Annotated in this window: 99 protein-coding genes and 2 rRNA genes (2 of these 101 only partly in view); 65 read left to right on the top strand and 36 right to left on the bottom strand. The window is 71.7% G+C overall.

Annotated features, from left to right (window positions below; all coding sequences use genetic code 11):
• The 4 genes from OHS57_RS08820 to OHS57_RS08805 all read left to right on the top strand — a co-directional run.
• Positions 1–1,403 (top strand): 23S ribosomal RNA (locus tag OHS57_RS08820) (it extends 1,720 nt beyond the left edge of the window).
• A gap of 110 nt (positions 1,404–1,513) precedes the next feature.
• Positions 1,514–1,630: ribosomal RNA gene (gene rrf / locus OHS57_RS08815) — 5S ribosomal RNA — on the top strand.
• Between the two features lie 226 nt (positions 1,631–1,856).
• Positions 1,857–2,642: a hypothetical protein gene (locus OHS57_RS08810; RefSeq protein WP_328585258.1), complete on the top strand. Its 786-nt coding sequence runs from the start codon at positions 1,857–1,859 to the stop codon at positions 2,640–2,642.
• Entirely contained in the window at positions 2,582–3,319 is a 738-nt protein-coding gene (locus OHS57_RS08805) for a tetratricopeptide repeat protein (RefSeq protein ID WP_328585026.1), read from the top strand. Before OHS57_RS08810 ends, OHS57_RS08805 begins: the two co-directional genes overlap by 61 nt.
• A gap of 93 nt (positions 3,320–3,412) precedes the next feature.
• On the opposite strand, the gene OHS57_RS08800 is transcribed toward OHS57_RS08805, so the two are convergent.
• Positions 3,413–4,693, bottom strand: coding sequence for a DUF1015 domain-containing protein (locus OHS57_RS08800; RefSeq protein ID WP_041991127.1), 1,281 nt, complete (start codon positions 4,691–4,693; stop codon positions 3,413–3,415).
• Positions 4,694–4,766: 73 nt separating this feature from the next.
• Between OHS57_RS08800 and OHS57_RS08795 the strand changes: the two genes are divergently transcribed.
• The 4 genes from OHS57_RS08795 (at position 4,767) to OHS57_RS08780 (ending at position 8,888) form a co-directional block, all read left to right on the top strand.
• On the top strand, positions 4,767–5,795 hold the full coding sequence (locus OHS57_RS08795; RefSeq protein WP_041991128.1) for an HAD hydrolase-like protein: 1,029 nt from the start codon (positions 4,767–4,769) through the stop codon (positions 5,793–5,795).
• 132 nt (positions 5,796–5,927) lie between these two features.
• Entirely contained in the window at positions 5,928–6,938 is a 1,011-nt protein-coding gene (locus OHS57_RS08790; protein ID WP_041996741.1) for a FecCD family ABC transporter permease, read from the top strand.
• Positions 6,935–7,975: a FecCD family ABC transporter permease gene (locus OHS57_RS08785; protein ID WP_328581568.1), complete on the top strand. Its 1,041-nt coding sequence runs from the start codon at positions 6,935–6,937 to the stop codon at positions 7,973–7,975. The genes OHS57_RS08790 and OHS57_RS08785 overlap by 4 nt, the downstream gene beginning before the upstream one ends.
• A 91-nt stretch (positions 7,976–8,066) precedes the next feature.
• A complete protein-coding gene (locus OHS57_RS08780; protein WP_328581567.1) occupies positions 8,067–8,888 on the top strand; it encodes an ABC transporter ATP-binding protein in 822 nt (273 codons plus the stop codon).
• Here the strand turns inward: OHS57_RS08780 and OHS57_RS08775 are convergent, their stop codons facing one another.
• Entirely contained in the window at positions 8,889–9,236 is a 348-nt protein-coding gene (locus OHS57_RS08775) for an SCP2 sterol-binding domain-containing protein (protein WP_041991136.1), read from the bottom strand. It abuts the gene before it with no gap.
• A gap of 42 nt (positions 9,237–9,278) precedes the next feature.
• Here OHS57_RS08775 and OHS57_RS08770 point away from each other — a divergent pair, with 42 nt between their 5' ends.
• The 5 genes from OHS57_RS08770 to OHS57_RS08750 all read left to right on the top strand — a co-directional run bounded on the left by OHS57_RS08770 (position 9,279) and on the right by OHS57_RS08750 (position 14,437).
• The gene (locus tag OHS57_RS08770; RefSeq protein ID WP_041991138.1) at positions 9,279–9,572 is read left to right on the top strand and encodes a hypothetical protein; all 294 of its coding nucleotides are present in this window, start codon (positions 9,279–9,281) and stop codon (positions 9,570–9,572) included.
• A gap of 7 nt (positions 9,573–9,579) precedes the next feature.
• Positions 9,580–10,395, top strand: a complete 816-nt coding sequence (locus tag OHS57_RS08765) for a TlyA family RNA methyltransferase (protein ID WP_041991140.1) — start codon at positions 9,580–9,582, stop codon at positions 10,393–10,395.
• Complete coding sequence (locus OHS57_RS08760; RefSeq protein ID WP_041991141.1) at positions 10,392–11,300, top strand: NAD kinase; 909 nt, start codon at positions 10,392–10,394, stop codon at positions 11,298–11,300. The genes OHS57_RS08765 and OHS57_RS08760 overlap by 4 nt, the downstream gene beginning before the upstream one ends.
• Positions 11,301–11,412: 112 nt before the next feature.
• Positions 11,413–13,164, top strand: a complete 1,752-nt coding sequence (gene recN / locus OHS57_RS08755; RefSeq protein WP_041991144.1) for a DNA repair protein RecN — start codon at positions 11,413–11,415, stop codon at positions 13,162–13,164.
• 166 nt (positions 13,165–13,330) lie between these two features.
• Entirely contained in the window at positions 13,331–14,437 is a 1,107-nt protein-coding gene (locus tag OHS57_RS08750) for a glycosyltransferase family 4 protein (RefSeq protein ID WP_328581566.1), read from the top strand.
• 413 nt (positions 14,438–14,850) lie between these two features.
• Here OHS57_RS08750 and OHS57_RS08745 read toward each other — a convergent pair whose 3' ends face one another.
• From OHS57_RS08745 to OHS57_RS08735, 3 genes are read right to left on the bottom strand one after another with little or no spacing between them, the layout of a single operon-like run.
• On the bottom strand, positions 14,851–16,494 hold the full coding sequence (locus OHS57_RS08745; protein WP_328581565.1) for a PucR family transcriptional regulator: 1,644 nt from the start codon (positions 16,492–16,494) through the stop codon (positions 14,851–14,853).
• 11 nt (positions 16,495–16,505) lie between these two features.
• On the bottom strand, positions 16,506–16,964 hold the full coding sequence (locus tag OHS57_RS08740; RefSeq protein ID WP_328581564.1) for a DUF2867 domain-containing protein: 459 nt from the start codon (positions 16,962–16,964) through the stop codon (positions 16,506–16,508).
• 31 nt (positions 16,965–16,995) lie between these two features.
• Positions 16,996–18,804, bottom strand: coding sequence for a glycoside hydrolase family 15 protein (locus OHS57_RS08735; protein ID WP_041991147.1), 1,809 nt, complete (start codon positions 18,802–18,804; stop codon positions 16,996–16,998).
• Between the two features lie 427 nt (positions 18,805–19,231).
• On the opposite strand from OHS57_RS08735, the gene OHS57_RS08730 reads away from it, so the two are divergent.
• From OHS57_RS08730 to OHS57_RS08670, 13 genes are all read left to right on the top strand, one after another.
• Positions 19,232–20,941, top strand: coding sequence for a CTP synthase (locus tag OHS57_RS08730; RefSeq protein WP_041991149.1), 1,710 nt, complete (start codon positions 19,232–19,234; stop codon positions 20,939–20,941).
• Between the two features lie 112 nt (positions 20,942–21,053).
• The gene (locus OHS57_RS08725) at positions 21,054–21,680 is read left to right on the top strand and encodes an NUDIX hydrolase (RefSeq protein WP_328581563.1); all 627 of its coding nucleotides are present in this window, start codon (positions 21,054–21,056) and stop codon (positions 21,678–21,680) included.
• Between the two features lie 1,013 nt (positions 21,681–22,693).
• Positions 22,694–24,826, top strand: coding sequence for a tetratricopeptide repeat protein (locus tag OHS57_RS08720; protein ID WP_328585025.1), 2,133 nt, complete (start codon positions 22,694–22,696; stop codon positions 24,824–24,826).
• Between the two features lie 152 nt (positions 24,827–24,978).
• The gene (gene ald / locus OHS57_RS08715) at positions 24,979–26,094 is read left to right on the top strand and encodes an alanine dehydrogenase (RefSeq protein WP_041996747.1); all 1,116 of its coding nucleotides are present in this window, start codon (positions 24,979–24,981) and stop codon (positions 26,092–26,094) included.
• Between the two features lie 380 nt (positions 26,095–26,474).
• Positions 26,475–27,596 (top strand): ParA family protein, encoded by a 1,122-nt coding sequence (locus tag OHS57_RS08710; protein ID WP_041991155.1) that lies wholly within the window; start codon positions 26,475–26,477, stop codon positions 27,594–27,596.
• A complete protein-coding gene (locus OHS57_RS08705) occupies positions 27,581–28,198 on the top strand; it encodes a hypothetical protein (protein ID WP_078863705.1) in 618 nt (205 codons plus the stop codon). Before OHS57_RS08710 ends, OHS57_RS08705 begins: the two co-directional genes overlap by 16 nt.
• 47 nt (positions 28,199–28,245) lie before the next feature.
• A complete protein-coding gene (locus tag OHS57_RS08700) occupies positions 28,246–29,412 on the top strand; it encodes a segregation/condensation protein A (RefSeq protein WP_041991159.1) in 1,167 nt (388 codons plus the stop codon).
• 41 nt (positions 29,413–29,453) lie between these two features.
• Positions 29,454–30,092, top strand: a complete 639-nt coding sequence (gene scpB / locus OHS57_RS08695) for an SMC-Scp complex subunit ScpB (protein WP_107070205.1) — start codon at positions 29,454–29,456, stop codon at positions 30,090–30,092.
• Positions 30,092–31,450, top strand: coding sequence for a pseudouridine synthase (locus OHS57_RS08690; RefSeq protein ID WP_328581562.1), 1,359 nt, complete (start codon positions 30,092–30,094; stop codon positions 31,448–31,450). The genes scpB and OHS57_RS08690 overlap by 1 nt, the downstream gene beginning before the upstream one ends.
• A 129-nt stretch (positions 31,451–31,579) precedes the next feature.
• Positions 31,580–32,236 (top strand): nicotinamide riboside transporter PnuC, encoded by a 657-nt coding sequence (gene pnuC, locus OHS57_RS08685; protein ID WP_041991163.1) that lies wholly within the window; start codon positions 31,580–31,582, stop codon positions 32,234–32,236.
• Complete coding sequence (locus tag OHS57_RS08680) at positions 32,233–33,321, top strand: AAA family ATPase (RefSeq protein WP_041991165.1); 1,089 nt, start codon at positions 32,233–32,235, stop codon at positions 33,319–33,321. Before pnuC ends, OHS57_RS08680 begins: the two co-directional genes overlap by 4 nt.
• Positions 33,318–34,073, top strand: a complete 756-nt coding sequence (locus OHS57_RS08675) for an NUDIX hydrolase (RefSeq protein WP_328581561.1) — start codon at positions 33,318–33,320, stop codon at positions 34,071–34,073. The genes OHS57_RS08680 and OHS57_RS08675 overlap by 4 nt, the downstream gene beginning before the upstream one ends.
• Positions 34,070–35,089 carry an ADP-ribosylglycohydrolase family protein gene (locus OHS57_RS08670; protein ID WP_328581560.1) on the top strand — a complete coding sequence of 340 codons (1,020 nt, stop codon included), beginning with the start codon at positions 34,070–34,072 and terminating at the stop codon, positions 35,087–35,089. The genes OHS57_RS08675 and OHS57_RS08670 overlap by 4 nt, the downstream gene beginning before the upstream one ends.
• A 16-nt stretch (positions 35,090–35,105) precedes the next feature.
• On the opposite strand, the gene OHS57_RS08665 is transcribed toward OHS57_RS08670, so the two are convergent.
• Positions 35,106–35,819 (bottom strand): nucleotidyltransferase domain-containing protein, encoded by a 714-nt coding sequence (locus tag OHS57_RS08665; RefSeq protein WP_328581559.1) that lies wholly within the window; start codon positions 35,817–35,819, stop codon positions 35,106–35,108.
• 76 nt (positions 35,820–35,895) lie between these two features.
• Between OHS57_RS08665 and aroH the strand changes: the two genes are divergently transcribed.
• The 5 genes from aroH to der all read left to right on the top strand — a co-directional run bounded on the left by aroH (position 35,896) and on the right by der (position 40,375).
• Entirely contained in the window at positions 35,896–36,258 is a 363-nt protein-coding gene (gene aroH / locus OHS57_RS08660; RefSeq protein ID WP_041991176.1) for a chorismate mutase, read from the top strand.
• On the top strand, positions 36,255–37,340 hold the full coding sequence (locus OHS57_RS08655; RefSeq protein ID WP_041991178.1) for a prephenate dehydrogenase: 1,086 nt from the start codon (positions 36,255–36,257) through the stop codon (positions 37,338–37,340). The genes aroH and OHS57_RS08655 overlap by 4 nt, the downstream gene beginning before the upstream one ends.
• Before the next feature lie 114 nt (positions 37,341–37,454).
• Positions 37,455–38,189, top strand: coding sequence for a (d)CMP kinase (gene cmk, locus OHS57_RS08650; protein WP_078863706.1), 735 nt, complete (start codon positions 37,455–37,457; stop codon positions 38,187–38,189).
• Positions 38,190–38,257: 68 nt separating this feature from the next.
• Positions 38,258–38,860 carry a lysophospholipid acyltransferase family protein gene (locus OHS57_RS08645; protein WP_328585024.1) on the top strand — a complete coding sequence of 201 codons (603 nt, stop codon included), beginning with the start codon at positions 38,258–38,260 and terminating at the stop codon, positions 38,858–38,860.
• A gap of 54 nt (positions 38,861–38,914) precedes the next feature.
• Entirely contained in the window at positions 38,915–40,375 is a 1,461-nt protein-coding gene (der, locus tag OHS57_RS08640; protein WP_041991185.1) for a ribosome biogenesis GTPase Der, read from the top strand.
• Between the two features lie 87 nt (positions 40,376–40,462).
• Here der and OHS57_RS08635 read toward each other — a convergent pair whose 3' ends face one another.
• Both OHS57_RS08635 and OHS57_RS08630 read right to left on the bottom strand, forming a co-directional pair.
• Entirely contained in the window at positions 40,463–40,795 is a 333-nt protein-coding gene (locus OHS57_RS08635) for a hypothetical protein (RefSeq protein ID WP_041991187.1), read from the bottom strand.
• A gap of 141 nt (positions 40,796–40,936) precedes the next feature.
• Entirely contained in the window at positions 40,937–41,722 is a 786-nt protein-coding gene (locus OHS57_RS08630) for a hypothetical protein (protein WP_041991189.1), read from the bottom strand.
• 182 nt (positions 41,723–41,904) lie between these two features.
• Between OHS57_RS08630 and OHS57_RS08625 the strand changes: the two genes are divergently transcribed.
• The 3 genes from OHS57_RS08625 to OHS57_RS08615 all read left to right on the top strand — a co-directional run bounded on the left by OHS57_RS08625 (position 41,905) and on the right by OHS57_RS08615 (position 44,315).
• The gene (locus OHS57_RS08625; RefSeq protein ID WP_328581558.1) at positions 41,905–42,852 is read left to right on the top strand and encodes a hypothetical protein; all 948 of its coding nucleotides are present in this window, start codon (positions 41,905–41,907) and stop codon (positions 42,850–42,852) included.
• Positions 42,853–42,882: 30 nt separating this feature from the next.
• Entirely contained in the window at positions 42,883–43,842 is a 960-nt protein-coding gene (locus tag OHS57_RS08620) for a helix-turn-helix transcriptional regulator (RefSeq protein ID WP_328581557.1), read from the top strand.
• A gap of 257 nt (positions 43,843–44,099) precedes the next feature.
• Entirely contained in the window at positions 44,100–44,315 is a 216-nt protein-coding gene (locus tag OHS57_RS08615; RefSeq protein WP_041991193.1) for an I78 family peptidase inhibitor, read from the top strand.
• A gap of 18 nt (positions 44,316–44,333) precedes the next feature.
• Here OHS57_RS08615 and OHS57_RS08610 read toward each other — a convergent pair whose 3' ends face one another.
• The gene (locus tag OHS57_RS08610) at positions 44,334–45,314 is read right to left on the bottom strand and encodes a phosphatase PAP2 family protein (protein ID WP_041991194.1); all 981 of its coding nucleotides are present in this window, start codon (positions 45,312–45,314) and stop codon (positions 44,334–44,336) included.
• A gap of 308 nt (positions 45,315–45,622) precedes the next feature.
• On the opposite strand from OHS57_RS08610, the gene OHS57_RS08605 reads away from it, so the two are divergent.
• Together OHS57_RS08605 and OHS57_RS08600 are read left to right on the top strand one after the other, a co-directional pair.
• A complete protein-coding gene (locus OHS57_RS08605; RefSeq protein WP_328581556.1) occupies positions 45,623–47,311 on the top strand; it encodes an MFS transporter in 1,689 nt (562 codons plus the stop codon).
• A gap of 74 nt (positions 47,312–47,385) precedes the next feature.
• Positions 47,386–48,630 (top strand): acyl-CoA dehydrogenase family protein, encoded by a 1,245-nt coding sequence (locus tag OHS57_RS08600; RefSeq protein WP_443042856.1) that lies wholly within the window; start codon positions 47,386–47,388, stop codon positions 48,628–48,630.
• A gap of 50 nt (positions 48,631–48,680) precedes the next feature.
• Here the strand turns inward: OHS57_RS08600 and OHS57_RS08595 are convergent, their stop codons facing one another.
• A complete protein-coding gene (locus OHS57_RS08595; protein ID WP_041991196.1) occupies positions 48,681–49,118 on the bottom strand; it encodes a cell division protein SepF in 438 nt (145 codons plus the stop codon).
• A 309-nt stretch (positions 49,119–49,427) separates the two neighbouring features.
• Between OHS57_RS08595 and OHS57_RS08590 the strand changes: the two genes are divergently transcribed.
• The 3 genes from OHS57_RS08590 (at position 49,428) to OHS57_RS08580 (ending at position 52,931) form a co-directional block, all read left to right on the top strand.
• On the top strand, positions 49,428–50,627 hold the full coding sequence (locus OHS57_RS08590; RefSeq protein WP_328581554.1) for a DUF5685 family protein: 1,200 nt from the start codon (positions 49,428–49,430) through the stop codon (positions 50,625–50,627).
• A gap of 168 nt (positions 50,628–50,795) precedes the next feature.
• Positions 50,796–51,665, top strand: coding sequence for a S1 family peptidase (locus tag OHS57_RS08585; protein ID WP_443042855.1), 870 nt, complete (start codon positions 50,796–50,798; stop codon positions 51,663–51,665).
• A gap of 171 nt (positions 51,666–51,836) precedes the next feature.
• A complete protein-coding gene (locus OHS57_RS08580) occupies positions 51,837–52,931 on the top strand; it encodes a S1 family peptidase (protein ID WP_041991202.1) in 1,095 nt (364 codons plus the stop codon).
• Between the two features lie 92 nt (positions 52,932–53,023).
• Here OHS57_RS08580 and OHS57_RS08575 read toward each other — a convergent pair whose 3' ends face one another.
• Positions 53,024–54,085: an ABC transporter permease gene (locus OHS57_RS08575; RefSeq protein ID WP_328581553.1), complete on the bottom strand. Its 1,062-nt coding sequence runs from the start codon at positions 54,083–54,085 to the stop codon at positions 53,024–53,026.
• 193 nt (positions 54,086–54,278) lie between these two features.
• Between OHS57_RS08575 and OHS57_RS08570 the strand changes: the two genes are divergently transcribed.
• Together OHS57_RS08570 and OHS57_RS08565 are read left to right on the top strand one after the other, a co-directional pair.
• On the top strand, positions 54,279–57,779 hold the full coding sequence (locus tag OHS57_RS08570; RefSeq protein ID WP_328581552.1) for a DNA polymerase III subunit alpha: 3,501 nt from the start codon (positions 54,279–54,281) through the stop codon (positions 57,777–57,779).
• Positions 57,776–58,777: a DNA polymerase Y family protein gene (locus OHS57_RS08565; protein WP_328581551.1), complete on the top strand. Its 1,002-nt coding sequence runs from the start codon at positions 57,776–57,778 to the stop codon at positions 58,775–58,777. Before OHS57_RS08570 ends, OHS57_RS08565 begins: the two co-directional genes overlap by 4 nt.
• A 17-nt stretch (positions 58,778–58,794) precedes the next feature.
• Here the strand turns inward: OHS57_RS08565 and OHS57_RS08560 are convergent, their stop codons facing one another.
• A complete protein-coding gene (locus OHS57_RS08560; protein ID WP_328581550.1) occupies positions 58,795–59,679 on the bottom strand; it encodes a LysR family transcriptional regulator in 885 nt (294 codons plus the stop codon).
• A 100-nt stretch (positions 59,680–59,779) separates the two neighbouring features.
• On the opposite strand from OHS57_RS08560, the gene OHS57_RS08555 reads away from it, so the two are divergent.
• From OHS57_RS08555 to OHS57_RS08545, 3 genes are all read left to right on the top strand, one after another.
• The gene (locus tag OHS57_RS08555) at positions 59,780–60,145 is read left to right on the top strand and encodes a YybH family protein (RefSeq protein WP_041991210.1); all 366 of its coding nucleotides are present in this window, start codon (positions 59,780–59,782) and stop codon (positions 60,143–60,145) included.
• 236 nt (positions 60,146–60,381) lie between these two features.
• Positions 60,382–61,254, top strand: coding sequence for an esterase/lipase family protein (locus tag OHS57_RS08550; RefSeq protein ID WP_041991212.1), 873 nt, complete (start codon positions 60,382–60,384; stop codon positions 61,252–61,254).
• Between the two features lie 48 nt (positions 61,255–61,302).
• The gene (locus OHS57_RS08545; protein ID WP_328581549.1) at positions 61,303–61,749 is read left to right on the top strand and encodes a protein-tyrosine phosphatase family protein; all 447 of its coding nucleotides are present in this window, start codon (positions 61,303–61,305) and stop codon (positions 61,747–61,749) included.
• 3 nt (positions 61,750–61,752) lie between these two features.
• Here OHS57_RS08545 and OHS57_RS08540 read toward each other — a convergent pair whose 3' ends face one another.
• Positions 61,753–62,769: a lytic polysaccharide monooxygenase auxiliary activity family 9 protein gene (locus OHS57_RS08540; RefSeq protein ID WP_328581548.1), complete on the bottom strand. Its 1,017-nt coding sequence runs from the start codon at positions 62,767–62,769 to the stop codon at positions 61,753–61,755.
• 277 nt (positions 62,770–63,046) lie between these two features.
• Between OHS57_RS08540 and OHS57_RS08535 the strand changes: the two genes are divergently transcribed.
• Positions 63,047–64,156, top strand: a complete 1,110-nt coding sequence (locus OHS57_RS08535) for a methyltransferase domain-containing protein (RefSeq protein WP_328581547.1) — start codon at positions 63,047–63,049, stop codon at positions 64,154–64,156.
• Positions 64,153–64,533: a GntR family transcriptional regulator gene (locus OHS57_RS08530; RefSeq protein ID WP_041991218.1), complete on the top strand. Its 381-nt coding sequence runs from the start codon at positions 64,153–64,155 to the stop codon at positions 64,531–64,533. Before OHS57_RS08535 ends, OHS57_RS08530 begins: the two co-directional genes overlap by 4 nt.
• Before the next feature lie 27 nt (positions 64,534–64,560).
• Here OHS57_RS08530 and OHS57_RS08525 read toward each other — a convergent pair whose 3' ends face one another.
• The gene (locus OHS57_RS08525; protein ID WP_328581546.1) at positions 64,561–65,667 is read right to left on the bottom strand and encodes a DUF5925 domain-containing protein; all 1,107 of its coding nucleotides are present in this window, start codon (positions 65,665–65,667) and stop codon (positions 64,561–64,563) included.
• Between the two features lie 233 nt (positions 65,668–65,900).
• Here OHS57_RS08525 and OHS57_RS08520 point away from each other — a divergent pair, with 233 nt between their 5' ends.
• A complete protein-coding gene (locus tag OHS57_RS08520) occupies positions 65,901–66,173 on the top strand; it encodes a hypothetical protein (RefSeq protein ID WP_041991220.1) in 273 nt (90 codons plus the stop codon).
• 139 nt (positions 66,174–66,312) lie between these two features.
• On the opposite strand, the gene OHS57_RS08515 is transcribed toward OHS57_RS08520, so the two are convergent.
• From OHS57_RS08515 to hmgA, 3 genes are all read right to left on the bottom strand, one after another.
• A complete protein-coding gene (locus OHS57_RS08515) occupies positions 66,313–67,536 on the bottom strand; it encodes a type ISP restriction/modification enzyme (protein ID WP_328581545.1) in 1,224 nt (407 codons plus the stop codon).
• A 61-nt stretch (positions 67,537–67,597) separates the two neighbouring features.
• Positions 67,598–68,347, bottom strand: coding sequence for a GntR family transcriptional regulator (locus OHS57_RS08510; RefSeq protein ID WP_041991225.1), 750 nt, complete (start codon positions 68,345–68,347; stop codon positions 67,598–67,600).
• Positions 68,348–68,375: 28 nt separating this feature from the next.
• The gene (hmgA, locus tag OHS57_RS08505; RefSeq protein WP_328581544.1) at positions 68,376–69,695 is read right to left on the bottom strand and encodes a homogentisate 1,2-dioxygenase; all 1,320 of its coding nucleotides are present in this window, start codon (positions 69,693–69,695) and stop codon (positions 68,376–68,378) included.
• A 271-nt stretch (positions 69,696–69,966) separates the two neighbouring features.
• Here hmgA and OHS57_RS08500 point away from each other — a divergent pair, with 271 nt between their 5' ends.
• The 3 genes from OHS57_RS08500 (at position 69,967) to OHS57_RS08490 (ending at position 74,104) form a co-directional block, all read left to right on the top strand.
• Positions 69,967–71,328 (top strand): ABC transporter ATP-binding protein, encoded by a 1,362-nt coding sequence (locus tag OHS57_RS08500; RefSeq protein ID WP_041991229.1) that lies wholly within the window; start codon positions 69,967–69,969, stop codon positions 71,326–71,328.
• Between the two features lie 267 nt (positions 71,329–71,595).
• Complete coding sequence (locus OHS57_RS08495; RefSeq protein ID WP_328581543.1) at positions 71,596–73,008, top strand: aldehyde dehydrogenase family protein; 1,413 nt, start codon at positions 71,596–71,598, stop codon at positions 73,006–73,008.
• A 16-nt stretch (positions 73,009–73,024) separates the two neighbouring features.
• Positions 73,025–74,104, top strand: coding sequence for a zinc-binding dehydrogenase (locus tag OHS57_RS08490; protein ID WP_328581542.1), 1,080 nt, complete (start codon positions 73,025–73,027; stop codon positions 74,102–74,104).
• 56 nt (positions 74,105–74,160) lie between these two features.
• Here the strand turns inward: OHS57_RS08490 and OHS57_RS08485 are convergent, their stop codons facing one another.
• On the bottom strand, positions 74,161–74,808 hold the full coding sequence (locus OHS57_RS08485) for a TetR/AcrR family transcriptional regulator (RefSeq protein ID WP_041991235.1): 648 nt from the start codon (positions 74,806–74,808) through the stop codon (positions 74,161–74,163).
• 71 nt (positions 74,809–74,879) lie between these two features.
• On the opposite strand from OHS57_RS08485, the gene OHS57_RS08480 reads away from it, so the two are divergent.
• The 3 genes from OHS57_RS08480 (at position 74,880) to OHS57_RS08470 (ending at position 77,195) form a co-directional block, all read left to right on the top strand.
• A complete protein-coding gene (locus OHS57_RS08480) occupies positions 74,880–76,031 on the top strand; it encodes an acyl-CoA dehydrogenase family protein (RefSeq protein WP_328581541.1) in 1,152 nt (383 codons plus the stop codon).
• A 143-nt stretch (positions 76,032–76,174) separates the two neighbouring features.
• Positions 76,175–76,462, top strand: coding sequence for a YiaA/YiaB family inner membrane protein (locus tag OHS57_RS08475; RefSeq protein WP_041991239.1), 288 nt, complete (start codon positions 76,175–76,177; stop codon positions 76,460–76,462).
• A 70-nt stretch (positions 76,463–76,532) separates the two neighbouring features.
• Positions 76,533–77,195, top strand: a complete 663-nt coding sequence (locus tag OHS57_RS08470; protein ID WP_328581540.1) for a TetR/AcrR family transcriptional regulator — start codon at positions 76,533–76,535, stop codon at positions 77,193–77,195.
• Here the strand turns inward: OHS57_RS08470 and OHS57_RS08465 are convergent.
• Positions 77,186–77,650 carry a MaoC family dehydratase gene (locus OHS57_RS08465; protein WP_328581539.1) on the bottom strand — a complete coding sequence of 155 codons (465 nt, stop codon included), beginning with the start codon at positions 77,648–77,650 and terminating at the stop codon, positions 77,186–77,188. The two genes, OHS57_RS08470 and OHS57_RS08465, sit on opposite strands and share 10 nt — an antisense overlap.
• Positions 77,651–77,760: 110 nt before the next feature.
• Here OHS57_RS08465 and soxR point away from each other — a divergent pair, with 110 nt between their 5' ends.
• Positions 77,761–78,219 (top strand): redox-sensitive transcriptional activator SoxR, encoded by a 459-nt coding sequence (gene soxR, locus OHS57_RS08460; RefSeq protein ID WP_041991244.1) that lies wholly within the window; start codon positions 77,761–77,763, stop codon positions 78,217–78,219.
• On the opposite strand, the gene OHS57_RS08455 is transcribed toward soxR, so the two are convergent.
• The 3 genes from OHS57_RS08455 to OHS57_RS08445 all read right to left on the bottom strand — a co-directional run bounded on the left by OHS57_RS08455 (position 78,216) and on the right by OHS57_RS08445 (position 81,078).
• Entirely contained in the window at positions 78,216–78,929 is a 714-nt protein-coding gene (locus OHS57_RS08455; RefSeq protein WP_328585022.1) for a 3-keto-5-aminohexanoate cleavage protein, read from the bottom strand. The genes soxR and OHS57_RS08455 overlap by 4 nt on opposite strands.
• A 31-nt stretch (positions 78,930–78,960) precedes the next feature.
• On the bottom strand, positions 78,961–79,566 hold the full coding sequence (locus OHS57_RS08450; protein ID WP_041991246.1) for a hypothetical protein: 606 nt from the start codon (positions 79,564–79,566) through the stop codon (positions 78,961–78,963).
• A 198-nt stretch (positions 79,567–79,764) separates the two neighbouring features.
• A complete protein-coding gene (locus OHS57_RS08445; RefSeq protein ID WP_328581538.1) occupies positions 79,765–81,078 on the bottom strand; it encodes an exo-beta-N-acetylmuramidase NamZ family protein in 1,314 nt (437 codons plus the stop codon).
• A gap of 156 nt (positions 81,079–81,234) precedes the next feature.
• Here OHS57_RS08445 and OHS57_RS08440 point away from each other — a divergent pair, with 156 nt between their 5' ends.
• From OHS57_RS08440 to OHS57_RS08430, 3 genes are read left to right on the top strand one after another with little or no spacing between them, the layout of a single operon-like run.
• The gene (locus OHS57_RS08440; RefSeq protein ID WP_041996766.1) at positions 81,235–81,999 is read left to right on the top strand and encodes an SDR family oxidoreductase; all 765 of its coding nucleotides are present in this window, start codon (positions 81,235–81,237) and stop codon (positions 81,997–81,999) included.
• Positions 81,996–83,651 (top strand): AMP-binding protein, encoded by a 1,656-nt coding sequence (locus tag OHS57_RS08435; RefSeq protein ID WP_328581537.1) that lies wholly within the window; start codon positions 81,996–81,998, stop codon positions 83,649–83,651. Before OHS57_RS08440 ends, OHS57_RS08435 begins: the two co-directional genes overlap by 4 nt.
• A gap of 44 nt (positions 83,652–83,695) precedes the next feature.
• The gene (locus OHS57_RS08430) at positions 83,696–84,289 is read left to right on the top strand and encodes a TetR/AcrR family transcriptional regulator (RefSeq protein WP_041991252.1); all 594 of its coding nucleotides are present in this window, start codon (positions 83,696–83,698) and stop codon (positions 84,287–84,289) included.
• Between the two features lie 4 nt (positions 84,290–84,293).
• On the opposite strand, the gene OHS57_RS08425 is transcribed toward OHS57_RS08430, so the two are convergent.
• The 3 genes from OHS57_RS08425 to OHS57_RS08415 all read right to left on the bottom strand — a co-directional run bounded on the left by OHS57_RS08425 (position 84,294) and on the right by OHS57_RS08415 (position 87,093).
• Positions 84,294–84,668 (bottom strand): hypothetical protein, encoded by a 375-nt coding sequence (locus OHS57_RS08425; protein ID WP_328581536.1) that lies wholly within the window; start codon positions 84,666–84,668, stop codon positions 84,294–84,296.
• 157 nt (positions 84,669–84,825) lie between these two features.
• A complete protein-coding gene (locus tag OHS57_RS08420) occupies positions 84,826–86,040 on the bottom strand; it encodes an acyl-CoA dehydrogenase family protein (RefSeq protein WP_041991256.1) in 1,215 nt (404 codons plus the stop codon).
• Between the two features lie 9 nt (positions 86,041–86,049).
• Positions 86,050–87,093: a phosphotransferase family protein gene (locus tag OHS57_RS08415; protein WP_328581535.1), complete on the bottom strand. Its 1,044-nt coding sequence runs from the start codon at positions 87,091–87,093 to the stop codon at positions 86,050–86,052.
• A gap of 131 nt (positions 87,094–87,224) precedes the next feature.
• Here OHS57_RS08415 and OHS57_RS08410 point away from each other — a divergent pair, with 131 nt between their 5' ends.
• Positions 87,225–88,514 (top strand): glucarate dehydratase family protein, encoded by a 1,290-nt coding sequence (locus OHS57_RS08410; protein ID WP_328581534.1) that lies wholly within the window; start codon positions 87,225–87,227, stop codon positions 88,512–88,514.
• Between the two features lie 39 nt (positions 88,515–88,553).
• Here the strand turns inward: OHS57_RS08410 and OHS57_RS08405 are convergent, their stop codons facing one another.
• The 4 genes from OHS57_RS08405 to OHS57_RS08390 form a co-directional block, all read right to left on the bottom strand.
• Positions 88,554–89,381 carry an alpha/beta fold hydrolase gene (locus tag OHS57_RS08405; RefSeq protein WP_328581533.1) on the bottom strand — a complete coding sequence of 276 codons (828 nt, stop codon included), beginning with the start codon at positions 89,379–89,381 and terminating at the stop codon, positions 88,554–88,556.
• Between the two features lie 222 nt (positions 89,382–89,603).
• Positions 89,604–90,233, bottom strand: coding sequence for an MBL fold metallo-hydrolase (locus tag OHS57_RS08400; RefSeq protein WP_328581532.1), 630 nt, complete (start codon positions 90,231–90,233; stop codon positions 89,604–89,606).
• A complete protein-coding gene (locus tag OHS57_RS08395; RefSeq protein WP_328581531.1) occupies positions 90,233–91,318 on the bottom strand; it encodes an S-(hydroxymethyl)mycothiol dehydrogenase in 1,086 nt (361 codons plus the stop codon). Before OHS57_RS08395 ends, OHS57_RS08400 begins: the two co-directional genes overlap by 1 nt.
• Positions 91,319–91,388: 70 nt before the next feature.
• Positions 91,389–92,090 carry a FadR/GntR family transcriptional regulator gene (locus OHS57_RS08390; protein WP_328581530.1) on the bottom strand — a complete coding sequence of 234 codons (702 nt, stop codon included), beginning with the start codon at positions 92,088–92,090 and terminating at the stop codon, positions 91,389–91,391.
• 140 nt (positions 92,091–92,230) lie between these two features.
• On the opposite strand from OHS57_RS08390, the gene OHS57_RS08385 reads away from it, so the two are divergent.
• Together OHS57_RS08385 and OHS57_RS08380 are read left to right on the top strand one after the other, a co-directional pair.
• Positions 92,231–92,740: a gluconokinase gene (locus OHS57_RS08385; RefSeq protein ID WP_041991270.1), complete on the top strand. Its 510-nt coding sequence runs from the start codon at positions 92,231–92,233 to the stop codon at positions 92,738–92,740.
• 80 nt (positions 92,741–92,820) lie between these two features.
• Positions 92,821–94,218 (top strand): GntP family permease, encoded by a 1,398-nt coding sequence (locus OHS57_RS08380; RefSeq protein WP_041991272.1) that lies wholly within the window; start codon positions 92,821–92,823, stop codon positions 94,216–94,218.
• A 25-nt stretch (positions 94,219–94,243) separates the two neighbouring features.
• On the opposite strand, the gene OHS57_RS08375 is transcribed toward OHS57_RS08380, so the two are convergent.
• The 4 genes from OHS57_RS08375 to OHS57_RS08360 all read right to left on the bottom strand — a co-directional run bounded on the left by OHS57_RS08375 (position 94,244) and on the right by OHS57_RS08360 (position 98,237).
• Entirely contained in the window at positions 94,244–94,924 is a 681-nt protein-coding gene (locus OHS57_RS08375; protein WP_328581529.1) for a cytochrome b/b6 domain-containing protein, read from the bottom strand.
• Positions 94,866–95,531 (bottom strand): molybdopterin-dependent oxidoreductase, encoded by a 666-nt coding sequence (locus OHS57_RS08370; protein WP_078863974.1) that lies wholly within the window; start codon positions 95,529–95,531, stop codon positions 94,866–94,868. The genes OHS57_RS08375 and OHS57_RS08370 overlap by 59 nt, the downstream gene beginning before the upstream one ends.
• Before the next feature lie 156 nt (positions 95,532–95,687).
• A complete protein-coding gene (locus OHS57_RS08365) occupies positions 95,688–97,235 on the bottom strand; it encodes an APC family permease (RefSeq protein ID WP_328581528.1) in 1,548 nt (515 codons plus the stop codon).
• Positions 97,236–97,271: 36 nt separating this feature from the next.
• Positions 97,272–98,237 carry a hypothetical protein gene (locus tag OHS57_RS08360; protein WP_328581527.1) on the bottom strand — a complete coding sequence of 322 codons (966 nt, stop codon included), beginning with the start codon at positions 98,235–98,237 and terminating at the stop codon, positions 97,272–97,274.
• A 217-nt stretch (positions 98,238–98,454) separates the two neighbouring features.
• Here OHS57_RS08360 and OHS57_RS08355 point away from each other — a divergent pair, with 217 nt between their 5' ends.
• Positions 98,455–98,892: an ASCH domain-containing protein gene (locus tag OHS57_RS08355; protein WP_328581526.1), complete on the top strand. Its 438-nt coding sequence runs from the start codon at positions 98,455–98,457 to the stop codon at positions 98,890–98,892.
• A gap of 256 nt (positions 98,893–99,148) precedes the next feature.
• On the opposite strand, the gene OHS57_RS08350 is transcribed toward OHS57_RS08355, so the two are convergent.
• Positions 99,149–100,807, bottom strand: coding sequence for an FAD-binding dehydrogenase (locus OHS57_RS08350; protein ID WP_328581525.1), 1,659 nt, complete (start codon positions 100,805–100,807; stop codon positions 99,149–99,151).
• 83 nt (positions 100,808–100,890) lie between these two features.
• On the opposite strand from OHS57_RS08350, the gene OHS57_RS08345 reads away from it, so the two are divergent.
• From OHS57_RS08345 to OHS57_RS08335, 3 genes are read left to right on the top strand one after another with little or no spacing between them, the layout of a single operon-like run.
• Positions 100,891–101,418 (top strand): NUDIX hydrolase, encoded by a 528-nt coding sequence (locus OHS57_RS08345; protein ID WP_041991283.1) that lies wholly within the window; start codon positions 100,891–100,893, stop codon positions 101,416–101,418.
• A 58-nt stretch (positions 101,419–101,476) separates the two neighbouring features.
• Positions 101,477–101,821 carry a YidH family protein gene (locus tag OHS57_RS08340; RefSeq protein ID WP_443043063.1) on the top strand — a complete coding sequence of 115 codons (345 nt, stop codon included), beginning with the start codon at positions 101,477–101,479 and terminating at the stop codon, positions 101,819–101,821.
• A complete protein-coding gene (locus OHS57_RS08335) occupies positions 101,821–102,150 on the top strand; it encodes a DUF202 domain-containing protein (RefSeq protein ID WP_041991284.1) in 330 nt (109 codons plus the stop codon). Before OHS57_RS08340 ends, OHS57_RS08335 begins: the two co-directional genes overlap by 1 nt.
• Before the next feature lie 13 nt (positions 102,151–102,163).
• On the opposite strand, the gene OHS57_RS08330 is transcribed toward OHS57_RS08335, so the two are convergent.
• Positions 102,164–102,364, bottom strand: coding sequence for a hypothetical protein (locus tag OHS57_RS08330; RefSeq protein WP_443042852.1), 201 nt, complete (start codon positions 102,362–102,364; stop codon positions 102,164–102,166).
• A 90-nt stretch (positions 102,365–102,454) separates the two neighbouring features.
• Positions 102,455–103,366 (bottom strand): SDR family oxidoreductase, encoded by a 912-nt coding sequence (locus tag OHS57_RS08325; RefSeq protein ID WP_328581524.1) that lies wholly within the window; start codon positions 103,364–103,366, stop codon positions 102,455–102,457.
• 176 nt (positions 103,367–103,542) lie between these two features.
• On the opposite strand from OHS57_RS08325, the gene OHS57_RS08320 reads away from it, so the two are divergent.
• Positions 103,543–104,053, top strand: partial view of a TetR family transcriptional regulator gene (locus tag OHS57_RS08320; protein ID WP_328581523.1) — the 5' portion only. Its footprint extends 74 nt past the window's final position; only the first 511 of its 585 coding nucleotides appear in the window; it begins with the start codon at positions 103,543–103,545; its stop codon lies beyond the right edge, outside the window.

Genomic DNA, 104,053 nt, shown 5'->3' with positions numbered 1-104,053 from the left:
CAACATTAAGTCTGAGACCTGATGCCGAGCCGATTGTGGTGAAGTGGATGATCCTATGCTGTCGAGAAAAGCCTCTAGCGAGTTTCATGGCGGCCCGTACCCTAAACCGACTCAGGTGGTCAGGTAGAGAATACCGAGGCGTTCGGGTGAACTATGGTTAAGGAACTCGGCAAAATGCCCCCGTAACTTCGGGAGAAGGGGGGCCATTCCTGGTGATCATCTTTACGGTGTGAGCTTGGGGTGGCCGCAGAGACCAGCGAGAAGCGACTGTTTACTAAAAACACAGGTCCGTGCGAAGCCGTAAGGCGATGTATACGGACTGACGCCTGCCCGGTGCTGGAACGTTAAGGGGACCGGTTAGTCACATTTCGGTGTGGCGAAGCTGAGAACTTAAGCGCCAGTAAACGGCGGTGGTAACTATAACCATCCTAAGGTAGCGAAATTCCTTGTCGGGTAAGTTCCGACCTGCACGAATGGCGTAACGACTTCTCGACTGTCTCAACCATAGGCCCGGTGAAATTGCACTACGAGTAAAGATGCTCGTTTCGCGCAGCAGGACGGAAAGACCCCGGGACCTTTACTACAGTTTGATATTGGTGTTCGGTTCGGCTTGTGTAGGATAGGTGGGAGACTGTGAAGCTTGGACGCCAGTTCAGGTGGAGTCGTCGTTGAAATACCACTCTGGTCGTGCTGGATGTCTAACCTGGGTCCGTGATCCGGATCAGGGACAGTGTCTGATGGGTAGTTTAACTGGGGCGGTTGCCTCCTAAAGAGTAACGGAGGCGCCCAAAGGTTCCCTCAGCCTGGTTGGTAATCAGGTGTTGAGTGTAAGTGCACAAGGGAGCTTGACTGTGAGACCGACGGGTCGAGCAGGGACGAAAGTCGGGACTAGTGATCCGGCGGTGGCTTGTGGAAGCGCCGTCGCTCAACGGATAAAAGGTACCCCGGGGATAACAGGCTGATCTTCCCCAAGAGTCCATATCGACGGGATGGTTTGGCACCTCGATGTCGGCTCGTCGCATCCTGGGGCTGGAGTCGGTCCCAAGGGTTGGGCTGTTCGCCCATTAAAGCGGTACGCGAGCTGGGTTTAGAACGTCGTGAGACAGTTCGGTCCCTATCCGCTGTGCGCGTAGGAGTCTTGAGAAGGGCTGTCCCTAGTACGAGAGGACCGGGACGGACGAACCTCTGGTGTGCCAGTTGTCCTGCCAAGGGCATGGCTGGTTGGCTACGTTCGGGAGGGATAACCGCTGAAAGCATCTAAGCGGGAAGCCTGCTTCGAGATGAGGACTCCCACCCCCTTGAGGGGTTAAGGCTCCCAGTAGACGACTGGGTTGATAGGCCAGATGTGGAAGACCGGTAACGGTTGGAGCTGACTGGTACTAATAGGCCGAGGGCTTGTCCTCAGTTGCTCGCGTCCACTGTGTGGTTCCCGGGTTGCGAACAGTTTCGCACCGGTTGAACCAGTATGTACTCAATTGAAGAGTGTGCTTGTTCGCTAGAGACCCGATAGGGTTTCGGTGGTCATAGCGTGAGGGAAACGCCCGGTTACATTTCGAACCCGGAAGCTAAGCCTCATTGCGCCGATGGTACTGCAGGGGGGACCCTGTGGGAGAGTAGGACGCCGCCGAACAATCTTTGAAGGGCCCGTGGTCCAGCGTTCAACGCTGGGCTACGGGCCCTTTTTTGTTTTTTCCTTTTCTGCATGATGCGCACCCGAAAGCCGGTTGCGCGAGAATGACTGCGTCACCCGAAGACAGGAGCTCAACCCATGTCCCCCAACTCCTCCGACGATCGTCCCGACCGCGAGCAGCCTCGTCGGGACAACAGTGGTGACCGGGGCGGGTTCCGTGGGGGCCGTGACGACCGTGGTGGCCGCCCGAGTGGCCCGCGTCGTGACGACCGCCCCAGTAGTCCTCGGCGTGACGACCGTGGTCGTGACGATCGCGGTGGCCGGCCCACCAACAGCGGTGGCAGCGGCGGCGGTTTCGCGCGTCGTGACGACCGTCCCAGCGGGCCGCGGCGTAGTGACGACCGGCGCGACGACCGTCCCTCCTTCCGTCGTGACGACCGCGGCGACCGTCCCAGCGGTCCGCGCCGTGACGACGACCGTGGTGGACGCCCCAGTACAGGTGGCCGTCCCAGCACCGGAGGCCGTCCCACCAGCGGTGGGCGTCCGACCGGCGGTGGCCGCCCCACCGGTGGCGGTCGTCCGACGAGCGGTGGACGTCCGACCGGCGGTCGTGACGATCGCGGCGGCCGTCCCACCAGCGGTGGCGGCGGCTACGGGCGTCGTGACGACCGGCCGAGCGGTCCGCGCCGCGAGGACGACCGTGGTGGACGCCCCAGCACAGGCGGACGTCCGAGCACGGGTGGGCGTCCCAGCAGTGGCGGTCGTCCGACCGGCGGTCGTGACGATCGCGGCGGCCGTCCCACGACCAGCGGTGGTGGCGGTTACGGCCGGCGGGACGACCGTGACCGTGGCGGATACCGCGGGCGTGACGACAACCGGCGCGACGACAGCCGTGGTGGCGGCTACACCCGCCGTGACGACCGTGAGCGGGACAGGGAGCCGATCAAGCGGCTGCCGATTCCCGACGAGGTCACCGGGTTCGAGATCGACAAGAGCGTCCGGCAGGAGCTGATGAGCCTGCCGAAGACCCTCGCCGACGACGTCGCCAGGAACCTCGTCATGGTCGCCCAGCTCATCGACGACGACCCGGAGCAGGCCTACGCCTACTCGCGTATCGCCCTGCGGCTCGCCTCCCGTGTCTCCGCCGTACGCGAGGCCGCAGGCTTCGCCGCGTACGCGACGCAGAAGTACGGTGAGGCGCTGGCCGAGTTCAGGGCTTCGCGTCGGATGACCGGCGGCGTGGACCTGTGGCCCGTCATGGCGGACTGCGAGCGCGGCCTCGGCCGCCCCGAGCGTGCGATGGCGATGGCCGGCGAGCCCGAGGTGCGGAAGCTCGACAAGGCGGGGCAGGTCGAGATGCGGCTGGTCGCCGCCGGCGCCCGCAGGGACATGGGGCAGATCGACGCCGCCATCGTGACCCTGGAGAGCCCGGAGTTGGGGTCCAGCGCCATTCATCCGTGGACCTCGCGGCTCCGTTACGCGTACGCCGACGCGCTGCTGTCGGCCGGGCGTGAGGACGAGGCGCGCGAGTGGTTCGCCAAGACGATCGAGGCCGACAAGGACGGGGCGACGGACGCGTCCGACCGCCTCGCCGAGCTGGACGGGATCGAGTTCGTCGACGCCGAGGCGGCCGACGACGAAGACGACGACCAGGACGACAGCGACGACGTGGCCGACGACAAGAAGTGACGAAGTGACCGTGTAGTCCGACGAGAGGGCGGCGTCGGAATCCCGAACAGGGTTCCGGCGCCGCCCTTTTGCGTTGCCCCGCAGAAGCCGCACTCAGCTCGGCGTGAGGCTCCTCATCACCAGGCCCGTCGCCGGCTTCGGGCCGAACGACGTCGATTTGCGCGGCATCGTGACGCCCTGGCGGGCCAAGTCCCGTACGACGTCCTCGCGTACCGGATGCAGCAGCACGGCCGTCGATCCGTTGCGCTCGGCGTGCTCGACCGCGGCGTCGGTCTCGTGGATGTACGCGATGTGTTCGCGGTCGTCCGGGATCCGCAGAATGTGGTCGAGCAGCGTGCTGTGCAGCACCGTCGCGTCCAACTCCCGCCAGGCCGCGGGGCGGTCGGCCGGGATCGTCCGGGCCAGCAGTCCGGGGTCCGGGCGGTCGACCAGATGGAAACGGCCGTCCCCGGCGAGCAGGAACGCGGTTCCTTTTTCGGTGGCCGCGCCGAGGGCGTCCAGGGCGTCCGGGAGCGGGCCCTCGATCGTGCGGACACGGAAGGCGCCGTCGAGGGCGTCGATCGCGCGGGCCACCGGTATGCCGTGCAGCAGCCGGTGGATGGCCCGTACCCGCAGCGGATAGCGGTTGGTGTCGACGAGCAGGACCAGTCCGTAGCTCCACGGTCCGCCGGCCGCGTGCTCCGTACGCAGCCGGAGGTACGTCGCCCACCGGTGGTGGCCGTCCGCGATCAGTGCCTGATGGCTGCCCAGGTCCGCGGCGATCGCGGCGAGTTCGGCGGGATCGGTGACGGACCACAGCCGGTGGCTGAAGCCGTCCTCGGTGGTGGTGGCGAGCAGCGGGGTCCGGCCGGCCGTGCGCTCGATGACCGCCGCCGTGCCGGTCGTACCGTCGTCGCCGCCGGGGTAGGTCAGCAGCAGCGGTTCCAGGTTGGTCGCCGTCGTACGCATCAGGGCCGCGCGGTCCGCCACGATGTCGGGCATCACGTCCTCGTGCGGCAGCACGATGCCGTCCGCCGGTTCGGAGAGGGCCAGCGCGCCGATGACGCCGCGCTGCAACACCTCGTCCCTGCGCTGCTCGTAGACGTAGAGCGCGGGTTCGGGGTCCGGGGCGATGACGCCCTCGCTCCGCCAGCGCGCCAAGGTCTCCGCGGCCTGCCGGTGGCGCTCGTCGGCTGTCGGGGCCTGCGGCAGGATGAGCCGGACGATGTTGTGGGGATCCGCCGATTCGAGATGCTGCAGTCCGTCCGGCCTGATGACGACGTCGTACGGCGGTGACGTCACGGCGGCGAGGCTGCCGACCAGTTCGGGGACGTATCGCAGGCCGCGGAAGGGGAGCAGCCGCAGTCCGTCGGGCGCCGCACCTGTCGTCTTCATCTGTGCATGGTATGTGGGATGCGGCTATGAGCGATGATCTGGGGGATGGTCCCGAGCGAGGAGCGGAAGACGGATGAGTCAGCAGGGCAGGTCCAGGCCGGGCAGCAGTGGCGAAGCGCTGGACAAGACGTACGACACGGCTCTGCTCGATCTTGACGGTGTGGTGTACGCGGGCGGTTCCGCCATCGCGCATGCCGTCGAAGCGCTCGGCACGGCGCGGGACGCGGGGATGCGTCTGGCGTACGTGACGAACAACGCGCTGCGGACGCCGGACGCCGTCGCCGGGCATCTGACGGAGCTGGGGGTGCCGGCCGAGGCGGCCGATGTGATCACGTCGGCGCAGGCGGTGGCGCGGCTGATCGCCGAGCAAGTGCCCGCAGGGGCCAGGGTGCTGGTCATCGGCGGGGAGGGGCTGCGGGTCGCGCTGCGCGAGCGCGGGCTTGAACCGGTGGAGTCGGCGGACGACGATCCCGCCGCGGTCGCCCAGGGGTACGGCGGGCCCGACCTCGCCTGGGGCAGGTTCGCCGAGGCCGGGTACGCGGTGTCCCGGGGCGTGCCGTGGTTCGCTTCGAACACGGACCTGACGATTCCGAGCGGGCGCGGCATCGCGCCGGGCAACGGGGCGGCCGTCGAGGTCGTACGGATCGCGACCGGCGCCGAACCGCAGGTCGCGGGCAAGCCGTTGCCGCCGATGCACCGGGAGACGATCCTGCGGACCGGCGCGAAGCACGCCCTGGTCGTGGGGGACCGGCTGGACACGGACATCGAGGGCGCGTTCAACGGCGAGGTGGACTCGCTGCTGGTGCTGACCGGAGTGACGGACGCCGCGCATCTCCTGGCCGCCGAGCCCAAGCACCGGCCGACGTACGTGGACGCGGATCTGCGCGGACTGCTGACCGGGCAGCCCGAAGTGACGGACACCGACGGCGGCTTCGGCTGCGGCGGGTGGACGGCGTCCGTGCGCGACGACGCGTTCGTCCTCGACGGGGACGGCGCCGCGCTGGACGGGCTGCGTGCGCTGTGCGCCGCTGCCTGGACGCAGGCCGGGGAAGGCTCCTGCACGCTCGACGCGGGGAAGGTGCTGGCGAAGCTGGGTCTCTGAGCGGTACGGCGCTGAGGGGCGTCGGCAAGGGCTCTGAGCAGGCACGCAGCCCCCCTCGAAGGGCGGCTGTCAGGGTAGGCTAGCCTAACTTGCGTGTTGGTCGACCGTCCCTCCGAACAGCGCGCGGAGCCCCTGCCCGCAGCGCCGCCCGCGCGCCGCACCCTGCGCGCCGCCGGGTTGCTGCTCGCTCTCTGCGTGCTGCTCCTGGTGTGTGTCGCGAGCATCGCCGTCGGCGCGAAGTCGATTTCGCCCGCCGACGTGTGGCACGGGCTGTTCCACGCGTCGGGCACCGACAACGACGTGATCGTCACCGACGTACGGCTGCCGCGCACCGTCCTCGGGCTGCTCGTCGGCGCCGCCCTCGGGCTGGCCGGCGCCGTGATGCAGGCACTCACCCGCAACCCGCTCGCCGAGCCGGGGCTGCTGGGTGTCAACGCCGGTGCCTCGGCGGCCGTCGTCTCCGCGATCAGCTTCCTCGGCGTCACCTCACTGACCGGGTACGTGTGGTTCGCCTTCGCCGGCGCCGCCGTCGTGTCCGTGGCGGTCTACGTCCTCGGTGGCAGCCGTGGCGCCACCCCCGTACGGCTCGCGCTCGCCGGTACGGCGGCGAGCGCCGCGCTGTTCGGCTATGTCAACGCCGTCCAGCTGCTGGACTCGGCCGCGCTCGACCGGCTGCGGTTCTGGACGGTCGGCTCGCTCGCCTCCGCCGACATGTCGACCGTCGGCAAGGTGTGGCCGTTCATCGCGGCCGGTGTGCTGCTCGCGCTGCTGATCGCCCGCCCGCTGAACGCGATGGAGATGGGCGACGACACGGCGCGCTCCCTGGGCGCGCGGCTGACCCGTACGCGCGTGCTCGCGATGCTCTCCGTCACCCTGCTGTGCGGGGCCGCGACCGCGGCGTGCGGGCCGATCGTCTTCATCGGGCTGATGGTGCCCCATCTCGTCCGTACCGTCACGGGCCCGGACATGCGCTGGATCCTGCCGTACGCGGCGGTGCTCGCGCCGGTGCTGCTGCTCGGCTCCGACGTGCTGGGCAGGGTCGTGGCCCGGCCTTCGGAACTGCAGGTCGGCATCGTCACCGCGCTGATCGGCGGGCCCGTCTTCGTCCAACTCGTCCGCCGCAAGAGGATGGCCCAGCTGTGAGCGCGCCGACACGGGTGATCCGTACGCCCGGTGGACTGTCCGTACGGTTCGACGGCCGCTCCGGTCTCGTCCTGCTCGTGCTGACGGTGGCGGCGCTCGCCGTCGGGGTCGTCCTGATCGGCAGCGGCGACTTCGCGATGTCGCCGGGCGACGTCGTGGCCACCCTGTTCGGGAAGGGCACGGTCTCGCAGGAGTTCATCGTCCGTGACCTGCGGCTGCCCCGGGTGCTGGTGGGGCTGCTGGTGGGCGGGGCGCTCGGGATCGGCGGGGCCGTTTTCCAGTCCGTCAGCCGCAACCCGCTCGGCAGCCCCGACGTGATCGGCTTCGGCCAGGGCGCGACCGTCGGCGCCCTCGGGGTGATCGTGATCTTCCACGGCGGCGCCGCTGCCGTCTCGGCGGGTGCGCTGGCCGGCGGGCTGCTGACCGGCGCCGGTATCTACCTGCTGGCCTGGAAGCGCGGCGTGCACGGCTACCGTCTCGTCCTCGTCGGTGTCGGCGTCGCCGCGATGCTCACGGCCGTCAACTACTACCTGATCACCAAGGCCGACCTGAACGACGCGACGCGGGCCGTGCTGTGGATGACCGGCACGCTCGACGGCCGTGACTGGACGCAGGTCTGGCCGCTGCTGGCCCTCTGCGCCGTGCTCGCGCCGCCGGTCGTCGGATACGCCAGGCCGCTGCGGGTGATGGAGATGGGCGACGACGCGGCGTACGCGCTCGGCATACCGGTCGAGCGGGTACGGGTGCTGCTGATGGGGGCGGCGGCGCTGCTCGTGGCGGCGGCGACCGCCGCGGCCGGTCCGATCGCCTTCGTCTCGCTCAGCGCGCCCCAGCTCGCCCGCCGGCTGACCCGGGCGCCGGGCCCCAACCTCGCCGCCTCCGCCCTCATGGGCGCCGTACTGCTGCTGGCCGCCGACTGGGTCGCCACCAACGCGTTCGGCGACCGTGAGCTGCCGGTCGGGGTGGTCACGGGGGTGCTCGGCGGCTGCTACCTGCTCTGGTTGCTGGTCACCGAACGCAAGGCGGGACGCATATGAGAGCGGGACGCATATGAGAAGCGGGACGCATATGACTGATCCGACGGCTCCGGCGGACCCGACAACGCCCCCGATCGCAAAGGCTTCCCCCATGCAGCGCCTCACCGCGGAATCGGTGACCCTCGGCTACGACCGGCGGATCATCGCCCGTGATCTGTCCGTGGAGATACCCGACCACTCCTTCACCGTGGTCGTAGGACCGAACGCCTGCGGCAAGTCGACATTGCTGCGTGCGCTCTCCCGGATGCTCAAACCGGCCGAGGGGCGGGTGCTCCTCGACGGCGCCGCCATTCACTCGCTGCCGGCCAAGAAGGTCGCCAGGACCCTCGGTCTGCTGCCGCAGTCGTCCGTCGCGCCCGACGGCATCACCGCCGCCGACCTGGTCGCCCGTGGCCGCTATCCGCACCAGGGGCTGCTGCGGCAGTGGTCGCCCGACGACGAGCGGACCGTCCAGGAGTCGATGGCGGCCACCCGTATCGAGGATCTCGCCGATCGCTATGTCGACGAATTGTCCGGCGGGCAGCGCCAGCGGGTCTGGATCGCGATGGCCCTCGCCCAGCAGACGCCGCTGCTGCTCCTCGACGAACCCACCACCTTCCTCGACATCCAGCACCAGATCGAGGTGCTCGACCTCTGCGCCGAACTGCACGAGACCGGCGGGCGCACCCTCGTCGCCGTCCTGCACGACCTGAACCACGCCGCCCGCTACGCCACGCATCTCGTCGCCATGCGCGACGGGGCGGTCGTGGCGGAGGGGCCGCCGGCCGAGGTGGTCACAGCGCCGCTGGTGGAGCGGGTGTTCGGGCTGCGCTGTCAGGTCATCGAGGACCCCGAGACGGGCACCCCGCTGGTGGTGCCCGCGGGCCGCAAGGCCAGGAGCAGGGACGCCGTGCCGGCAGTCCCGGAGAAGTGACTAGAGGAGTGTTTTCAGCCGCAGCAGGTCCCGGAAGCCCGCCTCCAGTTTGACCCGTCCCGAACCCCAGGCCCGTACGAAGTTCAGCTCCCCGTCCACGAGCGCGACCAGGTCGTCGCCCGCCATGGCCAGCCGGATCTGCGCCTGGTCGCGCGGCGGACCCGGCAGGGTGTCGGCCACCTCGATCCGGCCGTCCGTCAGCCGCCCTGTGAAGGTGATGTCGAGGTCCGTGATGTGACAGCTGAGGGAACGGTCGAACCCGGCCGCGTCGCGAACCTTCCCGTTCGCGCCTGCCAAGTTGTCCGAGAGTTTGTCGAGTGCGCCACGGCACTCCTCCTTCGTCGCCATCGTGATCGACGGTACCCCACCCCTTCGGGGTAGCGTCTTGGCATGAGCGACTTGATGGCTGCGACGGCCGGCGGCGACGGCCCGCACGACCCTGAACCGCAGCCCCTGGGGGTGCCGCGGACCCCGACAGGCAACGCGGAGGTGGACGGCCAGCTGGCCCGCCTCGACGATGTGGACCACCTGCCCGCCGAGGGCCATGTCGAGGTGTACGAGGATGTGCACAGGGGCCTGCGCGACACCCTGACCGCGCTCGACGCGCGCCCGGCGCACCCGGGGCCCCCGGCGCCGGCGGCGTCGCCTTCGCCGGCCTCGTTCACGTACGACAACAGGAGCTGAACCGAACGTGGCAGGACTGGCACGCCGCCGTCTCGATGCCGAGCTGGTACGCCGCAACCTCGCCCGCTCACGCGAGCACGCGAGCCAGCTGATCGCCGCGGGCCGGGTCACCGTCGGCGGCAACACGGCCACCAAACCCGCGACCCAGGTCGAGACCAGCGCGGCCGTCGTCGTCACCGAGGACGACGGCGATCCCGACTACGTCTCACGCGGCGGCCACAAACTCGCCGGCGCCCTCGCGGCCTTCGAGCCGCTCGGCCTCGCCGTACGCGGCAGGCGCGCCCTCGACGCCGGCGCTTCCACGGGCGGCTTCACCGACGTACTGCTGCGGGCCGGCGTCGGACACGTCGTCGCCGTGGACGTCGGATACGGACAACTCGCCTGGTCGCTGCGGAGCGATGAACGGGTGACCGTCAAGGACCGTACGAACGTACGCGAGTTGACGCTCGACCTGATCGGGGGAGTGCCTGTGGAGGTAATCGTGGGGGATCTGTCGTTCATCCCGCTCGGCCTCGTGCTGCCCGCGCTGGTGCGCTGCGCGGCCGACGAGGCCGATCTGGTGCTGATGGTCAAACCGCAGTTCGAGGTGGGCAAGGAGCGCCTCGGCAGCGGCGGTGTCGTACGCAGCCCCGAACTGCGTGCCTCGACCGTGAAGAACGTGGCGGGGAAGGCCGCCGAACTCGGCCTCGGCGTACGGGGGGTCACGGCGAGCCCGCTGCCCGGCCCCTCGGGGAACGTCGAATACTTCCTGTGGCTCAGCGCCGGAGCGCCCGCACTCGATCCGGCGGACGTCGACCGTGCAGTGGCGGAGGGACCCCGTTGACCGTGAACGCAGACCGCACCGTATTCCTGCTGGCCCACACCGGAAGACCCGCGGCGATCCGCAGTGCCGAGCGGGTCGTCAACGGGCTGGTGCGCAACGGGCTGCGCGTGCGTGTCCTGGAGGCCGAGGCGGCCGATCTGCCGCTGTCGGGCTCCGTCGTGGAGACGGTCCCCGACGCGACCCCCGAGGCACTGGACGGCTGCGAGCTGCTGATCGTGCTCGGCGGCGACGGGACGCTGCTGCGCGGCGCCGCCTTCGCCCGCGCTTCGGGTGTCCCGATGCTGGGGGTCAACCTCGGCAGGGTCGGGTTTCTCGCCGAGGCCGAGCGCGACGACCTGGACCGGGTCGTGTACCGCGTCGTCACGCGCGCCTACGAGGTCGAGGAGCGGATGACGATCGACGTCGTCGTACGCGTCAACGGCGCCGTCGTGCACCGGGACTGGGCGCTCAACGAGGCGGCCGTGCAGAAGGTGTCCCCCGAGCGGATGCTGGAGGTCGTCCTGGAGATCGACGGCCGCCCCGTCACCGGCTTCGGCTGCGACGGCATCGTCTGCGCCACCCCCACCGGGTCGACGGCGTACGCGTTCTCGGCGGGCGGTCCGGTCGTCTGGCCCGACGTCGAGGCGCTGCTGATGGTCCCGATCAGCGCCCACGCCCTGTTCGCGAAGCCGCTGGTCACCTCCCCGACGACGGTGCTCGCCGTGGAGGTGCAGCAGGACACCCCGCAGGGCGTCCTGTGGTGCGACGGGCGCAGAACGGTCGAGCTGCCGCCGGGGGCCCGGGTCGAGGTACGGCGCGGAGCCGTCCCCGTACGGCTGGCGCGGCTGCACCACGCGTCCTTCACCGACCGGCTGGTGGCCAAGTTCGCACTGCCGGTTTCCGGCTGGCGCGGAGCCCCGAACTGACCCCGGGCGGGCGCCGCTCCCGCAGGTCGGAGCCGGTACGCCCGGTGCGGTGGCGCGGGTGCCCGGTCGATCGGGGGGTGGGGTCCGTCGCACAGGGGGGCTCGGACCTCGTATGGTCATGACCGTGTTGGAGGAGATGCGGATACGGTCGCTCGGAGTCATCGACGACGCTGTGGTGGAGCTGTCACCCGGCTTCACAGCGGTGACCGGTGAGACGGGCGCCGGCAAGACCATGGTCGTCACCAGCCTCGGGCTGCTGCTCGGCGGACGCGCCGATCCCACGCTCGTACGGATCGGCGCGAAGGCGGCGGTCGTCGAGGGGCGGATCACGCTGGCCGCCGGATCGGCCGCCGCGCTGCGCGCCGAGGAGGCGGGGGCCGAGCTGGAGGACGGCGCGCTGCTCGTCAGCAGGACCGTCTCGGCCGAGGGGCGCTCACGCGCGCACCTGGGCGGCCGCTCCGTGCCCGTCGGCATGCTGGCGGAGCTGGCGGACGACCTCGTCGCCGTACACGGCCAGACCGACCAGCAGGGCCTGCTGCGGCCCGCCCGGCAGCGCCAGGCCCTCGACCGGTACGCGGGCGACGCCGTCACCGGACCGCACGCGAAGTACTTGGCCGCCTACCGCAGGCTGCGGGCCGTCGTCGCCGAACTCGACGAGCTGACGACCCGCGCCAGGGAGCGCGCCCAGGAGGCCGACCTGCTGCGCTTCGGCCTCAACGAGATCGCCGCCGTCGAACCGCTGCCGGGGGAGGACGTCGAACTCGCCGCCGAGGCCGAGCGGCTCGGCAATGCGGAGGCGCTGGCGTCGGCCGCGGCCCTCGCGCACGGCGCGCTCGCCGGCGACCCCGAGGACCCGGAGGGCGTGGACGCCACCACGCTGGTGGGCGGCGCCGGCCGCGCGCTGGAGGCCGTACGCTCCCACGACCCGGCGCTCGCCGGGCTCGCGGAGCGGATGGGCGAGATCTCGATCCTGCTCTCGGACGTCGCCGGTGAACTCGCCAGCTACGCCGACAACCTCGACGCCGACCCGCTGCGGCTCGGCGCCGTGGAGGAGCGCCGTGCCGCGCTGACCGCGCTGACCCGCAAGTACGGCCAGGACATCGCGACCGTGCTGGCCTGGTCGCAGGAGAGCGCCGCCCGGCTGACCGAGCTGGAGGGCGACGACGACCGGATCGGCGAGCTGACCGTCGAGCGTGACGCGCTGCGTGCCGAACTGTCCGGGCTCGCCCAGGCACTCACCGACGCCCGTACGGAGGCGGCTGACCGCTTCGCCGAAGCGGTCACCACGGAACTGGCGTCGCTGGCCATGCCGCACGCCCGGGTCTCCTTCGACATCCGGCAGACCGAGGCGGCGGACGAGACGTCCGGCATCGAGGTCGGCGGGCGCGCCGTCACGTACGGCACGCACGGCGTGGACGAGGTCGAACTGCTCCTCGCACCGCACCCGGGCGCCCAGCCCCGGCCGATCGCCAAGGGCGCTTCGGGCGGTGAGCTGTCGCGCGTGATGCTCGCCGTCGAGGTGGTCTTCGCGGGGTCCGACCCGGTGCCGACGTATCTCTTCGACGAGGTCGACGCGGGCGTCGGCGGCAAGGCCGCCGTCGAGGTGGGCCGCAGGCTGGCGAAGCTCGCCAAGTCGGCGCAGGTGGTGGTCGTGACGCACCTGCCGCAGGTCGCCGCCTTCGCCGACCGGCAGTTGCTGGTGGAGAAGACCAACGACGGTTCGGTGACGCGTTCGGGCGTGACCGTCCTGGAGGGCGAGGACCGGGTGCGGGAGCTGTCCCGGATGCTGGCGGGCCAGGAGGACTCCGAGACGGCGCGGGCCCACGCGGAAGAACTCCTGGCGACGGCACGCGCCGACGCGTAATCTACGGAACCTTCACCCGGGTGAGTGATTCAACGGGCCGATATCGCGCTGGCGGACGCAAGAACGCCACCTCCTCGGTGCCGGAACGTGCGTACGGACTGGCATCCTTGACGGCAGACCCGCTGCGGCGGCAGCACCCCGCCCCCGATCCAGGAGCCTTGGCCACGTGACACAACTGCGTACGGTCCAGGTGCTGGGCGGAGGCAGTGCGGGCAGCAGCGCGCACGTCCGGTCGCTGACGGCGGGACTCGTCGCCCGGGGCGTGCGCGTGACGGTGTGTGCCCCCGCCGAACTGGACGACGCCTACGACTTCCGGGGCGCCGGAGCGCGGCACATCCCCGTGCCGCGCCGCGGTGACCCGGCGTCGGTCGCCGCGCTGCGGGCGGCCTGTGTCGGCGCCGACGTGGTGCACGCGCACGGACTGCACGCCGCCGTACGGACCGCCCTCGCCCTCGGCGGCCGGCGAGTGCCGCTCGTGGTGACCTGGCACACCCGCGCCCTCGACGAGGGGGCGCGCGGCCAGGTGCTGCGGCTGCTGGAGCGAAGAGCCGTACGGGCCGCGGCCGTTGTGCTGGGCACCTCGTCGGGCCTGGTCGACCGCGCGCGGGAACGCGGAGCCCGCGACGCCCGGCTCGCCCCGCTGGCCGTGCCCGCGCCCCGGACCGGCGCGGCGGGAGCCGAGAGCCCGGAACGTCCCGAGAGCAAGGCGCGCGCCGAACTGGGCGCGGTGGAGCGCCCGTTGGTGATGGCGGTCGGAAGTCTCGTGCCGCACCACGGCTATGACGTCCTGCTGGACGCGACCACCACCTGGGGCGCGCTCGACCCGGCGCCGCTGCTCGTGGTGGCGGGCGAGGGCCGGGAGCGCGCCAAGCTGCAACAGCGCATCGAGGACGACGAGTTGCCGGTCCAGCTGATCGGCAGGCGCGACGACATCAGCGACCTGCTCGCCGTCGCCGACGTGGCCGTACTGCCCAGCCGCTGGGAGGCACGGTCCGTCCTCGCCCAAGAGGCGCTGCGGCTGGGGGTGCCGCTGGTCGCCACGGCGGTCGGCGGGGTGCCCGAACTCGTGGGCGAGGCAGCGGAACTCGTCCCGTACGGAAACGCGGCGGCGCTCTCCCGCGCGGTGCTGCGCCTGCTGGCCGACCCGGCGCGCCGCCACGAACTGGCCCTGGCGGGCCGGGCGCAGGCGGCCACGTGGCCGACGGAGGACGACACGATCGCCCAGGTCCTGAGCGTCTACGACGAGTTGACGCAGCCCTGGTCGTTCGCCTGACGATTCGCCGTCCGGCGCGGTTCTTGGTTGCGGGTCTGGGTTGCTGTCCGTGCCGGGTGTCGTTCCGGGGTCGTGTCCTGCGCTGCATGATTTACGGCGCGTACTCCCGTGACGCGGAGCCACCGCCGAGATGCGCCACAAATCACGCTCTACGCTCCGGACACCACCCCTGCACGACCCCCTTCAGCCCCCGGCTGGCACGGCACCGCTTGCCCGCGGTGACGCGGGCGGTGTGGGCGACCGCCTACGGGAGGGGGCCGGGGCCGGAGGAGGGGGGTGTCCGGACGTAAAGCGAAGGAGCTCATGCGACAAGCAGTCCGGACACCCCCCTCCGCAGGACCCGGACACCGCCACCGGACAGCGAGACCGCAACCAAGACCCGCACCCCCCGCCGGACGGCGACACCGCGGGGGCTATGGCGTATGGCGGCGGGCCCTCAGTGCCAGGCTCAGGGCCAGGACCGTCTGCGGGTCGTCCAGGTCCGTGCCGAGCAGTTCCGCGATCCTCGCCAGCCGGTTGTACAGCGTCTGCCGGTTCAGGCGCAGTTCGCGCGCCGTCTCCGCCTTGCGTCCCGCGTGCGCCAGGTAGGTCTCCAGCGTCGGCAGCAGCGCCGGGCGCGACGACCGGTCGTGGGCGCGCAGCGGGCCGATCGCGCGGTCCACGAAGGCCGCCAGGTCGGGGTGTTCGCGCAGTCGCCACAGCAGCAGGTCGATGTCCAGGCGGCGGGCGTCGTACCACGGGCGGTCCGGCAGGCCCTGGGCCGCGGCGGCCGTCTCACCGGCGTGCCGCAGGCCCGCGCCGGCCACCGCCCAGCCGCCGGGTACGCCCACGACGACGACCGGCGGCCGCATGCCACCGCGTTCGAGGCCGGCCCGTGCCACGCCCGCCCTCAGCGCGACGGCGACCCGGTCGGCGACGGCGGTACGTTCCGACTCCTGGCGCAGCCCCAGCAGCAGCGGTACCCGCCCCTCCACCGGGCGCACACCGAGCAGGACCGGCACGCCCACCGACGCCAGCTCCTCCAGCACCGCACGGGCCAGCACGGCCCAGTTGCCGGACGGTACGGGCTCGGCCGCCAGCCGCATCACGACCGGCAGCAACGGCCCTTCGCCGGGCCGGAAACCGAGCACCTTCGCCTGCGCGGGGGCGTCCGCGTACCCGACGCGGCCCTCCGCGAGATCGGTGAGGAAGTCACCACGGCCGCGCGCCGCCAGCTCGTCCTCCTGGCGGGCCTGCATCAGGACGACCGCCAGGAGCCCCGCCGCGCGTTCCGCCGCCATCCGGTGCACCGGCAGCGGCGGTCCTGCCACGGCGGGCAGCACCAGCCGGGCCCGTACGCCGCCGGCGCCCTGGCCGCCGCCCGCCACGTCCACCAGCACGGTGTCCGCGGGCGGTCCCGCTGCGCGGGCCGTGCGCTGGCCGCGCAGCCCCTCCCACACCTGGAGCGGATCGACCCGCAGCGGCTCCGCGCCGGCCGGTGTCTCGCCGGCGCCCGCCGCGTACAGCAGCCGCCCGTCGGCGGTTTCGAGGAAGACCGGGTTGCCGGCGAAGTCGGCGAGGATGCGCAGCACCTGAGGCGCGCCGCCGCCGTCGAGCAGTGCCTCCGTGCACCGCCGGTGCACCTCGTCGGCCTGCCGCAGCAGCGCGTAGTGCCCGTTGACGATCTCGGTGTGCACCTCCTCGGTCACCGAGACGAAGGCCACCTCGCGGCGCAGCTGCACCAGCGGCAGCCCGGCGGCCGTCGCCGCCTCCACCAGCGCGGCGGGCAGCCGGTCGAACCTGGACCCCAGCTCCACCACCAGCGCGGCGATGCCGCGCTCGGCCAGCCTGTGGACGAAGGCGCGCTGCTCGGCGGGCCGGGTGCCGAGGCCGAGCCCCGTGGTCAGCAGCAGCTCGCCGCCCTTGAGCAGCGACGCGATGTTCGGGACCTCGCCGGCATGCACCCAGCGGACCCGGCGCTCCAGCCGGTCCCCGCAGGCCACGACCTCCGGCAGCCCACTGCGCAACCCCGGCAGCTCAAGCGCTCGCCGCACGGTGATTCCGCCCTGTTCGTCCATAGGGCCGGAGGCTACCGGGCGCGCCGCGCGGCGCGCCGGACCAGGTAGGGGACGGTCAGATGGTGGACCGGCGCGGCGGCGGCCCACAACAGCCCACCGGGCCGCCGCTCGAAGCGCACCAAGGTGACCCACACCACACGGCTGTCCTCGACAAGGATGATGTTGCGCGCGTCGATCAGCCCCGAGCGCGCCCCCAGGGTGACCGTGTCGGGCCCGGCGTCCGAGACCGCCCAGCCGAGGACATGGCCGGGCGAAGGGCGTGGCCCGAGCCGCAGCCCGAGCCCCAGACGCCAGCCCCGCAGCAGGACCCACCGCAGGAGCCGGGGAGCGTCCTCGAAGACGGCCCGCGCCCAGCTCTCGGGTGCGCGTGACGGGGCGCCGGAGGAGGCCAGTTCGAACGCCGACGCGTAGTCGAACGCCGCGAACCCGGCCTCCCGCGTGATCCGGCGCGGCACCTCGATCCGGTGCACGCGCGGATCACCCGCCGGACCGCCCACGGCCTCAGCCGCCGTACGCGCCCGAAGCCGTCAGCCGCAGCGCCGTGTCGATCAGCGGCACATGGCTGAAGGCCTGCGGGAAGTTCCCGACCTGGCGCTGCAGGCGCGGGTCCCACTCCTCGGCCAGCAGGCCCAGGTCGTTGCGCAGGGTCAGCAGCTTCTCGAAGAGCTTGCGGGCCTCGTCGACCCGGCCGATCATCGCGAGATCGTCCGCCAGCCAGAACGAACAGGCCAGGAAGGCGCCTTCGTCGCCCTCAAGACCGTCCAGGCCCGCCTCGTCGCCCGCGGTGGGGTAGCGCATCACGAAGCCGTCCACCGTCGACAGCTCGCGCTGGATCGCCTCGATCGTGCCGATGACGCGCTTGTCGTCGGGCGGCAGGAAGCCCATCTGCGGGATCAGCAGCAGGGACGCGTCCAGCTCCTTGGAGCCGTACGACTGCGTGAAGGTGTTGCGTTCCTTGTCGTAACCCTTTTCACACACGTCGTGGTGGATGTCGTCCCGCAGGTCCCGCCAGCGCTCCAGCGGCCCGTCGGCGTCGCCCGACTCGATCAGCTTGATCGTCCGGTCCACGGCGACCCACGCCATGACCTTGGAGTGCACGAAGTGCCTGCGCGGGCCGCGCACCTCCCAGATGCCCTCGTCGGGCTGGTCCCAGTGCTTCTCCAGGTAGCGGATCAGCTTGAGCTGGAGAAGAGATGCGTAGTCGTTACGGGCGAGTCCCGTCATGTGCGCCAGATGCAGCGCCTCGGTCACCTCTCCGTACACGTCCAGCTGCAGCTGGTGCGCCGCGCCGTTGCCGACCCGGACGGGGCCCGAACTCTCGTAGCCCGGCAGCCAGTCCAGCTCCGCCTCGCCCAGCTCACGCTCGCCGGCGATGCCGTACATGATCTGCAGGTTCTCCGGGTCGCCCGCGACGGCCCGCAGCAGCCACTCGCGCCAGGCGCGCGCCTCCTCGCGGTAGCCGGTGCGCAGCAGTGAGGAGAGCGTGATCGCGGCGTCCCGCAGCCAGGTGTAGCGGTAGTCCCAGTTCCGTACGCCGCCGATCTCCTCCGGCAGGGACGTCGTCGGCGCGGCGACGATGCCGCCCGTCGGGGCGTACGTCAGCGCCTTGAGCGTGATCAGCGAACGGACGACGGCTTCCCGGTAGGGGCCGTGGTACGTGCACTGCTCGACCCACTCGCGCCAGAAGTCGGTCGTCGCCTCCAGCGAGCCCTCGGGGTCGGGCAGCGCGGGCGGCGTGCGGTGCGAGGGCTGCCAGCTGATCGTGAAGGCGATCCGGTCGCCCGGCGCCACCGTGAAGTCGGAGTAGGTGGTGAGGTCCTTGCCGTAGGTCTCCGCCTCGGTGTCCAGCCATACGGAGTCGGGTCCCGCGACGGCCACCGTGCGGTTGTCGACCTTGTGCACCCAGGGCGTCACCCGCCCGTAGCTGAAGCGCATCCGCAGCGTGGAGCGCATCGGCACCCGGCCGCTTATGCCTTCCACGATGCGGATGACCTGCGGGGCTCCGTCACGCGGCGGCATGAAATCCGTCACGCGTACGGAACCGCGCGGCGTGTCCCATTCCGATTCCAGGACCAGCGAGTCCCCGACGTAGCGGCGGCGCGCGGCGCGCGGCGGGTTGGCACCCGCCGGATACGCCGGCCCGAGCCGCCAGAAACCGTGTTCGTCGGTCCCCAGAAGGGCCGCGAAGACGGCGTGCGAGTCGAAGCGGGGCAGGCACAGCCAGTCGACTGTGCCGTCCCGGCAGACCAGGGCAGCGGTCTGCATGTCTCCGATGAGTGCGTAATCCTCGATGCGCCCGGCCACGTGCATCTCCAGTCGAACGGCCACGTTCGCCCCGCGGGGCGCTTACTGCGACAAAAAGGGTCGTTGACGAGCTGTTTGTTCCGGGAATACGGGCGGGGTGATGCCTTTTCCGGCCTGACTCGGCAGCGAGTGTCCGAGCAGCTTACGACGCACCTCGTAGTTCCGCGCCACGCTCCCGGCAACATGAGGCCGCCGAACGGGTGAGCCAGGGGTGAGCAGGGGTACGGATAGGGACAGACGCGGCGACGCGTGGCCGGAAGCGGCCTCCCTTTGTCGCTGATACCCTGGTAGCCCGTGGACCGGTGGTCTCCCTGCGACGCAAAAGGGGCCCCGAACCCGCAGCGACGGCAGCCCCCGCACCTCCGGCAAGGACGGCGCGCGGAAGCGGCCGGTACGCACTCCAGACCGCGACCACGGGAGCCCCCTCTTGGCCATGCCGAACCGATCCTCGACATCCTCGACGACCAAGCACATCTTCGTCACCGGGGGTGTCGCATCCTCCCTCGGCAAGGGCCTGACCGCCTCCAGCCTGGGTGCGCTGCTCAAGGCGCGTGGGCTGCGGGTCACGATGCAGAAGCTCGACCCCTACCTCAACGTCGACCCGGGCACGATGAACCCGTTCCAGCACGGTGAGGTGTTCGTCACCAACGACGGCGCCGAGACCGACCTGGACGTCGGCCACTACGAGCGTTTCCTGGACGTGGACCTCGACGGCGCGGCCAACGTCACCACGGGGCAGGTCTACTCCACGGTGATCGCCAAGGAGCGGCGCGGCGAGTACCTGGGCGACACGGTCCAGGTCATCCCGCACATCACCAACGAGATCAAGCACCGCATCCGCCGGATGGCCACCGACGACGTCGACGTCGTCATCACCGAGGTCGGCGGCACCGTCGGCGACATCGAGTCCCAGCCGTTCTTGGAGACCGTGCGTCAGGTACGCCACGAGGTGGGCCGTGACAACGTCTTCGTCGTACACATCTCGCTCCTCCCGTACATCGGCCCGTCCGGCGAGCTGAAGACCAAGCCGACCCAGCACTCGGTCGCGGCGCTGCGCAGCATCGGCATCCAGCCCGACGCGATCGTGCTGCGCGCCGACCGCGAGGTGCCGCTCTCGATCAAGCGCAAGATCTCGCTGATGTGCGACGTCGACGAGGACGCGGTGGTCGCGGCGATCGACGCCAAGTCGATCTACGACATCCCGAAGGTGCTGCACACCGAGGGACTTGACGCGTACGTCGTGCGCAAGCTCGACCTGCCGTTCAGGGACGTCGACTGGACGGTCTGGGACGATCTGCTGGACCGCGTCCACAACCCCGACCACGAGGTCACGGTCGCGCTCGTCGGCAAGTACATCGACCTGCCGGACGCCTACCTGTCGGTGACCGAGGCGCTGCGCGCCGGCGGCTTCGCCAACAAGGCGCGGGTGAACGTCAAATGGGTCACGTCCGACGACTGCAAGACCCAGGCGGGCGCCGCGAGGCAGCTCGAAGGGGTCGACGGGGTGCTGATCCCCGGCGGCTTCGGCGACCGCGGCGTGACGGGCAAGATCGGCGCGATCCAGTACGCGCGCGAGAACCTGATCCCGCTGCTCGGCATCTGTCTCGGCCTGCAGTGCATCGTGATCGAGGCGGCGCGCAACCTCGCGGAGATCCCCGAGGCGAACTCGACGGAGTTCGACGCGGGCACCGCCCATCCGGTGATCTCCACGATGGAGGAGCAGCTGGCGTACGTGGAAGGCGCGGGCGACCTCGGCGGCACGATGCGGCTGGGCCTCTACCCGGCGAAGCTCGCCGAGGGCTCGCTGGTGCGCGCGGCGTACGCGGACGAGCCGTACGTGGAGGAGCGCCACCGGCACCGCTACGAGGTGAACAACGCGTACCGGGCCGAGCTGGAGAAGAAGGCGGGCCTGGTCTTCTCGGGCACGTCGCCGGACAACAAGCTCGTCGAGTACGTCGAGTACCCGCGCGCCGTGCACCCGTACCTGGTCTCCACCCAGGCCCACCCGGAGCTGCGCTCCCGGCCGACCCGGCCGCACCCGCTGTTCGCGGGGCTGGTCAAGGCGGCGGTGGAGCGCCAGCAGGGCGCGAAGGGTGACGCGTCCGGCGCCGACGCGTCCGGTACGGACGGCGCGGGCAGCTAGGTCCTGTCCGGTCACGGCCGGACGATACGGTGGCAGCCGGGGTACGGGCCCTTCAGGGCCGGTGCCCCGGTTTTTCCGTTGTCGCGTGGCCGCTGTGTGGGAGGACGCTTTCATGACCATCAAGGATGCCCCCGAGGAATGGCGCGTCACCGAGACCGGGACGCCGTTCCGCGGCAACAAGACCAGCGTCCGCACGGACCACGTGGTCATGCCGGACGGTTCCGTCGCGACGCGCGACTACCAGGTCCACCCCGGGTCGGTGGCGATCCTCGCGTACGACGACGCGGGCCGGGTCGTCGTACTGCGCCAGTACCGCCACCCCGTACGGCACAAGCTGTGGGAGATCCCGGCCGGGCTGCTCGACGTACCGGGCGAGAACCCGCTGCACGCGGCGCAGCGCGAGCTGTACGAGGAGGCGCACATCAAGGCGGGGGAGTGGCGGGTACTCGCCGACATCTACACCTCGCCCGGCGGCTCCGACGAGGCGGTCCGCGTCTTCCTCGCCCGCGACCTCTCGGAGGCGGACGGCGACCGCTTCGAGGTCGCTGAGGAGGAGGCGGACATGGAGGTCGCGCGGGTGGAGCTGGCCGACCTCGTCCGGGGCGTGCTCGCGGGCGAGCTGCACAACAGCTGCCTGGTGACGGGCGTCCTGGCGCTGTCGGCCGCACTGGCGGGCGAGGGCCTGGACGCGCTGCGGGCGCCGGAGGCGCCGTGGCCGGCGCGGCCGTTCGAGTCCTGACCTGAGTTCGGTCCGACCGATCTGGCCCTGATCCGACAAAATGCTGATCCGATCGGGGGACGTACCGGCCGCGCTCGCACCGACCCGTCGCAGAGAGTGAACTAGGCTCGATCCGCCCGCGCGGATACCCGCCGGGCTCGGCTCGTGCGCAGGCGGACGGAGCGTGGCCCGTGACGGATCAGGCGGTGGACGTGAACGACCAAAACGGCCCACAAGCCCAGCGCCCGACCACGCCTGACACCCCGTCCCCCAAACCCCGCCGCCGCGGCCGCAAGGCCCCCTCCGAGCCGGCCGCGCCGCCGACCCGGTCGGAGGAGTCGCCCTCCGTCTCGGCGGCGCAGATCGGCTCGGAGCCGGGAGCGGAGCAGGAGCCGCCCGCCGCGCCGGAGTCGGCGGCTGCCCAGGAGCGTCGTGTCTCGGCCGGCCGTGAGCGGCCTGTGGTACCGGGGCCGCAGGCTGCGGAGCCGCAAGGGGCCCAGGGAACGCCCGTGCCCGATGAGCATGCTGCCGGCGAGCGGTCGCCTGGCCAGGAGGAACCCGCCGCCACTCAGTCGGCGGCTGCGCAGGAGCGTCCAAGGGCCCAAGGGACGCCCGCCCGCGACGCGCATACCGCTCCGGAGCCCCGGGCCGAACAGGCGCTGCCTGTTGTGTCCGCCGGCGCGGAGCAGCTTGCCGGTGAACCGCACGTCGCTCCGGAGCCTCGGGCCGAACAGGCGCGGCCCGGTGTGCCTGAGCCGCTTGGCGTCGGCGGGACGCCAACTGCCGCGCCGTCCGTCGCGTCCCAGCCACTGGCTGTTCCCGAGCCGCCTGCGGCTCCGCAGCCGCGAGCGGAGGAAGGGCCGCCCGGCGGCCCGGAGGTGGCGGCGGACCAAGAGCCGTCCGTCGTGCACGAGCCGTCGGTCGTTCCGGAGTCCCGGGTCGAGCGTGCGGCCTCTGCGGCGCCCGAGCCGCACGCGGCTTCGGAGTCGGGTGTTGCCCAGGAATCCCCGGGCGCTCCGGCGCCGCGGGCCGAGGTGCCTGAGCCGAGTGCGTGCGACGAGCCGCCCGTTGCTCGGGCGCCTGCCGCCGGACAGGAGTCGCGCGATGGCCGGCAGCCCTCCGGGGCCTCGGCGGCGACCGCCGCTCCCGCCGCGTTCTTCGGGCGTGAGCGCGAACTCCGTGCCTTGCGGGGGGATGCCGAGCGGGCCGGGCTCAATACGCTTTCCGGGCGTAAGGAGCCTCGTGCGCGGGTGCTGCTCATCGCCGGGCGTGGCGGGACCGGGCGTACCGCGTTGGCTGGGGAAGTCGCACGGCGGTTCGCCGCCGGGTATCCGGACGGCGTCGTGCGCGTGCGGCTCACCGAGGCCGGTGGGGACGCCGTGCCTACCGAGGGGTCCGCGCGGGAGATCCTCGGCGTGCTCGGCGTGGACGCGCCGCCCGGGGCCGGTGGTGACGAGCTGTCCGGGATGGTGCGCGACGCGCTCGCCGGGCGCCGGGTGCTGCTCGTCCTGGACGACGCCGTGGACGCCGAGCAGGTCGATCCGCTCGTGCCGGACAACCCCGACTGTCTCGTGCTCGCCGTCTCCCAGGGCCCGCTCACCGGTATCCCCGACGTCCGCCCGTGCACCCTCGGCGGCATGGACGCCAAGGCCGCCGTCGAACTGCTGGCCCGGTTCGCGGGTGCCGTACGGATCACCGTCGATCCGCAGGCCGCCGAGTCGCTGGCCGAGGAGTGCGGCGGGCTGCCGGCCGCGCTGGTGCTCGCCGGCGGCTGGCTGGCCGCACGGCCCACCGCTTCCGTCGCCGATCTCGCCGGGCGGCTGCGCGCGCTGCCGCTCGACACCGAGCGGCCCGAGGGTGACCGGCCGCTGGCCCGTGCCTTCCGGCTCGTGTACGAGACGCTGCCGCCGCCCACGGCCCGGATGCTGCGGCTCCTCGCGCTCGCCCCCGCGGGCATCGCGGACGCGCACACCCTCTCCGCGCTGACCGGCTGTTCCGTGCCGGCGGCCGCCAAGGCGCTGGACGACTTCGTCGCCCTCGGGCTGCTCGGCCCGACCGTCGAGGGCCTGGCGGCGGGCCTGCAGGGCGCCGGGCTCCAGTACGAGGTGCCCGGCTGCCTCGTACCGCTGCTGCGGGAGCGCGTCGCCGAGCAGGACAGGCCCGCCGAGATCCAGCTGGCCCGCGCGCGGATGCTGGAGCGGACCGTACGGCTGCTCCAGTCCTGCCGGGCCGTCACCGACCCCGAGGGCTCCCCGGCGCGCAAGAAGCTCGCGGGGCTGCCCCGGGCGCTGCGCTTCCCGAGCGCCGCCGTGGCGGCCGGCTGGCTCCGCACCCGGCAGCCCGCGCTGCTGGCCGCCGCGCGTGTCGCCGTCGCCGACGGCGAGCTGGACACGCTGGCCCGCCGGCTGGTCGCCGCGCTCGTACGGGCGCTGGCGACCCATCGCGGCACCGAGGCGGCGGCGCCCGAGCTGTACGGGCTGCACCAGCTCGTCCTGGACGTCGCCGAGCGGCGCGAGCTGCACCGCGAGAAGGCCGCCGCCCTGCTGAACATCGGCGACCTGGACGCCCGTACCGGCCGCACGGCCGACGCGCTGGTGCGCTACCGCGCCGCGCTCGACGCCGGAAGGGCGGCCAGCGACCTCTACGCGACCGGCCGCGCGATGGAATCCGTAGGCGGTGCCTACCAGGACCTCCAGGACTGGCAGCGGGCCGCCGACTGGTACGGCAGGGCGCTGTCCCAGCGCATCGGCAGGGGCGAGCGCGCCGACGAGGCGCGGCTGTACGGCCGGCTCGGCGCCGTCCACGCCTACGCGGGCGAGTACGACGACGCGCTGCGCGACTGGCGCGCTGCGGCGGCCGGCTTCCGGCGGCTGGGCGATCTGCCGGGCCTGGCACGGGCGTTGAGCGAGACGGCCCGGGTACTCGAATACGCGGGCCGCCCCCAGGAGTCGCTGCGCGTCTGCGAGGACGCCGCCGCTGTCGCACGCCAGGCCGGTGACGTACGGCTCCAGGCGGCGCTCCAGCTCCGTCTCGCGGACACCCTGGAGCGGCTCGGCGACCCCACGGCTGCGGGGCTGCACCGCGCCGCAGCCGACCGTTTGCTGGCGGAACCGCCGACAGATCACGAGTCCGCCTACGAAATCCGTAGCGGTTCCGGGAAAGATTAAAGCTTTGCAAGGCTAGACAGCTGGAAGTCCTTCATTAGACTGGCTCCGCCGCGTGTTTCTGTGGCGACTCCCGGAGCGCCCCGCGCTGCCCGGGTATGTATGGAATTACCCCGGTAATCCCCTGAGCCCCTGAGTCAAGGACCGTGATCCACGTGCTGGTCGGCATCCCCCGCGAGGTCAAGAACAACGAGTTCCGGGTGGCCATCACCCCCGGCGGTGTGCACGAGCTGGTGCGCCACGGTCATCAGGTCGTCATCGAGCGTGACGCCGGCGCCGGATCCTCGATCACCGACGACGAGTTCAGCGCGGCGGGCGCCCGCGTCCTGGCCACGGCCGACGAGGTCTGGGCCGCCGCCGACCTGCTGCTCAAGGTCAAGGAGCCGGTTCCCGAGGAGTACCACCGACTGCGCAAGGGCCAGACGCTCTTCACGTATCTGCACCTCGCGGCCTCCCGCGCCTGCACCGACGCCCTGCTGGACTCCGGCACCACCGCCATCGCCTACGAGACGGTCGAGACCGCCCATCGCGCGCTGCCGCTGCTCGCCCCGATGTCCGAGGTGGCCGGCCGGCTCGCCCCGCAGGTCGGCGCGTACCACCTGATGCGCTCGGCCGGCGGCCGCGGGGTGCTGCCCGGCGGGGTCCCCGGCACGGCGCCCGGCCGCGCCGTCGTCATCGGCGGCGGTGTCTCCGGGTGGAACGCCACCCAGATCGCCGTCGGCATGGGCTTCCACGTGACCTTGCTCGACAAGGACATCAACAAGCTCCGCGAGGCCGACAAGGTCTTCGGCACGAAGGTCCAGACCATCGTCTCCAACGCGTACGAACTGGAGCGCGCGGTGGTCGGCGCGGACCTCGTCGTCGGCGCCGTACTCATCCCCGGCGCGAAGGCGCCGAAGCTCGTCACCAACGCGCTCGTGGCCAAGATGAAGCCCGGGAGTGTACTTGTCGACATTGCAATCGATCAGGGTGGTTGCTTCGAGGATTCGCACCCGACGACGCACGCCGAACCGACCTTCCAGGTGCACGACTCGGTCTTCTACTGCGTGGCCAACATGCCGGGCGCCGTGCCCAACACCTCCACCTACGCGCTGACCAACGCGACGCTGCCCTACATCGTGGAGCTGGCGAACCGCGGCTGGGTCGAGGCGCTGCGCCGCGACCCGGCACTCGCCAAGGGCCTCAACACCCACGACGGCCAGGTGGTTTACCGTGAGGTGGCAGAGGCGCACGGCCTGGACAACGTGGAGTTGAGCGCCCTTCTCGGCTGACGCGTCAACGCCGTCGTCAACATCGCGCCAACGGCCGGATCTTGCTCGGCGAGGTCCGGCCGGGTGTCTGTCGGGACACATTCGGACCCTCGGTCAACTCGCCTCGTACGTAACACTTCGACCGATTCGCGCACCCGGGAAACCCGTGCGCCATGCCTTGGTGAGAGGCCCGTGCGCCCTTGACAGAGAGGTGTTCGGTTGCCGACACATCGGGCCGGGTCCGGCGGATTGTGTTGCTGCGGACCGGTGACACGCCATAGAGTCGCCCATCGTCGGCATGGTGCCACGCTGACCTATCGATAAGTTTCCTGGTCACGTCCAAGGAGGTAAGACGACTTGTGAATGAGTCGACATTTACTCCCGGGGGTGGTCAACCAGGAATGCCTGCGAGGGGCCAGAGCCCTTCGTCCGGGCTCGACGCTGTCGGCTCCGTCGCAGTCCGCACCTTCTCGACCCACCCGCACATGACGACAGCCCACCAGATGATGGACGGCCAACACGTGAACGCCATGGCCGGCAACGAGGGCGGGCGAGAGTCCAGCCCATTCGCCGACTACAACGAAGTGCCCGAGGGTCACTTCTACGACCCTGACGCCGAGTACGAGCCCGACCCCGAATACGCGGCCACCCTCGCGCCCGACGCTGCCCGCCAGCGCCGCGAGCGGATCGGCCCGACCGGGCGTCCCCTGCCGTACTTCCCGATCCCAGGACCGCTCACCGATCACGGCCCCGCGAAGATCATCGCGATGTGCAACCAGAAGGGCGGCGTCGGCAAGACGACGTCGACCATCAATCTGGGTGCCGCGCTCGCGGAGTACGGACGGCGCGTCCTGCTCGTCGACTTCGACCCGCAGGGAGCCCTGTCGGTCGGACTCGGTGTGAATCCGATGGAGCTCGACCTCACCGTCTACAACCTGCTCATGGAGCGGGGCATGGCGGCGGACGAAGTGCTCCTGAAGACCGCTGTGCCCAACATGGATCTACTGCCGAGCAACATCGACCTCTCGGCCGCCGAAGTGCAGTTGGTGAGCGAGGTGGCGCGCGAGTCCACGCTCCAGCGGGCGTTGAAGCCGCTGATGCAGGACTACGACTACATCGTGATCGACTGTCAGCCCTCGCTCGGTCTGCTCACCGTGAACGCGCTGACAGCGGCGCACAAGGTGATCGTGCCGCTGGAGTGCGAGTTCTTCGCGCTGCGCGGCGTGGCCCTGCTCACGGAGACCATCGAGAAGGTCCAGGAGCGGCTCAACCCCGAGCTGGAGCTCGACGGCATCCTCGCCACGATGTACGACTCCCGCACGGTGCACAGCCGTGAGGTGCTCGCCCGCGTGGTCGAGGCGTTCGACGAGAACGTCTACCACACGGTGATCGGGCGGACCGTGCGCTTCCCCGAGACCACGGTCGCCGGTGAGCCGATCACGACCTACGCGTCGAACTCCGTCGGCGCCGCCGCGTACCGCCAGCTCGCCAGGGAGGTGCTCGCCCGGTGTCACGCCGAGTGAGTCTGCCCGGGGCCGACGAACTGTTCCGTACGACCGGTGGCACGGCTCTGCAGGCATCATCGCCCGCGGACCGGCGCCGGAGCGCGAACGGCGAGGCCCGGGTGCCCGGTCCCGCGGGGGAGAGCGACCCGTCTGGCGAAGCGGCGGGACCGTCCTCGCCGGCGGCCTCGGCCGGTACGTCGACGGAGGAGCACTCCACCGCCGAACCGGGTCCCGCCGGGCCGCCGCGCAGCCGTACGTCGGACGCGGAGCAGGCGGCGTCCTCCGTCAAGGGGCGCCGCCCGCCGGAGCAGGGCAACGGCCCCTCGCAGCCGGGCGGCCCGCAGGGGCCCCAGGGCGGGCAGCAGGGCGGCCAGCGCCGCAGGGGGCGGGGTGCCAACCGCCGTCCCAGCGGTCGCGAACGGCACGACGAGAAGATCACGGTCTATGTCTCGGCCGAGGAACTGATGGACCTCGAACACGCGCGGCTCGTGCTGCGCGGTGAGCACGGCCTCGCCGTCGACCGCGGGCGGATCGTCCGCGAAGCGGTGGCCGTCGTGCTGGCGGATCTGGAATCGCGCGGCGACGCGAGCATCCTCGTACGGCGCCTGCGCGGCCGCTGAAGATAGCCTGCGCGGGCCGGACCCGCCGCCCACGCACCTGGACCCCGATGCCGCCGACCGACGACCCCGCCCGCCCCTCCCGCCGCTCACTCGGCCGCGGTCCGGGCGTGCCGGACGCGCGGCCACCGGCGGTCACGGAGCCGGAACCGGTGCTTCCGGAGCCGGTCGCCGAACCGGAAACGGCCGCGGTGGCCGAGGCCGAGCCTCCGCCCCCACCGGCTCCGCCGGCCGAGCCGGAACCCGAGCCCGACCCGGATCCAGAACCCGACCCGGATCCAGGGCCCGTCCCGGAGCCCACACCCGCTCCCGACCCGGCACCGGACCCCGCACCCGCGCCCGACGGGGAGACCGAACCCGTCGACGACGGCCGGTTCACCGTGCGGCTCGTCAACTTCGAAGGCCCCTTCGACCTGCTGCTCCAGCTCATCTCGAAGCACAAGCTCGACGTGACCGAGGTGGCGCTCTCCAAGGTCACCGACGAGTTCATGGGCCATATCCGCGCCATGGGCCCCGACTGGGACCTCGACCAGACCACCGAATTCCTCGTCGTCGCCGCCACCCTGCTCGACCTCAAGGCGGCCCGGCTGCTGCCCGCCGCCGAGGTGGAGGACGAGGCCGACCTCGCCCTGCTCGAAGCGCGTGACCTGCTCTTCGCCCGGCTGTTGCAGTACCGCGCCTACAAGCAGATCGCGGAGATCTTCAGCGACCGTCTGGAGACCGAGGCCCGGCGCTATCCGCGCACCGTGGGCCTCGAACCCCAGTACGCCGAGCTGCTTCCCGAAGTCGTGATCCGCATCGGCCCCGAGGGCTTCGCCCGGCTCGCGGTGAAGGCGATGCAGCCCAAGCCCCGGCCGCAGGTGTACGTCGACCACATCCACGCGCCGCTCGTCTCCGTGCAGGAGCAGGCGGGGATCGTCGTGGCGCGGCTGCGCGAGCGCGGCGAGGTGAGCTTCCAGGCGCTCACCGAGGACGCAGCGGACACCCTCACCGTCGTGGCGCGCTTCCTGGCCCTTCTGGAGCTCTACCGGGAGCGGGTGGTGGCGCTCGACCAGGAAGAGGCCCTGGGGTCGCTGATGGTCCGCTGGACGGGCGGGGACGACGATGTGGAGCCGACGGTGACCGACGAGTTCGACCGGCCCCCGGACGTACCCGACGTGCCGGCGGCCCCGGCACCGGCCCCGGAGGCCGACCAGACGCGCGAGGAGAAGGTGTGAGCGAGCAGGAGCAGACCCCGTCCGGTACGGCGGGCACCGGTGTGGCGGGTACGGCGAGCACGGTCGCCGAGCTCGACCTCCGGCCCGCCCTGGAGGCGGTCCTCATGGTCGTGGACGAGCCCGCGAGCGAGGAGCACCTGGCCAAGGTCCTCGACCGCCCCCGCAGGGCCGTGGCGGACGCGCTGCGCGCGCTGGCGGACGAGTACACCGTGCAGGGCCGCGGTTTCGAGCTGCGGCTGGTCGCCGGGGGCTGGCGGTTCTACTCGCGCCCCGCGTACGCGGAGGCCGTCGAGGGCTTCGTCCTGGACGGCCAGCACGCCAGGCTGACCCAGGCGGCGCTGGAGACGCTGGCCGTCGTCGCGTACCGCCAGCCGGTCAGCCGTTCCCGGGTCTCGATGGTGCGCGGAGTGAACTGCGACGGTGTGATGCGCACCCTCCTCCAGCGGGGGCTGGTCGAGGAGGCGGGCGCGGAACCCGAAACAGGTGCGATCCTGTACAGGACGACGAACTACTTTCTGGAGCGGATGGGCCTGCGCGGCCTTGACGAGCTTCCGGAGCTCGCGCCCTTCCTCCCCGAGGCGGAGGCGATCGAGGCCGAGACCTTGGAAGGGGTTCCGTCGTTCGACCCAGACGCGCCGGACACCCCGGAAACTTACGCAGACGACAAGACGGAAATTTGATGCGAAGCGGCAACAGCAACAGCGGAAGCGGCAACAGGAACGGCGGAGGCGGTAGCGGCGGCGGCAACCGGGGGGCCGGCAGCGGCGGCCGGGGCTCCGGCGGCGGCAACCGCGGCGCGGGCGCCGGCGGCGGCCGTGGTGGCGCGGGCGGCCGGGGTGCCGGCGGTGGCCGTGGCGCTTCCGGCGGCGGTGGCTGGGACAACCGGGGCGGCGGCGCGGGCAACAGGGGCAGCAACCCCGGCGCCCGTACGTCGGGCAGCGGACGCGAGGACGAGCAGAAGCGTCCGTCCCGCCCCCGCCCCGAGGAGCGCCGTTACGACGTCGGCCGCTCGGGTCCGACCGGTGGCGCGGGCGCGAAGGGCACGCCGCGTGGCACCGGGCGTGCGGGCGGCTCGGCCGCCTTCACCCGTGACGCACGCGACGGTGACGACGAGCGCCGTGGTGGCGGCGCCAGGGGCGCCGCGGCCCGTGGCGGCGCCAAGGGCGGCCCCAGGTCCTCGCAGAGCGCGCCCAGGGCCCGCAGGGACAGCCAGGGCCAGTCCCGCCCCCGTGAGCTGGACGCGAAGATCGAGCAGCGCAACCGCGACAGGTACGCGGACGCGCCGGAGATCAGGACCCCGAAGACCAACCCGAACGACGAGGGCGAGCGGCTGCAGAAGGTGCTCGCGCGGGCCGGGATGGGTTCGCGGCGTGCCTGCGAGGAGCTGATCGAGCAGTCCCGTGTCGAGGTCAACGGCGAGATCGTGCTGGAACAGGGCATGCGCGTCGACCCCGACCAGGACGAGATCAAGGTCGACGGACTGACCGTCGCCACCCAGTCGCACCTCTTCTTCGCGCTGAACAAGCCCGCGGGCGTCGTCTCCACGATGGAGGACCCCGACGGCCGGCAGAGCCTCGGCGACTACGTGACCAACCGGGAGACCCGGCTGTTCCACGTGGGGAGGCTCGACACGGAGACCGAGGGCATCATCCTGCTCACCAACCACGGCGAGCTGGCCCACCGGCTCACCCACCCCCGGTACGGCGTCAAGAAGATCTACCTGGCCGCGATCCAGGGGCCGCTCCCGCGCGACCTGGGCAAGCGGCTGAAGGACGGCATCCAGCTGGAGGACGGTTACGCGAAGGCGGACCACTTCCGGGTCGTCGAGAACACCGGCAAGAACTACCTCGTCGAGGTCACCCTGCACGAGGGCCGCAAGCACATCGTCCGCCGCATGCTCGCCGAGGCCGGTTTCCCGGTCGACCGGCTGGTCCGGACGTCCTTCGGCCCGATCCCGCTGGGCGACCAGAAGTCGGGCTGGCTGCGCCGCCTCACCAACACCGAGGTCGGCATGCTGATGAAGGAGGTCGGACTCTAGGCCTGAGGCCCGGTACTCCGAGCACTTCGAGCACTTCGAGCGAACCCGCGGCCCGACGGCCGCGGGTTTTTGCTTGTGCGCGCAGCCCGTTCGCCTTTATAGTCAACATGACTATTAAGGAGGCGGGCCATGAGTCTCGCTGACATCCTCGACCCGTTGCAGCAGCCGCTGTTCACCGTGCTGGACACCCCGGTCAGCTGGACCGAGTTCCTCGGGTTCGGCAGCGGCGCTCTCTGTGTCTGGCTGGTCGCCCGCCAGCACCTCGCCAACTGGCCCGTCGGCATCGCCAACAACCTGTTCTTCGTCCTTCTGTTCGTCCCGGCGGGGCTCTACGCCGACGCCGGGCTGCAGGTCGTCTTCATCGCCCTCGCCGTGTACGGCTGGTGGATCTGGACCCACGGGGGTGGCCCGGACCCACGGTCCCTGCCGGTGCGGCGCAGCAGCCGCGCCGAATGGGGCGTGCTGCTCGCGGCGGGGGCGGTGGGGACAGCTGGACTCACCCTCCTGCTCGGCCGCTTCACCAACTCGACCGTGCCGTTCTGGGACGCGCTGACCACCGCGCTGTCCCTGGCGGCGACCTACGGCCAGTGCCGCAAACTGCTGGAGTCGTGGTGGCTGTGGATCGCCGCCGACCTCGTCTACATCCCGCTCTACGCCTACAAGGGGCTGTACTTGACCTCACTGCTGTACGTCGGCTTCCTCGCCCTGTGCGTCGTGGGGCTGCGCGGCTGGTCCCGCGATCTGGCCGGGGCGAAGGCGCCGGCCGCCGAGGCGGTGACGGCATGACGGAGCTGACGGGATATCAGCACGGTCTGGTGCTGGGGAAGTTCTATCCGCCGCACGCCGGCCACCACCATCTCGTCCGCACGGCGAAGGAACGCTGCGCCCGGCTGACCGTGCTGGTCTGCGCCGCGTCCGTCGAGTCTGTGCCGCTCGCCGACCGGGTGCGCTGGATGCGCGAGGTCCACCCGGACGTCACGGTCGTGGGCGCGGTCGACGACGTCCCCATGGACCTGGGCGACCCCGACATCTGGGACGCGCACATGGCGGTCTTCCGGAGCGCCGTGCCCGAGCGGGTCGACGCGGTGTTCTCCTCGGAGGCGTACGGCGCCGAGCTGGGCCGCCGGTTCGGCGCGGCGTCGGAGTGCGTCGACCCCGGCCGTACGGCCTACCCCGTCTCCGCCACGGCCGTACGCAAGGACCCGGTGGGCTGCTGGGAGTTCCTGTCGCCGCCGGTGCGCGCCGCGCTCACCCGCCGGGTGGTCGTCGTCGGGGCGGAGTCCACCGGCACCACCACGCTCGCCCGCGCTCTCGCCGAGCACTACCGGCGGCGCGGCGGGATCTGGGCGTCGACCGGCTGTGTGCCCGAGTACGGCAGGGAGTTCAGCGAGGAGAAACTGGCCGAGCTGCGCCGGGCCCGGCCGTGGGCGCACTGGTCGGAGGTCACGTTCGGCACGGACGACTTCCCGCTGATCGCCCAGCGGCAGAACGAACTGGAGGAGCGGGCGGCGAGGTTGGGCTCGCCGGTGCTGTTCTGCGACACCGACTCCTTCGCGACCACCGTCTGGCACGAGCGGTATCTGGGCGGCCGTAACCCGCGCGTCGAGGAGATCGCCGACCGCGTCGACCATCAGCTCTGGCTGCTCACCGACCACACCGGAGTCCCCTTCGAGGACGACGGACTGCGGGACGGCGAGGAGCTGCGGCCCTGGATGACCGACCGGTTCCGGGCGGAACTGACCCGTACGGGACGGCGGTTCCTCACCATGAGCGGCCCGCCCGCCACGCGGCTCGCGGCAGCGGTCGAGGCCGTGGACGACCTGCTCGGCCGGGGCTGGGACTTCGCGCCGCCCCTCCCGGAGCGCCGGTGACAGCGCGCCCCGGAGCGCCGGAGGGCTACGACCCGGCCGCCTTCGAACCGTTCGCCGTCACCGTCGACCTCGCCGTCTTCACCGTCCGCGAGAGCCGGCTGCACGTCCTGCTCGTGGAGCGCGGCCAGGAGCCCTACCGGGGAGCCTGGGCGCTGCCCGGCGGGTTCGTCCTGCCGCGCGAGTCGGCCGGGGACGCCGCGCTGCGTGAACTCGCCGAGGAGACCGGCCTGTCGGAGGAGACCGCGACCGCGCTCCACCTCGAACAGCTCGCCACCTACAGCGATCCCGACCGCGACCCGAGGATGCGGGTCGTCTCCGTCGCGTACGCGGCGCTCGTCCCCGACCTGCCCGAGCCACGAGGCGGTGGCGACGCGGCGAGCGCCGACTGGACGGCGCTCGCCGCCGGCGGGACACCGGTGGTCGGACCGCTCGCCTTCGACCACGAGCGGATCCTCGCCGACGCGTACGAGCGGGTCGGCGCCAAGCTCGAATACAGCTGTCTCGCCACGTCCTTCTGCCCGCCCGAGTTCACCCTCGGCGAGCTCCAGCAGGTGTACGAGACGGTCTGGGGCGTCCCGCTCGACCGGCCCAACTTCCGCCGCAAGGTGCTGGCGACGCCCGGCTTCGTCCAGCCCGTCGAAGGACCGCCGCGCAGGACCGGCGGCCGAGGCAAACCGGCCGCGCTCTACCGGCAGGGCCCCGCCACCACGCTGCACCCACCGCTGCTCCGACCGGAAGGGCGTACCCCATGACCACAACTCCCGTGAAACAGCCCGCGACCGGCGCCCTGATCGGGCTGGCGCTCGGCGACGCGCTGGGCTTCCCGACCGAGTTCAACGACGTGCCGTCGATCCTCGCCAAGACCGGCCCCTGGCGCGACATGGCGCTGCCGGAGCCCGCGTTCGTCACCGACGACACCCAGATGACCCTCGCGCTCGGCAAGGGCATCGTGACCGCCGTCGACCGCACCGGCGCCCTCGACCCGGCGAGCCTCGAACCGCCCGTGCGCGCCGAGTTCGTCGCCTGGTACCACGACCCGGAGAACAACCGCGCCCCTGGCCGCACCTGCCTGGACGCCTGCGCCCTGCTGGAGGACGGCCGCCCCTGGCAGCGGGCGAGCCGGCTCGGCTCGAAGGGCTGCGGCGCCAACATGCGGGTGGCGCCGATCGGCCTCGTACCGGGCCTCGGCGACGAACAGCGCGCGGGCGCCGCGCAGTTGCAGGCCGCCCTCACCCACGGCCACCCCACGGCGCTGGCCGCCTCCGACCTCACGGCACGCGCCGTCCACCTCCTCGCGCAGGGCACCGAACCCCTCGGCCTGGTCGGCCGGCTGCGCTCGTACGCGTACGAGAACCGCACCCGCTACGACCACCGGTGGCTCGGCGACCTGTGGACCCTGAGCGACGCCCCGACCCCCGGCGAGTTCATCGCCCGCGGCTGGGACGACTGCCTCGCCGCCCTCGACCGCCTCCAGCAGGCGCTGCGCACCCCGTCCCCCGAGACCGACCCGTGCCTGACGACGGGCGACGGCTGGATCGCCGAGGAAGCGCTCGCCACAGCGCTGCACTGCTTCCTGCTCTTCCCCACGTCCCCGCTCACGGCCCTGCGCCGAGCGGCCTGCACAAAGGGCGACTCGGACTCCCTGGCCTGCCTGGCAGGCGCCTTCGCCGGAGCCCACCTGGGCGCGGCGGCCTGGCCGGAGCACTGGTCGGACCGCATCGAGTACCGAACCGACCTGCTGAGGCTCGGCGCGCTCTGGGACGCCTGAGCCGACCGCACCTGCGCTACCCCGCGCCCCCTTCAGGGACATCAGGCGACGACAGGGCCGAGGCGCGGCGGGCGCGGGTCAGGAACGCTTCCACTCGCGCGCGGTCCGGTTCCGGCGGGAGGGGGGAGCCGGGGAGCGCCGCCTCGGCCTCCTCGGCCAGGCGGGTCATCCGGCGTTCGGTCTCCGGCCAGGGGATCTCGCCGCGCTTCACCGCCAGCAGCGGCTCCCGCTGGTCGCCCACGTCGATGACGAGGGCGCCCGTACGGAGCAGGTCGCGGCAGGAGGCGAGCAGCCGGAGCAGGTGCATGGCGTGCTTCCAGCGCGGGGCGCCGTACTGCCGTACGTCCGCCTCCAGCTTCCTGCGCTGGCCCAACGCGTAGCGCAGGAACGTCTCGTACGCCCGCAGCGACAGGAACGCGTCGCGCAGGGCGAGCAGTTCGCGGCCCGTGGCGTCGGCGTGCTCCACGATCGGGGAGTGCAGGCACTCCAGGACGTTGGGGTTGGCGCGCAGGGCGAGTTCGCAGAAGCGCTCCAGCTCCCAGGAGAACTGCTCGTCCGCCGGGCCCTCCACATGTGTCGGCGGCTTCTCGAAGCGCCAGAACAGCGCCGTGGGGGCGAGGAAGACCCCCCGCCGGTCCGTGTCCGACCCCTCCGTCGCGAGCCCGAAGGCGCGGGAGCCCGTCACACACGCGTAGACGGTGTGGTCGCGGACCAGGGCCTCGGGAGTCATGCGCGCGAGGCTACCGGCCGGACAGGCCCTAGGCTGAACGGAGCACGCGATCATCGTGGACGAACGAGGAGGAACCGTGGCGGTACGAGCGGTCCGTGGCGCGGTCCAGCTGGAGCGGGACGAGCGCGGGCACATGGACGAGCAGGTCAAGCAGCTCCTGTCCGCGATCCTCGACCGCAACGACCTCACGCCGGACGACCTGATCAGCATCTGGTTCACGGCCACCCCCGACCTGCACAGCGACTTCCCCGCCGCTGCCGCCCGCGGCCTCGGCATCGTGGACGTGCCGCTGATCTGCGCGCAGGAGCTGGACATCGCCGGTGCCATGCCGCGCGTCGTGCGGATCCTCGCCCACGTCGAGTCCGGCAGGACCAAGGCGCAGATCGCGCACGTCTACCTCGGCGCCGCCGCCGCCCTCCGCAAGGACATCGCCCAGTGAGAACAGCCGTCGTCATCGGAACGGGCCTGATCGGCACATCGGCCGCGCTCGCCCTGGCGAGCCGCGGCGTCACCGTGCACCTCACCGACCACGACCCCGACCGGGCCCGTACGGCCGCCGCGCTCGGCGCCGGTACGGACGAGCCGGCGCCCGGCACCGTCGACCTCGCGATCGTCGCCGTACCGCCCGCGCATGTCGCGGCGACCCTCGCCGACGCCATGCGGCGCGGGACGGCCCGCGGCTACCTCGACGTCGCCAGCGTCAAGGGCGGCCCGCGCCGCGAGCTGGAGGCGCTCGGCCTCGACCTGACCGCCTACATCGGTACGCACCCCATGTCCGGCAAGGAGCGGTCAGGCCCGCTCGCCGCCACCGCCGACCTGTTCGAGGGGCGCCCCTGGGTGCTCACCCCCGCCAGGGACACCGACACCGAGGTGCTCAACCAGGCCCTGGAACTGGTCGCGCTCTGCCGCGCCGTACCCGTCGTCATGGACGCCGACGCCCACGACCGGGCCGTCGCGCTCGTCTCGCACACCCCGCAGCTGATCTCCTCCATGGTGGCCGCCCGGCTCGAAGAGGCCGACGAGACCGCCGTACGCCTCTGCGGGCAGGGCATCAGGGACGTCACCAGGATCGCCGCCTCCGACCCCGCCATGTGGATCGACATCCTCACCGCCAACCCGGGGCCCGTCGCCGACGTGCTCGCCGGGATCGCCACCGACCTCGGCGAGACGGTCGAGGCGCTGCGCGCCCTCCAGTCGTCGGACGAGGAGAAGCGGCGCGGCGGCGCGGCGGGCATCGAGGACGTACTGCGCCGGGGCAACGCCGGCCGGGTCCGGGTGCCGGGCAAGCACGGCGCCGCCCCGAAGACGTACGAGGTCGTGGCCGTCCTGATCAGCGACAGTCCCGGCGAGCTGGCCCGGATCTTCGCCGACGCGGGCAGCGCCGGGGTCAACATCGAGGACGTACGCATCGAGCACGCCACCGGGCAGCAGGCCGGCCTCGTCCAGCTGATGGTCGAGCCGTCCGCCGCGCCCGTACTCAACGCCGCCCTGCGCAACCGCGGCTGGTCGATCCGGCAGTGACCCGGGGGCCGTCCGGCCCCCGGAAGGACGCGTGCACCGGCGCTCCGAGTACTCGGTAACCTTGTGCGGGGGCCGTTGCCACGTCCCACCGCACCCCAGCCGTGAACCAGGAAGGTGTCCACTCCCGTGGAAAGCGCCGCAACCGCCGCAACCGCAGCCAGGACCGCCCCTGCCGCCGTGATCGTCGCCATCGACGGCCCCTCGGGCACGGGCAAGTCGAGCACCTCCAAGGCGGTGGCCCTCAAGCTCGGGCTGAGCTTCCTGGACACGGGCGCGCAGTACCGCGCGATGACCTGGTGGATGATCAGCAACGGCATCGACGTACGGGACGCGGAAGCGGTCGCGACAGCGGCGGGCAAGCCCGTCATCGTCTCGGGCACCGACCCGGCGGGACCGACGATCACCGTGGACGGGACCGACGCGTCGGGCCCGATCCGCACCCAGGAGGTCACGTCGAAGGTCAGCGCCGTCAGCGCCGTCCCCGAGGTGCGGGCCGTCATCACGCGGCTGCAGCGCTCCGTCGCCGCCTCGGCCGAGCACGGCATCGTGGTCGAGGGCAGGGACATCGGTACGACGGTCCTGCCGGACGCCGACGTCAAGGTCTTCCTCACCGCGTCCGCCGAGGCGCGGGCCGCCCGCCGCAGCGGCGAACTGGGCGGCAAGGACGCGGCCGATGTCGCGGCGACCAGGGAAGCCCTCATAAAGCGCGACGCCGCCGACTCCAGCCGCAAGACGTCCCCGCTCGCGAAGGCGGACGACGCGGTGGAGGTCGACACCACCCACCTCACGCTTCAGCAGGTCGTCGAGTGCATCGTGACCCTGGTCGAGGAGAAGCGGGCGGTCCGGTGAGCACCGCCGAGCGGGCCGCCCCGTCCCGCAGAGGCGCCGCGGTCGGACGGGGCATAGGCGTCGGCCTGATGAACGGCCTCTGGCGGCCCCGGGTGCTCGGCGCCTGGCGGGTCCCCGCGAGCGGCCCGGTGATCCTGGCCGTCAACCACTCGCACAACATCGACGGCCCGATGCTGATGGGCACGGCGCCCCGGCCCGTGCACTTCCTGATCAAGAAGGAAGCGTTCGTCGGACCGCTCGACCCGTTCCTGCGCGCGATCGGGCAGCTCAAGGTGGACCGCGCGGTCGCCGACCGCACGGCGATCACCGACGCGCTCGGCCTGCTGGCGGCCGGCGGGGTACTGGGGATCTTCCCCGAGGGCACCAGGGGCGAGGGCAATTTCGCCTCTTTGCGGTCCGGTCTCGCATACTTCGCAGTACGGTCCGGTGCGCCGATCGTGCCGGTGGCTGTCCTGGGAAGCACGGAGAGCCGCGGCCGGCTGGTCAAGGCGCTGCCCCGGCTGCGCAGCCGCGTGGACGTCGTCTTCGGCGACGCGTTCGTGGCGGGCGACGGCAGCGGCAGGCGTACGCGCGCCGCGCTGGACGACGCCACGGTCGGCATCCAGCAGCGGCTGGCCGCCCACCTGGACGACGCCAGGCGCCTCACCGGGCGCCCGGCAGGACTTGAGTAGTGCGCCACATGTGGTGGCGCACCGATCACGATGGATGAACGAGGTACGGACTTCATGAACGACCAGATCGACTCCGACGACGAGCACGGAGAGCTTGGCGATGCCGAGTACGCGGAGTTCATGGAGATCGCCGCGCAGGAGGGCTTCGACCCCGAGGACGTGGAGGGCGCGATCGGCGAGGCCGGACACGGCCCGCTGCCCGTACTCGCCGTCGTCGGCCGGCCGAATGTCGGCAAGTCGACCCTTGTGAACCGCATCATCGGCCGCCGTGAGGCGGTCGTCGAGGACAAGCCGGGCGTGACCAGGGACCGGGTCACCTACGAGGCCGAGTGGGCGGGCCACCGCTTCAAGGTCGTCGACACCGGCGGCTGGGAGCAGGACGTCCTCGGTATCGACGCCTCGGTCGCCGCCCAGGCCGAGTACGCGATCGAGGCCGCCGACGCGGTCGTCTTCGTCGTGGACTCCACCGTCGGCGCCACCGACACCGACGAGGCCGTGGTCCGGCTGCTCCGCAAGGCCGGCAAGCCCGTCGTGCTCTGCGCCAACAAGGTCGACGGGCAGAGCGGCGAGGCGGACGCCACGGCGCTGTGGTCGCTCGGGCTCGGCGAGCCGCACCCCGTCTCGTCCCTGCACGGCCGCGGTACGGGCGACATGCTCGACGCCGTGCTCGAAGCGCTGCCGGACGCCCCCGCGCAGACCTTCGGCACCGCCATCGGCGGCCCGCGCCGTATCGCCCTCATCGGGCGGCCGAACGTCGGCAAGTCGTCCTTGCTGAACCGGGTCGCCAACGAGGACCGGGTGGTCGTCAACGAGGTGGCGGGCACCACCCGTGACCCGGTCGACGAACTGATCGAGCTGGGCGGCATCGTCTGGAAGTTCATCGACACGGCGGGCATCAGGCGCCGGGTCCACCTCCAGGAGGGCGCGGACTACTACGCGTCGCTGCGCACCGCGGCCGCCGTCGAGAAGGCGGAGGTCGCCGTCGTCCTGATCGACACGAGCGAGTCCATCAGCGTCCAGGACCAGCGCATCATCACGATGGCCGTGGACGCGGGCCGCGCCCTGGTCATCGCGTACAACAAGTGGGACACCCTCGACGAGGACCGGCGCTACTACCTGGAGCGCGAGATCGAGACGGAGCTGGCGCAGGTCGCCTGGGCGCCCCGGGTCAATGTGTCGGCGCGTACCGGACGGCACATGGAGAAGCTGGTCCCGGCGATCGAGACGGCGCTGGCCGGCTGGGAGACCCGGGTGCCGACGGGACGGCTGAACGCGTTCCTCGGCGAGCTGGTGGCCGGGCATCCGCACCCGATCAGGGGCGGCAAGCAGCCGCGCATCCTGTTCGGCACACAGGCGGGCACGAAGCCGCCGCGGTTCGTGCTGTTCGCTTCGGGCTTCATCGAGGCCGGCTACCGGCGGTTCGTCGAGCGCAGGCTGCGTGAGGAGTTCGGCTTCGAGGGCACGCCGATCCACATCTCGGTGCGGGTGCGCGAGAAGCGCGGCCGCAAGAAGTAGCGGGGCCGGGAACGGCGGAAACGGGCGGGCCCGGCACGGATCATCCGTGCCGGGCCCGCCCGTTTCCGTTTGCCGCCGCCGCGCGGCTCACGCCTCGCGACGCGGACCCGGCGGCAGCGCCGCCGGGGTGTGGCGGGCGACGGGCTGCCGGGTGTCCCGCTGCCAGGACCCCTGGTACGGCGTGTGCGCGCGGTCGCCGTGTCTGCCGCGGCCCGGGTGCGTCCCGGCACCGAAGGCCGTGAAACCCAGATTGTCCTCGCCGCTCCTGTCGCCGGGGAGGGCTCTGAACGACCGGAGGAACTCGGAGTACAGCGCGTCGTAGATCGGGGTCGTCGAATACCCGTCCGCCACGTCCTGCGCGGGGCGCATCGAGGGGATCTGGCTCTGGTACTGCGGGCGGGAGGGGTCGTATGAGTGCACGTATGTGCCAACGACCCGGTGCCTCGTCGGATGCGGGTACGACCGGGAAATTGCCGGTCAACGGGGTGGTGACCGGTGCGCGGCGGGGCGCGCCCGCGCCGTCACGTGCCCTGCCGCACGCTCACCTGCCCGCCCGCACCCTCACGTGCCCGCCAGGGGCATCGCCGCGGCCACCAGCCGGCCGTTGGCCGCCGCCTTCTCCAGGGCGTCGCGCAGCAGGTCCTCACGGGGCTGCTGGCCGATCGAGCCGACCGGCGCCGCGAACACCAGGACCTGGTGCGACTTGTTGGCCGCCGCCCGCCAGCCCTCGGTGACCTGGAGCGGCTGGTGCGCCTGCCACCAGGCGACCTGGCCGCTGCCGCCCGTGCCGGGCTGCAGGACGGCGTGCAGCTGGCCCATGGCGAGCAGCACGGACCAGCCGGGCAGCACGCCGGGCCGGCCGCCGAGGTCGGCGACCGGCTGGAAGCCCTGCTCGACCAGGAGCGGGAGGAACTCGTCCATCGTGCCGCCGGATCCCGCACGGGTGATCGGCGCCGTCGGCTCCACCACCAGGGCCGGGTGCAGCTCGCCCTCGATCAGCACCAGACCGCTGGTGACGCCCAGCACGGCCTGCTGCTCGGCCCCCGCGGGGCCGCCGGGCGCCTGCGGCTCGTTGCCGGTGATGGACCTGACCGCGCCCTGGAGCTGGTCCTCGGCGACCTGGACGACCTGGGACGGGATGCAGGTGGCGTGGGCGAAGGCCAGGACGGCCGTCTCCTCGCCGACGAACAGGACGGTGCTGGTCCGCTCCTGCTCGGAGTCTCCCGGGGTGCGGCAGGACGTGCAGTCGTAGCTGCCCGGGGAGTTCTCGCCGGTGAGCAACCGGTCGGCTTCTTCGTCGCCGATCTCGGCGCGGACGTCCTCGCTGACATCGAGCATGCGCGGCACGGGGTGGCTCCTCGAAATCGGTGCGTGAACCGGGCTGTTCCCGGCTCGTACGGGGTTCAACGGGCGAGCCGTGGCCGGGGTCACGCGCGAAGACGAACAGAATCGGACGGGCCGGCGCCGCAAGATCGAACAAATCTGCTGTCGGAGGGCACCTGCGCGGTGTTTTCCGCATCTATAGCCGTATGACCAGATCGACCGGGCGGCGGACCGCGCGCGAGGAGTGGGCCGCAGACTGTGTGGCCGACTCGGCCGGCGGCATCACCTTCGACGTCATGGGCGCCGCCCGTCCCGACGCGGTACTCGTCCTGCGCAGGCGCCCCGACGGGGCCCCGGCGGCCGACGACGTGCGGCTGCCGCTGACGGGCGCGGGCGGCAGGCGGCTGCGCGCCGTGCTGCCGAGCACCGTCGAACTGCCCGAGGGCCACTGGGACGTACGCACCGGGGCGCGCGGCGAGCGGCCGGTACGCCTCGGTGTGCGCGACGCGCGGGCGCTCGTGGGGCGGACGCCCGGCGCCGGCCGGGTGATCGCGCGCGTCCCGTACGTGACGGCCGAGGGCACCCTCGCCGTCCGCAGCTGGGTCAGGGCGCCGCACGCCGAGGTCGGCGAGGTCCGCTGCGCCCGGGGCACGGTCACGGTCGAGGGCACGCTGTACGGCGCCGAACTCGGCCGGGAGGCGGCGGTCGAGGCGCGCCCGCGCGGCGGCGGCGAGACGTACCGTGCCCCGGTCACCGGCGGTGGCGGCGGCTTCGCCTTCACGCTGCCGTACGCGCGGTTGGCCGCCGGTCCCGGCGAAGCCGGCCAGTGGTGGGACCTGTGGCTGCTCCCCGCGCCCGGCGGCCCCGCCGTCCGGGTGGCGCGGATCCTCGACGACGTCTGGGACAGACGTGGCAGCGCCCTGCGGCTGCCGTTCCCGGCGGAAGGCCGGCGAGCGGCGCCGTACTACACGGAGGACAACGGCCTGAGCGTACGTCTGGAGCCCGCCCCCGCCCCCGCCCCCGCCTCGGCCTCCGCCCCGGCCCCGATGACCGCGCCCGCCCCCGCGCCTGAGCCGGCCCCGGCCCCCGCTCCCGTCGTCGTGTCCTCCGCGTCCGTCGTGGCCCGGCGCTCCGGGGCGCCTTGCGGACCGTAGCTGTCCGCGAGCCCTGGCAGACTCGGTCGCATGCTGGACACCTCGGCCCGACTGCTGCGGCTGCTCTCCCTCCTCCAGGCGCACCGCGACTGGTCGGGAGCCGACCTCGCCGAGCGGCTGGGCGTCACCCCCAGGACCGTGCGGCGCGACGTCGAGCGGCTGCGGGAACTCGGCTACCCGGTGAACGCCAGCCCCGGCACAGGCGGCGGCTACCAGCTGGGCGCCGGCGCCGAACTGCCGCCGCTGCTCCTGGACGACGACGAGGCGGTCGCCGTCGCCGTCGGGCTGCGCACAGCGGCGGGCAACGGCATCGAGGGCATCGGCGAGAGCTCCGTACGCGCCCTGGCCAAGCTCCAGCAGGTGCTGCCCGACCGGCTGCGCCGCAGGGTCGGGGCGCTCAACGCGTTCACCGTCCCGATGCTGCGCGGCCCGGGCACCTCGGCCGTCGACCCGGCCGTCCTCACCGAACTGGCCACCGCGTGCCGGGACGGTGAGGGACTGCGCTTCGCCTACCGGGACCACGCGGGGGCGGTCGGAGGCCGCCGGGTGGAGCCGCACCGGCTGGTGTGCACCGAGCGCCGCTGGTACCTCGTCGCGTGGGACGTGGACCGCGCCGACTGGCGGACGTTCCGGGTGGACCGGATCACCCCCACCCCGCCGCACGGCCCGCGCTTCGCCCCGCGCACCCCGCCGGCCGACGACCTCGCCGCGTACGTGTCGCGCGGGGTCTCCTCGCGCGTCTACGCCGCGTCCGCCGTGCTGCGGCTGCTGGTGCCCCGCGAGGAGGCGGCGCGGCTCGTGTCGCCGTCCTCGGGCGCCCTGGAGGCGGTCGACGACCACAGCTGTCTGCTGCGCACGGGGGCCGCGAGTCTCGACGTGCTGGTCCTGCACGTGGCGCTGATCGGTGTCGACTTCGAGGTGGTCGAACCCGTCGAGCTGACCGAGCACGTCAGGGTCCTCAGGGACCGGTTGTCCCGGTCTCTTCGCTGAATTCGGCCCGCCGCCGATATTCCGCCGTCTTACCGGACGGTTACCTGCGGGTGGAATTCAGGAAGAGCGAATTTATGTGATCTTCAGGTGCTTTGAATTCGTCCGGGGCATCCTGTGAACACTCTGTGAGTGCGCGTCATTCGCTTCGGAAGCGTGTCGTCATTCTGTGACGAAAGCGTGACCGCTCACTGACCGGAACGGGTTGTCCGGATGGCGGACGCTTCCTTCACCGTCCGCGTACGCCTACGGTGAATGGCATGGCACCGACACCGACATCACCCGACCGTCCGGACGACGACACCGAGGCGTACGTAGGCCTCTCCGCCGAGAGCGCGGAGCGGCGCGCGAGGGAGCGTGGCTGGACCACCGTGCGGTCCCTGCCGCCCGGCTCGATCATCACGATGGAGTACGTCGCCGGGCGGCTGAACTTCGAGGTGGACGACGAGACGGTGGTCCGCTGCTGGCTCGGCTAGACCGCCTGTCGGCGCAGGTCAGCCGCCCGTGACGGGCCGCGAGTGCGGCGGCCTGCGCGAGCCGGCCGGCGTGATCGGGGAGCGCTCGGAGCGCAGCGTGTGCGGCCGCGGCTGGGCGAGCTGCGCCGGGCTGCGGCCCGCCGGGTTACGGCCGGTGTGACCTGCCCCGATCGGCTCCCGCTTGGAGTCGTCCTCGGTGGGCGGGAGCGTCGGCACCTTCGACGGCCGGAGGCCGCCCGCCGGGACCCGCGCGGGTGAAGCAGCCCGCGCGCGCGCCCGCAACTGGTCGCGTACGGCGAAGATGATCTGCTCGGCTCGGCCGATCGTGGGCTCGCACCAGGGCAGCGCGAGCAGGATCAGCATGCCGGCGGCCCAGCCGAGCAGCACGTCGCTGAGCCAGTGCGTACCGAGGTAGACCGTGGTCGCGCCGACCCCGAGGGACAGCGCCGACGACAGGATCGACAGATACCGCCTGGTCAGTGGGGTGGTGGCCAGATAGGCCAGGATTCCCCAGGTCACGACGGCGTTCGCGGTGTGGCCCGAGGGAAATATATCGCCGCCGGCGAACAGCTCGGCCGAGCCGATCTGGGTCGCGTAGTGCGGGCCGAGCCGGCCGAGACCGAGCTTCACCGCGCCGACCGTCACGTTGAGCAGCAGCAGAGCGGCGCCGAGGGCCAGCAGCGGCCGCAGCGTGTGCTGCCGCCAGGAGCGCCAGCCCAGCCAGGCGGCGATCATCACCGCTGTGGGACCGCGCTGGCCGAGGACCACGAAGTAGTCGAGGAAGGCGTGCAGTCCCGGCCACTGCTGATAGGGCCGGAACAGCATGACCTTCCAGTCGAGGGTCACCAGCCAGGACGAGTCCAGCACGGCAACGACGATGGCGAGATAGAACGCCAGCGTCCCGCCGAAGAGAGCCGTGCGGGTACGGCTCATCCGCGGGATCTCTATCTTCGGCGGCTCCGGCTCCCGGTCCAGCCGGGCGAAGATGTCGGTACGCACCCAATCGACGTTACAGCGAGTGAGTGCGTGAACCGGTCGTTCCGGTCTCTTTGTGATGACGATGTGATGTGGAGTATGTCTCAGCTCACGGTTTATCCCGGCCGGTAACCGAAATCCAAGTGAGTTGCTCCTTATTAATCGACACGCCGTGTGTGTACGTGTCTTTGTGGGGTCTTGAATTCGTTCACCACCGCGTTACGCCGAATTTCCCCCACGGGCGGCGGCGCGGGGTGAGGCGTGCGCCACACGCCACAGGAGTCAACTCGCGTACGCTCGCCGGGCGCGCAGCACGCATGGGAGGTACACAGATGTCGGGCACCACCACGGCCGCAGCACGGCCGGTCGCCGCCGGCGCCCGTGGCGGTGCCAACCGCTGGCTCGTGCTGGTCGTCCTGTGCGTCAGCCTGCTGCTGGTCGCACTCGACGCGACGGTGCTGCATGTCGCGGTCCCCGCCGTCACGGCCGACCTGCGGCCCACCGGGGTCGAACTCCTCTGGATCGTCGACGCGTACCCGCTGGTCTGCGCCTCGCTGCTGATCCTCTTCGGCACGCTCGGCGACCGCGTCGGCCGCCGCAGGGTGCTGCTGATCGGCTACGCCATCTTCGGCGCCGCCTCGGCGCTCGCCGCCTTCGCCGCCACCCCGCAGATGCTGATCGGGGCGCGTGCGCTGCTCGGGATCGGCGGCGCGATGATCATGCCGGCGACGCTCTCGATACTCCGCGCCGTCTTCCCCGACCGGCGTGAGCGCGCCGTGGCCATCGGCGCGTGGACCGCCGTCGCGGCCGTCGGCGCCGCCGTGGGGCCCGTACTCGGCGGGTTTCTCGTCGAGCACTTCTGGTGGGGCTCGGTCTTCCTCATCAACATCCCGCTGCTCGCCGTCATCCTGCCGCTCGGCAGGGTGGCGCTGCCCGAGTCGCGCGGCAGCGCCGAGGGTCCCTGGGACGTGCTCGGGGCGCTGCTGGCGGCCGTCGGGGTGCTCGGGGTGGTCTTCGGGGTGAAGCGGCTCGGCGCGGGGGAGGGCGTGCTCTCGGGCGCCACCGTCGGACCGCTGTGCGTGGGGGCCGCGCTGCTGGTCGTGTTCGTCCGCAGACAGCGACGGCTGGCGCATCCGCTGATCGACGTGCGGATGTTCGCCAGGAAGACCTTCGCCACCTCCGTCGGCTGCATCGTCCTCGCCATGCTCGCGCTGGTGGGCCTGGAGCTGATCGCCGTCCAGTACCTCCAGCTGGTGCTCGGACTCAGCCCGCTGGAGACCGGGCTGCGGCTGCTGCCGCTCACCTTCGCCGCCATCGCCGCCGGCGCCACCGGATCGCTGACGCTGCGCAGGCTGGGGCCGCGCGCGATGGTGTCCTGGGGGTTCGTGCTCACCGCCGCCGCCGTGCTGCTGCTGGTCCTGATGGGACAGCACGACCGTCCGGTGCTGCTCACCGCGGGGTTCGTCCTGCTCGGCGTCGGGCTGCAGTCCACTCTCTTCGGCGCGTACGAGTCGATGCTCAGCGAGTGCCCCGCCGACGAGGCGGGCGGGGCGGCCGCGATCGGCGAGACGTCGTACCAACTGGGCGCCGGGCTGGGGATCGCGCTGCTCGGCAGCGTGATGAACGCGGCGTACGCCCCCGGGCTGTCGGCCGTGCCCGGCGTCCCCGCGGCGGCGAGGGGGGCCGCCGCCGACTCGCTGGGGGAGGCGTACCAGGTGGCGGACCGGCTCGGCGGGTCCGCTGGCGCCTCGCTGCGGACGGCCGCCCGTGACTCCTTCGTGCACGGCCTCCATGTCACGCTGCTGGTCAGCGCGGGACTGCTGCTGCTCGGCGCGCTGGCCGCGCTGCGGCTGCCGCGGACCGCGGACTGTCCCGAGGGCGCGGCGGAGCCGGCCCCGGGGATATCGCTGGTCAAGCAGGGCGACGGGGAGCAGCGTGGCGCGCGGGCCGGGGCGGGGCCGCTCGCCGTACCGGCGAGCAGGGCCGCTCCCCGGCAGGCGGGGTCGGCCCGTCATCTCTAACTACCGCTGCTAGTTTTGGTCGTGAGCAGACCGAGTTCGAGCTTCAGTCCGTGCGAGCCGCCGGAGGCAGCGCCATGTCAGCACCGTCAGCCCCTTCCTCGGATTCATCAGGGCCTTCGGGTTCTTCAGGTTCTTCGGGGTCGAAGCGGCCCTCCTTCGACCCCCGCGACCCGCTCGGCATCGACGACCTGCTCAGCCCCGAGGACCTGGCGATCAGGGGGACCGTCAGGGACTGGGCCGCCGACCGGGTGCTGCCGCATGTCGCCGAGTGGTACGAGAGCGGCGAGCTGCCCGGCATCCGCGAACTGGCCCGCGAACTCGGCGCCATCGGCGCGCTCGGGATGTCGCTGACCGGATACGGCTGCGCCGGCGCCACCGCCGTCCAGTACGGCCTGACCTGTCTGGAGCTGGAAGCCGCCGACTCGGGCATCCGCTCGCTCGTCTCCGTCCAGGGCTCCCTCGCCATGTACGCGATCCACCGCTTCGGCTCCGAGGAGCAGCGGCAGCGCTGGCTGCCCGGCATGGCGGCGGGCGAGATCATCGGCTGCTTCGGCCTCACCGAGCCCGACCACGGCTCCGACCCGGCGGGCATGCGCACCTACGCCAGGCGGGACGGCTCCGACTGGCTGCTCACCGGACGCAAGATGTGGATCACCAACGGCACGGTGGCGGGCGTCGCCGTCGTCTGGGCGCAGACGGACGACGGCATCCGCGGCTTTCTGGTGCCCGCTGGGACCCCCGGCTTCACCGCCCCCGAGATCAAGCACAAGTGGTCGCTGCGCGCCTCGGTCACCAGCGAACTGGTCCTCGACGACGTACGGCTGCCCGCCGACGCCGTCCTGCCGGAGGCCACCGGGCTGCGCGGCCCGCTCGGCTGTCTGAACCACGCGCGGTACGGAATCATCTGGGGCGCCATGGGCGCCGCGCGCGCCAGCTTCGAGGCGGCCCTCGACTACGCGAAGACCCGGGAGCAGTTCGGCCGGCCCATCGGCGGCTTCCAGCTCACCCAGGCCAAACTCGCCGACATGGCCCTCGAACTGCACAAGGGCATCCTGCTCGCCCACCACATCGGGCTGCGCATGGACGCGGGGCGGCTCCGCCCCGAGCAGGTCAGTTTCGGCAAGCTCAACAATGTGCGGGAGGCGATCGAGATCTGCCGCACGGCACGGACCATTCTCGGCGCCAATGGGATCTCGCTCGAATATCCCGTGATGCGGCACGCCACGAATCTTGAGTCGGTGCTCACCTACGAGGGCACCGTCGAGATGCATCAACTCGTCCTGGGCAAGGCGCTCACCGGTCTCGACGCGTTCCGGTGAACCCGGTGGTAAGTGCCGGTGAACCCGGCGTGAACCGGTGAGCGCCCTGCTCAGCTCTGATTGAAGAAGCCGCCCTGCGTACGGCCGGCCGAATCGCCGGAGACGATCTCGGTGTCACCGGGGGTCAGCAGAAAGACCCGGGTGGCGACGCGGTCGATCGAACCGTGCAGTCCGAAGATCAGCCCGGCGGCGAAGTCGACGACGCGCTTGGCGTCGGCGGGCTCCATGGAAGTGAGGTTCATGATGACCGGGACGCCGTCCCGGAAGAGCTCGCCGATGCTCCGGGCGTCCCGGAAGCTCTCCGGGGAGACGGTGGCGATCCTGCGGTCCTGCTCGGGGGCGGGCTGGGAGGCGACCCGCACCCGGGGGTCGGTCTTCCAGGCTTCGCCGCTCTCCGCACCTTCGGCGTACTCGTCGTCGTCGTAGTACCGCTCGTCGTTGTCCTCAACGAGGCCCAGCCAGGCACTCGCCTTGCGCACCGATCCCATGGACGCCTCCTTTCACCGCGGTCACTTGTGGTTCCGCTTCTCTATCGTCGTCCATAATGCGGATTGAGCGCCAAGGGGATAGCCGCCGCAGAGGCGATTCGTGACGGTACTGGTGCAGAAGATGTGGCGGTTCGTCAAGGTTCTTCCTGGGTACGGGCCATGGCTCGGCACGAAATATGAATTTCGGGCCAGACGGGTGACGCAGGGGACGTTCGGGTGAACCGTCACTCGATACGATGCGTTTCGCACACGAGAACGAGCGAGAAACGGCTGGCGACAGCCCAAGGACGACGCACCCGGGGGACGGTCGTGTTCGGAATAGTCAGGCCCTGCGCCCATCGGCTGGCGGGCAGCCTCAAGACCGAGTGGACGGCCCATCTCTGTGGGCTGTGCCTGGCACTTCGCTCGGACCACGGACAGTTCTCCCGGGTTGTGACCAACTACGACGGCCTGATCGTCTCCGTCCTGACGGAGGCTCAGACCGGGCGCACCGCCGGGCAGCGGCGTACAGCAGGTCCCTGCCCGCTGCGCGGGATGCGAACCGCCCCGGTGGCAAGAGGTGAGGGCGCGCGGCTCGCCGCCGCCGTCTCCCTGGTGCTGGCGTCGGCGAAGATACGGGACCACGTCGCCGACGGCGACGGGCTGTTGAGGCGCCGGCCGCTGGCGGCGGCGGCGCGCCGGGTGGCCGCCGGCTGGGACAAGGCGGGCGCGCGCACCGGGGCCGAGCTGGGCTTCGACACGGCCGTACTGGTCGAAGCCGTCGACCGGCAGCCGGACATCGAGCTGCTGGCGGGCCCCGGCACCCCGCTGCTGACCGTCACCGAACCGACCGAGACGGCGACGGCGGCGGCGTTCGCGCACACCGCCGTCCTGGCGGGCCGGCCGGGCAACCAGGCGCCGCTCGCCGAGGCGGGCCGGCTCTTCGGACGGCTGGCGCATCTGCTGGACGCCGTGGAGGACAGGGAAGCTGACGCGGCGTCGGGTGCCTGGAACCCGCTCACCGCGACCGGCACCCCGCTGCCGGAGGCGCGGCGGCTCGCCGACGACGCGGTGCACGGGATACGTCTCGCCCTGCGGGACGCCGAGTTCGTCGACGACAAGCTGGCGCACGTACTGCTGGCGCACGAACTGCGCACCTCCGTCGACCGGGCCTTCGCCACGACGACGGCCTGCGCGCACCAGGGGCACGGGCCGGCACACGGCGCGGGGCACGGGCCGGACGTGGACCCGGACGCACCGGCGGACCCCTGGACCTCCGGAGGGCGCGTACAGCCGCCCGAGCCGCCGCGAAGGGACGGCCGGGGCTTCCTGGCCGGCTGCGCGGTCTTCGCCGGACTGCTCTGCACCTGCCGGATGTGCTGCGCCGAGCGGTACGAGGGCCCGTGGTCGGGCAAGCACCGTGAGGGCTGCTGCCAGAGCTGCGACTGCGACGGCGGCTGCTGCGACTGCTGCCAGTGCTGTGACGGGTGCGACGGCTGTGACGGATGCGACTGTGACTGCGGCTGCTGAGATGTGACGGGCGGTCAGCCGGCCGCTGCCCCCTCCCGCCGGTGTTCACACCTCCGGCGCGCACCCCCTACGACCTGCGAAGCTGCGGCCAGAAGGCGGCCTTGTGCGGCCCGTCGGCACGCCTCGATACTCCGAGCGGCATGGCTTTCGACTCGGAGGAACGCACACGTGAGGATCAAGCACATCCGGCTGCCGTCGGCCGCCGCTGGGCTCGTCGTCGGGCTGGTCGCGACGCTCGCGCTGGCGGCGCCCGTACCGTCGGCCGCCGCCGGGGCGGCGCGGCTCGCCGCGCTGGGGGAGGCCGTACGGCACGCCGATGTGGCCGGCACCGCCTGGTACACCGACGGGGCCGACGGCGCCCTGGTCGTCACGGCCGACAGCACCGTCTCGTCCGCCGAGATCGCCGGACTGCGGGAGGCGGCCGGACCCGGAGCGGGGGCGCTGCGCGTCGAGCGGGTCGCGGGCAGGATCTCCCCGCTCATCTCCGGCGGCGACCCGGCGTCGGCCACCGGCTGGCGCTGCTCGGCCGGCTTCAACGTCCGCAAGGGCGCCACGTACTACTTCCTGACCGCGGGGCACTGCACCGAACGCAGCTCGTCCTGGTACACCAACGCCTCCCACTCCGTCCGTATCGGCCCCACGGCGGGCTCCAGCTACCCGGGCAACGACTACGGCATCGTGCGCTACGCCAACACCTCGCTCCGGCACCCCGGCACGGTCGGCAGGACCGACATCACCGCGGCGGCCGAGGCGGCCGTGGGCATGCGCGTCACCCGCAGGGGCTCCACCACCGGTGTGCACAGCGGGACCGTGCTCGGTCTTCACACCACCGTCAACTACGGCGGCGGCCACATCATCTCCGGGCTGATCCGCACCAACGTCTGCGCCGAACAGGGCGACAGCGGCGGCTCGTTGTACTCCGGCGGCCGGGCCGTCGGTCTGACGTCCGGGGGCACGGGCAACTGCCGCTCCGGCGGCACGACGTACTTCCAGCCGGTCACCGAGGCGCTCAAGGCCTATGGCGTACGGGTCTATTGAGAGTGATGTGCTGAAGCAGATGGAGACCGCGTGGCCGTATTGAGACCTTCGTGTGCGTGTCCTGGGACCGACCTTGTGTGCTACTGGCGAGTTTAGGAATAGTGGGCGGCTCATCCTCCGTGCCGGAACACCCCACTTGTCCCGGCGCGGCCCCCCACAGGAGGCCTGTGTATGAAGCATCGGCACATATCCAAGAAGCGGGCGACGATGGCAGGCGGCGCTGTGGCCGCCCTGGTCGTGGCAGGAATCAGCTTCCAGACGGCCAACGCCAGTGAGGGAGCACCGCAGTTCGCGGTGAAGTCACTGTCCGCGACAGCGGCAGGGACGCTCTCCTCGCATCTGAACAAGGATCTGGGAAGCGACGCGGCCGGCTCGTACTACGACGCCAAGTCCAAGGCGCTCGTGGTGAACGTCGTCGACGACCAGGCGGCGGAGGTCGTCCGCCAGGCCGGCGGCAAGGCCAGAGTGGTGGAGAACTCCGCGAAGGAACTCACCGCCGCGCGCAAGACCCTGGCGGCGAAGGCGGCCATCCCGGGTACGTCCTGGTCCGTCGACCCGGTCAGCAACAAGGTCGTCGTCAAGGCCGACCGTACGGTCAAGGGCGCCCAGCTGACCAAGCTCAACAGCGTGGTCGACGGGCTCGGCGGCAAGGTCGAACTCAAGCGGTCGGCGGGGGAGTTCAAGCCCTTCGTCTCCGGCGGCGACGCCGTGACCGGACCCGTCCCCGGCGGTACGGCACGCTGCTCGGTCGGCTTCAACGTGACCGTGGGCGGCGCCCCGTACTTCATCACGGCGGGGCACTGCACGGCGGACATCCAGACCTGGTCCGACGCGCAGGGCAACCAGATCGGGACGACCGAGGGCTCGGACTTCCCGGGCCACGACTACGGCCTGGTCAAGTACAACGACGGCGTGGACCACCCCAGCGAGGTCAACCTCTACGACGGCAGCGCACAGCCGATCAGCGGGGCGGCCGAAGCGACGGTCGGCCAGTCCGTGACCCGCAGCGGCTCCACCACCCAGGTGCACAGCGGTACGGTCCTGGGGCTCGACGCCACCGTCAACTACGGCAACGGTGACATCGTCAACGGGCTCATCGACACCGATGTGTGCGCGGAGCCCGGCGACAGCGGCGGCTCGCTCTTCTCGGGCAGCTCCGCGATCGGGCTGACCTCGGGCGGCAGCGGTGACTGCAGCTCGGGCGGTGAGACGTTCTTCCAGCCGGCTACGGCGGCGCTCGCCGCGTTCGGTGCCGAGATCGGCTGACGCCGGTACCGGTCCGGTGGTAACGAGCGGTCATCGCGAGCAGTGACCAGGGAACCCGGTCCGCCGAACGGCGGGCCGGGTTCCTGTCGTCCCTACAGCGGTTGCCCCGGCTCTCCCGGCAGGCCGGGCGCCGATTCGGCGGTGACGACCCGCCGGTCCCGTGGCGGCTTGCGCAGCACGGTCGCGACGAGCGTGACCAGGGTGCCGCCCACCGCCCAGGCGCAGAGCACCAGCAGCGGCCCGGTGACCGCGTTGCCGCGGAAGTACGCGATCGACCTGGCCACCCAGGTCCCGGCGCCCGGTGGCAGCGCGGGCCCGATCGACCGCCAGAAGTCCGGCAGCAGCGGCAGCGGGAAGGCGCCGCCCGCGCTCGGATTGCCGGCGACGACGATCAGCAGGATGGCGAGACCGATACCGACGACGCCGAAGACCGCCTGTAGGGCCAGGGTGGCGGCGCCGACGGCGAACACCGTGAGCGCGCCGAGCCCCCACAGCCCGAACACGCTGCCCGGCAGGGCGTTCAGGATCGGTCCCGTGATCACCGCGCCGAGGATGCCTCCCACGACGGCGTACAGCGCCATCACACCCAGCCGGATCACGGCCCTGCTGCGGTTGGCCGGCCGCGCGCCCGCGCTGATCGCGAGGATCGCCGCGCACAGGTAGCCGCCGACGCACCAGCCGATGACGAGATAGAACGACGAGAGGCCGTCGGCGTCCTGGACGGTGGCGGGCGCGACGTCGTCGGGCCTGAGCGAGCGCTGCTGCTGTTGTTCGAGGCCGCCGAAGAGATTGAGCAGGATGCTGGTCTCGGTGGAGCCCTGCCCCGAGGCGATCAGCAGGGTGTCGGTGCTCGACCGGGGGTCGACGAGGAGAGCGGCGTCGATGTCGCGGTTCAGCATCTGCTTGCGCGCCGTCTTCTCGTCCGGGAGCACCCGGGGGTCCAGCGGACTGCCCGAGAGCTGCTTCAGCTCCCCGGCCAGCTGGGTGGCGGTCTGCCCGGGGGCGACGACGGCGACCTTGATGTCCGTCGGCTTCGGATGGTGCAGGGCGCCGACGTACGAGGCGATGAACAGCAGTTGCAGCGCCAGCACACCGATGACGAGCAGCGCTGCCCGTGGGGTGACGGCGGTCTTCACCTCGTCGACGAATGTCATGTCCCCACCGTCCTGGGCGCGCGGTATCCGCGCAGGTGGGGAGAGTCTGAATGGCGTAAGGACGGCCACGGGCGGGCCCGGGGAGCCGGGAGGCCAGGCGTCCCACGGGTATCGCACGCACGTTCGAAACTTGGTCTATGGTGGAACTCGGGGAGGCGAGCAGGACTGATCCAGGACGACCCAGGAGGTGCGGATGCCCGGGTTCACGCATCTGCACACCGTGTCCGGTTTCTCCCTGCGGTACGGCGCCTCCCACCCGGAGCGGCTCGCGGCGCGCGCCGCCGAACGGGGCATGGACGCCCTGGCGCTCACCGACCGCGACAGCCTCGCCGGCGCCGTCCGCTTCGCCAAGGCGTGCGCCGTGGAAGGGGTGCGCCCGCTGTTCGGGGTGGATCTCGCGGTGGGCGAGCGGGCGCGTGAGGAGGGCCCCACCTCGCGCAGGCGCACCCCCGTGCGCGGCGGTGCCTTCATCGACGAATCGGCGCCGCGCGCCGTCTTCCTCGCCCGGGACGGCGCGGCCGGCTGGGCCGACCTGTGCCGGCTGGTGACCACGGCGCACGCGGCGGGGGAGGGCGGCCCGCTGCTGCCGTGGCGCGACAACCACGGCGCGGGGCTCACCGTCCTGCTCGGCCCCGACTCGGAGATCGGCCGCGCCGTCGCCGCCGGCCGCCCCGACCGGGCCGCCAGGCTGCTCGCGCCCTGGCGGGAGGTCTACGGCGACGCGCTGCGGCTGGAGATCGTCCACCACGGGCGTACCGGCACGGGCCCTGGATCGCTGCGGCACGCCGCCCGCACCCTCGGCTTCGCCGCCGAACAGGGCGTACGGCCCGTGCTCGGCAACGCCGTCCGGTACGCGGACGCCGGGCAGGGCCCGGTCGCCGACGTACTGGACGCGGCCCGCAGGCTGATCCCCATCGATCCGCGCCGTGGCCTGGACACCGGGGAGCGCTGGCTCAAGGACCCGGAGGCGATGGCGCGTACCGCCGAGCTGGTCGCCGAGGCCGCCGGATTCCGGCGTGACATCGCGCACCGGCTGCTCGCCATGACCGAGGAGACGGCGGCGAGCTGTCTCGTCGACCCCGAGGACGACCTGGGGATCGGCACCGTCCACTTCCCCGAACCCCGGCTGGTCGGCGCCGACCGGCGCAGCGCCTCACGGGTGCTGCGCTCGCGCGCCGCCGCCGGGATGGTGCTGCGCGGCTACGACCGGCGCGCCGACCACCGCGTGTACTGGTCCCGGATGGAGGCCGAGCTGCGCACGATCGACACGATGGGGTTCGCCTCGTACTTCCTCACCGTCGCCGGCGTCGCCGACGACATCCGGGGGATGGGCATCCGGGTCGCCGCCCGCGGCTCGGGCGCCGGCTCCCTGGTCAACCATCTGCTGGGCATCGCCCACGCCGATCCGGTCGCGCACGGACTGCTGATGGAACGTTTCCTCTCCACCCGGCGCCCCGGTCTCCCCGACATCGACATCGACGTGGAATCGGCCCGGCGGCTTGAGGTGTACCGCGCGATCCTCGACCGGTTCGGCGGTGAGCGGGTCGCCGCCGTCGCCATGCCCGAGACCTACCGGGTGCGCCATGCCGTACGGGACGTCGGCGCCGCCCTGTCCATGGACCCGGCCGAGATCGACCGGATCGCCAAGGCGTTCCCGCACATCCGCGCCCGGGACGCCCGTACGGCGATGGCGGAGCTGCCCGAGCTGCGCGAGGTCGCCGGGCAGCAGGAGCGGCACGGCAGGCTCTGGGAGCTGGTGGAGGCGCTGGACGCGCTGCCGCGCGGGATCGCCATGCACCCGTGCGGGGTGCTGCTCTCCGACGCGTCGCTGCTGCGCCGTACGCCGGTGGTGCCGACCAGCGGCGAGAGCTTCCCGATGTCCCAGTTCGACAAGGAGGACGTGGAGGATCTCGGGCTGCTCAAGCTCGATGTCCTCGGGGTGCGGATGCAGTCGGCGATGGCGCACGCCGTCGCCGAGATCGAGCGCGCCACCGGCGACGCCGTGGACATCGACGACCCGGCGCAGGTGCCCGAGGGCGACCCGGCGACCTACGACCTCATCCGCTCGGCCGAGACCCTGGGCTGCTTCCAGATCGAATCGCCGGGCCAGCGCGATCTGGTGGGCAGGCTGCAGCCCGCCACCTTCCACGACCTGGTGGTCGACATCTCGCTCTTCCGGCCCGGCCCGGTCGCCGCCGACATGGTCCGGCCGTTCATCGAGGCCCGGCACGGCAGGGCGCCGATCCGCTATCCGCACCCGGACCTGGAGGCGCCGCTGCGCGAGACCTACGGGGTGGTCGTCTTCCACGAGCAGATCATCAGGATGGTGGACATCATGACCGGCTGCGGCCGCGAGGAGGCCGACAAGGTGCGCCGGGGGCTCTCCGACCCGGAGTCGCAGGGCCGGATCCGCGCCTGGTTCGAACAGCGGACCGTGGAGCGCGGGTACGCGCCGGAGGTGGTGGCGCGCGCCTGGGCGATCGTCGAGGCGTTCGGCTCGTACGGCTTCTGCAAGGCGCACGCGGTCGCCTTCGCCGTGCCGACGTACCAGTCGGCCTGGCTCAAGGCGCACCATCCCGCCGCCTTCTACGCCGGGCTGCTCACCCATGACCCGGGGATGTATCCCAAGCGGCTGCTGCTGGCGGACGCGCGGCGGCGCGGGGTGCCGGTGCTGCCGCTGGATGTGAACGCGTCGGCGGCCACTCATAGAATCGAACTGGTGTCTGATAGCGGTGGGGTTGGAGGCGGGATGGGAGAGGACAGGGTCCCGGTATGGGGGCTGCGGCTCGCGCTCCGCGACGTCCACGGCATCAGCGAGGCGGAGACCGCGCGGATCGAGGCGGCGCAGCCGTACTCCTCGCTGCTGGACTTCTGGCAGCGGGCCAGGCCCAGCCGTCCGGTGGCCGAACGGCTGGCGCAGGTCGGGGCGTTGGACCGGTTCGGCGCCAACAGGCGTGATCTGCTGCTGCATCTGTCCGAGCTGCACGGCGCGCAGCGCAGGACGGGCGCCGGCCACGGCGACCAACTCCCGCTCGGGGGCGGGCAGCGGACCGCGCCCGCCGGCCTGCCCGACCTGGGCGACGCCGAACGGCTCAGCGCCGAGCTGGGCGTCCTCGGCATGGACGCGTCCCGCCATCTGATGGGGGACCACCACGCGTTCCTGAAGGAGCTGGGGGTGATGTCCGCCAAGCGGCTGCGGGCGGCGCCGCACGGCAGCACCGTCCTGGTCGCGGGCGCCAAGGTGGCCACCCAGACCCCGCCGATCAGGTCGGGCAAGCGGGTCATCTTCACGACGCTCGACGACGGTACGGGCCTGGTCGACCTCGCCTTCTTCGACGACAGCCACGAGGCGTGCGCGCACACCGTCTTCCACTCCTGGCTGCTGCTGGTACGCGGGGTGGTGCAGCGCAGGGGGCCGCGCAGCCTCAGCGTGGTGGGCGCCGCCGCGTGGAATCTGGCGGAACTGGTGGAGCTGCGGGAGCGAGGCGGCCTCGACGCGGTGGCGGCGGCCCTCAACGAGCCCGCCGAGCAGCCTGTCGCGGCCGACGGGTCCGCCGACAACGGCCGGCGCATCCAACTGCCCACCGGGTACGAGATGAACCCGTGGGCCGACCTCCGTCCTGCGGGCGAGGGCGTGCCGACCGGCCAGAAGCTGCGCAAGCTGTGGCATTCGAGCCCGGGGAGCGCCGGATGATCCTCTGTGTACGGTTCCACCACTCGCACGCGCAGTCCCACGATGACGACGGCGACGCCGTTGACGCCGTCGACGTGACCCCGCTGCTCGGGCTGATCGAGGACATCAGCCCGGTCGTCCAGGCGCTGCCGCCGGACTCCGCGCTCGTCGATGTGCGCGGCGCCCAGCGGTACTTCGGGCAGGACGCGGCCGGGATCGCCGCCGTGCTGCGGGTACGGGCACTCGCGCACGCCGGGGCGGGCTGCACGATCGGGGTGGCCGGCACCCCGATGCTGGCCAGGATGGCCGCGCGGGAAGCCGGGCGGGGAACGACGCTCGTGGTGCCGGACGACGAGCGCGCCGTCCAGCGGTTCCTGGCGCCCCGGCCGGTCGCCGCGCTGCCCGGGATCGGTACGGCGACGGCGCGGGCGCTGGGCTCGTACGGCATCGACACCGTGGGGAAGGCGGCGGCCGTACCGCTGTCGACCCTGCAACGGGTCATCGGGACGCGGCGGGGCCGCGAGGTGTACGAGAAGGCGCACGGCGTGGACGGCGCGCCGGTCGTGCCGAACGCGGCCTCCCGCTCGCTCGCCGCCGAACGGTCCTTCCCCCGCGACGAGTTGGACCAGGAGCGGCACCGGCGCGCGCTGCTCTCGATCACCGAGGAGCTGGGCGTGCGGATGCGCGGTTCCGGTCAGGTGTGCCGGTCGCTCACACTCACCGTGCGCTACGCCGACCGCTCCACCACCGTCCGCACCCGCGCGCTGCGCGAACCGACCGCCCACTCGGGGGCGCTCACCGCCGCCGCGTACCGGATCCATGAGTCGCTCGGGCTGCAACGGGCCCGGGTGCGGGCGCTCTCGGTGCGGGCCGAGGACCTGCTCCCCGCCGAACGGGCCACCCGGCAGCTGACGTTCGACCCGGTGGACGACCGGGCGCGCCGGATCGAGGAGGTCGCCGACCTCGTACGCGCCAAGTTCGGCCCGCAGACGCTGTTCCCGGGCTCGCTGGCCGCGTGAGCCCGGCAGCCGCCCGGTCAGCGGGGGGCGGTGAACGCGCGGCGGGCGTACGCGACGAACTCCCGTACGGCGGGGGTCTGGGTGTCCCGCCAGACCAGCGAGAGCAGAGCCGGGGCCTGGGCATCCTCGATGATGTGGCCGCCGAGCCGGTCGCCGTAGCGCGCGGCCATCGACTCGCTGAGGACGGCGACGCCGAGCCCGCGGGCGGCCAGCTCGGCGATGGCGTCGGAGGCGCTGGCCTGGAGCGTGATCACCGGGTGGAGGTCCTGGGCGGCGCAGGCCCGGTCGAAGACCGTGCGCAGTCCGGTACCCGGCGGCATGCACACGATCGGGTGGGCGCACACGTCACGCAGGGTGATCCGCTTCGGTTCCGTCAGCGGATGTCCGGCCGGAACCGCGACGACGAGCCGTTCGCTGACGATCGTCAGTGACTCAAGCCCCTCGGGGGCGGGGGCCGCGGTGCCGACGAGAGCCAATTCGATGCTGCCGGCGCGCACTTCCTCGGCCAGCCGCTCGGAGTTGTCCTCCAGGAGGGAGATCTCCACCCCGGGATGCGTCCGGTGGAAGGCGGCGAGGGCTTCGAACAGCGGGGTGAGCGTGCAGCCGATGACCATTCCGACGGTGAGCCTGCCCCGGATCAGATCGGTCACCTCGCCCACCGCCTGACCGACAGCGCCCGCGGCGGCGAGCGCGGCCCGCGCCGGTCCGAGCGCGGCCTTCCCCGCGACGGTGAGGACCGTCGTGCGCGCCGACCGGTCGAACAGCTCGGCGCCCAGCTCCCGTTCCAGCTGGCGGATCTGGGCGCTGACACCGGACTGGCTGATGTGCACCCGCTCGGCGGCCCGGGTGAAGTTCCGCTCCTCGGCGACCGCGACGAAGTATTCGAGCTGCCTCAAGTCCATGAGTGTTGATTCTAGCTTCCAGCAGGACCATCTGTTGGACTTCTGGTGCGGGGGTGACCAGGCTGGGAATCACCGAAGCCCCTGGCGTGAGGAGAAAGTCATGACGGAGTACGAGAAGGCCATGCGCCCCGAGGACATCACCCGGCTGTTCGTCGAACGGTCCAACGCGGGCGACGCCGCCGGGGTCGCCGAACTCTACGAACCGGATGCGGTGCTGGCGTACCCGCCCGGCGGGCGGACGGTCGGCCGGGAGGCGATCCGCGCGCTGTGGGAGAAGGTGCTGGCGGGCCGGCCGCACTTCGAGCAGGAGGAACCGCTGCCGACCCTGCTGAGCGGTGACATCGCGCTCACCTCGACACCGCCCAAGGACGGGTCGGGAGCCCGTGCGCAGGTCGTCAGGCGCCAGCCGGACGGAAGCTGGCTGCGGCTGCTGGACCAGCCCGAGTTCACCCCTCCCGCCGGCTGATCGCCCTCGGGTCTTCCCCGGGCGCGCGCCAGTTCGATGCCCGATCCCGGCAGGTGTTGCTGCCGGGATCGCGGGACGCGGGAGATTACCGTGCTGTCGTCGCAGTTTTTACCGACGCGTAACTTCCCCCCGCTTTCTACTGGCACGTAACTTGGCATGAACACAGCCATCCTTGTGGTCCGGGCCATATGGCTGCCAGTCATCGCCATTCCCTTGAGCCGCAAGGAGACCGCCCGATGCTGCCCTGGAAACGCGCACTCGGACCACTGGCCGCGCTGCTGCTCGCAGCCACCGCCACCCTGACCGCCGCCCCGGCCGCTTCCGCCGCCCCGCTCGCCGCCTCGGCGCCGAGCAGCGGCTGGAACAACTACTCCTGCAAACCGTCCGCGGCCCACCCGCGTCCGGTCGTCCTCGTCCACGGCACCTTCGGCAACGGCGTCGACAACTGGCTCGCCCTCGCCCCGTACCTGGTGAACCGCGGCTACTGCGTCTTCTCCCTCGACTACGGCCAACTCCCGGGCGTGCCGCTCATCTACGGCATCGGCCCCATCGACGCGTCGGCGGGTCAGCTCGCCACCTTCGTCGACAAGGTGCTCGCCGCCACCGGGGCGCCCAAGGCCGATCTGGTCGGCCACTCGCAGGGCGGCATGATGCCGCGCTACTACCTCAAGTTCCTCGGCGGCGCCGCGAAGACGAACGCCATGATCGGCATCGCCCCCGACAACCACGGCACCACGCTGAACGGCCTCACCGCGCTGCTGCCGTACTTCCCCGGCGCCAAGGACCTGCTGACCATGGCGACCCCGGGCCTCGCCGACCAGGTGGCGGGCTCACCCTTCCTCACCAAGCTCAACGCGGGCGGTGACACCCAGCCGGGTGTGCACTACACGGTGATCGCCACCCGCTACGACGAGGTCGTCACGCCGTACCGCAGCCAGTTCCTGACCGGACCCGACGTGCGCAACGTGCTGCTCCAGGACCTGTGCCCGGTCGACCTCTCGGAGCATGTGGCGATCGGTACGGTCGACCGGATCGCGTACCACGAGGTGGCCAACGCCCTGGATCCCGCCCACGCCACCCCGACCACCTGCGCCTCGGTCGTCGGCTGACCCGACGACCGGCTGACGCCACAACCGTCCGGATGGCAGGGTGGGGAAATGGCGGAGCTCTGGGACCCCGCGGCGGCCGGAGTTCTCCGGCTGCCGTCCGGGCGGCTGGTACGGGGACGGGGGTTGCGGCGGGCGATGCCCGCCGGGGCCGTCCCGGCGTTCGGCGTCTATCTGTTGGGCAAGCCGCCGCCCGAAGTCCCCTGGGAGAGCCGGTGGTTGCGCTGGCCCGACTTCCGGTTGCCCGCCGACCGGGAGCGGGCCGCCGCGCTGTTCGCCGACGTGTGGGAGCGCGCGGGGAGTGAGCGCGTCGAGGTCGCCTGCGGCGGCGGACGGGGCAGGACCGGCACGGCGCTGGCCTGCCTCGCCGTCATCGACGGCGTCCCCGCGGACCGGGCCGTGGCGTACGTGCGGCGGCATTACGAAGCGCGCGCCGTGGAGACGCCGTGGCAACGGCGTTACGTCGCGCGCTTCGGTCAGCCGTCCTGGCCGTCCTAGCCGTCAGCGGCTGTGCCGGCCGCCGGTGGAGACCGCCTTGCGCCGGGTCGTACCGAACATGATGGCCGCGCCGAGCGCGAGCGCCGCCGCCCCGCCGATCGTGTAGATCGGGGTGTTGCTGTCGCTTCCCGTCTCCGCCAGATTGTCCTGCGAGGCGGTCGGCTGTGCGACCACCGCGTCGGCGTTGGTGACGACGGGGTCGTTGCCCTCTTCGCCCGCGTACTCGTCGCCCTCGTCCGCCGGCTCGGCCGCCGCCGGAGCGGCGGGATGGGTCGCGCCGCCCTCGTGGCCGGTGTGGTCGACGGACGACTTGTCGGCGCCGTCGGCGACCTGCTCGTTCGTGGGGGCCGAGGCGGTCGGCGCCGCACCGGCCGGGGCGCCGTTGTCCTGGCCGAAGACCACGTCCGAGCAGGTGTAGAACGCCTCGGGGCTGTCGGAGCGCTGCCAGATCGAATAGATCAGGTGGCGGCCCGACTTGTTGGGGACGATGCCGTCGAAGACGTAGTCACCGTTGACCAGCTTCGGGTCGGTGACCTTCAGGAAGGGCGTGTCCTCCAGGTCCGACCACTTCAGCGGCTCGGCGGGGTCGTAGCCGTCCTTGGTGATGTACAGCTCGAAGGAACCCCTGTGCGGGGCGGTCGCCTTGTAACGGAACGTCCGGTTACCCGCGTTGAGCTTCGTGGACGGCCAGTCGGCGCGGGCCAGGTCGAGCCCCTTGTACTTGTCCCTGCCCGCGCTGCACAGCTTGCCGTCGGGTATCACCTGACGGCTGTTCCCCGCGGCGTCGGGGAGGTTGACCTCGTTCCAGTCGTAGAACGGCTGGGTGCCGCCGGCCGCGACAGCGGCCTTGCAGGCGGCGGACTGCGGCTGCTCGGGCCCCTCGGCGTAGCAGGCGGCGACGCGGCTGACCGGGTCCGTCATCGACCCGTGGGCGACGGCGGGTACCGAGGTCAGACCGACCACGGCGAGCGGGACGAAGCCCAGGACGACTACCCCGGCAGCCTTGCGACGAGCGGTCATGTACGGGTTCTCCTTCGGGGCGGTGCAGAGCCAAGAGAGCGGGGCGGGATTCGTGCCGACGGCGTGACCTCCCGTGTCGGGCGCCACCGGATCCGAACCCGCCCCGGCGATCAGCAAGTTATCCGCTCCAAACCTCGAAATCCCCCGCCAGGAGGGGCCGGTGCCCATCCTTATGCTCCGCTTAAGGAACCACTAAGGACCGGCACAGGCCGGTGCCCGTCCGGGGCCGGGATCGCGGGGGACGGGCGTTGTCAGTGGGGGATGCCAGGATCGGATCATGACCTCGATCGACTGGAACGCCGAAGCCGGCACCTTCGACCAGGAGCCCGACCACGGGCTGCTGGACCCCGCCGTGCGGGCCGCCTGGGACGGGCGGCTCGGGGGGTGGCTGCCCCGGGAGCCGGCCGATGTGCTCGATCTCGGGTGCGGCACGGGCAGCCTGGCGCTGCTCGCCGCCGAGCGGGGGCATCGGATCACCGGGGTCGATCTCTCGCCCCGGATGGTGGAGCTGGCGCGCCGCAAGCTGGCGGGGACGGGCGCCGATGTGCTGGTCGGCGATGTCCAGGCGCCGCCGGTGGCGGGGCGCACCTTCGACGTGGTGCTGGCCCGGCACGTGCTGTGGGTGGTGGACGACCCCGAGGCGGTCCTGCGGCAGTGGGTCTCGCTGCTGCGGCCCGGTGGCAGGCTGGTGCTGGTCGAGGGGGTCTGGGCGGGGACGGGGCTGCCCGCGACCCGGGTCGTCCGCGCGCTCGGTCCGCTCGCCGAGCGCGTCCATCACGAGCCGCTGTCGGACGACCCGGCGCTCTGGGGCCGGGCCGTGGACGACGAGCGGTACGCGGTGGTCGCGCGCACCGCCGCCACGCCGCGCCACCGCGAAGTGGTCGACGTCCATCTGATCCTGCGCCGGGGCGACGAGGTGCTGCTCGCCCGCCGCGCCGGCACCGGTTACGCCGACGGGCTGCTCAACGGGCCTTCGGGGCATGTGGAGGACGGTGAGGACGTCCGTACGGCCATGATCCGCGAGGCGGCCGAGGAGATCGGCGTCGAACCGGACCCGGAGGATGTGCGGGTCGCCCTGGTCATGCAGCATCGCGGCCCCGGCGGCAATCCCCGGATCGGCTGGTTCTTCGAGGTCGCCTACGGCAAGGGCGGCGAGCCGTACAACCGCGAGCCGGACAAGTGCTCGGGGCTCTCCTGGCACCCGCTGGACGACCTGCCGGACGACATGGTTGCCTACTGCCGGGCCGCCCTCGACGCCTACCGCGCGGGCGAGCGGTTCCTCGTCCACTGGCACGAGGACGACGACCCCGTCGCGTACCGGCCCGAGGGAGCGCGCCGGGCGGTGCACCTTCCGCCCAGCGGGCCGTGGGGGACAATCGCCGGGTGACCCTGAAGATCGTGATCGACCCGGCAGCCACCCCCGCGCCGTACGAGCAGCTGCGTACGCAGATCTCGGCGCAGGCCCGCAAAGGCACCCTGCCGGTCGGCTACAAGCTGCCGACCGTGCGGGGACTCGCCGAGGAGCTGGGCCTCGCCGCCAACACCGTCGCCAAGGCGTACCGGGCCCTGGAGAGCGACGGGGTGATCGAGACCCGTGGCCGCAACGGCACCTTCGTCGCCGCGGCGGGCGACGCCGCCGAGCGTGGGACGGCCGCCGCCGCGCAGGCGTACGCGGACCGGGCCCTGCGCCTCGGGCTCAGCAAGGCGGCGGCGCTGGCGGCCGTCGAGGACGCCCTGCGGGCCGCCTACGCCAACAAGCCGTAGACGTACACGTAGCCGCGTCGCGCGCCCTCAGAGGTACAGGCCCGCCTCGCCCGGCTGCCGCGCCGGGACCGACGCCGGGCCGTGGCCGCGCCGCAGCGCGTACAGCTCGGCAAGCGTCGCGCCCTCGCGGCCCACCGTGCCGTCCCAGTCGCCCTCGTCGCGGCCCAGCCACGCCATCGACTCCGCGCGGGTCAGCGACCCCACCTCGATCCTGGCCAGACAGCGCCCCGGCCTGACCACCGCCGGGTGCAGCCGCTCCAGGTCCTCGTTGGTCGTCACCCCCACCAGCACGTTCCGGCCCTGGCCGAGCAGCCCGTCGGTCAGGTTCAGCAGCCGCGACAGCGCCTGGCCGGCCGTGTGCTTGGCCTCGCCGCGGATCAGTTCGTCGCAGTCCTCCAGGAGCAGCAGCCGCCAGCGGCCCTTCGCCGAGCCGTCGTCCTCGCCGATCGCGATGTCCATCAGATAGCCGACGTCGTTGAACAGCCGCTCGGGGTCCAGCACGCAGTCCACCTGGCACCAGTCGCGCCAGGAGCGGGCCAGGGTGCGCAGCGCCGAGGTCTTGCCGGTGCCCGGCGGGCCGTGCAGCAGGAGCAGCCGTCCGGCGATGTCGTCGGGCGTGACCTTCATCAGCTGATCCAGCGCGTCGGCCACCGGCGCCGTGTAGTTGGCCCGCACGTCGTCCCACGTGCCGGCGGCGATCTGGCGGGTGGTGCGGTACGGGCCGCGCCGCGGCGACACGTACCAGAACCCCATGGTCACGTTCTCGGGCTGGGGCTCCGGTTCGTCCCGGGCGCCCTCGGTCGTCCGGCCGTGGATCTGCTCGGCGAGTTCGGCGCTGACCGCCGTCACCGTCACGTCGGCGCCGTGGTTCCAGCGGGAGACCAGCAGCGTCCAGCCGTTGCCCTCGGAGAGCGTCGCGCTGCGGTCGTCGTCGCGCGCCGAGCGCAGCACGGTGGCGCCGGGCGGCAGCAGCGGGACCCCCGGCTTGACCCGGTCGATGGTGGAACTGTGCGAGAACGGCTGCTCGCCCGTCGCGAAGCGGCCGAGGAACAGCGCGTCGACGACATCCGAAGGGGAGTCGCTGTCGTCGACGGTGAGCCGGATCGGCAGTGCGTCCTGTGGCTTGGCAGACATGACGCACATGATCCGGCACCGGGGCGGCCGGTGCACGGCCTTTTGTCCCGCGACCGGGGCGGCGGCCACGGCGGCGATCTGTCCAACTCGCCCTGAAATCGGCAGGATAGGGTGATCTTCGCGGCAACTCGTATGGGTGTGCTTAATGCTGCAGGCGGGATACACGAGTGTCGGGTGGGAGCGATAGGGTTAACCTGCCCGGGTCGGGTGCCCTCGTACGGGTGGGGAGTGACATGGAACAGATAACAGTGCACAGCAGGGCGCGAGTCCCTGCGATCACATGCGGGAGCAGCGCGACGAGTTCGCGCCTCGACCGCCATCTCTCGGTGCTCGGCGGCCCTGCCGTCCCACAGCGTGAGACGGCGGAAGCGACGCTTCTGATGCGTGAGCTGACCTCGCGTTCGAGCGACGAGACGGAGGCCCGCAGCAAGAGCAAGAGCGCGCGTGTCTCGCTCTTCGCGCCCCTGCGGCGTCTGCGCCGCTCGCTGTTCGGCAGCCGCCGCTGACTCCACTCCCGACCCCACGGCGATCCACAACCCGCTCGGGCGAGTACGCCGTCCGACGCAGTGCCGCGCTCATTTCACCCGTTCTCCCCGACGGTCCGCGGCAGTGCGTCGGTGTCAAGTCCCCCTAGATCGGGGCGAATCAGATCAGGGCGAACTGCCCTTCCGGCCCTTCCTCGTGATGATCGAAGACCGAGGCGGGACGCCGCGCTGCCGAGGGCACCGGCAGAATCCCGGCGGCCGTCAGCTCGTCCCGGCCGATCCCGGGTCCCTTCCGCACCTTCTCCCGCAATTCCCGCGCCGGTGCGCGCAGTTCGGCGAGCAGCGTCAGAATCGTGATCAACTCCAGCAGCTCGGACGTCCATTCGGGCAGCCAGCCGGCCGGCCGGATCGCCGCCAGCCCCTCGATCCCGTCCTCCGGCACGGCCGTACGCCGCTCGAACCACAGCTCAAGCACCCGCACCCCGCCCACCGTGAAGTCCCAGGCCCCTGCGGACACGGGAGAGATACGCCCCTCCCCGACGAGCAGCGTCTGCCCGTCCGGTTCGAATCCCAGCGTCTCGGCCCTGCCGGTGACGGCGGCACGCACATAGGGCCGGCGGCCGCCCGGCAGCCGGGGACGCTCGCCGCCGTGCGCCCCGCGCAACTGCGCGCGCGTCATCCGCTCGCCGAGGCCGACCCCCGCCGCCCACAGCTCAGGATCGCCCGTCAGCGGCACCACACACCCGCCGGGCGACGGCTCGGCCACGGCGAGGGCCCAGGCCAGCACCTGCTCGGCGGTGACATCGAGGCCGTACCGGTCCGTCAGCAACTCCCGCAGCCCCGGGGCGAGATTGGGCTCCACGCCCCCCGGGCGGCGGTAGAGGGGCCGGATCCTGCCCGGCCGCCCCGCCGGCGAACGGCCGTCCGGGAGCAGGGCGCCCACCAGCAGCGCGGGACCCGCCGCCCCCGGTACGTACCCCTGCTCGACGGCGAAGAGCTGCCGGTCGTCGGCGACCCGCCACAGCTCGGGACGCGCAGCGTCGATCAGCCGGTGGTCGGGGATCAGCCACTGCTCGTCGAACGGGCCGTGGGTGACCCGCAGCGGCTCGGGGCAGGGGCCCGACTCGCGGGCGAGGCGCGCCGTCGAGGTCGGGCGGCCCGGCAGCGCGGCGACCGCGCTGAGCGGCGTACGGGCCCTGGTCGGTACGAACAGTTCCTCGCGCTCGGCGCCTTCGGCCCGTATCAGCCGGTCCCAGCGGGCGATCAGCGAAGCGCGGTCCTGCGCCATGACCCAGGATCTGCCGAGCCGCAGCGGGGCCGCCGACCACGGCATCAGATCGCTCAGCGGCGGGGCGGTCGGCGAGGGCGTCGGCGGGGCCGTCATCCGGGCAAACCCTCCTTGTCGGCCACAGGTTCTGTGTGCGAAAGCCTAACGACCGGGTCCGTCAGTCCGCCTCGACGGTGACCGAGAAGGCGAACCGGTCGCCCCGGTAGTGGATCCGCGCCACATCCACCACCCGGCCGTCCTGGTCGTAGGTCACCCCCGTGTAGTGCAGGATCGGGCTGAGCAGCGGCACCTTCAGCAGCTCGGCGGTGGCCGGGTCGGCGAGCCTCGCCTCGACGGTGTCGGTGACCCGGCTGATCCGTACCCCGAGCGCGTCGCGCAGTACCTTCGTCATCGGCCAGCGCTCCAGATCGGCGATGTCGAGCCCGGCCGCGACGTCGGGACGGACCGCGTTGCGCGCCCAGTTGACCGGCTCGCCGCTCTCGCTGTCGCAGCGCAGCCGGGTGTACGACATGATCTCGTCGAGACCGGGGAAGTGCTCGGCGAGTTCGCCGGGCACCGGCGCCGGACCGTGGGCGAGGACCGTGGTGCGCTCCCCGGACTGCTGCGCCACGATCGCGTCGATCGACCCGAGCAGCCGGCGCGGAGCGCCGCGCCGGGCGCCGGGCTCGATGAAGGTGCCGCGCCGCCGGTGCCTGCTGATCAGCCCCTCGGTCTCCAGCTCCTTCAGGGCCTGCCGCATGGTCAGCACGCTGACCCCGTAGTGGGCCGCCAGCCGTTCCTCGGTGGGCAGCCGCAGGGGGTCCTGCGGGCGGCGGCCCAGGATCGAGGCGCGCAGCGACTGCGACACCTGGTACCACAGCGGCAGCTTGCGGTTCAGGGCCAGCGAGTCGGGGGCGAAGTCGGACACCGGCAGCTCCGTAAGCTCCGTAACGAGGTCAGGGCCTGAAGTGGCGTTGCAGACCCTGCCACACGTCGTCGTAGCCCTGTTGCAGGTGTCCGGCGTTCGCCGCCTGCTCGGTGACCGTCACCGGCCAGCGGGTCTCGAACATGAAGGCGAGCCCGTCGTCGATCTTCTGCGGCCGCAGCTCGGCCGCGCTCGCCCGCTCGAACGTCTCCCGGTCGGGGCCGTGCGCGGACATCATGTTGTGCAGCGAGCCGCCGCCCGGCACGAAGCCCTCCGCCTTGGCGTCGTAGGCGCCCTCGATGAGCCCCATGTACTCGCTCATCACGTTGCGGTGGAAGTACGGGGGCCGGAAGGTGTCCTCGCCGACCAGCCAGCGCGGCGCGAAGACCACGAAGTCGACGCCCGCGAGCCCCGGGGTGTCCGAGGGCGAGGTGAGGACCGTGAAGATCGACGGGTCCGGGTGGTCGTAGCTGATGGAGCCGAGGACGTTGAAGCGGCGCAGGTCGTAGACGTACGGCACATGGTTGCCGTGCCAGGCCACGACGTCCAGCGGTGAGTGGTCGTAGGTGGCGGACCAGAGGTTCCCGCAGAACTTGCTGATCACCTCGACCGGCCGTTCGACGTCCTCGTAGGCGGCGACCGGGGCGAGGAAGTCCCGCGCGTTCGCGAGGCCGTTGGCGCCGATCGGGCCGAGGTCGGGGAGCGCGAACGGACGGCCGTAGTTCTCGCACACATAGCCGCGGGCGCTCTCGTCCAGCAGCTCCACCCGGAAGCGGACCCCGCGCGGGACCAGCGCGATCTGCCCCGGCCGGGCGGCGAGCAGGCCGAGTTCGGTACGGAGCAGCAGGCCGCCGCGCTCGGGGACGATCAGCAGTTCGCCGTCTGCGTCGCTGAACACCCGGTCGGTCATGGGGGCGTTGGCGTGGTAGAGGTGCACGGCCATGCCGGTGCGCTGCGCCGCGTCGCCGTTGCCGCCCAGGGTCCACAGGCCGGCCAGGAAGTCGGTGCCGGGGGCCGGTTCGGGGAGCGGGTTCCAGCGCAGCCGGTTCGGGTCGGCCGCCCTGCCCGTGAACGGCGCGCCCGCGAGGGCGCCGCCCGGCACCCGGACGAACGGCGGATGCGCCGCCGAAGGGCGGATGCGGTACAGCCACGAGCGGCGGTTGTGGGCGCGCGGCTCGGTGAAGGCGCTGCCGCTGAGCTGTTCCGCGTACAGCCCGAGCGGCGCGCGCTGCGGCGCGTTGCGGCCGTGCGGCAGGGCGCCCGGCACCGCCTCGGAGCTGTGTTCGTTGCCGAAGCCCGCGGAGTGGTCGAGCTCCGCTGCGGTCTTCCTGGCCTGTTCGATGCCGGTCATCATGCGCTCCCGTGCTGGGGATCCCCCGGAGTCTTCTGAATCCTATGGTCCACCGTAGGATTGCGACAGAGGGGCGTCAACGGTGCCGCGCGGGGACCCGTCGCCGATCCGGACCGGTCGCGCTTCGTCTACGACTCATGACTGTCAGGCGTCCACCGAACTTGCCGTATTGCTGTCGTGTTGTGGTAATTCCCGTGACAGGGGCGTTCCGCCTTGTCCCGTGGTGCCCTTTGGTATGGGGGACTACCTCTTCTTAACGGGCGGAACCCTCATGACTCGCGCCATCTCACTCAACAGCGTCAGCAAGGTGTACGGACGCACGGCACGCGCCGTCGACCGCTTCTCGCTCGACATCACGCCGGGGGAGTTCGTCGTACTCCTCGGTCCTTCCGGCTGCGGCAAGTCCACCGTCCTGCGCATGATCGCCGGGCTTGAGGACATCACCGAGGGGGAACTCCTCCTCGACGGTGAGTACTCGAACCTGGTGCCGCCCCGCGAACGCGGCATGGCCATGGTCTTCCAGAACTTCGCGCTCTACCCGAGCATGACTAACCGCGAGAACATCGGCTTCCCGCTGCGGCTGGAGAACCCGCACCTGGACAGCACCGAACGGGTCGAGGCGACCGCCCGGATGCTGGGCATCGAGAGCGTCCTCGACCGCTACCCGAGCCAGCTGTCCGGTGGTGAGCGGCAGCGGGTCGCGATGGGCAGGGCCATCTCCCGCCATCCGTCGGTCTTCCTGATGGACGAGCCGCTGTCCAACCTCGACGCGAAGCTGCGCAACCACCTGCGCGCCGAGATCGCCCAGCTCACCGGTGAACTGGGCGTCACCACGGTCTATGTGACGCATGATCAGGCGGAGGCGATGTCGCTCGGCGACCGGGTCGCCGTGATGCGCGGCGGGGTGCTGCAACAGGTCAGCCCGCCGCGCGAGGTGTACGCCCTGCCGGAGAACGTGTTCGTTGCCGCCTTCATCGGCACGCCGCGGATCAATCTGCTCCAGGCCGTCGTGTACGCGCCGCTGGACGGCCGGATGTCGATCAACCTCGGCAAGCAGCGGCTGCCGCTGCCCGAACCCCTCAGCCAGGAGCACCAGTTGCTCCGTATCCAGCAGGGCAGGGAGGTCATCGTGGGGCTGCGGTCCGAGGCGGTGCGGATCGCGCCGCCGAGCCAGGCGCGGCCCGGCGAGGTGGCGCTCAGCGGCCTGGTCGAGCACATGGAGTACCAGGGGCACGAGGCGCTGGTCCATCTCAACACCGGGTCCAAGGCGGCCGTCGTCACCGATCTCGAATCGCCGAGGCCGCGCACGGCGCCGCGCCGCCGTAAGAGCGGCGGCGGAGCGGGCGTGCTGGAGCGGCTCAAGGAGCGCGCCGCGGGCGCGGTCGCCCATGTCAGCGGCGGTTCCGTGGGGGTGCTCGACGAGCCGGAGCGGCGGCAGGAGGGTCCCGTGAGCTACACGGAGCGGCCCGCCATCGCCGCCGCCGACCTGGTCGTGCGGACCGGGCCCGACATGTGGCTGCGGCCCGGCGCCCAGGTGCCGCTCCTGGTCGATCTGGCGCATCTGTACGTCTTCGACAACTACGGCCGGCGGATCTGCCCGGCGCCGCGCGACCTGCCGGGGCTCGACGGGTGACCCGCACCGGGCCTGGGGTCTGTCGTGTGGATCGTGCCGGGCTCGCGGGCGCTGGCACCGCGCCTCGCGGCGTTGTCGTCGGTCGACGACGCTCCGCGTCGCCTCCCTCCTCCGCCTTGCGATCCACGGCACCAGCGCCCGCTCCCTGACCCGGCCTGATCCACACGACAGACCCCCGGCGGGTGGGCGCACCGGCCGCCACCCTGGCGCCGTAAAACTAACACCGCTAGTTTGGGTCTGACACATCCGGACTCGGAAGGACTGGCGATGAAGGCACACGACGGGATGTACATCCGGGGGGAGTGGCGGCCGGCCGCCGGTACCGGGACGATCGCCGTCGTCAACCCGGCGGACGAGCAGATCATCGCGGAGGTCCCCGCCGGTACGGCGCAGGACGTGGACGCCGCCGTACGCGCCGCGCGCGACGCCTTCCCCGGCTGGGCCGCCACCCCGCCCGCCGAGCGCGCCGCGCGGATCGCCGCGCTGCGCGACGCCATGGTGGCCCGCAAGGACGAGATCGCGGAGACCGTCACCGCCGAACTGGGCACCCCCATCGGTCTCTCGCAGGTCGTCCACGCCAACCTGCCGATCTCCGTGGCCGGTTCGTTCGCGGAGCTGGCCGGCACGTACGCCTTCGAGGAGAAGGCGGGCAACTCGACCGTGCTGCTGGAGCCGGTGGGCGTGGTCGGCGCCATCACCCCCTGGAACTACCCGCTGCACCAGATCGTGGCGAAGGTCGCGCCCGCCCTCGCCGCGGGCTGCACGGTGGTGCTCAAGCCCGCCGAGGACACCCCGCTCGTGGCGCAGTTGTTCGCCGAGTGCGTCCACGAGGCGGGGCTGCCCGCCGGGGTCTTCAACCTCGTCACCGGCCTCGGCGCGGTCGCGGGACAGGCGCTCGCCGCGCACGAGGGCGTCGACCTGGTCTCCTTCACCGGGTCCACGGCGGTCGGCAGGCAGATCGGCGCGACGGCGGGCGCGGCGGTCAAGCGGGTCGCGCTGGAGCTGGGCGGCAAGTCGGCCAACGTGATCCTGCCGAGCGCCGACCTCGCCAAGGCCGTCAAGGTCGGCGTCGCCAACGTCATGTCCAACTCCGGCCAGACCTGCAGCGCGTGGACCCGGATGCTGGTCCACACCGACCAGTACGACGAGGCGGTCGAGCTGGCACGCGCTGCGGTCGCCAAGTACGCGGCGGGCGACCCGCACGACCCGGCCAGCCGGCTCGGTCCCGTTGTCAGCGCCAAGCAGCGCGAGCGGGTGCGCGGTTACATCGACCAGGGCGTCGCGGCGGGCGCCAGGCTCGTCGCGGGCGGCTCCGAAGCGCCCCATCCGGCCGGCTACTACGTCGCGCCGACCCTCTTCGCCGACGTCACTCCGGAGATGACCATCGCGCAGGAGGAGATCTTCGGCCCCGTCATCTCGATGCTCCGCTACGCGGACGAGGACGACGCCCTGCGGATCGCCAACGGCACCGTCTACGGCCTCGCGGGCGCCGTCTGGGCCGGTGACGAGGCGGAGGCCGTGGCCTTCGCCCGGCGGATGGAGACGGGCCAGGTCGACATCAACGGCGGCCGGTTCAACCCGCTCGCCCCGTTCGGCGGTTACAAGCAGTCGGGTGTCGGCCGCGAGCTGGGCACGCACGGCCTCGCCGAGTACCTCCAGACCAAGTCCCTCCAGTTCTGAGCCGGGAGAAGCATCCGTGACACGCGCCGCCGTCCTGTCCGCAGTCGGAGCCCCGCTGGAGATCCGCGACATCGAACTCCCCGAGCCGGGACCCGGCCGGGTCCGCATCCGGCTCGCCGCCGCGGGCGTCTGCCACTCCGACCTGTCCCTGTCCAACGGCACCATGCGGGTGCCGGTGCCCGCCGTGCTCGGCCATGAGGGCGCCGGTACGGTCGTCTCCGTCGGCGAAGGCGTCAGCCATGTCGCCCCCGGCGACCGGGTCGTCCTCAACTGGGCCCCGTCCTGCGGCGTTTGCCACGCCTGCGAGCTGGGCGAGGTGTGGCTCTGCGCTAAGGCGCTGGCGGGCGCGGCCGATGTGCACGCCCGCACCGCCGACGGCACCGAACTGCACCCCGGGCTGAACGTCGCCGCCTTCGCCGAGGAGACCGTCGTCGCGGCCAACTGCGTACTGCCGCTGCCCGACGGTGTGCCGCTCACCGACGCCGCGCTGCTCGGCTGCGCCGTGCTCACCGGCTTCGGCGCCGTCCACCACTCGGCGCGCGTGCGCGCCGGCGAGAGCGTGGTCGTCTTCGGCGTCGGCGGGGTCGGTCTCGCCGTCCTGCAGTCGGCGCGGATCGCGGGCGCCTCGACCGTCATCGCGGTGGACGTCACCCCGGAGAAGGAGGCGCTGGCGCGCGCGGCGGGCGCGACGGAGTACGTCGTCGCCTCCGGCACCACCGCCAGGGAGATCAGGAAGCTCACCGGCGGCCACGGCGCCGACGTGGCCGTCGAGTGCGTCGGCCGCGCCGTCACCATCCGCGCCGCCTGGGACTCCACCCGGCGCGGCGGCCGTACGACGGTCGTCGGCATCGGCGGCAAGGACCAGGAGGTGACGTTCAACGCCCTGGAGCTGTTCCACTGGGGCCGTACGCTCGCCGGCTGCGTCTACGGCGACAGCGACCCGGCGAAGGACCTACCGGTGCTGGCCGAGCACATCAGGGTGGGCCGCTTCGACCTGGGCATGATGGTCACCGAACGGATCGGGCTCGACGGCATCCCCGCCGCCTTCGAGGCCATGCTGGCGGGCCGGGGAGGCCGGGCCCTGGTCGTCTTCTGAGCCGGTACGGGCCCCGCCGTGGTCAGCGGGGCGCCGTGGTCAGCGGGCCGCTGCGCTCAGCGGGCCGCCGCGTGCTGCTCGTACTGCGCGGTGAGCCCGTCGACCAGCGCCCGCAGCCCCGTCTCGAACGCGCCCTCGTCCACCTGGCGCTGCCGGTCGGCGAGCAGATGGGCCTGGCCGAGGTGCGGGTAGTCGGCCGGGTCGTACGCCGTCGCGTCGTCCGGGAAGCCGCGGGCGAACGAGCCGAGGGCCGAGCCGGTGATGAAGTAGCGCATCAGCGCGCCGATGTACGTGGCCTGGGCCGGCGGCCAGCCCGCCCTGACCATCGCGCCGAAGACCGCGTCGGCCACCCGCAGCCCGGCCGGGCGCCGTCCGGGGCCGCGCGCCAGCACCGGCACGATGTGCGGGTGGTCGGTGAGGGCCGCGCGGTAGGAGAGCGCCCAGTCGTGCAGCGCGGTGCGCCAGTCGCGTCCGTCGCTCTCGTCGAACATCGACAGGTCGACCTGGGCGCTGACCGCGTCCGCCACGGCTTCGAGGATCTCGTCCTTCGTACGGAAGTGGTTGTAGAGCGAGGGGCCGCTCACCCCCAGCTCGGCGGCGAGCCTGCGGGTGGAGACCGCTTCCAGGCCCTCGGCGTCCACGAGCGCGCTCGCCGTGGCGACGATGCGGTCTCGGCTGAGCAGGGGCTTGCGCGGTCTGGCCATGGCGCACATAGTAAGGGCTGCCCTGCGTAAACTAGCAGTGCTAATTAAAGTGAAGGGGAGCAGGTACCGCTGTGAATCTGGAGCTCAGCGAGGAGCAGGAAGCCGTACGGGAGCTGGCGCGCGACTTCGTGGACCGGGAGATCGCCCCGCACGCCGCCGAGTGGGACAGGGCGGAGAGCGTCGACCGCGCGATCGTGGGCAAGCTCGGCGCGCTCGGCTTCCTCGGTCTCACCGTGCCGGAGGAGTACGGCGGTTCGGGCGGCGACCATCTCTCGTACTGCCTGGTCACCGAGGAGCTGGGGCGCGGCGACTCGTCCGTGCGCGGCATCGTCTCCGTCTCCCTCGGCCTGGTCGGCAAGACCGTGCTGGCCTGGGGGAGCGAGGAGCAGAAGCGCGCCTGGCTGCCGGGGATCACCTCCGGCGAGGCCATCGGCTGCTTCGGCCTCACCGAGCCGGGCACCGGCTCCGACGCGGGCAATCTGATCACGAAGGCCGTCAGGGACGGCGACGACTGGGTGATCAGCGGCAGCAAGATGTTCATCACCAACGGCACCTGGGCCGATGTGGTCCTGCTCTTCGCGCGGACCAACGACACCCCGGGGCACCGGGGCATCTCCGCCTTCCTCGTACCCGCCGACTCGCCCGGCCTGACCCGGCGCACCCTGCACGGCAAGCTGGGGCTGCGCGGCCAGGCCACGGCCGAGCTGGTCCTGGACGGCGTGCGGGTCCCTGCAAGCGCCCTGCTGGGTCCTGAGGGCAAGGGCTTCTCGATCGCCATGTCCGCGCTCGCCAAGGGGCGGATGGCGGTCGCGGCCGGCTGCGTCGGCATCGCGCGCGCGGCGCTGGAGGCGGCCGTCGGATACGCGGGGGAGCGCGAGCAGTTCGGCAAGTCCATCGCCCACCACCAGCTCGTCCAGGAACTGCTCAGCGACATCGCCGTGGACGTCGACGCGGCCCGGCTGCTGACCTGGCGCGTCGCCGATCTCATCGACAGAGGGGCCGAGTTCGCCACCGCGGCCTCGCAGGCGAAGCTGTTCGCGTCGGAGGCCGCGGTGCGCGCGGCGGGCAACGCGATCCAGGTGTACGGCGGTTACGGGTACATCGACGAGTACCCGGTCGGCAAACTGCTGCGTGACGCCCGGGTGATGACCCTCTACGAGGGCACCAGCCAGATCCAGAAACTCATCATCGGCCGCGCGCTCACCGGCGTCTCCGCGTTCTGAACGCGGCCCGGACGCCGTACCGGAGGCCGTACCCGGACGCCCCGCCGCCGCGCCGCTGTCCTGGCGCCGGCTGCGGGGCCGTTGAGTACCGGGTGAGTAGCAGTACGGATGTGGCGCGGGCCGCGGTTCCCGATGCTGGACCCATGACCGACACACCTGTGAAGCAGAGCAACACCGCCGCCTTCTACGGACAGGCCGTCGCCTCCTTCGGCCTCGCCCTCGCCGCCGTCACCATCGGCATCCTGCGCCTCGACGCCGACGCGTGGGTGCGCGGCTTCCTCGCCATCGGGGTGCTGTACCTGACCACGTCGGCCTTCACCCTGGCCAAGGTGGTCAGGGACCGCCAGCAGGAGGGCCAGATCGTCAGCCGGGTCGACCAGGCGAGACTGGAGAAGATCCTCGCCGAGCACGACCCGTTCCAGAAGCTCTGACCGACGCGTCCTAAGCGCTTGCTCAGCTTCGGGGTATGGTGTTCGTCCTGCCGAGTGGAAGGGGCGAGCGATGCGTACGGCGGAACAGCCGGCCGGTGACGGCGGCGACAAGCCATGGGGCGAGGTGACCCCCGAGGCGGCCAGGCGGCTGCTGGTCGCCGCCGTCGAGGCGTTCGCCGAGCGCGGCTACCACGCCACCACCACCCGTGACATCGCGGGCCGCGCGGGCATGAGCCCCGCGGCGCTCTACATCCACTACAAGACCAAGGAAGAGCTGCTCCACCGGATCAGCCGGATCGGCCACGACCGGGCCCTGGCGCTGCTCACGGCGGCCGAGACGGGCGGCGGCAGCGCGTCGGAGCGGCTCGCCGAAGCTGTCAGCGCCTTCGTGCGCTGGCACGCGGAGCGGCACACGACGGCGCGCGTCGTCCAGTACGAACTGGACGCGCTCGCCCCCGAGCACCGCGTCGAGATCGTCAAGCTGCGCCGGGAGAGCGACGCCGTGGTGCGCCGCATCCTGGCCGACGGGGTGCGGGACGGCGAGTTCGACGTACCGGACCTGACGGGCACGACACTCGCCGTGCTGTCCCTGTGTATCGACGTGGCGCGCTGGTTCAACTCGCGCGGACACCGGACGCCCGACGAGGTCGGCGCGCTCTACGCCGACCTCGTCCTGCGGATGGTCGCCGCCCCCCGGGGCGGCGACCCGGACCGGCGGCCAGGTCAGAAGTAGTAGCGGGAGACCGACTCCGCGACGCAGACCGGCTTGTCGCCGCCCTCGCGCTCGACCGTCACCTCGACCGTGACCTGCTGGGCGCCGCCGCTCGCCGGCGTGACGTCCCGCAGGACGGCGGAGGCGCGCAGCCGCGAGCCCACGGGCACGGGCGAGGGGAAACGGACCTTGTTGGTCCCGTAGTTGATGCCCATCTTCACGTTCTCGACCTGGACGATCTGCGGGACGAGCACCGGCAGCAGCGACAGCGTCAGATAGCCGTGCGCGATCGTCGTGCCGAAGGGCCCCCGCGCCGCGCGCTCCGGGTCCACATGGATCCACTGGTGGTCGCCGGTCGCGTCCGCGAACAGATCGATCCGCTTCTGGTCGATCTCCACCCAGTCGCTGTGTCCCAGCTGCTCACCGATCCCGGCGCGCAGCTCGTCGGCGGATGTGAAGACCCTCGGCTCTGCCATGTCCGGCCCCTGCTCTCTCGAACTCTCTCGAAGCGATGTCTAAGCGCTTGCTCAGCATGGCGACGGCTGCCGCGTCCTGTCAACGCGGCAGGCCCAGTAGGCTCCGAGGGGTGCCGCAGATCCCGGAGCAGATCCATGAACTCACCGTCGGCCAGCTCTCGGCGCGCAGTGGCGCCGCCGTCTCGGCCCTGCACTTCTACGAGTCCAAAGGGCTGATCACCAGCCGCAGGACGAGCGGCAACCAGCGCCGCTACGGCCGGGACGCGCTGCGCCGGGTCGCCTTCGTACGGGCCGCCCAGCGGCTCGGTATCCCGCTCGCCACCATCAGGGACGCGCTGGGGCAGCTGCCCGAGGAGCGCACCCCCACCCGTGCGGACTGGGCGCGTCTCTCCGAGGCGTGGCGCTCCGAACTGGACGAGCGCATCAAGCAGTTGGGCAGGCTGCGGGACACGCTGACCGAGTGCATCGGCTGCGGCTGCCTGTCGTTGGAGACCTGCGCGCTGTCCAACCCGGGCGATGTCTTCGGCGACCGGATGAGCGGCTCCCGGCTCTACCCCGGCCGCGCCTAGGGCCTCTTCGTACGGGCCGCCGCCACGAGGTCCGCGTTGGAGGTCGCCGGGCGGCCGTCCGGCAGCAGCAGGACGTCCTCAAGGCCGATCCGGGTGTCCAGGCCCAGCTCCAGGGCGAGCCGCAGCACCGGCCACGCGCCGCCGTCCTCACCGTGCAGCAGTAAGGGCCTGCCGTGCGCCGCGCCCAGGGCGCCCAGCAGCGAGCGCGCCGTGTCCCGCGCCGTGTCCGGGCCGGTGTCCGTGACCTCGGCGAGCACCCGCAGCACCCGCGGTCCCAGCGGCGAGCCGAGAAAGCGCCGCGCACCGTCCGTACCCGACCAGATCCCCGCCTCCACGCCGACCCCGCGCTCCAGCAACGCCGCGGCGACCTCCTCGGCGCCCGGTTCGTGCCAGTTCACCGACGCGTGGTCCGGCAGCACCGTCCAGGCGCGCACACGCGCCACACGCCGCTCCGGGTCGGTTTCCGCCCAGGCCCCCGTCGTCACCCCGACCAGGACGCCCGGCACCGCCGCCCGTACCGCCGTGACCGTCTCCGCGACCGCCCTCGCCGAGAGCGTGTCCTGTCCGCACGGCGTCTTCGGGTGGACATGCACGTCGACGGCGCCCGCCGCGACCGCGCGTGCCGCCGCCTCGGCCGCCGCACCCGGCGACATCGGCACAGCGGCGTGGTCGGCCGCGCTCCGTGGTCCGTTCAGACAGACCTGGATCATGGCCCGGGGCATGAGATGGGTCATCCGCGCGCTACGCCACCGAAGCGAGTGTCTTGTTCTGTTTGGCCCGGTCCAGCGCCTCCGTCGTGAGCACCGGCTCCGGCACGACGATGCCGCAGCTCGTGCAGACGGGTCCTGACCAGGGTTCGTGCGAGAGGTTCGGTGCCCAGGCGATGCCGCGCTGCGCGCACACCGGGCAGACCGTGCCAGGTCCTGATTCGAGCCCGGCGATCAGCCGGCGCAGCACCTCCGCCAGCGACTCGGCCGGGTGCACCGCGGGGTTGTCGCAGCGGGCCACACCGTTGCCGCCCCAGGTGAGCCGGTGCCAGTCGTCGAAGCTCCCGGGCCGCCGCAGCCCGTCGTGCTTCTCACGCTTGCGCCGCTCGGCGAAATCGACCTCGTACGCGAGCCAGACCGCCCGCGCCTCTTCCAGTTCGTCCAGCGCGGCCACCAGCCGCGCCGGGTCCGGTGCCCGGTCCTCCGGTTCTATGCCGTGCCGTGCGCACAGATGGTCCCAGGTCGCCCGGTGCCCGTAAGGGGCGAATCTTTCAAGGCACTTGCGCAGTGAGTACCGCCGCAAAGCCAGATCACACCGCGGGTCGCGCACCTGTCTCGCGAGACTCCGAAATTTGGCCATCGCCTGCCACCTCCGTCGCTGGTACTTCGGCGTTGTGGAATGGACGTACGCCTGCCCCATTCGGATCCATCAAAAAACAAAACAAGTCCGGAGGACGGACAACTCGGGTGATTCTCATCCGCAATTAATGCGTGCGAGGAGACTCCTTCGCGTGAGGGTTCGAAAAACACCATCCACGTTCACGGTAACGCCACATTTTCACCGGTAGAGCAGATAGCCCCGGCGCACGGCGCGGAACGCCGCCAGCTCGTCCTGCCAGGCGCCGACCACCTCGTCCGTGCCCGCCCCCGCGTCGATCATCGTCCGCAGCCGCGCCGAGCCCGACAGGGTGTCGATGTAGTGGTCCGCGCGCCAGGCGAAACCGCTCCACACCCGCTTCGCCGTCACCAGCAGCGCCACGCCGGTACGCACCGGGTCGAACGCAGCGCGGTCATGGACATGCAACTCCACCCCACCGATGGTCTTGCCGGTGAACTTCGAGAACGTCGGCGCGAAATACGCCTCACGGAAGTGCACACCGGGCAGTTCCTCGGCCGTGGCGGCCGCCGCCCACGCGCCGTCGACCGTCTCGGCGCCCAGGGTCTCGAACGGCCGGGTCGTGCCGCGCCCCTCCGAGACGTTCGTCCCCTCGAAGAGGCAGGTGCCGGAGTACACCAGCGCCGTGTCGGGCGTCGGCATGTTGGGGCTCGGCGGCACCCAGGGGAGACCCGTCGCGTCGAAGAAGTCGGCGCGCCGCCAGCCGGTCACCTCGACCGTCGTCAGCTCCACCGGCTTCGCCAGGAACTCCCCGTTGAACAGCAGCGCCAGCTCGGCCGCCGTCATCCCGTGCGCCTGCGAGACCGGCTTGCGGCCGACGAAGCTCGCGAACTCCTCGTGCAGCACGGGCCCGGTCGCGGACCGCCCGGTGACCGGGTTCGGCCGGTCCAGTACGACGAAGCGCTTCCCGGCGAGCGCGGCCGCCTCCATGCAGTCGTACAGCGTCCAGATGTACGTGTAGAAGCGGGCGCCCGCGTCCTGGATGTCGAAGACGACCGTGTCCACCCCGGACGCGGTGAAGACGTCGGCCAGCTTCTGCCCGCTGACCTGGTACGTGTCGTAGACCGGCAGCCCGGTCGCCGGGTCGTCGTAGCGCCCCTCGGAGCCGCCGGCCTGGGCGGTGCCGCGGAAGCCGTGCTCGGGGCCGAAGACGGCCACCAGGTCGACCCGGTCGTCGGCGTGCATGACGTCGACGATGTGGCGCACGTCCTGGGTGATGCCGGTCGGGTTGGTGACGACGCCCACCCGCTGCCCCGACAGCTGCCGGTAGCGGCTGTCGGCAAGCCGGTCGAAGCCGGTACGGACCCGCCGTCCGCCCGCCGGCTGTCCGCCCGCCGCGTGCCCGCCGTCCAGCGCCGCGGCCGGCGGGGCCGCTGCCGCCAGCGCCCCCGCCGCCGCGGTCGCGCCGCCCGCCGCCAGCAGGCCCCGCCGGGAAAGATTCGTACCGCTGCCTCGGTTGCTCGCGCTGTCTGTCATGCCCACGCACGGTAGTACCCGTCACCGTGCCGGGGAACGAAGCGGCGCCGACGGGGCGCATCCCGGCCCTTCCCCTGCAACATACCGACTGGTTAGTCTGCTGGGGACCGGCTGTGGTTGACCGCGGTCGGCGACGAACCGGAAGGGCAGGTGCCGATGGGTACGGTGCAGGGCGCGGGGGTTGTCGTGACAGGAGCCGGAGGGGGCATCGGCGCCGCACTCGCCCGCCGGTTCGCCGCCGAAGGCGCTCGCGTGGTGGTCAACGACCTCGACGCGGCCAAGGCCGCTGCCGTCGCCGAGGAGACCGGCGCCATCGCCGTCCCCGGGGACGCCTCCCTGATCGTGGACGCCGCGCGCGAGGCGCTCGGCGGCACCGTCGACATCTACTGCGCCAACGCGGGCGTCGGCTCGGGCGGCGACGAACAGGCGCCGGAAGACGTCTGGGCGCTCGCCTGGGACGTCAACGTGATGGCGCACGTACGGGCGAGCAAGGCCCTGCTCCCCGGCTGGCTGGAGCGCGGCAGCGGCCGCTTCGTCTCCACCGTCTCCGCCGCCGGACTGCTCACGATGATCGGCGCGGCGCCGTACAGCGTCACCAAGCACGGCGCCCTGGCCTACGCGGAGTGGCTCTCCCTCACCTACCGGCACCGCGGCATCAAGGTCCACGCCATCTGCCCGCAGGGCGTACGCACCGACATGCTGACCGCCTCCGGCACAGCGGGCGACCTCGTCCTCGCGCCGACCGCCATCGAACCGGAGGCCGTCGCCGACGCCCTCTTCGCGGCCATGGCCGACGACCGGTTCCTGGTCCTGCCGCACCCCGAGGTCGCCGGCTACTACCAGGCACGCGCCGGGGACCCCGACCGCTGGCTGTCCACCATGAACCACATCCAGCAGAAGTGGGAAGGAGCCGCGGAATGACCCCGTCGATCTATGCGGCCAAGCCCTGGCTCGGCCTGCTCAGCGAGGTCCAGCGGGCCGACATCCACCCGGCGGCCGGTGTCGTGGACGCGTTCAGGGCGTCGGCCGGGCGCGCCCCCGACAGGACCGCGCTCGTCTACTTCGACGGCCGGCTCACCTACCGCGAGACCGACCAGCTCTCCGACTCGGTGGCGGGACATCTCGCCGCCCGTGGCCTGGAGCGCGGCGACCGGGTCGCGATCATGCTCCAGAACAGCCCGCACTTCGTGCTCGCGCTGCTCGGGGCCTGGAAGGCCGGCGCGATCGTCGTACCGCTCAACCCGATGTACAAGTCGGCCGAGGTCGGGCACGTCCTGCACGACGCCGAGGTGACGGCGCTGATCTGCTCGGACCGCGCCTGGGAGGGGTATCTGCGCGACACGGCCGCCGCCTCGCCCGTACGGATCGCCGTCACCGCCGACGAACACGGGCTCCAGACCCGCGACGACCCGCGCGTCCTCGGCTCGGCGAAGCTGCCGAAGCCGGACGACACCGACGATCTGCTCGCCGTCGCCCGCCGTGGCCTGCCCGCGCCCGCCGAGCGTGACCCCGGCACCGACGACGTGGCGCTGATCAGCTACACCTCGGGCACCAGCGGCAAACCCAAGGGCGCCATGAACGCCCACCGCAACATCATGGTCAACGCCGAACGCCAGCGCACCGGCCAGGGCATCGCCGAGGGAGCCTGCTACTTCGCCCTCGCACCGCTCTTCCACATCACCGGCATGGTCTGCGAACTCGCCGCCTGCTTCGCCAACGCGGGCACCCTCGCCCTCGCCTACCGCTTCGAGTCCGGTGTCGTCCTCGACGCCTTCGCCGAGCACCGCCCCGCGTACACCGTCGGCCCCTCCACCGCCTTCATGGCGCTCGCCGCGCACCCGGACGTCACCCCGGAGCACTTCAGCTCCTTCCAGCAGATCTCGTCCGGCGGCGCGCCGCTGCCGCCCGCCCTGGTGGAGAAGTTCCGGGCCGGCTTCGGCCCGTACATACGCAACGGCTACGGCCTCACCGAGTGCACGGCGCCCTGTGCCTCCGTACCGCCCCAGCTGGAGGCCCCCGTCGACCCGGCGTCCGGGACGCTGTCGGTCGGCGTGCCGGGCCCCGACACGGTCGTACGGATCATCGACGACAACGGCGACGACATGCCCTTCGGCGAACAGGGCGAGATCGCCGTACGCGGCCCGCAGGTCGTCGCCGGCTACTGGCGGCTGCCCACGGCCACCGCCGACGCGTTCCCCGACGGCGAACTGCGCACCGGCGACATCGGGTTCATGGACACCGACGGCTGGCTGTACGTGGTCGACCGCAAGAAGGACATGATCAACGCGTCGGGGTTCAAGGTCTGGCCGCGCGAGGTCGAGGACGTCCTCTACACCCACCCCCAGGTGCGGGAGGCCGCCGTCGTCGGCATCCCCGACCCGTACCGGGGCGAGAGCGTCAAGGCCTATGTCAGCCTGCGCCCCGGCGCGACGGCGACCCCCGAGGAACTGGCCGGCTACTGCAAGGAACGCCTCGCCGCTTACAAGTACCCGCGCGTGGTCGACATCCTGCCCGAGCTGCCCAAGACCACGAGTGGGAAGATCCTGCGCAGGGAACTGCGTTCCCTGACGTAACAGCGGACTGCGGACGGCACGAAGAGACAAGGCGGTGGCGGCACATGGCCAGGACGACGGAGGGCAACGGCACGCCCGTCCCCCAGCGGCTGCTGGCCGCCGCCACCCGGCTCTTCGCCGAGCAGGGCTACGACCGGACCTCGGTCCAGGAGATCGTCGAGGCGGCGGGCGTCACCAAGGGCGCCCTCTACCACTACTTCGGCTCCAAGGAAGACCTCCTCCAGGAGGTCTACGCGCGGGTGCTGCGCCTCCAGCAGGAGCGGCTCGACGCCTTCGCCGACGCCGACGAACCGGTGGAGCAGCGGCTGCGCGCGGCCGCAGCCGACGTGGTCGTGACGACGATCGAGAACCTGGACGACGCGGCCATCTTCTTCCGCTCGATGCACCATCTGAGCCCGGAGAAGAACAAGCAGGTGCGGATGGAGCGGCGGCACTACCACGAGCGGTTCCGCGCGCTGGTCGAAGAGGGCCAGCGCAGCGGGGTGTTCTCCACGGCGACCCCGTCCGACCTGGTGGTGGACTACCACTTCGGGTCCGTCCACCACCTGTCGACGTGGTACCGCCCGGCGGGCCCGCTCACCCCGCAGCAGGTGGCCGACCACCTGGCCGACCTCCTGCTGCGGGCGCTGCGCCCCTAGGTCGTCAGCACTCGCCGCGCCACACCACCTTCGTCAGCGTGATGCTGTCGAAGTCCGCCTTGTACTCCCCGGGGCCCGGGTTGTAGTGGAAGCAGTTGCCCCAGCTGCTGCCGTTGTAGTTCCAGGACGCCTGGACATGGTCGGCGCCGGCGAACTTGACGCCGTTGTTGAAGAAGGACTTCACGCCCGGGATGTTGCCCGACCAGTTGCCCGCCGTCTTCAGCAGCAGCCGGCCGGACTCGCCTTCGCCGGAGTACGCGCAGAAGTACTGCTTCGGGCAGCCGGCCGGGTTGGCCTCGGCGGACGCGGTGGGTGCGGTGGCGAGGACGCCGGCGAACGCGGCGGCCACGGCCAGAACGGTGACGGAACGCTTACGCATGGGTGATTCCCCCTGTGGTGGAGTCGACAAAGCGATGACGACGCTAGCCAGGGGAGGAGCCGAGATGTCTGCTCTCGGGGTGATTGTCACTGGAATAGCTGAAATGGGTGGCGAATGGTCGCCACCCGTCCCCGCTATCGACCGCCGCTACCGAGGGTTATAGGTACTTCTTCAGCTCCCGCCGGGCCAGCGACCGCTGATGCACCTCGTCGGGCCCGTCGGCCAGCCGCAACGTCCGCGCCGCCGCCCACAGTTCGGCCAGCGGGAAGTCCTGGCTGACCCCGCCGGCGCCGTGCAGCTGGACCGCGCGGTCGATGATGTCGACCACCGCGCGCGGCGTGGCGATCTTGATGGCCTGGATCTCGGTGTGCGCGCCCCGGTTGCCCGCCGTGTCCATCAGCCAGGCCGTCTTGAGCACGAGCAGCCGCAGCTGTTCGACCGTCACCCGGGCGTCCGCGATCCAGTTCTGCACGACGCCCTGCTGGGCGATCGGCCGGCCGAAGGCCGTACGGGACACCGCGCGCCGGCACATCAGCTCGATGGCCCGCTCCGCCATGCCGATCAGCCGCATGCAGTGGTGGATCCGGCCGGGACCGAGCCGCGCCTGCGCGATGGCGAAACCGCCGCCCTCCTCACCGACCAGATTCGCGGCGGGCACCCGCACGTCGTCGAAGACCACCTCGGCGTGGCCGCCGTGGAAGTGGTCCTCGTAGCCGTACACCTGCATGGCGCGCCGCACCTCGACGCCCGGTGTGTCGCGCGGGACCAGCACCATCGACTGCTGGCGGCGGACGTCCTCGCCGTCCGGATCGGTCTTGCCCATCACGATGAAGATCTTGCAGTCCGGGTTCATCGCCCCGGAGATGTACCACTTGCGCCCGTTGACGACGTAGTCGTCGCCGTCCCGGTCGATCCGGGTCCGGATGTTCGTCGCGTCCGACGAGGCCACCTCGGGCTCCGTCATCGCGAAGGCGGACCGGATCTCGCCCGCCAGCAGCGGCTCCAGCCACTGCTTCTTCTGCTGCTCGGTGGCGAACTGGGCCAACAGCTCCATGTTCCCGGTGTCGGGGGCCGCGCAGTTCAGCGCCGTCGGGGCGAGCTGCGGGGAGCGGCCGGTGATCTCGGCGAGCGGCGCGTACTGCAGATTGGTCAGCCCCGCGCCGTACTCGGCGTCCGGCAGGAAGAGGTTCCACAGGCCCTGCCTGCGGGCCTCGGCCTTGAGTTCCCCCACGATCGCTGGGGTGTCCCAGGGGCTCGCCAGCTCGGCGCGCTGCGCGTGCGCGACCTCCTCGGCCGGGTGCACGTGCTCGTCCATGAAGGCGAGCAGCCTCTCCCGGAGCTCTTCGGTGCGGGCGTCGAATGCGAAGTCCATGGGGTGTACTCAGCCTTCCTGGAGGGTGGTGAGCCCGTGCTGGATGAACAGGGGGACGAGATCGCCGATCTGGTCGAAGCCGGGGCCGACCGTCTGACCGAGCGTGTAGCGGTAGTGGATGCCCTCCAGGATCACGGCGAGCTTGAACCAGGCGAACGCCGTGTACCAGTTGATGGCGGCGGCATCCCGGCCCGACCGGCTCGCGTACCGCTCGATCAGCTCGCCCGGCGTCGGATGGCCCGGCGCGCCCGCCGTCGTGCTGATCGGGGAGCCGACCAGTTCGAGCCGGGCGCTGTACATCACCAGCAGGCCCAGGTCGGTGAGCGGGTCGCCGAGCGTCGACATCTCCCAGTCGAGCACCGCCTTGATCCGGTCGTCGTCGCCGAGCAGGACGTTGTCGAGCCGGTAGTCGCCGTGGATCACCGTCGGCGCGGGGGAGTCGGGCAGCGCCCGGCCGAGGGCCGCGTGCAGCTCGTCGATGCCGGGCAGCTCACGGTTGCGGGACCCGTCGAGCTGCTTGCCCCAGCGGCGCAGCTGCCGGTCGAGGAAGCCCTCGGGCCGCCCGAAGTCCCCGAGGCCCACCGACGCGGGGTCCACGGCATGCAGCTCGACGAGCGTGTCGACCAGCGCCAGGACGGCGGCGCGGGTCCGCTCCGGGCCGAGCGGGGCGAGCTGTTCGGCGGTGCGGTACGGCGTGCCCGCCACGTACTCCATGACGTAGAACGGCGCGCCGAGCACCGCGTCGTCCTCGCAGAGCAGCAGCGGCTCCGGCACCGGGACGGCCGTCGGGTGCAGCGCGCTGATCACGCGGTACTCCCGCTTCATGTCGTGCGCCGTGGCCAGCACATGCCCCAGCGGCGGCCTGCGGACCACCCAGCGGCCCGCGCCGTCCGTCACGCTGCCGGTATCGTCCGTGACGACGTATGTCAGGTTCGACCGGCCGCCCTGGAACATGCGGGCACTGAGCGGTCCGCCCACCAGTCCGGGGCGTTCGCGGTCGAGATGGCCGCGCAGCCGCTCGGGGTCGAGTCCTGGCGGGGGAGCTGAGCTCATCGTGCGTACCTCCGAAGACGATGGGTGATCCGATCTCATGATGCCGACCAGTCGGTATGTAGTCCAGCCTCTGACCGGTGCGGACCCGGACCCTCTGGTCTGCGGGTCGTGCCTATGAATACAGTTCATGTATGAATACCGCGCTGCTCATCGACCAGGTCCGGCTCACCCCGATCCTCATCGCCGATCCGCCCCTGCTCAACACTCAGGGCGTGCATCAGCCGTACACGCCGCGGCTCATCGTGGAGGTGATCACCCGGGACGGGGTCACCGGCGTCGGCGAGACGTACGGCGACGGGAAGTATCTGGACCTCGCCCGGCCGCTGGCGGAGGCGCTGCCGGGCCGGCAGGTCAGCGACGTGAACGGCCTGTTCGAACTGGCCGCCGAGGTCTGCGGCGACCCGGGCAGCACCGACGGGCGGGTCGACGCGGGCGGCCTGCGCGGGGTGCAGACGGCGGACAAGCTCCGGCTCTCCGTCGTCTCCGGCTTCGAGGTCGCCTGTCTCGACGCGTTCGGCAAGACGCTCGGGCTGCCGGTGCACGCCCTGCTCGGCGGCAAGGTCCGCGACACCGTCGAGTACAGCGCGTATCTCTTCTACCGCTGGGCCGCGCATCCCGAGGGCGGCGAACAGGACGGCTGGGGCGCCGCGGTCGACCCGGCCGGGGTCGTGGCCCAGGCGCGCAGGTTCGCCCAGGAGTACGGCTTCTCGTCGTTCAAGCTCAAGGGCGGCGTCTTCGCACCCGACCAGGAGATCGCCGCCGTCCGCGCACTCGCCGAGGCGTTCCCCGGGCAGCCGCTGCGGCTCGACCCCAACGGCGCCTGGTCGGTGCCGACTTCGCTGTACGTCGCCGAGCAGCTGGCCGACGTGCTCGAATACCTGGAGGACCCGGCGACCGGCACGGACCGGATGGCCGAGGTGTCGGCCGGCACGTCGGTCCCGCTGGCCACCAACATGTGCGTGACCACCCTCCCGGAGATCGCCGACGCCTTCGCCCGCGACGCCGTCCAGGTCGTGCTCTCCGACCACCACTACTGGGGCGGCCTGCACCGTACCCGCGAACTCGCCGCCATCTGCCGCACGTTCGGCGTCGGCCTCTCCATGCACTCCAACACCCACCTGGGCATCAGCCTGGCGGCGATGACCCATGTCGCGGCGACCGTACCCAACCTCGACTACGCCTGCGACAGTCACTACCCCTGGCAGACGGAGGACGTGATCACCGCCCGGCACACCTTCAAGGACGGCCGGCTCACGGTCTCCGACACTCCGGGCCTCGGCGTCGAACTCGACCGCGCCGCACTGGACCGCCTGCACCGCCGCTGGCTGGACGACGACGGCACGATGCGCGAACGCGACGACGCGGCGGCGATGCGCAAGGCGGAGGCGGACTGGGTGACACCGACGATCCCGCGCTGGTGAGCGCGGGACCGCCGAGGTGCGGGGGCCTGCCGGGGCCGGTCAGCCGCGGGCGAATTCGAGGAGGTCCTTGTTGAAGACGTCCGCGAACACCGGGACCATCGCGAGGCCGTGCGGGGCGCCCGGGTAGACCTTGTAGGTCACGTCCTTGACGATCTTGGAGGACTTGGCTCCCGCGGCCACGATCGGCACGATCTGGTCGTCGTCGCCGTGCACGATCAAGGTGGGCACGTCGAACTTCTTCAGGTCCTCGGTGAGGTCGGTCTCGGAGAACGCCTTGACGCAGTCGTACGCGCCCTTGATGCCGACCGTCATCGACCAGAGCCAGAACTGGTCACGGATGCCCTGGGTGACGGTCGATCCTTCGCGGTTGGCGCCGTAGAACGACTCGCTGAGGTCCTGGTAGAACTGCGAGCGGTCGTTCGCGACGCCCGCCCTGATCTGGTCGAAGACCTCGATCGGCAGTCCCTCGGGGTTCGCCTCGGTCTTGAGCATCAGCGGCGGGATCGCGCCGAGCAGTACGGCCTTGGCGACGCGTCCTGTGCCGTGCCTGCCGATGTAGCGGGTGACCTCGCCGCCGCCCGTCGAGTGGCCGACCAGGATGACGTCGTGCAGATCGAGCTTGTCGATGACCGCCGCCAGGTCGTCGGCGTACGTGTCGAGGTCGTTGCCGTCCCAGGTCTGCCCGGAGCGGCCGCCGCCGCGCCGGTCGTGGGCGATGGCGCGGAAGCCGTTGTCGGCCATGAACTGCAGCTGCGCGTCCCAGGCGTCGGCGTTCAGCGGCCAGCCGTGCGAGAACACGACGGGCTGACCCGAGCCCCAGTCCTTGTAGTAGATGTCGGTGCCGTCTTGGGCGGTCGCGAAGGGCATGACGCGGATTCCTTTCGAGCGTCCGGCCGGAATGTGGACGTGGACGTCACGCCGCCGACGGTTCGAAAGCGCCGGAGATCGACGGAGAGGCCGGCGGCGGAAGGCGACCGGATGGGTTATGTCCTGCTCTGTCCTGCGAGTCACGCTACCCGAGATGGCGTGGTTCAGCGCGTCGTCCCGACGGGGCTCCGCCCGGCCGGGACAGCGCGCCGAACCGCCCGCTCAACTGCCGCGCTGAATCCATTCGTCCAGGTGCGGTGACTCGTCGCCGATGGTGGTCGAATCGCCGTGCCCGGTACGTACGACGGTCTCGGGCGGGAGCGTGAACAGCCGGTCGCGGATCGAGTTGATGATCGTCGGGAAGTCCGAGAAGGACCGTCCCGTCGCGCCGGGGCCGCCCTGGAACAGCGTGTCGCCGGTGAAGACCGTGCCGAGTGCGGGCGCGTACAGGCAGATCGCGCCCGGTGTGTGGCCCGGTGTGTGCAGCACGGTCAGGGTCGTGCCGCCGATGGTGATGGTCTGCCCGTCGGACAGTTCCTCGTCCGGGGCGAGACCCGGGTGGGTCTGCTTCCAGAGCTGGAGGTCGTCGGGGTGGAGCATGACGGGCGCGTCGGTCATCGCGGCCAGTTCGGGGGCCGCGTCGATGTGGTCGTCATGGCCGTGGGTGGAGATGATCGCGCGCAGGACGCGGCCGCCGAGCGCCGTCTCGATCGTGCCGGCGTCGTGCGCGGCGTCGATGACGATCGCCTCGGAGTCGTCCCCGACGATCCAGACGTTGTTGTCGACGTCCCAGGTGCCGCCGTCGAGGGAGAAGGTGCCTGAGGTGACGAGGTGGTCGATACGGGCAGCCATCAGAGCATCACGACCGAACGCAGCACATCGCCGTCGCCCATGCGGGAGAACGCCGTCTCGACGTCGCCCAGGCCCACCTTCTCGGTGACGAACGCCTCCAGATCGATCCTGCCCTGCTGGTGCAGATCGATGAGCATCGGGAAGTCCCGGGACGGCAGACAGTCGCCGTACCAGGACGACTTGAGCGCGCCGCCGCGGCCGAAGACGTCCAGCAGCGGCAGTTCGAGCGTCATCTCCGGGGTGGGCACCCCCACCAAGACGACGGTGCCGGCCAGATCGCGGGCGTAGAACGCCTGCTTGTACGTCTCGGGGCGGCCGACCGCCTCGATGACGACATCGGCGCCGAACCCGCCGGTGAGGGCGCGGATCGCCTCGACGGGATCCGTCCCCGACGAGTTGACGGTGTGGGTGGCGCCCATCGTCCTGGCCGTCGCCAGCTTCCGGTCGTCGACGTCGACGGCGATGATCCGGGCGGCGCCCGCGAGGCGCGCGCCGACCACGGCCGCGTCACCGACCCCGCCGCAGCCGATCACGGCGACCGTGTCGCCCCTGCCGACCTGGCCGGTGTTGATCGCGGCGCCGATGCCCGCCATCACCCCGCAGCCGAGCAGTCCCGCCACGGCCGGGGACACGGCCGGGTCGACCTTGGTGCACTGCCCGGCGGCGACCAGGGTCTTCTCCGCGAACGCGCCGATACCGAGCGCCGGCGACAGCTCCGTGCCGTCGGTCAGGGTCATCTTCTGCTTCGCGTTGTGGGTGTTGAAGCAGTACCAGGGCCTGCCGCGCAGACAGGCACGGCAGTTGCCGCACACGGCGCGCCAGTTGAGGACGACGAAATCGCCCGGTGCCACGTCCGTGACCCCTTCGCCGACCGATTCGACCAGACCCGCCGCCTCGTGCCCGAGCAGGAACGGGAACTCGTCGTTGATCCCGCCCTGCTTGTAGTGCAGATCGGTGTGGCAGACGCCGCACGCCTGCACCTTCACCACGGCCTCGCCGGGGCCGGGATCCGGTACAACGATCGTCTCGACCCGCACCGGCTCGTTCTTTCCGGGTGCGACGACCCCTTGTACCTGTTGCGACATCCCAGGACCTGCCTTTCCTCACGCCTACGCACGCACTTCGTCCGCACCCACTATCCCGTGCCGCGGTGGTTCAGGGCGCGAGGACATCCAGTTCGTGCAGGGCGCCGACGGCGATCTGCCGGGTCAGCTCCTCGGCCCTGGCCGCCTCGCCCTCCCTGACCGCCTCAGCGAGCCGTACGTGCAGGGTGACCGCAGCCGGGTCGGGGTCGTCGAACATCACCTGGTGGTGGGTGCGTCCCGCCAGGATCTCGGCCACCACGTCACCGAGCCTGGCGAACATCTCGTTGCCGGACGCGTTGAGCACCACCCGGTGGAAGGCGATGTCGTGGACCAGGTATTCCTGGAGCCTGCCGCCCCGGGAGGTGGCGACCATGCCCAGCGCCTGCTCGGTGAGTTCGGCGCACTGCTCAGGCGTGGCGTTGACGGCGGCGAGCCCGGCGGCGACCGGTTCGACCGCGGAGCGCAGCACCGTCAGCGAGCGCAGCTGGCGCGGCCGGTCGGAGCCAGCGAGGCGCCAGCGGATGACGCGCGGGTCGTAGACGTTCCACTCTTCGGTGGGGCGTACGGTCACGCCCACCCGGCGCCGGGAAGCGACGAGTTGCATCGATTCGAGGACGCGGACCACTTCCCGTACCACGGTGCGGGACACATCGAACCGCTGCGCGACTTCGTCCGTGCGTACGACGCTGCCCTGCGGGTATTCGCCCGCGGTGATGGCGAGGCCGAGGGCGTCCAGCACACGGGTATGCAGGCCCTGGCCTTCTGTGGTCATGGGGCAAGCCTACGGGGCGACCGGCGGTGGAGAAAGTACGACGTTTTCATCACAGCCTCTTGAATACGTCATACCTAATGAGGTTCAGTGACCCGACACACCGATCGTGAGCGACTGAGGTCGAGACAGCGAGGCACGCAATGAGCACCCCCCACGTCGTCGTGGTGATGGGAGTGGCAGGGACAGGGAAGACCACGATCGGCCCGCTCGTCGCCACCGAGCTGGACGTCCCGTACGCCGAGGGCGACGACTTCCACCCCCCGGAGAACGTCGCCAAGATGTCGGCCGGCACCCCGCTGGACGACGCGGACCGGTGGCCCTGGCTCGACGCGATCGGCGCGTGGGCACACCACCGCGCCGGACTCGGCGGGGTGGTCAGCTGCTCGGCGCTCAAGCGGTCCTACCGCGACCGGCTGCGGGCGGCGGCGCCCGGCGTCGTGTTCCTGCACCTGACCGGTGACCGGTCGCTCATCGAACGCCGGATGGCCGAGCGCAAGGGCCACTTCATGCCGTCGGCGCTGCTCGACTCGCAGTTCGCGACGCTCCAGCCGCTGGGGGACGACGAGGCGGGCGTCGCCGTCGACGTGTCCGGCGGCCCCGAGGAGATCGCCGCACGGGCCGTCGCCGCGCTGCGCAGGACCGGCCCCTGAACGGACCCCCCGCCGCACTGCCCCACCCCGTCGGCAGTGCCCCCACCGCCCCGACCCCCACAGCCTAAGGAAGTACCCCCGTGAGCCATCTCAGCGTGGAGATGCTGGCAGCGGATGCCCCGGAGCCGATCTCGTCGGCGGGCAACGCACAGCTCGGCATCGCCGTCCTCGTCGGCATCGCCGTCATCGTCGTCCTCATCACCGTCTTCAAACTGCACGCCTTCCTGTCCCTGACCATCGGTTCGCTGGCGCTCGGCGCCGTGGCCGGTGCGCCGCTGGACAAGGTCATCACCAGCTTCACCACAGGACTCGGCTCCACGGTCGCGAGCGTGGGTGTGCTGATCGCGCTCGGCGCGATACTCGGCAGGCTCCTCGCCGACTCGGGAGGGGCCGACCAGATCGTCGACACGATCCTGGCGAAGGCCAGTGCCCGGTCCATGCCGTGGGCGATGGTGCTGATCGCCTCGATCGTCGGGCTGCCGCTGTTCTTCGAGATCGGCATCGTGCTGCTGATACCCGTGGTGCTGCTGGTCGCCAAGCGCGGCAACTACTCGCTGATGCGCATCGGCATCCCGGCCCTCGCCGGTCTCTCCGTGATGCACGGCCTGATCCCGCCGCACCCCGGTCCGCTCGCCGCGATCGACGCCCTGCACGCCAACCTCGGTGTGACGCTGGCGCTCGGTGTGCTGGTCGCCATCCCGACCGTGATCATCGCCGGGCCGCTGTTCTCGAAGTACGCGGCGCGCTGGGTCGACGTCGAGGCGCCCGAAGGCATGGTGCCGCAGCGCGCCTCCGAGGACCTGGAGCACCGGCCGAGCTTCGGGGCGACGGTCTGCACCATCCTGCTGCCCGTCGTGCTGATGCTCGGCAAGGCGCTCGTGGACGTGGTGATCGACAACCCCGACAACACGGGCCAGCGCGTCGCCGACGTCGTCGGATCGCCGCTGATCGCGCTGCTCATCGCCGTACTCGTCGCCCTGTTCACGATGGGCAGGGCCGCCGGATTCACCAAGGACCGGCTCGCCACGACCGTGGACAAGTCACTCGCGCCGATCGCCGGTGTGATGCTGATCGTCGCCGCGGGCGGCGGCTTCAAGCAGACGCTGGTCGACGCGGGCGTGGGCCAGATGATCCTGGACATCTCCAAGGACTGGTCGATACCCGCCCTGCTGCTGGCCTGGCTGATCGCCGTGGCGATCCGGATCGCCACCGGGTCCGCGACCGTCGCCACCATCTCGGCCGCAGGTCTGGTGGGCCCGCTCGCCGCCGACATGTCGACCACGCATGTGGCCCTGCTGGTGCTGGCGGTGGGCTGCGGCTCGCTCTTCTTCAGCCATGTCAACGACGCCGGATTCTGGCTGGTGAAGGAGTACTTCGGGATGAGCGTCGGGCAGACGGTCAAGACCTGGTCGCTGATGGAGACGATCATCTCCGTGGTCGGCCTCGGCTTCGTCATGCTGCTGTCGCTGATCCTGTAGCGCCCCGCCCTGGTGGAGCGGGAGTTCACTCCTCGGGCGGGTCGCCGTCCTTCCACAGCGAGTGCTCCCGCTCCGCCCAGTCGCGCTCCACCTCGCCGGTGCGCATCCCGCGCCTGGCCTGCGGGTCGTTGAACGCCATGCCGATATGACCGAACAGCACGATCCCGATGGCCAGCGCCAGCCAGTCGTGGATGAACGTGGCGCTGGTGCGCCACACGATCGGGGCGAGCCCGGTGAACCACATCAGCAGCCCCGTGGCGACCATCACGAGCACCGCCCCCGCGATCCAGGCCGCGTAGAGCTTCTGCCCCGCGTTGAACTTGCCCGCGGGCCGCGCGCCCGGCCACGCCCAGCGCTTGCGGACGGCGCGCAGCCACTCCCGGTCCTCGGGGATGAAGCGGTTCAGCCGCTCCAGGTCCCTGCGGAAGGCGCGGGAGACGAGCCCGGCCAGGAACGGCACCGGGATCAGGATGCCGGACCACTCGTGGACGGTGACCACGAGATAGCGCCGGCCGACGAGTTCGGCCAGCTGCGGGACGTACAGGAAAGCCGCGGTGACGACGCACGTCATCATCAGCCAGGCGGTGCTCCGGTGCACCCAGCGCTCGGCGCGGGTGAAGCGGCGCAGCCGGCCAGGGCCGCGCCGCTCAGACGGTGGGGGTGTCGTCGCGCCCGTTGGACCTGCCGACCCAGCCGTCGACGTCATAGCCGTACCCCTCCCAGTAGCCGGGCTTGACCTCGGAGGTGACCGAGATCCCGGAGAGCCATTTCGCCGACTTGTAGAAGTACATGGGGGCCACGTAGAGCCGTACCGGACCGCCGTGCGCGTGCGATATCGGTTTGTCCTGCATCTTCAGCGCCACCAGGACGTCGTCGCGGCGGGCCTGCGAGAGCGTGAGGCTCTCGCTGTACGTGCCGTCGAAGCAGGTGAAGCGCAGCGCCTTGCCCTCGGGGCGCACCCCGGCGGCTTCCAGGAGGTCGGAGACCCGGACGCCCTCGAACGGTGTCTTGGGGACCCGCCATCCCGTGACGCACTGCACATCACGGACGATCCGGGTCTGCGGCAGTTTCCGCAGCGCGTCCAGCGTGTAGGTGCCGGGCCGGTCGACCAGCCCGTCGATCTTCAGCTGGTAGTTGCTCGCGTCCTTGTTCGGCACGGAAGCGGCCACGTTGTAGAAGCGGAAGCCCCCGCCGTTGGGCAGCAGTCCGGTGATTCCGGTCGGATCCTTCTCGGCGGCCGCGCCCAGGAACGATTCGAGGCCGTGCTGCAGATGCGGTGCGAGGACGATCCCGGCGGCGCCGACGCCGACCATGGAGAGCACCACCCGGCGCCCCACCGGCGCGCCCTTGGGCGCTTCGTTGCCGCTTGGTTGATGGTTCACGGTTCAATTGAACACCCGCGGCCGTGTGAAGCAGGCGGCCGCGGGTGTCCGTAAGGCTTTCGTCAGACTCTTCGACTCAGCGTCCCGTCAGACGCGCGGAGCCGCCTCGGCCGTCTGCGACTCGGCGGCCTTCTCCAGCTCGAACGCCTCGTTGCCGAGCCCGATCCTGGCGTGCACCTCGGGCTTGGTGGCGCGCAGCACGAGTCCGAGGACAAGACCGCCGACCAGCACCACACCGATGATCGCGGGCAGGATCCAGCTCAGCGAGGAGCCGGGGCCCGCACCGACGAGGACGTCGAAGTCCTTGACCGTGAAGACGGCCACGACCACCAGCGCGATACCGGCGAGCCCCGAGGAGATCAGCCGCCACGCCTGCGCGCCGCCCGCGCCGCGCTTGACGAAGAAGGCGATCACGGCGAACGCGGCGGCGGCCATCAGCAGGATGACGCCGAACGCCCCGATGTTGCCCATCCAGGTGAACAGGTGCAGCACCGGCGCCGTCGGGTCACCGACCGGCTTGTCGTCGGTCAGCGCGAAGATCAGGATGACGACGATGGAGAACACCGACTGCAGCACGGAACCCGCCGACGGCGCGCCGCTGGACTTGCTGGTGCGGCCGAAGCGGGCGGGCAGCAGCCCCTCGCGGCCCATCGCGAAGGCGTACCGGGCGACGACGTTGTGGAAGCTCAGCATCGCGGCGAACATGCCGGTCACGTACAGGACATGCAGCACATCGGTGAACGTCTTGCCGAGCAGCCCCTCGGTCAGCCCGAACAGCAGGTTCGGCCCTTCCTTGCCCGAGGCGGCGACGATCGAGGAGGGCCCGGCAGCGAGGGACAACGCCCAGGCGCCGATGGCCAGGAACAGGGCCGAGATCCCGACGCCCAGGAACATCACGCGCTGCACGATGACGTGCGGGCGGTTGGTCTCCTCCGCGTACACCGGGGCCTGCTCGAAGCCGACGAAGGCGGCGATGCAGAAGCAGAGCGCGGTGCCGAACCCGGCGCCGGTGAGCGTGTCCGGGTTGAACGCGTGGAGGGACAGGCCCTCCTTGCTCGGGTCGGCGACGGCGGAGACGTCGAAGATCAGGACCAGGGTCACCTCGATGAGCAGCAGGACACCGAGCACCTTGGCGTTGAGGTCGATCTTCAGCCAGCCCAGGACGGCGACGAGCACGGCGCCGGCGAGCGCGGGGATCCACCAGGCCACGCTCGTGTCGAGGTAGGTGCCGAAGAGGTTCGAGACCTCGAAGCCGAACAGGCCGTAGATACCGACCTGCATGGCGTTGTACGCGACGAGCGCGACGAGCGAGGCCCCCGCGCCCGCCGTCGGGCCGAGACCGCGCGCGATGTACGCGTAGAAGGCACCCGCGTTGTGCACGTGCCGGCTCATCTCGGCGTAGCCGACGCTGAACAGCACCAGGACCACGCCGAGGATGACGTAGAGCAGCGGCTGACCGACGATGCCCATGACCCCGTAGACGGTGGGCATGACCCCCGCCACCGTCATCAGGGGCGCGCTGGCCGCCAGCACGGACAGCAGCAGCCCGGCGGTGCCGAGCCGGTTCGCGCGGAGCGCTCTCTCCTGCCCCTTGTAAGTGTTTATCTCGCTCGTGGTCGAACTGCCCGTCGACATGGCAGAGGTTCCTTCCGGGAATCGGTGGTGCGTCGGTCAGGCGGAGCCGAGCGCGGCACTGCGCGCGGCGAGAAACGCTTTGTGGGGGTCTCGGTCCGGATAGGACCAGGGAGCGGGGGTGTTGTGCTCGCCGATGCGGTTGAAGAGCGCTGCCGCCTCGGCCACCCTCCCCTCGTAGAACTGGGCGTGGGCAAGGAAGTTGAGGTCGACGCGGTTGCGCGGGTGCGCCTGCTCCTCGTACCCCCACTCCAGCCACCAGTCGAACGCCGTCTTGAGCACCTGATGGGCGCGACGGCTGCGCCAGTGGGGCGACTCGGCGGGGTCACCCGGTTCCCGGCCGGAAGCGGCCAGCACCCGGTAGCGCTCGGCGTGCGCGACGACGGGCAGCACGGCGAGCGGTGAGTCGGCCGGGGCCTGTTCGGCGGCCCAGGACGCGAAGTCGTAGACCTCGTGGAGCGGGTCCTGCCCCACCTCCGCATGGCGCTCGGCGAGCCGGGCCACCATCAGATGGTGCGCGTGGTGGTGTTCCGGGTGCCGGGTGCGGACCTCGTCGAAGAGCTGCATGGTCTCTTCCTCCGTGCCCAGCGTGCGGGCGAGGAGCAGCAGACCGAGCCAGGGGGTGGGGTCGGCGGGGGCGCGTCTGATCGCCTCACGGCAGGTGTCACGCGCCCGGTACTCGGGCTCCTTGCCGCGCAGCGCCGCGATGACGTTGGCACAGGCGAAGAGCGTCGCCGCGTCGCTGCTCCGGGGTTCGACGACGAGCCAGTCGCGGGTCCAGGCGACGGCGCCCGACGCCTGCGCGAGGACGACGGCGCGGTGGCCGCGGCGGTCCCAGTCGTCGCCGGTCGCCGCGAGCAGGGTACGCGCCTCGGACCAGCGGCCCTGGGCCAACTGATCGCGTACGCCTGCGAGTTCGACGTCGTCGAGGGCCGGATCGAAGTGCTGGTCGGAGCGTGAGCCCCGTCTTCGGGAACGGCCCAGGGGCGGCGGAGGCGGAGACATCCGCGGAGTTCCTCCAGACCACGTGAATGAGCAATGATCGCGCACAGCAAAGCGGTACCCAAGGCCCTACGTCAAGAGCCGATTCGTTGTAATTGGACGTCAACTGTCACCTCGGTGACCTGGGTTGACCCGTCCCGAGACGCCGCCAAACATCGCTCACGGGTGCTTCTGCCCAGATGGGACGCCTTTCGGCCATCCTGGCTCGTAAGCTGACGTCATGGAGAAACCCGAACCGCTCCCGCCATATTTGCTCGCGTTTCCCGGGCCGACACGCGACCGGCTGGTCGCCGCGGTCCTCAGCGGCGAGAAGGTTTCGACCACCGGACTGCTCGCCGAGTTCGAGGCGGAACGGGAGGAACTCCCGCCCGTGGGCGAGAGGTCGGCGCTCATCGACTCGGCGGGCCGGGAGATCGCGGTGATCGAGCTGACCGAGGTACGGGTGCTGCCGCTGGGCGACGTCGACCTGCGGCACGCGCTGGACGAGGGCGAGGGCCACACCTCGGTCGCCGAATGGCGCGCGGCCCACGAGCGGTTCTGGCACAGCGACGAGATGCGCGAGGCGCTGGACGACCCGGAGTTCACGGTGAACGACACGACACTGGTCGTCGCGGAGCGGTTCCGGGTGGTGGACCTACGAGGCGGGTTGCCGAACTGACGCAGTGTCAGATACGGCGCAGGGGTGAAGGGGGTCGTGCAGGGGTGGTGTCCGGAGCGTAGAGCGTGATTTGTGGCGCATCTCGGCGGTGGCTCCGCGTCGGGCGAGTACGCGCCGTAAATCATGCAGCGCAGGACACGACCCCGGAACGGCCCCCGGCGACAACCGCAACCACAACCCGCACCACGGACCCGCACCCAAGGCACCACACCTCGCCGGACGGCGACCCCGCGCCGGACGGCGACCCCTCCCCGCGTCAGCCGACCGCCCGCGCCGCCGCCCGGCCCGCCACCCGCCCCGAGAAGATGCAGCCACCCAGGAACGTGCCCTCCAGCGAGCGGTAGCCGTGCATCCCGCCGCCGCCGAACCCCGCCGCCTCGCCCGCCGCGTACACGCCCGGCAGCGGCTCGCCGCCCTCGGTCAGCACCCGCGAGGACAGGTCGGTCTCAAGTCCGCCCAGCGACTTGCGCGTCAGGATGTTCAGCCGTACGGCGATCAGCGGTCCGGCCGCCGGGTCCAGGATCCGGTGCGGCGCCGCCGTACGGATCAGCCGGTCGCCGATGAACTTCCTGGCGCCCCTGATGGCCGTCACCTGGAGGTCCTTGGTGAACGGGTTGGCGATCTCCCGGTCCCGCGCGGTGATTTCGCGGCGCAGCTCCGCCTCGTCGATCAGCGGCTCGCCGCCCGCGAGCGCGTTCATGCCGCGCACCAGCGCGCCCAGGTCGTCCTCCACCACGAAGTCGACGCCCTTGTCCATGAACGCCCGTACCGGGCCCGGCACATCGGCCCGCGCCCTGCCGATCACGTCCCGCACCGACTTGCCGGTCAGGTCCGGGTTCTGCTCGGAGCCCGAGAGCGCGAACTCCTTGCCGATGATCCGCTGGTCGAGGACGAACCAGGTGTACTCGTAACCGGAACGCATGATGTGTTCCAGAGTGCCCAGCGTGTCGAAGCCGGGGAACAGCGGCACCGGCAGCCGCTTGCCGCGCGCGTCCAGCCACAGCGACGAGGGTCCCGGCAGGATCCGGATGCCGTGCCCCGGCCAGATCGGGTCCCAGTTCTGGATGCCCTCGGTGTAGTGCCACATCCGGTCACGGTTGATGTGGTGGGCGCCCGCCTCCTCCGTGACACCGATCATCAGCCCGTCGACATGCGCGGGCACGCCGGTCAGCATGGTGCGCGGCGGGGTGCCGAGACGCTCGGGCCACTGGGCGCGTACGAGGTCGTGGTTGCCGCCGATGCCGCCGGAGGTGACGATCACGGCCTGCGCCCGGAGCTCGAAGGCACCGGTCGCGGTACGGCCGCTCGTGACGCCGCGCGCGACGTCGCTCGGCTCCAGCACCTCGCCCGTGACGGTGTCCACGGCGCCGGCCGTCCGGCCGAGGCCAGTCACCCGGTGCCGGAAGCGGAAGCTCACCAGGCCCTTGGCGACCCCTTCCCGCACCCGCCGTTCGAAGGGGGCGACGACACCAGGGCCCGTGCCCCAGGTGATGTGGAAGCGCGGCACCGAATTGCCGTGCCCCGTCGCTTCGTACCCGCCGCGCTCCGCCCAGCCGACGACGGGGAAGAACCGCATTCCCTGCCGGTGCAGCCAGTCGCGCTTCTCGCCGGCCGCGAAGTCGACGTACGCCTCGGCCCACTTGCGCGGCCAGTGGTCCTCGGCCCGGTCGAACCCCGCGGTGCCGAGCCAGTCCTGGGTCGCCAGCTCATGGCTGTCCTTGATCCGCATCCGGCGCTGCTCGGGCGAGTCGACGAAGAACAGCCCGCCGAAGGACCAGTGGGCCTGCCCGCCGAGCGCCTGCTCGGGCTCCTGGTCGACGACGATCACGGAGCGTCCCGCGTCCACCAGTTCGGCGGTGGCGACGAGCCCCGCGAGGCCGGCCCCGACCACGATCACATCGGCGTCGTACGCCATCGGCTTTCCATCCTTAGCTGAGCGGTACGGAACCTCCGATACTCGGTACGCGCGAGTAACTAGTCAACTGATTGGATGGAGCCATGACCCCGGAAGAGGAAATCCTGGACGTCGTCGACGAGCACGACCACGTCGTCGGGCAGGCCCCGCGCGGCGAGGTCTATGCGAAGGGGCTGCGCCACCGCGCCGTCTTCATCCAGGCCAGGGACGCGGAGGGCCGGATCTTCGTGCACCGCAGAACGCCGGTCAAGCTGATCTTCCCCTCGCTGTACGACATGTTCGTCGGCGGTGTCGTCGGGGCGGGCGAGAGCTACGACGACGCGGCGCTGCGCGAGGCCGAGGAGGAGCTGGGGGTGTCCGGACTGCCCACGCCCGTACCGCTGTTCAAGTTCCTCTACGAGTCGGCCCCGCACGGGTCGGCGCAGGGCGGCCAGAGCTGGTGGTCGTCGGTCTACGAGGTCCGCTGCGAGCTGCCGGTGAACCCCCAGACCGAGGAGGTCGCCTGGCACGACTTCCTCACCGACGGCGAACTGGAGCGCAGGCTCGGCGAGTGGGAGTGGGTGCCGGACGGTCTCGCGGCGTACGAGCAGCTCAGAGCCCGCCGCGCGTAGGGTGCCGCTGGTGAGCGACTTTGCACGGAGCCTGCGGCTGTGGTTCACGCCGCAGCGGATGGGCGACGAGGGCGAGACCCCCGACTACCGCTTCTCGCTGGCCAACGAGCGCACGTTCCTGGCGTGGATCCGTACCGCGCTCGCCCTGGTCGGCGGCGGCTTCGCGGTCGACCAGTTCCTGCCGCGTCTGGGCGGCGGCGTGCGGGCCGGGCTGGCCGTCGCACTGCTCGCTGTCGGCGCGCTGTCCGCGCTGCGGGCCGTCAACCACTGGGTACGTTGCGAGCGCGCGATGCGGCGCGGCGACGATCTGCCGGTGACCCGCTTCCCGACGCTGCTGAGCCTGGCGGTCGGGGTGGTCGCCGTGGCGATGCTGATCGTCGTACTGCTGGGCCGGGCCGGCTGATGGCGGACGTGCCCGCCGGGGGCCGGGAGGGCGCGGACCCCGGGCTCCAGCCGGAACGCACCCGGCTGGCCTGGCGGCGCACGACGCTCTCGTACACCGTGGCCGCCGTACTCGCCGTCCGGCAGGTGCTCCACCAGGGCGGTACGGCGGCCGGTATCGCGGCGACCGCGCTGAGCGCGCTCGGCTGGGTGGGTTTCCTGGCGGTGGCCCACCGCCGGGTCCTCGCGCTCAGCACGGCCCGGCCGAGGCCGATCCGGCTGCGCGCCGCCGTCACGGCCACGGTCTGCACGGTGGCGCTGGCGGCGTTCGGTGTGACGGCGCTGTTCTGACTGCTCCTACCGCTCAGCTCGTGGCGAGGGCGAACGGCGGCAGCATCGCCCGCGGGTCCTGGCCGGTCCGCCACAGCCCGATGAGAAAGGCGGTGGCGGCCTCCAGCAGATCGGCCCGCGCGAGCCCGCCGCCGTCGTACGGGACGCAGCCGGTGTCCCGTACGAGTGTGCGGACGACCTCCAGCGCGGCCTCATCGTCACCGCACAGCGGCACGGCCAACGGCCCCTCGGGCCCCGCCGGGACCCGGCCGCGGCGGGCCAGAACTGGGACGCCGACTGACGCGCGGCGCGTTTCCCTCCGGGGTCAGGACGCCGGAGCGGTCAGGTAGTCGCCATGCTTGAGATCGTCGAGCAGTGTCGGGTGGGTGGGCGACCAGCCGAGCAGTTCCCGCGTGTGAGCGCTGGAGACCGGGGCGTCGAAGCCGTAGACCCTGGCCATGAACGGGCCGGCGTAGTGCCCGGCAGCCTGGTCGGGCGTCAGCGAGACCGTCGGCAGATCCAGGCCACGGGCGATCGTCTGCGCGATGTCCTTCATGGTGACGCCGCTTTCGGCCACTCCGTGCAGCACGCTGCCGGCAGGAGCCTTCTCCAGCGCCAGCCGGAACAGGACCGCGGCGTCGAGCCGGTGTACCGCGGGCCACCGGTTGGTGCCGTCGCCCACATAAGCCGAGACGCCGGTCCTCCGTGCGGTCGCGACGAGCATGGGAATGAAGCCGTGGTCCTCGGGGCCATGGACGGTAGGAGCGAGGCGAACCACGCTCGCGCGTACGCCCAGAGCGGCGAAGTCCAGACAGGCTCGCTCGCCCGCGATGCGGAAGGCGGCGATGCCGGTCGTGTCTGGCTCGTCCTTCTCGGTGCTCTCCCGGCCTGCGGGCATGACCAGCGTGCCCGAGGTGACGACGAGCGGCTTGCCCGAGTGTTCCAACGGTTGGCCGAGCGCCTCGATCGCGGTCCGGTCGCGCCTCATCATGTCGTCGAGGTCGGAGAAGTCGCCGCCGTAGGCCATGTGCAGAACGCCATCGGCTGCTTCGGCGCCGCGGCGCAGGCTGTCGTGGTCGTCCAGGGAGCCGTGGTGCGGTGTGGCGCCGAGCGACTCAAGCCGCGCGGCGGCGGTGCCGAAGCGCGCCAGACCAGTGACGTGGTGGCCGGCCGCGACGAGCTCGGCGACGACGGCGGGACCGGTCTGGCCGGAACCACCAGTGACGAAAATATGCATGAAACGCTCTCTCTGGGGGGGGGGTGCGCACGGGTCGCCGCACCAGCGACACCGGGCAGAAGACTTCCGTTAACGCCAGTCACTGGCACTAAGTAGCGCCAGTCACTGACATTACGTAGCGCCAGTCACTGGCGTCAAGTCATGTCAGTCGCTGGCGTGTGCGGTATCTTCGGGGGGTGCCACGAAGCGGAGCAGAAGCGCGCCGCCGCCTTCAGCAGGCGGCTCTGGAGCTGTACCGGGAGCGCGGGTTCGACCGGACCACCACGGCCGAGATCGCCGCCCGAGCAGGCATCAACGAGCGCACGTTCTTCCGGCACTTCCCGGACAAGCGTGAGGTGCTCTTCGACGGCGAAGCCGACCTGCGCGCCGCGCTGGTCCAAGAGGTCGCCGACGCCCCCGACGGCCTGCAGCCGCTCGGTATTCTGCTGTGCGCCTTCCGCAAGGCCGGCCGGATCCTTGAGGAAAACCGCCCGTTCTCCGAGCCGCGACTGGCGGTCATCGCCAGGACGCCGGCGCTCCGGGAACGCGACTTGGCCAAGGGCGCAGCCCTCACGGAAGCCATGGCGGAGGCGCTACGCCGGCGCGATGTCCCCGCCGGGCTGGCCGATCTGGCCGCACATACCGGCTGGGCCACCTTCCACCACGCGGCCCAAGCCTGGATCGACGACCCCGCACAGCCCTTGGACG

Origin of the sequence: Streptomyces sp. NBC_00370 (assembly GCF_036084755.1) — a bacterium.
Taxonomy (GTDB): Bacteria; Actinomycetota; Actinomycetes; order Streptomycetales; family Streptomycetaceae; genus Streptomyces.
Note: the sequence above shows the minus strand (reverse complement) of the source record. Positions and strands in the feature narration are given on the sequence as shown.

Bases quoted from the DNA above. Each gene is read 5' to 3' on its own strand.
- OHS57_RS08470 (WP_328581540.1), top strand. From the start codon at position 76,533: ATGCGTACGGCGGAACAGCCGGCCGGTGACGGCGGCGACAAGCCATGG.
- OHS57_RS08340 (WP_443043063.1), top strand. From the start codon at position 101,477: ATGGGCGACGAGGGCGAGACCCCCGACTACCGCTTCTCGCTGGCCAAC.
- recN (WP_041991144.1), top strand. From the start codon at position 11,413: ATGGTCATGACCGTGTTGGAGGAGATGCGGATACGGTCGCTCGGAGTC.
- OHS57_RS08375 (WP_328581529.1), bottom strand. From the start codon at position 94,924: ATGACGTCGACGGCTGGGTCGGCAGGTCCAACGGGCGCGACGACACCC.
- OHS57_RS08735 (WP_041991147.1), bottom strand. From the start codon at position 18,804: ATGCACGTGGCCGGGCGCATCGAGGATTACGCACTCATCGGAGACATG.
- OHS57_RS08435 (WP_328581537.1), top strand. From the start codon at position 81,996: ATGACCCCGTCGATCTATGCGGCCAAGCCCTGGCTCGGCCTGCTCAGC.
- OHS57_RS08615 (WP_041991193.1), top strand. From the start codon at position 44,100: ATGGCACCGACACCGACATCACCCGACCGTCCGGACGACGACACCGAG.
- OHS57_RS08485 (WP_041991235.1), bottom strand. From the start codon at position 74,808: ATGGCCAGACCGCGCAAGCCCCTGCTCAGCCGAGACCGCATCGTCGCC.
- OHS57_RS08455 (WP_328585022.1), bottom strand. From the start codon at position 78,929: ATGATCCAGGTCTGTCTGAACGGACCACGGAGCGCGGCCGACCACGCC.
- OHS57_RS08770 (WP_041991138.1), top strand. From the start codon at position 9,279: ATGAGCGACTTGATGGCTGCGACGGCCGGCGGCGACGGCCCGCACGAC.
- OHS57_RS08620 (WP_328581557.1), top strand. From the start codon at position 42,883: ATGCTGGACACCTCGGCCCGACTGCTGCGGCTGCTCTCCCTCCTCCAG.
- OHS57_RS08795 (WP_041991128.1), top strand. From the start codon at position 4,767: ATGAGTCAGCAGGGCAGGTCCAGGCCGGGCAGCAGTGGCGAAGCGCTG.
- OHS57_RS08545 (WP_328581549.1), top strand. From the start codon at position 61,303: ATGGCGGAGCTCTGGGACCCCGCGGCGGCCGGAGTTCTCCGGCTGCCG.
- OHS57_RS08370 (WP_078863974.1), bottom strand. From the start codon at position 95,531: ATGGTCGGCGTCGGCGCCGCCGGGATCGTCCTCGCACCGCATCTGCAG.
- OHS57_RS08700 (WP_041991159.1), top strand. From the start codon at position 28,246: ATGCCGCCGACCGACGACCCCGCCCGCCCCTCCCGCCGCTCACTCGGC.
- OHS57_RS08420 (WP_041991256.1), bottom strand. From the start codon at position 86,040: ATGGACTTCGCATTCGACGCCCGCACCGAAGAGCTCCGGGAGAGGCTG.
- OHS57_RS08540 (WP_328581548.1), bottom strand. From the start codon at position 62,769: ATGACCGCTCGTCGCAAGGCTGCCGGGGTAGTCGTCCTGGGCTTCGTC.
- OHS57_RS08415 (WP_328581535.1), bottom strand. From the start codon at position 87,093: ATGAGCTCAGCTCCCCCGCCAGGACTCGACCCCGAGCGGCTGCGCGGC.
- OHS57_RS08390 (WP_328581530.1), bottom strand. From the start codon at position 92,090: ATGACCACAGAAGGCCAGGGCCTGCATACCCGTGTGCTGGACGCCCTC.
- OHS57_RS08600 (WP_443042856.1), top strand. From the start codon at position 47,386: ATGTCAGCACCGTCAGCCCCTTCCTCGGATTCATCAGGGCCTTCGGGT.
- OHS57_RS08350 (WP_328581525.1), bottom strand. From the start codon at position 100,807: ATGGCGTACGACGCCGATGTGATCGTGGTCGGGGCCGGCCTCGCGGGG.
- OHS57_RS08360 (WP_328581527.1), bottom strand. From the start codon at position 98,237: ATGTCTCCGCCTCCGCCGCCCCTGGGCCGTTCCCGAAGACGGGGCTCA.
- OHS57_RS08745 (WP_328581565.1), bottom strand. From the start codon at position 16,494: ATGGACGAACAGGGCGGAATCACCGTGCGGCGAGCGCTTGAGCTGCCG.
- OHS57_RS08410 (WP_328581534.1), top strand. From the start codon at position 87,225: ATGAATACCGCGCTGCTCATCGACCAGGTCCGGCTCACCCCGATCCTC.
- OHS57_RS08405 (WP_328581533.1), bottom strand. From the start codon at position 89,381: ATGCCCTTCGCGACCGCCCAAGACGGCACCGACATCTACTACAAGGAC.
- OHS57_RS08570 (WP_328581552.1), top strand. From the start codon at position 54,279: ATGCCCGGGTTCACGCATCTGCACACCGTGTCCGGTTTCTCCCTGCGG.
- OHS57_RS08560 (WP_328581550.1), bottom strand. From the start codon at position 59,679: ATGGACTTGAGGCAGCTCGAATACTTCGTCGCGGTCGCCGAGGAGCGG.
- OHS57_RS08400 (WP_328581532.1), bottom strand. From the start codon at position 90,233: ATGGCTGCCCGTATCGACCACCTCGTCACCTCAGGCACCTTCTCCCTC.
- OHS57_RS08385 (WP_041991270.1), top strand. From the start codon at position 92,231: ATGAGCACCCCCCACGTCGTCGTGGTGATGGGAGTGGCAGGGACAGGG.
- OHS57_RS08625 (WP_328581558.1), top strand. From the start codon at position 41,905: ATGACCAGATCGACCGGGCGGCGGACCGCGCGCGAGGAGTGGGCCGCA.
- OHS57_RS08645 (WP_328585024.1), top strand. From the start codon at position 38,258: ATGAACGGCCTCTGGCGGCCCCGGGTGCTCGGCGCCTGGCGGGTCCCC.
- OHS57_RS08780 (WP_328581567.1), top strand. From the start codon at position 8,067: ATGCAGCGCCTCACCGCGGAATCGGTGACCCTCGGCTACGACCGGCGG.
- hmgA (WP_328581544.1), bottom strand. From the start codon at position 69,695: ATGACCGGCATCGAACAGGCCAGGAAGACCGCAGCGGAGCTCGACCAC.
- OHS57_RS08425 (WP_328581536.1), bottom strand. From the start codon at position 84,668: ATGCGTAAGCGTTCCGTCACCGTTCTGGCCGTGGCCGCCGCGTTCGCC.
- OHS57_RS08580 (WP_041991202.1), top strand. From the start codon at position 51,837: ATGAAGCATCGGCACATATCCAAGAAGCGGGCGACGATGGCAGGCGGC.
- OHS57_RS08395 (WP_328581531.1), bottom strand. From the start codon at position 91,318: ATGTCGCAACAGGTACAAGGGGTCGTCGCACCCGGAAAGAACGAGCCG.
- OHS57_RS08775 (WP_041991136.1), bottom strand. From the start codon at position 9,236: ATGGCGACGAAGGAGGAGTGCCGTGGCGCACTCGACAAACTCTCGGAC.
- OHS57_RS08690 (WP_328581562.1), top strand. From the start codon at position 30,092: ATGCGAAGCGGCAACAGCAACAGCGGAAGCGGCAACAGGAACGGCGGA.
- OHS57_RS08680 (WP_041991165.1), top strand. From the start codon at position 32,233: ATGACGGAGCTGACGGGATATCAGCACGGTCTGGTGCTGGGGAAGTTC.
- OHS57_RS08475 (WP_041991239.1), top strand. From the start codon at position 76,175: ATGACCGACACACCTGTGAAGCAGAGCAACACCGCCGCCTTCTACGGA.
- OHS57_RS08520 (WP_041991220.1), top strand. From the start codon at position 65,901: ATGGAACAGATAACAGTGCACAGCAGGGCGCGAGTCCCTGCGATCACA.
- OHS57_RS08325 (WP_328581524.1), bottom strand. From the start codon at position 103,366: ATGCATATTTTCGTCACTGGTGGTTCCGGCCAGACCGGTCCCGCCGTC.
- OHS57_RS08670 (WP_328581560.1), top strand. From the start codon at position 34,070: ATGACCACAACTCCCGTGAAACAGCCCGCGACCGGCGCCCTGATCGGG.
- OHS57_RS08515 (WP_328581545.1), bottom strand. From the start codon at position 67,536: ATGACGGCCCCGCCGACGCCCTCGCCGACCGCCCCGCCGCTGAGCGAT.
- OHS57_RS08730 (WP_041991149.1), top strand. From the start codon at position 19,232: ATGCCGAACCGATCCTCGACATCCTCGACGACCAAGCACATCTTCGTC.
- OHS57_RS08565 (WP_328581551.1), top strand. From the start codon at position 57,776: ATGATCCTCTGTGTACGGTTCCACCACTCGCACGCGCAGTCCCACGAT.
- OHS57_RS08710 (WP_041991155.1), top strand. From the start codon at position 26,475: ATGCCTGCGAGGGGCCAGAGCCCTTCGTCCGGGCTCGACGCTGTCGGC.
- OHS57_RS08355 (WP_328581526.1), top strand. From the start codon at position 98,455: ATGGAGAAACCCGAACCGCTCCCGCCATATTTGCTCGCGTTTCCCGGG.
- OHS57_RS08430 (WP_041991252.1), top strand. From the start codon at position 83,696: ATGGCCAGGACGACGGAGGGCAACGGCACGCCCGTCCCCCAGCGGCTG.
- OHS57_RS08550 (WP_041991212.1), top strand. From the start codon at position 60,382: ATGCTGCCCTGGAAACGCGCACTCGGACCACTGGCCGCGCTGCTGCTC.
- OHS57_RS08525 (WP_328581546.1), bottom strand. From the start codon at position 65,667: ATGTCTGCCAAGCCACAGGACGCACTGCCGATCCGGCTCACCGTCGAC.
- OHS57_RS08725 (WP_328581563.1), top strand. From the start codon at position 21,054: ATGACCATCAAGGATGCCCCCGAGGAATGGCGCGTCACCGAGACCGGG.
- OHS57_RS08450 (WP_041991246.1), bottom strand. From the start codon at position 79,566: ATGGCCAAATTTCGGAGTCTCGCGAGACAGGTGCGCGACCCGCGGTGT.
- OHS57_RS08495 (WP_328581543.1), top strand. From the start codon at position 71,596: ATGAAGGCACACGACGGGATGTACATCCGGGGGGAGTGGCGGCCGGCC.
- OHS57_RS08555 (WP_041991210.1), top strand. From the start codon at position 59,780: ATGACGGAGTACGAGAAGGCCATGCGCCCCGAGGACATCACCCGGCTG.
- OHS57_RS08575 (WP_328581553.1), bottom strand. From the start codon at position 54,085: ATGACATTCGTCGACGAGGTGAAGACCGCCGTCACCCCACGGGCAGCG.
- der (WP_041991185.1), top strand. From the start codon at position 38,915: ATGAACGACCAGATCGACTCCGACGACGAGCACGGAGAGCTTGGCGAT.
- OHS57_RS08500 (WP_041991229.1), top strand. From the start codon at position 69,967: ATGACTCGCGCCATCTCACTCAACAGCGTCAGCAAGGTGTACGGACGC.
- pnuC (WP_041991163.1), top strand. From the start codon at position 31,580: ATGAGTCTCGCTGACATCCTCGACCCGTTGCAGCAGCCGCTGTTCACC.
- OHS57_RS08445 (WP_328581538.1), bottom strand. From the start codon at position 81,078: ATGACAGACAGCGCGAGCAACCGAGGCAGCGGTACGAATCTTTCCCGG.
- OHS57_RS08345 (WP_041991283.1), top strand. From the start codon at position 100,891: ATGACCCCGGAAGAGGAAATCCTGGACGTCGTCGACGAGCACGACCAC.
- OHS57_RS08440 (WP_041996766.1), top strand. From the start codon at position 81,235: ATGGGTACGGTGCAGGGCGCGGGGGTTGTCGTGACAGGAGCCGGAGGG.
- OHS57_RS08800 (WP_041991127.1), bottom strand. From the start codon at position 4,693: ATGAAGACGACAGGTGCGGCGCCCGACGGACTGCGGCTGCTCCCCTTC.
- OHS57_RS08665 (WP_328581559.1), bottom strand. From the start codon at position 35,819: ATGACTCCCGAGGCCCTGGTCCGCGACCACACCGTCTACGCGTGTGTG.
- OHS57_RS08535 (WP_328581547.1), top strand. From the start codon at position 63,047: ATGACCTCGATCGACTGGAACGCCGAAGCCGGCACCTTCGACCAGGAG.
- OHS57_RS08365 (WP_328581528.1), bottom strand. From the start codon at position 97,235: ATGTCGACGGGCAGTTCGACCACGAGCGAGATAAACACTTACAAGGGG.
- OHS57_RS08465 (WP_328581539.1), bottom strand. From the start codon at position 77,650: ATGGCAGAGCCGAGGGTCTTCACATCCGCCGACGAGCTGCGCGCCGGG.
- OHS57_RS08595 (WP_041991196.1), bottom strand. From the start codon at position 49,118: ATGGGATCGGTGCGCAAGGCGAGTGCCTGGCTGGGCCTCGTTGAGGAC.
- OHS57_RS08335 (WP_041991284.1), top strand. From the start codon at position 101,821: ATGGCGGACGTGCCCGCCGGGGGCCGGGAGGGCGCGGACCCCGGGCTC.
- OHS57_RS08605 (WP_328581556.1), top strand. From the start codon at position 45,623: ATGTCGGGCACCACCACGGCCGCAGCACGGCCGGTCGCCGCCGGCGCC.